The 114,415-nt window shown below is 72.0% G+C and carries 94 protein-coding genes and 1 pseudogene (2 of these 95 only partly in view); 47 read left to right on the forward strand and 48 right to left on the reverse strand.

Annotated features, from left to right (window positions below; all coding sequences use genetic code 11):
- On the forward strand, positions 1-177 hold the 3' end of the coding sequence (locus tag RBJ65_RS37795; RefSeq protein WP_306319310.1) for a YidH family protein. The gene continues 216 nt to the left of window position 1, outside the view; only the last 177 of its 393 coding nucleotides appear in the window; the start codon falls outside the window, past its left edge; it ends in the stop codon at positions 175-177.
- Positions 174-500, forward strand: coding sequence for a DUF202 domain-containing protein (locus tag RBJ65_RS37800; RefSeq protein ID WP_306319311.1), 327 nt, complete (start codon positions 174-176; stop codon positions 498-500). The genes RBJ65_RS37795 and RBJ65_RS37800 overlap by 4 nt, the downstream gene beginning before the upstream one ends.
- An 18-nt stretch (positions 501-518) precedes the next feature.
- Here RBJ65_RS37800 and RBJ65_RS37805 read toward each other — a convergent pair whose 3' ends face one another.
- Positions 519-1,454, reverse strand: coding sequence for an NADP-dependent oxidoreductase (locus RBJ65_RS37805; protein WP_306319312.1), 936 nt, complete (start codon positions 1,452-1,454; stop codon positions 519-521).
- A gap of 202 nt (positions 1,455-1,656) precedes the next feature.
- Here RBJ65_RS37805 and RBJ65_RS37810 point away from each other — a divergent pair, with 202 nt between their 5' ends.
- Positions 1,657-2,685 (forward strand): phosphotransferase family protein, encoded by a 1,029-nt coding sequence (locus RBJ65_RS37810; RefSeq protein WP_306319313.1) that lies wholly within the window; start codon positions 1,657-1,659, stop codon positions 2,683-2,685.
- 9 nt (positions 2,686-2,694) lie between these two features.
- Here the strand turns inward: RBJ65_RS37810 and RBJ65_RS37815 are convergent, their stop codons facing one another.
- Together RBJ65_RS37815 and RBJ65_RS37820 are read right to left on the reverse strand one after the other, a co-directional pair.
- A complete protein-coding gene (locus tag RBJ65_RS37815) occupies positions 2,695-3,288 on the reverse strand; it encodes a TetR/AcrR family transcriptional regulator (protein ID WP_306319314.1) in 594 nt (197 codons plus the stop codon).
- A gap of 27 nt (positions 3,289-3,315) precedes the next feature.
- On the reverse strand, positions 3,316-5,007 hold the full coding sequence (locus RBJ65_RS37820) for a class I adenylate-forming enzyme family protein (protein ID WP_306319315.1): 1,692 nt from the start codon (positions 5,005-5,007) through the stop codon (positions 3,316-3,318).
- 164 nt (positions 5,008-5,171) lie between these two features.
- Here RBJ65_RS37820 and RBJ65_RS37825 point away from each other — a divergent pair, with 164 nt between their 5' ends.
- From RBJ65_RS37825 to RBJ65_RS37835, 3 genes are all read left to right on the forward strand, one after another.
- Positions 5,172-6,422 (forward strand): DUF1343 domain-containing protein, encoded by a 1,251-nt coding sequence (locus RBJ65_RS37825; RefSeq protein ID WP_306319316.1) that lies wholly within the window; start codon positions 5,172-5,174, stop codon positions 6,420-6,422.
- 73 nt (positions 6,423-6,495) lie between these two features.
- A complete protein-coding gene (locus RBJ65_RS37830) occupies positions 6,496-7,848 on the forward strand; it encodes an MFS transporter (RefSeq protein ID WP_372341284.1) in 1,353 nt (450 codons plus the stop codon).
- Positions 7,849-7,976: 128 nt separating this feature from the next.
- Positions 7,977-9,272, forward strand: a complete 1,296-nt coding sequence (locus RBJ65_RS37835) for a serine-threonine protein kinase (protein WP_306319405.1) — start codon at positions 7,977-7,979, stop codon at positions 9,270-9,272.
- A gap of 43 nt (positions 9,273-9,315) precedes the next feature.
- On the opposite strand, the gene RBJ65_RS37840 is transcribed toward RBJ65_RS37835, so the two are convergent.
- A complete protein-coding gene (locus tag RBJ65_RS37840) occupies positions 9,316-12,165 on the reverse strand; it encodes a penicillin acylase family protein (protein WP_306319317.1) in 2,850 nt (949 codons plus the stop codon).
- Between the two features lie 247 nt (positions 12,166-12,412).
- Between RBJ65_RS37840 and RBJ65_RS37845 the strand changes: the two genes are divergently transcribed.
- Positions 12,413-13,015 carry a hypothetical protein gene (locus RBJ65_RS37845; RefSeq protein WP_306319318.1) on the forward strand — a complete coding sequence of 201 codons (603 nt, stop codon included), beginning with the start codon at positions 12,413-12,415 and terminating at the stop codon, positions 13,013-13,015.
- A gap of 67 nt (positions 13,016-13,082) precedes the next feature.
- Here RBJ65_RS37845 and RBJ65_RS37850 read toward each other — a convergent pair whose 3' ends face one another.
- The 3 genes from RBJ65_RS37850 to RBJ65_RS37860 all read right to left on the reverse strand — a co-directional run bounded on the left by RBJ65_RS37850 (position 13,083) and on the right by RBJ65_RS37860 (position 15,913).
- Positions 13,083-14,720 (reverse strand): immunity 49 family protein, encoded by a 1,638-nt coding sequence (locus RBJ65_RS37850; protein ID WP_306319319.1) that lies wholly within the window; start codon positions 14,718-14,720, stop codon positions 13,083-13,085.
- Between the two features lie 65 nt (positions 14,721-14,785).
- Positions 14,786-15,298: a hypothetical protein gene (locus tag RBJ65_RS37855; RefSeq protein ID WP_306319320.1), complete on the reverse strand. Its 513-nt coding sequence runs from the start codon at positions 15,296-15,298 to the stop codon at positions 14,786-14,788.
- Positions 15,299-15,400: 102 nt separating this feature from the next.
- Positions 15,401-15,913, reverse strand: a complete 513-nt coding sequence (locus RBJ65_RS37860; RefSeq protein ID WP_306319321.1) for a helix-turn-helix domain-containing protein — start codon at positions 15,911-15,913, stop codon at positions 15,401-15,403.
- A gap of 115 nt (positions 15,914-16,028) precedes the next feature.
- On the opposite strand from RBJ65_RS37860, the gene RBJ65_RS37865 reads away from it, so the two are divergent.
- Together RBJ65_RS37865 and RBJ65_RS37870 are read left to right on the forward strand one after the other, a co-directional pair.
- Positions 16,029-17,156, forward strand: a complete 1,128-nt coding sequence (locus tag RBJ65_RS37865; RefSeq protein WP_306319322.1) for an aryl-sulfate sulfotransferase — start codon at positions 16,029-16,031, stop codon at positions 17,154-17,156.
- Positions 17,141-18,484 carry a uracil-xanthine permease family protein gene (locus RBJ65_RS37870; protein WP_306319323.1) on the forward strand — a complete coding sequence of 448 codons (1,344 nt, stop codon included), beginning with the start codon at positions 17,141-17,143 and terminating at the stop codon, positions 18,482-18,484. Before RBJ65_RS37865 ends, RBJ65_RS37870 begins: the two co-directional genes overlap by 16 nt.
- Here the strand turns inward: RBJ65_RS37870 and soxR are convergent.
- The gene (gene soxR / locus RBJ65_RS37875) at positions 18,435-18,908 is read right to left on the reverse strand and encodes a redox-sensitive transcriptional activator SoxR (protein WP_306319324.1); all 474 of its coding nucleotides are present in this window, start codon (positions 18,906-18,908) and stop codon (positions 18,435-18,437) included. The two genes, RBJ65_RS37870 and soxR, sit on opposite strands and share 50 nt — an antisense overlap.
- A gap of 98 nt (positions 18,909-19,006) precedes the next feature.
- Here soxR and RBJ65_RS37880 point away from each other — a divergent pair, with 98 nt between their 5' ends.
- Positions 19,007-19,468 (forward strand): MaoC family dehydratase, encoded by a 462-nt coding sequence (locus RBJ65_RS37880; RefSeq protein ID WP_306319325.1) that lies wholly within the window; start codon positions 19,007-19,009, stop codon positions 19,466-19,468.
- 15 nt (positions 19,469-19,483) lie between these two features.
- On the opposite strand, the gene RBJ65_RS37885 is transcribed toward RBJ65_RS37880, so the two are convergent.
- The 3 genes from RBJ65_RS37885 to RBJ65_RS37895 all read right to left on the reverse strand — a co-directional run bounded on the left by RBJ65_RS37885 (position 19,484) and on the right by RBJ65_RS37895 (position 21,838).
- Entirely contained in the window at positions 19,484-20,140 is a 657-nt protein-coding gene (locus tag RBJ65_RS37885; RefSeq protein ID WP_372341285.1) for a TetR/AcrR family transcriptional regulator, read from the reverse strand.
- A 180-nt stretch (positions 20,141-20,320) separates the two neighbouring features.
- The gene (locus RBJ65_RS37890) at positions 20,321-20,614 is read right to left on the reverse strand and encodes a YiaA/YiaB family inner membrane protein (RefSeq protein ID WP_306319326.1); all 294 of its coding nucleotides are present in this window, start codon (positions 20,612-20,614) and stop codon (positions 20,321-20,323) included.
- A gap of 72 nt (positions 20,615-20,686) precedes the next feature.
- A complete protein-coding gene (locus tag RBJ65_RS37895) occupies positions 20,687-21,838 on the reverse strand; it encodes an acyl-CoA dehydrogenase family protein (RefSeq protein ID WP_306319327.1) in 1,152 nt (383 codons plus the stop codon).
- A gap of 80 nt (positions 21,839-21,918) precedes the next feature.
- Here RBJ65_RS37895 and RBJ65_RS37900 point away from each other — a divergent pair, with 80 nt between their 5' ends.
- The 3 genes from RBJ65_RS37900 (at position 21,919) to RBJ65_RS37910 (ending at position 24,474) form a co-directional block, all read left to right on the forward strand.
- Positions 21,919-22,569 (forward strand): TetR/AcrR family transcriptional regulator, encoded by a 651-nt coding sequence (locus RBJ65_RS37900; RefSeq protein WP_306319328.1) that lies wholly within the window; start codon positions 21,919-21,921, stop codon positions 22,567-22,569.
- An 83-nt stretch (positions 22,570-22,652) separates the two neighbouring features.
- A complete protein-coding gene (locus tag RBJ65_RS37905; protein WP_306319329.1) occupies positions 22,653-23,369 on the forward strand; it encodes a helix-turn-helix transcriptional regulator in 717 nt (238 codons plus the stop codon).
- Positions 23,370-23,487: 118 nt separating this feature from the next.
- A complete protein-coding gene (locus tag RBJ65_RS37910; protein ID WP_306319330.1) occupies positions 23,488-24,474 on the forward strand; it encodes an urea transporter in 987 nt (328 codons plus the stop codon).
- A gap of 270 nt (positions 24,475-24,744) precedes the next feature.
- On the opposite strand, the gene RBJ65_RS37915 is transcribed toward RBJ65_RS37910, so the two are convergent.
- From RBJ65_RS37915 to RBJ65_RS37955, 9 genes are all read right to left on the reverse strand, one after another.
- The gene (locus RBJ65_RS37915; RefSeq protein ID WP_306319331.1) at positions 24,745-25,227 is read right to left on the reverse strand and encodes a VOC family protein; all 483 of its coding nucleotides are present in this window, start codon (positions 25,225-25,227) and stop codon (positions 24,745-24,747) included.
- 106 nt (positions 25,228-25,333) lie between these two features.
- Positions 25,334-26,416 carry a Zn-dependent alcohol dehydrogenase gene (locus RBJ65_RS37920; protein ID WP_306319332.1) on the reverse strand — a complete coding sequence of 361 codons (1,083 nt, stop codon included), beginning with the start codon at positions 26,414-26,416 and terminating at the stop codon, positions 25,334-25,336.
- An 86-nt stretch (positions 26,417-26,502) separates the two neighbouring features.
- The gene (locus RBJ65_RS37925; protein ID WP_306319333.1) at positions 26,503-27,912 is read right to left on the reverse strand and encodes an aldehyde dehydrogenase family protein; all 1,410 of its coding nucleotides are present in this window, start codon (positions 27,910-27,912) and stop codon (positions 26,503-26,505) included.
- An 85-nt stretch (positions 27,913-27,997) separates the two neighbouring features.
- Positions 27,998-29,242 (reverse strand): MFS transporter, encoded by a 1,245-nt coding sequence (locus RBJ65_RS37930; protein WP_306319334.1) that lies wholly within the window; start codon positions 29,240-29,242, stop codon positions 27,998-28,000.
- 38 nt (positions 29,243-29,280) lie between these two features.
- Complete coding sequence (locus RBJ65_RS37935) at positions 29,281-30,675, reverse strand: CitMHS family transporter (protein ID WP_306319335.1); 1,395 nt, start codon at positions 30,673-30,675, stop codon at positions 29,281-29,283.
- 145 nt (positions 30,676-30,820) lie between these two features.
- Positions 30,821-36,004 carry a caspase family protein gene (locus RBJ65_RS37940; RefSeq protein ID WP_306319336.1) on the reverse strand — a complete coding sequence of 1,728 codons (5,184 nt, stop codon included), beginning with the start codon at positions 36,002-36,004 and terminating at the stop codon, positions 30,821-30,823.
- Positions 35,994-36,863, reverse strand: coding sequence for a hypothetical protein (locus RBJ65_RS37945; RefSeq protein ID WP_306319337.1), 870 nt, complete (start codon positions 36,861-36,863; stop codon positions 35,994-35,996). Before RBJ65_RS37945 ends, RBJ65_RS37940 begins: the two co-directional genes overlap by 11 nt.
- A 136-nt stretch (positions 36,864-36,999) precedes the next feature.
- Entirely contained in the window at positions 37,000-37,611 is a 612-nt protein-coding gene (locus tag RBJ65_RS37950) for a TetR/AcrR family transcriptional regulator (RefSeq protein ID WP_306319338.1), read from the reverse strand.
- Between the two features lie 32 nt (positions 37,612-37,643).
- Complete coding sequence (locus RBJ65_RS37955) at positions 37,644-38,138, reverse strand: hypothetical protein (protein WP_306319339.1); 495 nt, start codon at positions 38,136-38,138, stop codon at positions 37,644-37,646.
- A 148-nt stretch (positions 38,139-38,286) separates the two neighbouring features.
- Between RBJ65_RS37955 and hmgA the strand changes: the two genes are divergently transcribed.
- The 3 genes from hmgA (at position 38,287) to RBJ65_RS37970 (ending at position 41,946) form a co-directional block, all read left to right on the forward strand.
- Entirely contained in the window at positions 38,287-39,612 is a 1,326-nt protein-coding gene (gene hmgA, locus RBJ65_RS37960) for a homogentisate 1,2-dioxygenase (protein ID WP_306319340.1), read from the forward strand.
- A 63-nt stretch (positions 39,613-39,675) separates the two neighbouring features.
- Positions 39,676-40,425, forward strand: coding sequence for a GntR family transcriptional regulator (locus tag RBJ65_RS37965; RefSeq protein ID WP_306319341.1), 750 nt, complete (start codon positions 39,676-39,678; stop codon positions 40,423-40,425).
- 309 nt (positions 40,426-40,734) lie between these two features.
- Positions 40,735-41,946 carry a type ISP restriction/modification enzyme gene (locus RBJ65_RS37970; protein ID WP_306319342.1) on the forward strand — a complete coding sequence of 404 codons (1,212 nt, stop codon included), beginning with the start codon at positions 40,735-40,737 and terminating at the stop codon, positions 41,944-41,946.
- A gap of 87 nt (positions 41,947-42,033) precedes the next feature.
- Here RBJ65_RS37970 and RBJ65_RS37975 read toward each other — a convergent pair whose 3' ends face one another.
- Positions 42,034-42,744: a TetR/AcrR family transcriptional regulator gene (locus RBJ65_RS37975; protein ID WP_306319343.1), complete on the reverse strand. Its 711-nt coding sequence runs from the start codon at positions 42,742-42,744 to the stop codon at positions 42,034-42,036.
- 63 nt (positions 42,745-42,807) lie between these two features.
- Between RBJ65_RS37975 and RBJ65_RS37980 the strand changes: the two genes are divergently transcribed.
- Positions 42,808-43,788, forward strand: coding sequence for an ATP-binding cassette domain-containing protein (locus tag RBJ65_RS37980; RefSeq protein ID WP_306319344.1), 981 nt, complete (start codon positions 42,808-42,810; stop codon positions 43,786-43,788).
- 91 nt (positions 43,789-43,879) lie between these two features.
- Positions 43,880-44,665, forward strand: coding sequence for an ABC transporter permease (locus RBJ65_RS37985; protein ID WP_306319345.1), 786 nt, complete (start codon positions 43,880-43,882; stop codon positions 44,663-44,665).
- Between the two features lie 18 nt (positions 44,666-44,683).
- Here the strand turns inward: RBJ65_RS37985 and RBJ65_RS37990 are convergent, their stop codons facing one another.
- The 4 genes from RBJ65_RS37990 to sigK form a co-directional block, all read right to left on the reverse strand.
- Entirely contained in the window at positions 44,684-46,423 is a 1,740-nt protein-coding gene (locus RBJ65_RS37990; protein ID WP_306319346.1) for an amidohydrolase, read from the reverse strand.
- Between the two features lie 242 nt (positions 46,424-46,665).
- Complete coding sequence (locus tag RBJ65_RS37995) at positions 46,666-46,935, reverse strand: hypothetical protein (RefSeq protein ID WP_306319347.1); 270 nt, start codon at positions 46,933-46,935, stop codon at positions 46,666-46,668.
- Positions 46,936-47,061: 126 nt separating this feature from the next.
- Positions 47,062-47,844: an anti-sigma factor gene (locus RBJ65_RS38000; RefSeq protein WP_306319348.1), complete on the reverse strand. Its 783-nt coding sequence runs from the start codon at positions 47,842-47,844 to the stop codon at positions 47,062-47,064.
- On the reverse strand, positions 47,841-48,383 hold the full coding sequence (gene sigK, locus RBJ65_RS38005) for an ECF RNA polymerase sigma factor SigK (protein ID WP_306319349.1): 543 nt from the start codon (positions 48,381-48,383) through the stop codon (positions 47,841-47,843). The genes RBJ65_RS38000 and sigK overlap by 4 nt, the downstream gene beginning before the upstream one ends.
- Positions 48,384-48,629: 246 nt before the next feature.
- Here sigK and RBJ65_RS38010 point away from each other — a divergent pair, with 246 nt between their 5' ends.
- The 4 genes from RBJ65_RS38010 to RBJ65_RS38025 all read left to right on the forward strand — a co-directional run bounded on the left by RBJ65_RS38010 (position 48,630) and on the right by RBJ65_RS38025 (position 54,999).
- Positions 48,630-50,189, forward strand: a complete 1,560-nt coding sequence (locus tag RBJ65_RS38010; RefSeq protein WP_306319350.1) for a DUF4331 domain-containing protein — start codon at positions 48,630-48,632, stop codon at positions 50,187-50,189.
- A 107-nt stretch (positions 50,190-50,296) separates the two neighbouring features.
- The gene (locus RBJ65_RS38015) at positions 50,297-51,715 is read left to right on the forward strand and encodes a lipopolysaccharide assembly protein LapB (RefSeq protein ID WP_306319351.1); all 1,419 of its coding nucleotides are present in this window, start codon (positions 50,297-50,299) and stop codon (positions 51,713-51,715) included.
- Positions 51,712-53,277 (forward strand): nickel transporter, encoded by a 1,566-nt coding sequence (locus tag RBJ65_RS38020; RefSeq protein ID WP_306319352.1) that lies wholly within the window; start codon positions 51,712-51,714, stop codon positions 53,275-53,277. The genes RBJ65_RS38015 and RBJ65_RS38020 overlap by 4 nt, the downstream gene beginning before the upstream one ends.
- 60 nt (positions 53,278-53,337) lie before the next feature.
- Positions 53,338-54,999 carry a serine/threonine-protein kinase gene (locus RBJ65_RS38025; protein WP_306332199.1) on the forward strand — a complete coding sequence of 554 codons (1,662 nt, stop codon included), beginning with the start codon at positions 53,338-53,340 and terminating at the stop codon, positions 54,997-54,999.
- A 16-nt stretch (positions 55,000-55,015) separates the two neighbouring features.
- On the opposite strand, the gene RBJ65_RS38030 is transcribed toward RBJ65_RS38025, so the two are convergent.
- The gene (locus RBJ65_RS38030) at positions 55,016-55,825 is read right to left on the reverse strand and encodes an SGNH/GDSL hydrolase family protein (RefSeq protein ID WP_306319354.1); all 810 of its coding nucleotides are present in this window, start codon (positions 55,823-55,825) and stop codon (positions 55,016-55,018) included.
- A 257-nt stretch (positions 55,826-56,082) separates the two neighbouring features.
- Between RBJ65_RS38030 and RBJ65_RS38035 the strand changes: the two genes are divergently transcribed.
- From RBJ65_RS38035 to RBJ65_RS38055, 5 genes are all read left to right on the forward strand, one after another.
- Positions 56,083-56,490: a hypothetical protein gene (locus tag RBJ65_RS38035; RefSeq protein WP_306319355.1), complete on the forward strand. Its 408-nt coding sequence runs from the start codon at positions 56,083-56,085 to the stop codon at positions 56,488-56,490.
- Positions 56,491-56,883: 393 nt separating this feature from the next.
- Positions 56,884-57,714, forward strand: a complete 831-nt coding sequence (locus RBJ65_RS38040) for a glycosyltransferase family 2 protein (protein ID WP_306319356.1) — start codon at positions 56,884-56,886, stop codon at positions 57,712-57,714.
- Positions 57,715-57,782: 68 nt separating this feature from the next.
- Positions 57,783-58,841, forward strand: a complete 1,059-nt coding sequence (locus RBJ65_RS38045) for a glycosyltransferase family 2 protein (RefSeq protein WP_306319407.1) — start codon at positions 57,783-57,785, stop codon at positions 58,839-58,841.
- A gap of 44 nt (positions 58,842-58,885) precedes the next feature.
- Positions 58,886-59,662: a polysaccharide deacetylase family protein gene (locus tag RBJ65_RS38050; RefSeq protein WP_306319408.1), complete on the forward strand. Its 777-nt coding sequence runs from the start codon at positions 58,886-58,888 to the stop codon at positions 59,660-59,662.
- Positions 59,655-63,515: a lipopolysaccharide biosynthesis protein gene (locus RBJ65_RS38055; RefSeq protein ID WP_372341286.1), complete on the forward strand. Its 3,861-nt coding sequence runs from the start codon at positions 59,655-59,657 to the stop codon at positions 63,513-63,515. The genes RBJ65_RS38050 and RBJ65_RS38055 overlap by 8 nt, the downstream gene beginning before the upstream one ends.
- A 21-nt stretch (positions 63,516-63,536) precedes the next feature.
- On the opposite strand, the gene RBJ65_RS38060 is transcribed toward RBJ65_RS38055, so the two are convergent.
- A complete protein-coding gene (locus RBJ65_RS38060; protein ID WP_306319357.1) occupies positions 63,537-64,958 on the reverse strand; it encodes a xylan 1,4-beta-xylosidase in 1,422 nt (473 codons plus the stop codon).
- A 173-nt stretch (positions 64,959-65,131) separates the two neighbouring features.
- On the opposite strand from RBJ65_RS38060, the gene RBJ65_RS38065 reads away from it, so the two are divergent.
- Both RBJ65_RS38065 and RBJ65_RS38070 read left to right on the forward strand, forming a co-directional pair.
- Complete coding sequence (locus RBJ65_RS38065) at positions 65,132-66,226, forward strand: DUF5925 domain-containing protein (protein ID WP_306319358.1); 1,095 nt, start codon at positions 65,132-65,134, stop codon at positions 66,224-66,226.
- A gap of 278 nt (positions 66,227-66,504) precedes the next feature.
- Positions 66,505-66,684 (forward strand): annotated as a pseudogene (locus RBJ65_RS38070) (Uma2 family endonuclease); the annotation flags it as partial.
- A 42-nt stretch (positions 66,685-66,726) separates the two neighbouring features.
- Here RBJ65_RS38070 and RBJ65_RS38075 read toward each other — a convergent pair.
- Entirely contained in the window at positions 66,727-67,092 is a 366-nt protein-coding gene (locus tag RBJ65_RS38075; RefSeq protein WP_306319410.1) for a GntR family transcriptional regulator, read from the reverse strand.
- Positions 67,093-67,169: 77 nt separating this feature from the next.
- On the opposite strand from RBJ65_RS38075, the gene RBJ65_RS38080 reads away from it, so the two are divergent.
- A complete protein-coding gene (locus RBJ65_RS38080) occupies positions 67,170-68,111 on the forward strand; it encodes a GNAT family N-acetyltransferase (protein WP_306319359.1) in 942 nt (313 codons plus the stop codon).
- Positions 68,086-68,586, forward strand: coding sequence for a DUF402 domain-containing protein (locus tag RBJ65_RS38085; protein WP_306319360.1), 501 nt, complete (start codon positions 68,086-68,088; stop codon positions 68,584-68,586). The genes RBJ65_RS38080 and RBJ65_RS38085 overlap by 26 nt, the downstream gene beginning before the upstream one ends.
- On the opposite strand, the gene RBJ65_RS38090 is transcribed toward RBJ65_RS38085, so the two are convergent.
- Complete coding sequence (locus tag RBJ65_RS38090) at positions 68,579-69,181, reverse strand: bifunctional 2-polyprenyl-6-hydroxyphenol methylase/3-demethylubiquinol 3-O-methyltransferase UbiG (protein WP_306319361.1); 603 nt, start codon at positions 69,179-69,181, stop codon at positions 68,579-68,581. The two genes, RBJ65_RS38085 and RBJ65_RS38090, sit on opposite strands and share 8 nt — an antisense overlap.
- Before the next feature lie 108 nt (positions 69,182-69,289).
- Here RBJ65_RS38090 and RBJ65_RS38095 point away from each other — a divergent pair, with 108 nt between their 5' ends.
- Positions 69,290-69,427, forward strand: a complete 138-nt coding sequence (locus tag RBJ65_RS38095; protein WP_306319362.1) for a hypothetical protein — start codon at positions 69,290-69,292, stop codon at positions 69,425-69,427.
- Between the two features lie 45 nt (positions 69,428-69,472).
- Here the strand turns inward: RBJ65_RS38095 and RBJ65_RS38100 are convergent, their stop codons facing one another.
- Genes RBJ65_RS38100 through RBJ65_RS38115 form a run of 4 tightly spaced genes read right to left on the reverse strand, consistent with a single transcriptional unit; the run spans position 69,473 to position 72,996 of the window.
- Positions 69,473-69,976 carry a GNAT family N-acetyltransferase gene (locus RBJ65_RS38100; RefSeq protein WP_306319363.1) on the reverse strand — a complete coding sequence of 168 codons (504 nt, stop codon included), beginning with the start codon at positions 69,974-69,976 and terminating at the stop codon, positions 69,473-69,475.
- Positions 69,973-71,481, reverse strand: coding sequence for a tripartite tricarboxylate transporter permease (locus tag RBJ65_RS38105; protein ID WP_306319364.1), 1,509 nt, complete (start codon positions 71,479-71,481; stop codon positions 69,973-69,975). Before RBJ65_RS38105 ends, RBJ65_RS38100 begins: the two co-directional genes overlap by 4 nt.
- 4 nt (positions 71,482-71,485) lie before the next feature.
- Positions 71,486-72,016, reverse strand: coding sequence for a tripartite tricarboxylate transporter TctB family protein (locus RBJ65_RS38110; RefSeq protein WP_306319365.1), 531 nt, complete (start codon positions 72,014-72,016; stop codon positions 71,486-71,488).
- Positions 72,013-72,996, reverse strand: coding sequence for a tripartite tricarboxylate transporter substrate binding protein (locus RBJ65_RS38115; RefSeq protein ID WP_306319366.1), 984 nt, complete (start codon positions 72,994-72,996; stop codon positions 72,013-72,015). Before RBJ65_RS38115 ends, RBJ65_RS38110 begins: the two co-directional genes overlap by 4 nt.
- A gap of 165 nt (positions 72,997-73,161) precedes the next feature.
- On the opposite strand from RBJ65_RS38115, the gene RBJ65_RS38120 reads away from it, so the two are divergent.
- Entirely contained in the window at positions 73,162-73,851 is a 690-nt protein-coding gene (locus RBJ65_RS38120) for a response regulator (RefSeq protein WP_306319411.1), read from the forward strand.
- Between the two features lie 175 nt (positions 73,852-74,026).
- On the forward strand, positions 74,027-74,968 hold the full coding sequence (locus RBJ65_RS38125; RefSeq protein ID WP_306319367.1) for a lytic polysaccharide monooxygenase: 942 nt from the start codon (positions 74,027-74,029) through the stop codon (positions 74,966-74,968).
- 131 nt (positions 74,969-75,099) lie between these two features.
- Here the strand turns inward: RBJ65_RS38125 and RBJ65_RS38130 are convergent, their stop codons facing one another.
- Both RBJ65_RS38130 and RBJ65_RS38135 read right to left on the reverse strand, forming a co-directional pair.
- Positions 75,100-76,068, reverse strand: a complete 969-nt coding sequence (locus tag RBJ65_RS38130; RefSeq protein ID WP_306319368.1) for a hypothetical protein — start codon at positions 76,066-76,068, stop codon at positions 75,100-75,102.
- A complete protein-coding gene (locus RBJ65_RS38135) occupies positions 76,065-79,646 on the reverse strand; it encodes a DNA polymerase III subunit alpha (protein WP_306319369.1) in 3,582 nt (1,193 codons plus the stop codon). Before RBJ65_RS38135 ends, RBJ65_RS38130 begins: the two co-directional genes overlap by 4 nt.
- 205 nt (positions 79,647-79,851) lie before the next feature.
- On the opposite strand from RBJ65_RS38135, the gene RBJ65_RS38140 reads away from it, so the two are divergent.
- Positions 79,852-80,895 (forward strand): DUF3533 domain-containing protein, encoded by a 1,044-nt coding sequence (locus tag RBJ65_RS38140; RefSeq protein WP_306319370.1) that lies wholly within the window; start codon positions 79,852-79,854, stop codon positions 80,893-80,895.
- The gene (locus tag RBJ65_RS38145; RefSeq protein WP_306319371.1) at positions 80,892-81,545 is read left to right on the forward strand and encodes an acetate uptake transporter; all 654 of its coding nucleotides are present in this window, start codon (positions 80,892-80,894) and stop codon (positions 81,543-81,545) included. Before RBJ65_RS38140 ends, RBJ65_RS38145 begins: the two co-directional genes overlap by 4 nt.
- A gap of 39 nt (positions 81,546-81,584) precedes the next feature.
- On the opposite strand, the gene adhE is transcribed toward RBJ65_RS38145, so the two are convergent.
- The 5 genes from adhE to RBJ65_RS38170 form a co-directional block, all read right to left on the reverse strand.
- Positions 81,585-84,197, reverse strand: coding sequence for a bifunctional acetaldehyde-CoA/alcohol dehydrogenase (gene adhE / locus RBJ65_RS38150; RefSeq protein WP_306319372.1), 2,613 nt, complete (start codon positions 84,195-84,197; stop codon positions 81,585-81,587).
- A 271-nt stretch (positions 84,198-84,468) separates the two neighbouring features.
- Complete coding sequence (locus tag RBJ65_RS38155) at positions 84,469-85,551, reverse strand: S1 family peptidase (protein WP_306319373.1); 1,083 nt, start codon at positions 85,549-85,551, stop codon at positions 84,469-84,471.
- Positions 85,552-85,783: 232 nt separating this feature from the next.
- A complete protein-coding gene (locus tag RBJ65_RS38160) occupies positions 85,784-86,734 on the reverse strand; it encodes a slipin family protein (RefSeq protein WP_306319374.1) in 951 nt (316 codons plus the stop codon).
- Positions 86,735-86,923: 189 nt separating this feature from the next.
- Positions 86,924-87,826: a S1 family peptidase gene (locus RBJ65_RS38165; protein WP_306319375.1), complete on the reverse strand. Its 903-nt coding sequence runs from the start codon at positions 87,824-87,826 to the stop codon at positions 86,924-86,926.
- Positions 87,827-88,000: 174 nt separating this feature from the next.
- Positions 88,001-89,203: a DUF5685 family protein gene (locus RBJ65_RS38170; RefSeq protein WP_306319376.1), complete on the reverse strand. Its 1,203-nt coding sequence runs from the start codon at positions 89,201-89,203 to the stop codon at positions 88,001-88,003.
- Between the two features lie 329 nt (positions 89,204-89,532).
- Here RBJ65_RS38170 and RBJ65_RS38175 point away from each other — a divergent pair, with 329 nt between their 5' ends.
- Positions 89,533-89,985 (forward strand): cell division protein SepF, encoded by a 453-nt coding sequence (locus RBJ65_RS38175; RefSeq protein WP_306319377.1) that lies wholly within the window; start codon positions 89,533-89,535, stop codon positions 89,983-89,985.
- 31 nt (positions 89,986-90,016) lie between these two features.
- Here the strand turns inward: RBJ65_RS38175 and RBJ65_RS38180 are convergent, their stop codons facing one another.
- Positions 90,017-91,639, reverse strand: a complete 1,623-nt coding sequence (locus RBJ65_RS38180) for an MFS transporter (RefSeq protein ID WP_306319378.1) — start codon at positions 91,637-91,639, stop codon at positions 90,017-90,019.
- A 231-nt stretch (positions 91,640-91,870) separates the two neighbouring features.
- Between RBJ65_RS38180 and RBJ65_RS38185 the strand changes: the two genes are divergently transcribed.
- Both RBJ65_RS38185 and RBJ65_RS38190 read left to right on the forward strand, forming a co-directional pair.
- Positions 91,871-93,025, forward strand: coding sequence for a hypothetical protein (locus RBJ65_RS38185; RefSeq protein ID WP_372341287.1), 1,155 nt, complete (start codon positions 91,871-91,873; stop codon positions 93,023-93,025).
- Between the two features lie 222 nt (positions 93,026-93,247).
- Positions 93,248-94,237 (forward strand): phosphatase PAP2 family protein, encoded by a 990-nt coding sequence (locus RBJ65_RS38190; protein WP_306319380.1) that lies wholly within the window; start codon positions 93,248-93,250, stop codon positions 94,235-94,237.
- A gap of 115 nt (positions 94,238-94,352) precedes the next feature.
- On the opposite strand, the gene RBJ65_RS38195 is transcribed toward RBJ65_RS38190, so the two are convergent.
- Positions 94,353-94,568: an I78 family peptidase inhibitor gene (locus tag RBJ65_RS38195; protein WP_306319381.1), complete on the reverse strand. Its 216-nt coding sequence runs from the start codon at positions 94,566-94,568 to the stop codon at positions 94,353-94,355.
- A gap of 338 nt (positions 94,569-94,906) precedes the next feature.
- On the opposite strand from RBJ65_RS38195, the gene ctaD reads away from it, so the two are divergent.
- Positions 94,907-96,598, forward strand: coding sequence for a cytochrome c oxidase subunit I (gene ctaD, locus RBJ65_RS38200; protein ID WP_306319382.1), 1,692 nt, complete (start codon positions 94,907-94,909; stop codon positions 96,596-96,598).
- A gap of 17 nt (positions 96,599-96,615) precedes the next feature.
- On the opposite strand, the gene RBJ65_RS38205 is transcribed toward ctaD, so the two are convergent.
- From RBJ65_RS38205 to RBJ65_RS38220, 4 genes are all read right to left on the reverse strand, one after another.
- Positions 96,616-97,392, reverse strand: coding sequence for a hypothetical protein (locus RBJ65_RS38205; RefSeq protein WP_306319412.1), 777 nt, complete (start codon positions 97,390-97,392; stop codon positions 96,616-96,618).
- Between the two features lie 95 nt (positions 97,393-97,487).
- On the reverse strand, positions 97,488-98,735 hold the full coding sequence (locus RBJ65_RS38210) for a glycosyltransferase family 4 protein (RefSeq protein WP_306319383.1): 1,248 nt from the start codon (positions 98,733-98,735) through the stop codon (positions 97,488-97,490).
- 166 nt (positions 98,736-98,901) lie between these two features.
- Positions 98,902-100,191 carry an ABC transporter substrate-binding protein gene (locus tag RBJ65_RS38215; protein WP_306319384.1) on the reverse strand — a complete coding sequence of 430 codons (1,290 nt, stop codon included), beginning with the start codon at positions 100,189-100,191 and terminating at the stop codon, positions 98,902-98,904.
- Entirely contained in the window at positions 100,166-100,738 is a 573-nt protein-coding gene (locus tag RBJ65_RS38220; protein ID WP_306319385.1) for a hypothetical protein, read from the reverse strand. The genes RBJ65_RS38215 and RBJ65_RS38220 overlap by 26 nt, the downstream gene beginning before the upstream one ends.
- A gap of 150 nt (positions 100,739-100,888) precedes the next feature.
- Here RBJ65_RS38220 and RBJ65_RS38225 point away from each other — a divergent pair, with 150 nt between their 5' ends.
- From RBJ65_RS38225 to RBJ65_RS38235, 3 genes are read left to right on the forward strand one after another with little or no spacing between them, the layout of a single operon-like run.
- Complete coding sequence (locus tag RBJ65_RS38225; protein WP_306319386.1) at positions 100,889-101,362, forward strand: hypothetical protein; 474 nt, start codon at positions 100,889-100,891, stop codon at positions 101,360-101,362.
- A gap of 10 nt (positions 101,363-101,372) precedes the next feature.
- Positions 101,373-104,108, forward strand: coding sequence for an ATP-binding cassette domain-containing protein (locus RBJ65_RS38230; protein ID WP_306319387.1), 2,736 nt, complete (start codon positions 101,373-101,375; stop codon positions 104,106-104,108).
- The gene (locus RBJ65_RS38235; protein WP_306319388.1) at positions 104,105-104,827 is read left to right on the forward strand and encodes an ATP-binding cassette domain-containing protein; all 723 of its coding nucleotides are present in this window, start codon (positions 104,105-104,107) and stop codon (positions 104,825-104,827) included. The genes RBJ65_RS38230 and RBJ65_RS38235 overlap by 4 nt, the downstream gene beginning before the upstream one ends.
- Here the strand turns inward: RBJ65_RS38235 and RBJ65_RS38240 are convergent.
- Positions 104,805-105,377, reverse strand: coding sequence for a transglycosylase family protein (locus RBJ65_RS38240; protein WP_306319389.1), 573 nt, complete (start codon positions 105,375-105,377; stop codon positions 104,805-104,807). The genes RBJ65_RS38235 and RBJ65_RS38240 overlap by 23 nt on opposite strands.
- 109 nt (positions 105,378-105,486) lie before the next feature.
- Positions 105,487-106,161 carry a transglycosylase family protein gene (locus RBJ65_RS38245; protein ID WP_306319390.1) on the reverse strand — a complete coding sequence of 225 codons (675 nt, stop codon included), beginning with the start codon at positions 106,159-106,161 and terminating at the stop codon, positions 105,487-105,489.
- Positions 106,162-106,586: 425 nt separating this feature from the next.
- Here RBJ65_RS38245 and RBJ65_RS38250 point away from each other — a divergent pair, with 425 nt between their 5' ends.
- The 4 genes from RBJ65_RS38250 to RBJ65_RS38265 all read left to right on the forward strand — a co-directional run.
- Positions 106,587-107,390, forward strand: coding sequence for a hypothetical protein (locus tag RBJ65_RS38250; RefSeq protein ID WP_306319391.1), 804 nt, complete (start codon positions 106,587-106,589; stop codon positions 107,388-107,390).
- 208 nt (positions 107,391-107,598) lie between these two features.
- A complete protein-coding gene (locus RBJ65_RS38255; RefSeq protein ID WP_306319392.1) occupies positions 107,599-107,904 on the forward strand; it encodes a hypothetical protein in 306 nt (101 codons plus the stop codon).
- A gap of 126 nt (positions 107,905-108,030) precedes the next feature.
- Positions 108,031-111,750, forward strand: a complete 3,720-nt coding sequence (locus tag RBJ65_RS38260; RefSeq protein WP_306319393.1) for a WD40 repeat domain-containing serine/threonine protein kinase — start codon at positions 108,031-108,033, stop codon at positions 111,748-111,750.
- A gap of 20 nt (positions 111,751-111,770) precedes the next feature.
- Positions 111,771-114,415, forward strand: partial view of an AfsR/SARP family transcriptional regulator gene (locus tag RBJ65_RS38265; RefSeq protein WP_306332200.1) — the 5' portion only. The gene runs 37 nt beyond the window's last position; the window shows 2,645 of its 2,682 coding nt (coding positions 1-2,645); the start codon lies at positions 111,771-111,773; the stop codon falls past the right edge of the window.

Consider the following 114,415-nt stretch of genomic DNA (forward strand, 5'->3'; position numbering starts at 1 on the left):
CTCGCGGCGGGCGCGCTGTGCTCGCTGCGGGCCGTGGGGCACTGGGTGCGCAGTGAGCTGGCGATGCGGCGCGGCGAGGACCTGCCGGTGTCGAGGTTCCCGGCGGTGCTCGGTGTGGTGGTGGCGCTGGTGTCGGTGGCGATGGTGGTCATCGTGTTCGTGGGGTGGGAGGGGTGAGCGAGGCGGGGGCTGCCGTGCGCGACCCCGGCCTTCAGCCCGCGAGGACGCGGCTCGCGTGGCGGCGTACGACGCTGTCGGGCACGGTCGCGGCGGTGCTCGCGCTGAAGGCGACGCTGAGCAGCGATGCCGGTCCCGTCCGGTTCGTGGCGACGGCGCTGTGCCTGCTGCTGTGGCTGGGGTTCGTGGCGGTCGCGCACCAGCGGATCACCGGGCTCGCCCGGAACGAGGCCGCGCCGCCCATCATGACCCGGCGGCAGGCGGCGGCCGCGGCGCTGTGCACGGTGGCGATCACGCTGTGCGCGGCGGCGCTGCTCGTCTGACGTCCAGCTGCCGTACGGTCACTCGCCCCACGGGACCGTGACCACGATCTTCCCGCGCGTGTGCCCCGTCTCGATCAACTCGTGGGCGCGCGCCGCCTCCTCCAGCGGGAGCACCTGGTCCACGTGGACCGTCACCACGTCGGCCTCCGCGAGCTCCGAGAGGCGGGCGAGGTCGGCGGCGTCGGGGCGCACCCAGCAGTACCGGCCGCCGAGCCCGATCACGTCGCCGTCGGCGATGGAGGCGAGCCGGCCGCCGGGGGCGAGCAGCTCGGCCGAGACCCGCAGCGTGTCGCCGCCCACCGTGTCGAACGCCGCGTCGACGCCCTCGGGGGCCAGCGCCCTGACCCGTTCGGCGAGCCCCTCCCCGTAGGCGACGGGCTCCCCGCCCAGTTCCCGTACGAAGTCGTGGTTGCGCTCGCTCGCGGTGCCGATGACGCGGGCGCCGAAGTGCCGGGCGAGCTGCACGGCGATCGAGCCGACGCCGCCCGCGGCCGCGTGCACCAGGACGACGTCCCCCTCCACCACCGCCAGGCCCCGGGTCAGTACCTGGTACGCGGTGAGCCCGGCCAGCGGGAGGCCCGCGGCCTCCTCGAACGTGAGGTTGCGGGGCCTGCGGGCGAGGGTGCGCACGGGCGCGGCCACGTACTCGGCGAAGGTGCCGCGGGACAGGAAGTCCTCCCGTACGTAGCCGACGACCTCGTCGCCCGGGGCGAACTCGGTGACGGCGACGCCGGGTTGCACGACCACTCCGGACACGTCCCAGCCGGGGACGACGGGGAACACGGGGTCGAGCAGGGCGTCCAGGTGGCCGGCCCTGCAGTGCCGGTCCACGGGGTTCACGGCGGCGGCCCTGACCTTCACCAGGACCGAGTCGGGCCCCACCTTGGGGTCGCGGACCTCGCCGTACTCGAGGACTTCGGGGCCGCCGTACGAGCGGTAGCTGATCGCCTTCATGGCCGGAGGCTCCCACGCGCGGGGAGCGGGGGCATGCGGGGCGGGTCCGGGTGGGTGGGGCGCCGCGCGGAGGCGCCGTGGGGGCCGTGGGAGGGCCGTAAGAACGATCACGTTTCCGGGAGGGCCTGGACGTCATACCGACCGGTCGGCATGATGGCTGCCACTACTGCCCGGACACCGCCCGAATCCTCGGAGGACCGCCATGAGTCATCCCCCTGGCCTCGACCTCGACCAGCTGCGCGCGCACCTCGACCGGGAGCGGCCCGGACTGGTCGCGGGGCCGCTGTCCGGGCGGCTCATCGAGGGCGGGCGCTCCAACCTGACGTACCAGGTGAGCGACGGCGCCACGAAGTGGGTGGTGCGCAGGCCGCCGCTGGGGCACGTGCTGGCGACCGCGCACGACATGAAGCGGGAGCACCGGGTGATCGCGGGGCTGCACCCGACGAACGTGCCGGTGCCGGAGCCGGTGCTGCTGTGCGAGGACGAGGACGTGATCGGGGCGCCGTTCTACGTCATGGAGTTCGTCGAGGGCACTCCGTACCGCACCTCCGACGAGCTCGCCCCGCTGGGCGCCGAGCGGACCCGGGCCGCCGTGCTCGGGCTCGTGGACACGCTGGTCGACCTGCACGCCGTCGACCCGGCCGCGGTCGGGCTCGGCGACTTCGGCCGGCCCGAGGGCTTCCTCGACCGGCAACTGCGGCGCTGGGGCAAGCAGTTGGAGGGCTCCCGCAACCGCGACCTCGCCGGCATCGACGAGCTTCGGGAGGCACTCGGCCGCGAGCTCCCGACGTCCCCCGCGCCGACGATCGTGCACGGCGACTACCGGCTCGACAACGTGCTCGTGCGCCAGGATCCCGACGGCGTCGACCGGATCAAGGCGATCCTCGACTGGGAGATGTCCACGCTCGGCGACCCGCTCACCGACGTCGGCCTGCTCGCGATGTACAGCGCCGACCTCGACATGCCCGAATCCCCCATCTCCACGACGTCCTCGGCCCCCGGCCACCCCTCCCCCGCCGAACTGATCGAACGGTACGCCGAGCGCTCGGGCCGCGACGTCTCGTCGATCTCCTGGTACACGGCCTTCGCCTGGTTCAAGCTGGCCGTCATCCTGGAGGGCATCCACTACCGCTACACCCTCGGCCAGACGGTCGGCGCGGGCTTCGACCGCATCGGCGAACTGGTCCCGGTCTTCATCGACCACGGCCTGCGAACGCTGGGCAACGGCTGACCCGCACCATCACGGCCGAAGCGCGCGCAGCAACAAGTCGGCCAATTGGTCGGCGAGTTGCTGCGGCGTCAACGCCCCGTCCGGCCGGTACCACGTGGACAGATGGTGGATCGACCCGAAGTGGTAGTCGACCACCAGGTCCGCCGCCGGCTCGGACGAGAAGACGCCCGCCTTCTGCCCCTCCTCGATCAGCGCCCGGAACCGCTCGTGGTACCGCCTCCGCTCCGCCCGTACCTGCTTGTTCTTCTCCGGGCTGAGGTGGTGCATGGACCGGAAGAAGATCGAGGCGTCGTCGAGGTTGTCGACCGTCGTCACGACGACGTCAGCGGCGGCGTCCCGCAGCCGCTTCTCGACCGGCTCGTCCCGGTCCGCGAACGCGTCGAGCCGCTCCTGCTGGAGGCGCAGCACGCGCGCGTACACCTCGTGCAGCAGATCGTCCTTCGAGCCGAAGTAGTGGTAGAGGGCGCCCTTCGTGACGCCCGCCGCCTCCACGATCTCCTGCACCGACGTGCGGTCGTAGCCCTGGGCGGCGAACAGCCTGGTGGCGGCCGCGAGGAGTCGTTGCGGGACGGGCGTGCCGTCGCCGTCGGTCGTCCTGGGCACTGCCGCCACCTGCCTTTCCGTAGTTCTTCAGCCCTGCTGGCCTGACGGGGAACGCAGTTCCCGCCGGAGGATCTTCCCACTCGCCGTCTTCGGCAGCTCGCCGAGGACCTCCACCTCACGGGGGTATTTGTACGCGGCGAGCCGTTCCTTGCAGTACGCGGACAGCTCGTCGGGGCTCGCCGCCCCGCCGGGACGCAGGCTGACGTACGCCTTCACGCTCTCGCCCCGGTACGCGTCGGGGATGCCGACGACCGCGGCCTCGCGCACGGCGGGGTGGCCGTAGAGGACGTCCTCGACCTCGCGCGGCCACACCTTGAAGCCGGACGCGTTGATCATGTCCTTCTTGCGGTCGACGACGTACAGCCAGCCGTTCTCGTCCATGAATCCGATGTCGCCGGTGCGCAACTCCCCGTCGGGGAAGCCCTCTTCGGTGGCCTCCGGCCGGCGCCAGTACCCGGGCACGACCTGCGGCCCGCGCACCGCGATCTCGCCGTGCTCGCCGAACGGGACGTCCGCCCCGAGGTCGTCGACGATGCGCACCACCGAGTCCGGCCCCGGCACGCCGACCGCGAGCGTCCCCGACGCCGGGTCGACCGGCGCCTCGACGCCCGGCGGCACGGACGCGCAGGGCGCCGTGCACTCGGTGAGGCCGTACCCGTTGTGGATGTACGGGCCGAAGTCCGCGCGGAACTTCTCCACCAGCGCGGGCGGCACCGGCGCCCCTCCGGAGGAGATGGTGGAGAACGACGCGAAGTGCTCCCGCGTCGCCTGCGGCTGCGCGCCGAGCGCCATGAACGCGGTCGAGGGGCCGACCGTGTACGCGGGCCGGTGCTCGGCGAACGCGTCGAGGACGACGCCCGGTTCGAAGCGGTAGGCGAGCGCGAGGGTGCCCGCGTTGGCGAAGGACGCGACGAGCTCGCAGACCATGCCGGTGATGTGGAACAGCGGCGCGAGCGCGAAGTAGACGGCGCCCTCGGGGAGTCCGAGGCCGGTGCGCTGGCGCTCGGCGTTGAAGGTGATGTTGCGGTGCAGATTGGTGGCGCCCTTCGGGGTGCCGCTGGTACCCGACGTATAGCTGATCAACGCGATGTCGTCGCCGGTGAGTTCGCGACCGTCGGGCGCCTTGTGTCCCGCGTGCGCGACCGCCACGAGGTCGTCGGCGTCGGACGCCGCCGGTGCGACCCGCTCGAAGTTCAGCACCCGCTCGTCGTTCCGCGTCTGGAGGTCCAGTTCGCAGCCGGTCAGCGCGATGCGCACCGGGGAGTCCGCCGCCGTCTCGCGCAGATACGACTCCCAGGCCCGGTCCGAGCAGACGAGCGCGGTCACCTCGGCGTCGTGCAGGACGTGCCGCACCTCCCCCGCCTTGTACATCGGGTTCACGGGCACCACGATCGCGCCCGCCTTGAACGCGCCGAGCAGCGCGAGCACGAAGTGCGGCGAGTTCTGCAGCATGATCGCGACGCGCTCGCCGCGCTCCAGGCCGCGGGCGGCGAGGTGACCGGCCACGGAGTCGGAGAGCGCGTCCACGTCGGCGTAGGTGAGGCGGCCGTCGAAGTAGGCGAGGGCGGTGCGGTCCGGGGCGCGGCGGACGGCGTCGGCGAAGGCGTGCACGACGCTCGCGGCCGGGGCGACCGGGGCCTTCTGCGCGTCGTTGAGCACGCCGAGCCAGGGCCTGGCCGCGTAGATCGAACCGGACTGTCCCTGCGAAACGTGCACCATCGGTCTCCTTCGAAAGCTCCCCGAAAGCTCCGGCCTGCCGGGCAGACTAACCAGTCGGTATGTCGGCGCGGAAGGGCTTCACCGGTGCCGGTTCGTTCCGCGGGGCGGATTGCACGACTAACGTGCGTGGCCATGCCGGTCCGGACGAGCACGGAGGTTCACGCATGAACATGTCGAGACGAGGGCTGCTCGCGGCGAGTGCGGGCGTCGCGGGTGGCCTCAGCGCAGGCGGCGGCTCGGCGAGCGCCGCGACCGCGGTCGGCGGCCCCCGGCTGCGTACCGGCTTCGAGCGCCTGGTGGACAGCGGGTACGCGGTCCTCGCGGGCCAGAAGGTCGGCATGGTCACCAATCCGACCGGGGTCACCCGCGACGTACAGCACATCGTCGACGTGATGCACGCCGACGAGCGGGTCGACCTGAAGGCGGTGTTCGGGCCCGAGCACGGCTTCCGGGGCACGGCGCAGGCGGGCGGTTCGGAAGGGAAGACGGAGGACCCGGCGACCGAACTTCCCGTGTACGACACGTACTTGAAGAGTGGCCGGGCGCTCGCCGACATCTTCACGGAGTCCGGCGTCGACACGGTCGTCTTCGACATCCAGGACGTGGGCGCCCGCTTCTACACGTACATCTGGACGCTGTACGACTGCATGGAGGCGGCGGCGCTCGCCGGGAAGCGGTTCGTGGTGCTGGACCGGCCGAACCCGGCGACCGGGCGGAACGCCTACGGGCCCGTCCTGCACAAGGAGTTCGCGACGTTCGTCGGCCGCCGCGAGATCTCCCAGGCGCACGGCATGACCGTCACCGAGCTGGCCCGCCTCTTCAACGGCGAGTACCTGGAAACGCCCGTCGACCTTGAGACGGTGCTGATGAGCGGGTGGAAGCGGCGCGACTTCTACGACGCGTCGGGGCTGCCGTGGGTGCCGCCGAGCCCGAACATGCCGACGCCCGACACGGCGCTCGCCTACTCCGGCACCTGCCTCTTCGAGGGCACGAACCTCTCCGAGGGGCGCGGCACGACCCGCCCCTTCGAACTCATCGGCGCCGAGGGCATCGACCGGAAGTGGGCGGCGGCCGCCAATGAACTCGGCCTGCCCGGCGTGCACTTCAGGGAGGCGTACTTCGCTCCGACGTTCTCCAAGTTCCAGGGCAAGACGATCGGCGGCGTACAGGTGCACGTCGACGACCGCGAGGACTTCGACCCGGTGCGCACCGGCATCGGCCTCCTCGTGACCGCCAAGTCGGCCTGGAACGGCTTCGCGTGGCGCTCGGACAACTGGATCGACAAGCTCACCGGGTCCACGAAGGTCCGCACGATGATCGACGCGGGCGCGTCGACGGCCGAGGTGGTGGCCGACTGGCAGGGCGAGCTGGCCGCGTTCCGGGACGTACGGCGCGAGTACCTCATGTACAAGTAAGCCTCGTCTCGGAATCCGGGACGGGTATTCCAAGATATTGACTGGACCGTACACGGACAACGACAGTCGGCTCGTGCTCAAAGACGACTCAACCAGGGAAGACGGCGCCCCGGCCGACGCGCCGCAGGCCCCCGAACCGGACGCACCGGACGCTCCGGAAAGCCAGGAGAGCCTGCGCCGCGTGGCCGTGGCCAGCTTCATCGGCACGGCCATCGAGTTCTACGACTTCTACGTCTACGGAACGGCCGCCGCGCTCGTCCTGAACGCCGCGTTCTTCCCGAACCTCACCCCGATCAACGCCACGCTCGCCTCGTTCTCGACGTACGCCGTCGCGTTCGCGGCCCGCCCGATCGGCTCGCTGATCTTCGGTCACTTCGGCGACCGGATCGGCCGCAAGTCGGTGCTCGTGGCCTCGCTGCTCCTGATGGGGCTTTCGACGGCGTTCGTCGGACTGCTGCCCGGCTACAGCACCCTCGGCCTGTGGGCGCCGGTCCTGCTGGTGCTGCTCCGGTTCCTCCAGGGCGTTGGGCTCGGCGGCGAGTGGGGCGGGGCGGCGCTCCTCGCGGTGGAGCACGCGCCGAAGGGCAAGCGCGGCCTCTTCGCGGCCTTCCCCCAACTCGGCCCGTCCGTGGGCTTCTTCGCCGCCACCGGGATCTTCTGGCTGCTGTCCGAGTCGCTTTCGGACGACGCGTTCAAGTCGTGGGGCTGGCGCATCCCGTTCCTGCTGTCGTTCCTGTTGGTGGCGGTCGGCCTGTTCGTCCGCCTGAAGATCAGCGAGACTCCGGTCTTCGCCAAGGTGATGGAGCGGCAGGAGGCCAGCAGGGCACCGGCGTTGGAGGTGTTCAAGCGGCACCCGAAGGAGATCCTGCTCGGCGCCGGCGGCATGATCATCGCGTACGGGCTCTTCTACACGGCCACCACGTACTGCCTCGCCTACGGCACGTCGACGCTCGGCGTGCCGCGCTCCACGATGCTCGCGGTGTCGCTGGTGGCGTGCCTGTTCCTCGCGGCCGGCACCTGGCTCGCGGCGACGCGCTCCGACGCGGGCGGGCGGCGCAAGATGGTCCTCGCGGGCTCCGGGCTCGCGATCGTGTGGGGCCTGGCCCTGTTCCCGCTGATGGACACCGAGAAGCCGGTACTCATCGCGCTCGCGCTCGGCGGCGCCCTGTTCTGCATGGGCGTGGTGTACGGGCCGATGGGCGCGTATCTGCCGGAGCTGTTCGGGGCGAAGGTGCGCTACTCCGGCGCCTCCTTCGCGTACAACCTGGGCGGCGTCCTCGGCGGCGCGGTCTCCCCGCTGATCGCGACGCGGCTGCAGAGCGCGCTCGGCTCGTCGTCGGTGGGCTGGTACGTGAGCGCGATGGCGGTCGTGTCGCTGCTGTGCGTGCTGGCCCTCCCGGAGACGCGGGAGCGCCAACTCGGCTGACCCGTACGCCACTTGACCACTCCGTCATTTGGGTCATTTGACGGCCGGACATCTGGCCAACCCCCTGGTACGGCGGGACGATGCGCGGCACGCGTTGCCCGCACGACGCCTACCACGGGGGTTTCGCCATGTCCGCGTCCCAAGCAAAAGCACCTGAAGTCCATGTACGTCCCTACTGGGAGCTGACGTTCGACGCCGACGGCGATCCGAACGTCCGGCAGCTCGCCAAGGTCCTGCGCGAAGCGCCCCGGGTGCACGACCTGGTGGTCTTCGCGCACGGCTGGAATAACGACCACTCGATCGCGACGCGCCTGTACGACCGCTTCTTCGCCCCCTTCCCCGCGCTCGCGGCGGACGCCACCGTCGGCTACGTAGGGGTGTTCTGGCCGTCGATGCGGTTCACGGACGAGCCGATCCCGGACTTCGACCCGGCCGCCGCACGGGCCGCCGCCGCCAAGGCGCCGCGGACCACCCTCGACAAGGGCACCCGGCACGCGCTCGCCGAGGTCTTCCCGCGCGGCGCGCCCGTCGTCGACCTGATCGCGCGGCGCCTGGAGGAGCAGCCGGACGCGGCGTCCGCCTTCGACGAATTCGGCGGTCTGGTACGGCAGTTGGTCGGCGTGAGCCCTTCGGCGGCCACCGCCGACCTCACGGAGGACGGCGGGCAGCACAGCACCCCCGCGATGCTCCACGAGGACACCCGGAGCGTGTGCCTGGAGTTCGCCTCGGCCCTGGAGACGGCGGCGGGCCCCGGCGCCGCGGCCTCCCTCAGGCTGCCCGGCGGCCTGGAGAAGGCGTGGCGGGGCGCGCACGAACTGCTGCGCCAGGCCACGTACTTCGCGATGAAGCGGCGGGCCGGAAAGGTCGGCCAGACGGGGCTCGGCCCCGCGCTCGGCCGGATCGCCGAGGAGGCGCCCGGGGTGCGGGTGCACCTGGTGGGGCACAGCTTCGGCGCGCGCCTCGTCTCCTTCGCGCTGGCCGGGCTGCCGAAGGCGGCGCGCAACGTGAAGTCCGTGACGCTCCTTCAGGGGGCCTTCTCGCACTACGCGTTCGCGCCGAGGGGCGCGCTGAACGGGCGGCAGGCGCGGGTCGACGGGCCGATGGTGGCGTGCTTCTCGCGGTACGACACGGCGCTGAGCGTGATGTATCCGCTGGCCTCCCGGCTCGCGGGCGACGACCGGGAGCTGCGCGACCTCGGCGAGCGGTGGGGCGCGCTCGGGCACGACGGCTTCAAGGAGGTGGCGGGCGCGGTGCGCTTCACGCTGGCGGACGTGCTGCGGGCCGGGGTGCCGGGCGCGGGCTGTGTGAGCGTGGACGCGGCGCAGGTGGTGCGCGACGGGCCGCCGCCTTCGGGGGCCCACAGCGACATCTGCCACGAGGAACTGGCGCGGGTGGTGCTCGGGGCGGGGCGGATCACCGGCTGACCGGCCGACCGGAGGAGCCGGTGATCCGCCCCGCGCCCGGGGGTCAGCGGTGCGCCGGGAACTCCACGACCTGCTGGTACGTGGGCCGGTTCTGCCACTGGACGGAGCGGTGCGTGATGCCGCCGACGGCGCGGTGCGCGATGCTGTCGGCGCACCACTGGTCGCCCGCCTTGCAGGCGTCGTCACCGGGGTACACCTCGGTGGCGGGCTCGGCGGCGGCCTCGGCGAGCGTGGCGAGGAGCGCGTCGCGGCAGGGCGACAGGTCGCCGGAGCCGCAGTACGTGTCGCCCAGCTTGCCCTTGACCGGCTCGCCGAGCACCGACCGCAGGTCCTTGTCGACGTAGCCCCACCAGCCGTACTGGAAGGCCGATCCGGCGTGCGAGCCGGTGGGCCCGTGTCCGGCGGACGGCGCCTCATCGACGGTCAGTTGGGCGGTGAGCGACTTGTAGAGGTCGTCGCCGAGGCCCGGCTTGAACTCGGCCTCGACCAGGCGCGGCCACCACGCGTCCATGAGGCGTACGGCGTCGGGGTGCGCGTACGTCTTGGAGCCGGCGGACGTCTGGTTGCGCTGCGCGCCGTCCTTCTCCCAGGCCTCCAACTGCTCGACGGCCTTGGCCAGTTCCGGGGAGCCGCCGAGCGGCTTGCTGCGGATGACCTTGAGGAGTTCCGGGAGGACCTGCTCACCGCGCAGGTCGGTGACGGCGGCCTCCTCCATGGCGCGGGTGAGCGCGGCCCGGGTGACGCCGCCGCGCTCGGTCAGCTTCTTCACCCGGTCGTTGAGCAGGTCGGCGCGGTGCACGGCGCCCATGCTGAAGTTGGGCGAGGAGAAGCCCTTGGCCTGCTTGTTGTTCCAGGAGACGTAGTAGTCCTGGTCGACCGAGTTCGGGTGCTGGGACGGCGGCGTCTCGGCGGACGTGTTGTCGGCCGGGTCGAAGTCCTTCCACTCATAGTCCTGTTCGCCGCGCACCGGCAGCGACATGTCGACGTCCTTGGCACGCACCGGGTTCGTACCGCTGTTGTAGTACGCGATGTCGCGCGAGTCGGCGTAGAACCAGTTGAACGCGTAGTTGATGTGCTGCGCCGCCTTCTGGAACGACGCGGCGTCCTTGACGTACGACGGGTCGTTGAGCATCTGGAAGCCGAGGATCGAGTCGGCTTCGTGGCGGTAGGTGGAGCGAAGTGCCGTGTAGGCGACGGGTTTTCCGTCGACGGTGGCGCGGTGCGAGACGATCCCGTACTTCGTACGGAAGACCTGCATGCGGTAGGAGCCGGCGGCCGTGGAGTCGGCGATCGTCGGCTTCCAGGCGTTCTTCTTCTCCATCTTCTCCATGGGCGTGCAGGTGCCCCGGTACATGTACGAGGCCGACTGCCGGGTGGGCGTGGAACCGTCGGGCTCGCACAGCGGCACGGCGTACGTGTCGGTGATGTCCTGCGTCGCGGAGGTCGCGGACCACGCGTAGTCCTGGCCGCGCCCGAGCTGTACGTACATGCCGACGCCCGCGAAGGAGACGCCGCGCGCGCTGATGCCGGGGCCCTGGAGCTCCTGCATCATCAGCAGCTGGGGCGCGAAGTAGCCGGTCTGCGGGCCGAACACGGCGACCGGGTTGCCGGAGGCGGTGTGCTTGCCGGAGACGAGGAGGGCGTTGGACATGCCCTTCTTGGAGGCGGAGCGGCTGAACAGGTCGGAGGGCAGGACACCGTCGTCGTTCATGCCCTGGAGCGGCTTGAGCTTCTCGGGCGCCTTGACGGGATCCTTCTTGGCCTCCTTGGCCGCCGCCCCGGACTGCTCGGCGGCCGAGCCCTCCCGGTCGTAGACGAGTGGCTCCTTCTCCACCGAGTCCTTGTCGGGAAGCGCCTGCCCGCGCGCGTGCTCCGGCTTCTCGCCGTACGGGAAGCGGGTGCCGTCGTGGATCGTGGTGACGGTCTCCGGGTCGTCACGGCCTCGGAAGGACTCCCAGACCTCGGTGCCCTTCTCCACGCCGTACTTCTGCTGCGCCTTGAGCAGCGAGAGCGCGGCGTCGACCTCTCCGCCGCCGCCGTTGCCGAAGAGCCCGCCGACCACGGAGGCGAGCGCGATCATGTCGGTGACCTTGAACGGCTGGATCTCGCCCACGTTCGTGATCGCGTCGACCTTGCCCGTGAGCACGTACTCACCGGGGAAGTAGCGGCCCTTCTTGGACTTCTCGCGGTAGGCGTTGAGGCCGTCGATATAGGCCTGCGCGTCGTCCATGGCCTGCTTGCCGCGGGCGCCGCCGGTCCGCTTGATGTAATCGACCTGTTGTTCCAGATCCTTTTCGGTGTACGGGGCCTGCGGCCAGAACTCCTGCTCGAGTCCCTGGTTCGCGAGGGCGCCGCCCGCGAACGAGGTCAATTCCCCGCGGCCTATGTGACGGAACAGGTCGATCAGCCAAAGGCGGTCCTGACCTGCGGCGAAGCCGGCCCCGAATTCTGTTCCGTAGCGCGAGGAACCTTTGATGTGGGGTACGCCGTTCTTCTTGTCACGGGTGATTGTCACGTCGTCGCGAGGCCGCGTGACGGACTCGACCGACCCGTCCTTGACGCCGAAGGAGGAATCGTTGAAGAAGTCGGTGAGTGTGTCGTCGGTGAGAGACGGATACCCGGACGACAGCGCGTCATAGGGACCGAGTTGATCGTCGGCGTGCGGAGGCTGGGTGCCCAGCAATTTGTTGCCGAGGATCTGGGCGAGTGTGGCGCTGCCGTTCGCGCCGGGCGGGAGGATGTCCGCACACTGCCCCTGGCAGTAGTCGGCGGCTCTCTCCTGAGGGGGTTCGGCAGCGGAGGCGGTCGGGGCGGGAGAGAGCAGTCCGGCGGTGAGTACAAGTGCCGCGAGGGCCGTAACTCTCTTTACAAGTCTTCCCGTAAGGCTTCCCATGGCGCCGGAGGTTACCGACGGTTAGCCAAAGACAGAAGATGAACATGCGTCACGTTTTCGGAATCAGCACAGGGACCACTCAGGTACTCCCAAGCCTCAGAAGGTGACCGTGATGGACTCCATCGGAAATCGGATGGAGTCCAGTGGCCTTCGAGGGGATCCGAATCGCGTGTCGATACGTCTACTCGGCGACGTCGTTCTCAGAGCCACGGCGACGCCGACGTACGTGTGACGGAGGTGCAGGGCGATGGCCGGATTCCGAAGTCTGGCGAGACAGGTGCGCGATCCGCTGAGCGATCTGGCACTGCGGCGCTACTCACTGCGCAAGTGCCTGGAGAGATTTGCCCCTTATGGGCACCGAGCGACCTGGGACCACCTCTGCTCCCGGGCGGGGTTCGACCCCGAGGACCGCTCCCCCGACCCGGCCCGCCTGGTCGCGGCCCTTGAGGAGCTGGAGGAGGCGCGGGCCGTCTGGCTCGCGTACGAAGTCGCCTTCGCGGAGCGCAGGCGCAAGGAGAAGCACGACGGGTTGCGCAGTCCGGGCAGCGTGGACGACTGGCACCGGCTGACCTGGGGCGGCTTCGGAGTCGCCTGGTGCGACGACCCCTCGGTGCACCCCACGGAGCCGCTGGCCGAAGTGCTGCGCAGGCTCATCACGGCACTTGAGCGCGATCCCGGCGCGTGCTGCCCGGTGTGCGCGGGCACCCGGCTGGTGTGGCAGCACGATCTGGCGCACGAACCCTCATCGGGCCCCGTGTGCACCCGCTGCGGCATCGTGGTGCCGCGGCCCGTTCTCACCCCTACGGCACTGGCGGAGGCCAGGCTGGCGCGGCTGCTCGTCACCGCGTAGACCGACGGGGGTGCGGCCCCGGGCTCGGCGCACCCCCGGAACCCATGTGATCAACGGGCCACGGGTGTCAACGGACCTCCAGGCGCTGCCGGTTGAGCAGATACTTCGGCAGGTACGGCAGATCGGTGCGGACCGGGAAGTCCATGTCGTACGCGAGGCAGGCGAGCGCGAGCGGGCCGAGCGCCACGCGGGCGCGCGGCGCGTCCGACTCGCCCCAGTAACCGGCGTGCTGCACAAGGGATTCCGCGAGCGCCTCGCCGAACGCCTCGTGGTCGTGCGTGAGCAGCCGGTGGAACAGGGCGACCGGCTGGTAGTCGACGAGGTTGAGGAAGTCCTTCGGCGCGAGCGTCGCGACGTCGGGGTGCGAGGCCTTGATGGTGGTGACGAGCCGGTCCACGACGTCGTCGACGGGGCTGCGCAGCCAGTGGCTCCGCAGCACGTCGATCCAGTGCGGCACATAGTCGTCCACGGGCGCGCCACCGCGCAGCGCGTCGGGCGGCACCTGGCACAGGCGGGTGCTGAGCTCGCGGTCGCGGGTGACGAGGCTGAGGTAGAAGGCGTCGAGCCAGGCGCGGGCGGCGTCGGCCCCGGCGTCCAACTCCTGCTCGGGGAGCGGGGGTTCACCGTCCTTGCCGTGCGCGAAGAGGGCCGCGCCGAGCCGCTGCGCCGCGAGCCAGGCGTCCCAGGTCTCCGCGCGGGCGGCCTCGGGGTCGGCCTCCGCCCGCGCCAGGGCGTCGGCCAGCGCGCCGGTGAAGGAGCCGTCCGGCGCGGCGGCGGGGGCGCCAGGGGCGAGGCGGCCCGCGGCGTCCAGGGCGCGCAGGGCCCGCAGCACGTCGACGAGTTCGCCGGGCGGACGCTGTTCGATGGTGCGGGTCTCGTCGTCGATGGCGGTGAGCGAGGTGAGGCGTCCCTCGTGCCACCAGTAGACGCGCGGCGAGAGCGCTCCTGACCCTTCGGCGTGGGCGCGGACCGCGTACGTGGCAAGGTCGTTGACGGCGTCGGCCGCGCTGCCGTCGACGATCGGGTGGAAGGCGAGCAGGTGCCGGGTGGGCACGGCGACGAGGGCGCCCGCGTCCGGCATCCGGCGCCCGGTGACCTCCGCGACGACCTCCGGCAGCACGACCGCCTTGCTCGCCACGAAGTGCGAGTCGCCGTACGCGGAGTACAGCACCGGGTGCCCGTCGAGCCGGACCTCCTCGTGCCGCATCGGCTCCCGGATCAGGGCGCGCCCGGCCGCTTCCCACAGCGCGTCGGCGCCGGCCCGCGCCACGTCCTCGTCGGTCAACAGGCGTACGGAGTCGGGGCCGTCGAGGGCGAGGGCGAGGCGCAGGCCTTCGGCGACCTCGCGGGGGTAGCGGGCCCCGTCGACGGCGTCGGCGCCGGTGTCCGTGGGCACGAGGCGCAGGCACGTCCGCGCGAGCAACTCCTCGGCGTCCTCGCCGCCTCGCGAGGCGTCGGCGAGCGCCGCGAAGTGCGCGTCGACGAGCTCGGACCAGTCGGCGTCGGGCGCCGCGCCGCACCGCCGCGCCAGGTTCGCCAGCGGGAAGACGTGACCGGCGCGCTTGACCGCGTCGCCGTCGAGGACGAAGCCGGACTCCGCCCCGTATCGCGCGCGCACGTGCTCGGCCACGAGCGCCCGCAGCCGCTCGGCCTGCGGCGTCGCGAGCATGGGCAGTTGGGGGTCCGGAGCCTCGTTCTCAGTCACGGTGGCGACTCTACGAGGCGAGTGCCTCTCGCGACGCCCGAGCCGGAAAACGACGCCCGACGGCGTCAGGGCCTGATCACATCCGTATGGATCGCCAGCTTGAACTCGGCCAGCGTGATCGGCACTTTGACCGGGGTGTCGCCCGAGCGTGCCGAGACCTTCAAGCCGACCGGCGTGCCGGGGTGCACGAACATCTGCCAAGTGTACGAGCGGAACTGCCCGCCACCCGTGGGCGAGATGTCGGTGGTGGCGGTCGAGTCGTAGCCGCCGGCGAGCCCCAGCGGGTCGCGCACGAAGCGGGCCCGGTACTCGGTGGGCCGGGTGTCGGCGGCCCAGAAGACCAGCGCGGACAGCGTGGCCCAGCCGTCGTGGCTCGGCCAGATGAGCCCGGAGCGGGCGTCCGGGTACGTCGACGAGCCGCCGCCGCCCGCCGGGTCGTGCATGGTCCACGGGTCGTACGACTCCTCGCCCGCCTCGTACGGGAAGCGCACGAGGTGGTAGCCGTCGTTGTCGTAGACCACGCTCTGCGGGCCCGTGCGGGCCGACTCGTACTTCAGTGAACTGACCGCGACCGCCATGCCGTTCGGCCTCCCCCGTGTCGACTGTGGGACGCATGGTGGCGCCAAGTCCCGTCGCGGACAAGGGGGTTCACGCGCCCCGGTCGCAGTCGCAGGCGCGGGCTACGGCGCGGCGATGCCCACGAGCAGCACCCGTGTCCCGGGCTCCAACGGGCGCCAGCGGTGCGGGCGTTCGGCGGCGCAGTAGAGCGTGTCGCCGCGTTCGAGCACGTAGTGCGTGTCGTCGACCTCGGCCTCGATCGAGCCGTCGGCGACGTACAGCACCTCGTCCCCGGCGTGCCGGAAGACGCGCTCCCAGTCGTGGTCGCCGGTGAACTCCAGGGCGTGCAGCCGCTGTTCGCCCCGGACGAGCGGGCGCGCGCCGTCGGTGGTGGCGGGCTGCGAGGCGGCGCGCACCACGTCGACCGGGCGGGGCGGTTCGGCGGCGGCGAGGAGTTCCACGGCGGTGGTGTCGAGGGCGTCGGCGATGCGTTGCAGCGAGCCCATGCTGGGGCGCGAGCGCCCGTTCTCGACCTGGCTGAGGAACGGGACGGAGACGGCGGCGCGGCGGGCCACCTCGGCGAGCGTCAGATCGAGGGCGCGGCGCCTGCGCCGGATGCCGGGTCCCACGTTCATGAACTTGTAACGCCCTTTCGCTCCGACCCCTGTTCCCCAGCACCCTACCGCCGTGCTTAACTACTTAACCAGTGCTTAAAAAAGTTAAGCAACGTCAGTACCGTGAGGGGACCCCATGGCTCGTGTCGACCAGAACCAGCGCCGCCGCCGCGGCACCGGACTCATCGCCCTCGACGAGGACACCGCGTACCCCGGCTACACGCTCTTCGCCCCGCTGACCGGCACCGGCGAGGTGTACCTGATCGACCTGCACGGCGAGGTCGTCCACCAGTGGAACCTCCCGCACCGCCCCGGCCGGCACGCCCGCATCCTCGCCAACGGGAACCTCGCCTACAGCGGCGTACTGCCCGACGAGCCCGCGCTCTTCCCCATGTGGCACAAGTACCGGGGCGGCCTCATGCAGGAGATCACCCCGGACGGCACGGTCGTGCGCGAGCACCGCGACCCGCTCCAGCACCACGACGCGCACCACTACGGAGACGGCCGCATCCTCTACACGGCCCTTGAGCCGCTGACCGGGGACGCGGCGGCGGCCGTGCGCGGCGGCGTACCGGGGTCGGAGGCGAGTGGCTCCGGTGGCGACACGATCTGGGCGGACACGATCGTCGAGGTGGACGCCGAGGGGAACAGGACCTGGGAGTGGAAGGTCTCCGAGCGCCTCGACCGCGCCGGCTTCCCGCTGCACCCGGACTACGCGCGCGAGCACTACCCGCTGATCAACAGCGTCCTCCCGCTCGCCGACGGCAACATCCTCGCGAGCTTCCGCTCCGTGTCGGCCGTCGTCGTCATCGAGCGCGCGACGGGCGACATCATCTGGCGCTCCGAGCCCGGCGTCGTATCCCAGCAGCACTGCCCGACCGAGCTGGAGAACGGCAACTTCCTCGTCTTCGACAACGGCGTCTTCCGGCCGCACTGGGACGTGCCGTTCAGCCGCGTCATCGAGATCGAGCGCTCCAGCGGCAAGATCGCGTGGGAGTACCACGACCCGGCGCGCGAGTCCTTCTTCGCCCCGTTCATGGGCAGCGCCCAGCGCCTCCCGAACGGCAACACCCTGGTCACCGACTCCCCGGCGGGCCGCCTGTTCGAGGTGACCGAGGACGGCTACCTCTGCTGGGAGTACATCGTCCCGTTCTTCGGCGGCTACGCGGAGGAAGAGGTCCGCAAGCTGTTCCCCTCGGAGCCCAACGCGGTGTTCCGCTCCTACCGTTACAGCGCGGCCGAGCTGCCGTGGCTGAACCGGTGACCGCCACCGCCGCACCACCCGTGCCACCGGTCGACGAGCGGCTGCCCCTGAAGCGCCTCGTCCCCCTCGCCTGCCAGCACCTGCTGGCGGGCGTGGCCGCGCCCGTCTCGTCCGTCATCCTCATCGCGACGACGCTGAAGCTGTCGACGACGCAGACGGCCTCCCTGCTCAGCGCCACCCTGGTGCTGTGCGGGGTGGGGGCGCTGCTCCAGTCGCTCGGCGTCGCGGCGCTGCGCGTCGGCGCCCGGCTGCCGTTCCTGATGCTGCCGGGCGGCGCCGCGGTCGCGATCTTCCTCCAGATCGCCCAGGAGTACGGCCCGGCGACCGCCTCCGGCTCGGTGTTGGTCGCGGCGGCCTTCCTCCTCTGCGTACTCCCCTTCTACGGCCGCCTGGTCCGCCTGTTCCCGCCCCTCGTCATGGGGACGACGGTCGTCCTCATCGGCATCAACATGATCAAGGTGACCGCGCCGATGGTCGCCTCCGACCCGGCCCTCGGCTTCGCGACGCTCGCCGTGATCGCGGTCTTCTTCCTCGTTCTACGAGGGGTGTGGCGGCAGATGGCGGTGCTGCTCGGCCTGGTCGGCGGCACGCTCATCGCCGTCCTGCTGGGCACGGACCTGGAGGTGGCGCACGGCGGCACGTTCGCGCTGCCGGACCCCTTCCCGTACGGCGCCCCGCACTTCGATCTGCTCGCCGCGATCCCGCTCCTCGTCTTCGCGCTCGCCTCGCTCGCCGAGGCCACCGGGCAGACCGTCCTCAACAGCGAGGCCGTGGGCCGGGCCCCCGACCCGGGCCGCGACGTGCCGCGCATCGCCCGCGCCGACGCGCTCGTCTCGCTCGTGTCGGGCCTCTTCGGTACGTCGCTGATGGTGACCAGCGCCGAGAACATCGGCATCGTCCAACTCACGCGCGTACGCAGCCGGTTCGTGACGGCGGCCGCCGGTGTACTCCTGATCGTGTGCGGCCTGATCACGCCGCTGACCCGCGTCCTCGCGGCGATCCCGGAACCGGTGGTGGGCGCGGCCGGCCTGGTCATCTACGCGGTGATCGCGGTCATGGGCTTCGGCATGCTGTCCCGTACGGACCTCTCGCACGGCACGGACAGCGTCGTCATCGCGCTCGCGCTCGTCATCGGCATGCTGCCGATCGTGCAGCCGGAGATGTACGCCGAGCTGCCCACGTGGGCCCGCACGCTGTTCGGCAGCGGGGTCGCGGCCGGGGCGATCGCGGCGGTGGTGCTCAGCGCGGTCTTCCGGGCGCTCGGCCCCAGGCTCACGCCTACGCCGCAGGACCCTCCCGGCGCTCCCCCATCAGACGGGAGCCCGTGAGGCGCTCGCCGAAGACGTCGTCCGGATTGGACAGCACACACGTCTCCAGCGACAGGCACCCGCACCCGATGCAGTCGGTCAGATGATCCCGCAACCGTCCCAACTGCTTGATCCGCTCGTCCAGTTCGGACCGCCAGACCTCCGAGAGGCGCGCCCAGTCGTCCCGGTTCGGGGTGCGCTCCTCGGGGAGTTCGGCGAGGGCGTCGCGGATCGTGGCGAGCGGGATGCCGACGCGCTGCGCGGCCCGGATGAACGCGACGCGGCGCAGCGTGTCACGGGAGTAGCGGCGCTGGTTGCCTGCGGTGCGGCGGCTGCCGATCAGGCCCTTGGCCTCGTAGAAGTGCAGCGCGGAGACGGCAGCGCCACTGCGCGCCGACACCTGTCCGACGGTGAGCTCGTGGATCTTCTCCGGAATCTGTGGCACCCGGCCGAGCCTAGTCGGCGGCACCCGTGCGTTGTTAGCATGCCGAACGAGAGGTCTGAGCAAGCGCTTAGACAAGCCACTTGGGAGGTCACGGGAACATGGCTGAGCCGCGCGTTTTCAAGGACGTCGACGATCTGAAGGGCGCCGTGGGCGAGCAGCTCGGGTACAGCGACTGGGTCGAGATCGAGCAGAGCCGCATCGACCGGTTCGCCGAGGCCACGGGCGACCACCAGTGGATCCACGTGGACCCGGAGCGCGCGAAGGAGGGCCCCTTCAAGACGACCATCGCGCACGGCTACCTGACGCTCTCCCTCCTCCCCCTCTTCGGCCCGCAGCTGATGGCGGTCGAGGGCATGAAGATGGGCGTCAACTACGGCACGAACAAGGTCCGCTTCCCCGCCCCGGTCCCGGTCGGCTCCCGCCTGCGCGCCACGGGCAAGGTCACGAACGTCGAGGACGTCCCCGGCGGCGTCCAGGTCTCCGTCGCCTTCACCGTGGAGCGCGAGGGCGGCGACAAGCCGGTGTGCGTGGCGGAGTCGGTGTCCCGTTACTACCTCTGAGCCCTGGGCCCCGCCCTACGCGGCCGGGGCCGCCCCCACCATCCTGAGGACGAGGTCGGCGTAGAGCGCGCCGACCTCGTCGGGGGTGCGCTTGCCCTCCGCGTTGAACCAGCGGGCGACGTCGATGCAGAGGGAAAGGACGGCGACGGTCGTGCCCGGGACGTCGGGGACGTCGAACTCGCCGGACTTCACGCCGTCGTTGATGATCTGCCGGACCGCGGCGTCGCTCTCGCGGCGCAGCGCGACGATCGCGGGGCGGTTCTCCTCGCCGAGCGAGTCCAGCTCGTACTGGACGACGCGGGCCGTCATGTGGTGTCCCGCGTGCCAGCGGACGAAGGAGCGGACGGCCTCCGCGAGGCGCTCGGCGGCCGTGCCCTCGCTCGCGACCGCGCGGCGCAGGATCGCGAGCGCCTTGTCGTGGCCGATCCGGCTGATCTTGAGGAGCAGCTCTTCCTTGGTCTTGTAGTGGATGTAGAGCGCGGCCGGGCTCATGCCGGCGCGGCTCGCGATGTCGCGGGTCGTGGTCGCGTGGTAGCCGCGCTCGGCGAACGCCTCCACCGCGGCGACCAGCAGCCGCCGGGCGGCGTCCGGCGTGACGTCGGCCCACGGCATCTCGTCCGTGACCTCGTCGTCCTCGACGACCTCACCGTCGACGCGCTCGTCCTGCGTCATCGCTGCACTCACATCCTCCCGTGGGGCTGGTGGCACACCATACCCTCCGGGGTGAGCGGGCGCTTAGGTGGCGGGCGTTGGAAGGGTGCGGTGGGGCGGGGGCAAAAGATTGTCCTCAATCGCCGGACGGGCTTGGTTTGCCGGGCACGGGCTTGGTTTGCCGGGCACGGGCTTGATTGCCTATGCCACCGGTTTGAAGGGGTCGTGGTCGGCGAGGATTTTTTCCAGGCGGGCCTGGTCGACGCGACTGACGATCTGGCCGGCCTCCTGGCGGTCGCGGATGACCTTGGCGAGGGTGAAGGCGGAGGTCGTGAGGTAGAGGACCGAGATGCCGAGGAAGGCGCGGATCCAGCCGCTCGCGTCGAGGCTGTAGATGCCGATGCCGACAGCGAGGAGCGCGATCGCGAACGAGGCGACCGCCTGGCCGTAGAAGGCCACCGTGTTCTGCTGCTTGACCGGAGTGTCACTGCTCATGCCGCACAGCATCGGGCGGACGGGGCCGTAGCCCTATCCGCCCGCGTACTCATCATCTACGTGTGTGCGTACTCAGAACGCCGAGACCCCCGTCAGCGCGCGGCCGATGATCAGCTTCTGGATCTGGCTCGTGCCCTCGTAGAGGGTCATGACGCGGGCGTCGCGGAGCAGCTTGCCGACCGGGTACTCGTCGATGTAGCCGTAGCCGCCGAAGACCTGGAGGGCGTTGTTCGCCGCGCGGACCGCCGCCTCGGACGCGAACAGCTTCGCCTTGGACGCCGCCGTCGCGAAGTCCTCGCCGCGTTCGACGAGGTCGGCGACGCGCCAGGTGAGGAGGCGGGCCGCGTCCACGTCGACGGAGATGTCGGAGATCAGCTCCTGGACCAGCTGGTACGAGGCGATGGGCTTGCCGAACTGCTCGCGCTCGCCCGCGTATCCGACGGCCGCGTCGAGCGCGGCCTGGGCTATGCCCACGCAGCCGGCGGCCACCGACATCCGGCCCTTGGCGAGCGCGGACATGGCGATCGAGAAGCCCTTGCCCTCGGGGCCCATCATCGCGGAGGCGGGGACCCGGACGTCCTCAAGGACCAGCTCGGCGGTGGCCTGGCCGCGCAGGCCGAGCTTGCCGTGGATGGTGTTGCGGGTCAGGCCCGGGGTGTCGGTGGGGACCAGGAAGGCGGAGATGCCCTTGTGGCCGGGGGTGTCGTTGGTGCGGGCGAAGAGGAGGACGACGTCGGCCCAGGTGCCGTTGGTGATGAAGATCTTCGTGCCGTTGAGTACGTAGTCGTCCCCGTCGCGGACGGCGCGGGTGCGGAGGTCGGCCGGGTTCGAGCCGTGGCCGGGCTCGGTGAGGCCGAAGCAGCCGAGCGCGTCGCCCGCCGTCAGGCTCGGGAGCCAGTGCCGCTTCTGCTCCTCGCTCGCCCACTGCTGGATCGGCTTGGTGACCAGGCCGAGGGAGACCGAGACGATGCCGCGGACCGAGGAGTCGCCGCGGCCCAGTTCCTCGGTGACGAGGGCGTACGAGAGGTGGTCGCCGCCGGAGCCGCCGTACTCCTCGTCGATGGTCAGGCCCAGGAAGCCGATCTCGCCGAGCTTCTTGACGATGCCCCGGTCGACCTCCTCGGCCCGGTCCCACGCCACCACGTTCGGCGAGATCTCGCGGTCCACGAAGTCCTTGGCGAGCTGTCGCACCGCCGCCTGCTCCTCGCTCAGCTCCAGGTTCATGGCCACTCCCGCGTGAATCGACTCGTGCAAGCATTAATTAGCACTGCTAGTTTTAGGTTCGCAGCCCTACTATGTGCCGCATGGCCCGACCGCGCAAGCCCCTCCTGAGCAGAGATCGAATCGTCGACGCCGCCCGCGCCCTCGTCGACACCGAGGGCCTCGCGGCCGTCTCGACGCGGCGGCTCGCCGCCGAGCTCGGGGTGAGCGGGCCCTCGCTCTACAACCACTTCCGTACGAAGGACCAGATCCTGGAAGCGGTCGCCGACTCGGTGAGCGCGCAGGTCGACCTGTCGATGTTCGACGGGAACCACGAACACGACTGGCGCACCGCGCTGCACGACTGGGCCGTCTCCTACCGGGCGGCGCTGCGCGCGCACCCGAACATCGTCCCCGTGCTCGCCCAGGGCCCCGGGCACCGGCCGGCCGGTCTGCGGCTCGCCGACGCGGTGTTCGGCGCGATGGTCGACGCCGGGTGGCCGCCGCCGCAGGCCACGTCCATCGGCGCGCTCATGCGGTACTTCGTGACCGGGTCGGCGCTCGGCTCGTTCGCGGGCGGCTTCCCTGACGACGAGGCGGCGTACGACCCCGCCGACTATCCGCACCTCGGGCAGGCGCACCTGCTCGCCGAGCGGCAGGACGAGGTCGACGACCGGGCCTTCGAGACCGGGCTCACGGCGCTGCTCGACGGGCTCGCCGTGCAGTACGAGCAAGTGGCGGCGGGGGCGCGCTGATGGCGGCAGGGGTCCGCTGACAGCGGCTGCGGCGCGCTGACGTTTCGGTGCGGGCCGAAGGGTGGCCGGGCCATCCTTGTCCCATGGCCGCTTCCAAGGAACCCGGGGCTCCGCGCCTCGCCGCGCTCGCCTCACTGATCGCCGACGAGACGCGGGCCGCCTGCCTGCTCGCGCTGCTCGACGGGCGGGCCTGGACGGCGGGCGAGCTGGCGCGGCACGCGGGGGTGGCGGCGTCGACCGCGAGCGAGCACCTCGGCAAGCTCGTCGCGGGCGGGCTGCTCGCCGAGGAGCGGCAGGGGCGGCACCGGTATCTGCGGCTCGCCGACGCGCGAGTGGCGCAGCTCCTGGAGGGGCTCGCCGGGTACGCCGTGCCGGACGGCGGTGAGCGGCCTCCTACGCTGCGGGCCGCGTCGGCGCGGACGGCGATGGCGCGCGGGCGGACCTGTTACGACCATCTCGCGGGGCGGCTCGGGATCGCGGTCACCGAGGCGATGGTGGAGCGCGGACTACTGCTGCCCGATGTCGACTCGTCGACCTTCGCGCTGACCGACGCCGGGCACGGCTGGTTCCGCGGGCTCGGCGTGGCGCTGGAGCCGGGGGCGCGGCGGCCCCTGGTGCGCGGCTGCCTCGACTGGACGGAGCGCCGGCTCCACCTGGCCGGGCGGGCGGGCGCCGCACTGTGCGCGCACGCCTTTGCGGCGGGGTGGGTCGAGCGGATCGGGTCCGAGCGGGCGGTGCGGGTGACCGGGGTCGGGGAGCGGGCGCTGCGGGCGGAGTTGGGGGTGGGCGGGGTCGGCTGAGGTCCGCCGAGGGTGCGGGGTGTGGCGTGATCCCGCCCCCGGCCAGGGCCTTCCCAGGAAGTAGCTGTAACGTACATTCGCCGGACCGGGAAACATCCTCGTAACACGGGAGCGGCGCATGGCGCAGACGGCGGATGCCGCGATTCACCAGGAAATCGGGCACAGTTGGGCAGCCGATTGCAGACAGTTCGTGCTACGCGTGCTGCGCGGGATCGGCCAGGTGACGTTTCTGCCGCGCGCGGTCACGGGGCTGCTGTTCGCCGCCGCGCTGTTCTCCGCCGGGTGGGAGTACGGGCTGTACGGGGTCGGGGGCGCGGCCGTCGGGACGGTGGTCGCGGCGTTGCTCGGGGTGGACAAGGAGCGGTTGACGCTGGGCATGGAGGGGTTCAACTCCTGCCTGGTGGGCGTCAGTTGTGCCGTGTTCCTGAATCCCGACCGGCTGTCCTCGGTGCTTGTCGCGCTGCTCGGGTGTGCCGCGGCGACCGTGGCGACCGCCGCGGCGGGGCGGGCGCTCGGGGCGTGGGGGTTGCCGGCGCTGACCTTGCCGTTCTGTCTTGTGGCGAGTGTGGTGACGATGGCGGCGCCAGGGTTCGCGCGGGTGTGGACCGGTGGGGGTGGCATCGCGGCGTTTCCGCGAGCGGTGGCCGGGGCGAGGACGGGGCTGGGGGTGGACGATGCCGTGCGGGGGTTCCTTGCCGGGTTCGGCCAGATCTTTTTGATGCCGCAGTGGTACGCGGGGGCGTTGGTGCTGGCCGGGTTGGTGGTCGCCGGGCCGCGGGTCGCGGGGGTGGCGTGTCTTGGGAACGTGGCCGGGATGGTGACCGCGTGGGCGCTCGGTGAGCCTGCCGCGCAGCTTGCCGATGGCACGTCCGCGTACAACGCGGTGCTTGTTTCGCTCGCGCTGTGCGGGGTGTTTTTGAAGGCGACGCCGCGGACGGTGGGGTACGCCGTCGCGGGGGCGGTGGCCGCGACCGTGTGCGCGCCGGCGTTCGGGGCGCTTGCGGCGCCGGTGGGCGGGCACATGTTCACGTGGCCGTTCGCGTTGACCACGCTGGTGTTCCTCGTCGCGGCGAGGTCGTTCCCTCGGTTGACCTCGCCGACCTGAGCGTATGTGTTTCAGCGGATCGTGGTTACGCCCCCCGGGGCTCTGCCCCGGACCCCGCTGCTCAATCGCCGCAGGGGCTTGAAATACCTGGCCGCACCGCCCGAGCGCCGCAGGGGCTTGAAATACCTGGCCGCACCGCCCGAGCGCCGCAGGGGCTTGAAGTGCGGATAAATCAAGCCCCTCCGGCGATTGAGGAGCGGGGTCCGGGGCGGAGCCCCGGGGCGTTGGCTACGCGGCCCCGACGAAGTGGTCACGGCCCCCGCGGAGCGGTTACGCCGATTCGAGGGTGGCGACGTCGAGTTTGGACATCTTCATCATCGCGGCGAGGACCCGGTCGGCGCGGGCCGTGTCGGGGTCGGCGAGGAGTTCGACGAGGCGGCGCGGCACGACCTGCCAGGACAGGCCGTACTTGTCCTTGCACCAGCCGCACGGCCCCGCCTCCCCGCCGTCCGCCGTGAGGCGCTCCCACAGGCGGTCGACCTCGGCCTGGTCGGCGCAGTCGACGGAGAGGGAGACGGCCTCGTTGAACTTGAACTCGGAGCCGCCGTTGAGCGCCTGGTACTCGTTGCCCGCGAGGCGGAACTCCATGGTGAGGACGGAGCCGGGGACGCCGGGGCCCTCCTTGCCCCAGCGCTGGACCGCGAGGACCTCGGAGTCGGAGCCGGGGAAGAGCGACATGTAGAAGTCGACCGCTTCCTCCGCCTTGCCGTCGAACCACAGGCAGGGGCGGATCTTCTGGGTGGTGGCGGGCATGGGGTGCCTCCTGGGTTCCCGTGTGGTGTGGTGCCCGGTCTGTTCTGTTTCAGGGTTCTCCACTTACAGACCGGGAGCCAGCCGGGAACTCATCGGCAAGACGGCGCTAGAACACCACCAGCGCGCGGCCGCCCTTGCCCGCCACCATGTTGTCGAACGCCGCCGGGATGCCGTCGAGCGCGATCCGCTCCGTCACCAGCGTGCTGAGGTCGAGGCGGCCCGCGCGGATGTGCTCGGCGAGGACGGGGAGGTCCTCGGCGGGGTTGGCGTTGCCGTAGACGCAGCCGGAGAGCGTGCGGCCCCAGTGGAAGATCTCCAGGGCGTTGAAGGTGACCTGCTGGTCCTTGCCTCCGATGCCGACGACCGTCGTACGGCCGCCGCGCCGCGTGGCCTCCCAGGCCGTACGGATCGTCACCGCGCGGCCGACGCACTCCACCGCCACGTCGACACCCTGTTTGCCGGTCAGACCGCGGATCTCGCGGGCCGTGTTCTCCGACGCGATCACGTAGTCCGTGGCGCCTGCCGCGCGCGCCAACTCCTCCTTCTCCGGCGAGACGTCCACCGCGATGATCTTCGCGGCGCCCGCGATGCGCGCCGCCTGGAGGGTGGCCAGGCCGACGCCGCCGACGCCGAAGACGGCGACCGTCTCCCCTTCCCGTACGCGCGCCGAGTGGTGCACCGCGCCGTACCCGGTGAGCACCGCGCAGCCCAGCAGCGCCGCGTCGGTGAGCGGGACGCCCGCCGGGGCCGGCAGGACGCAGTTCGCGGCGACCACCGTCTCCTCGGCGAACGCGGCGACGTTCAGGCCGGGGTGCAGGTCGGTGCCGTCGGATGCGCGCTTGGCGTGGATGTTGGCCGCGCCCGCCAGGGCGTTGGCGCACAGCCAGACCTCGCCCAGCTCGCAGGCCGGGCAACTGCCGCAGGACGGCGCCCAGTTCAGGACGACCGTGTCGCCCGCCGCGACGTGCGTGACGCCCTCGCCGACGGAGACCACGGTGCCCGCGCCCTCGTGCCCGAGGACGGCCGGGACCGGGACCCGCATCGTGCCGTTGGTCAGGGACAGGTCGGAGTGGCAGACCCCGGCGGCGGCAAGCTTGATACGGACCTGGCCCGGCCCCGGCTCGGGCAGGTCGATGTCGGTGATCTCCAGCGGGGAACCGACGGCGGTACAGACTGCGGCGCGGACCATAGAGGGCTCAACTTCCTTAGAACTGGAGGCTTAGAACTGGAGGCTTAGTACTGGAGGCTCAGAACTGGAGGCTCAGAACTGGAGGCTCAGAACTGGAGGGACTTGGTCTGGAGGTATTCCGACAGGCCGTGCGCGCCGAGTTCCCGCCCGACGCCCGACTGCTTGTAGCCGCCGAACGGGGCGAGCGGGTTGAAGCGGCCGCCGTTGATGTCGACCTGGCCGGTGTCCATGCGGCGGGCGAAGGCGGCGGCCTCGGCCTCGTCACCGGCCCAGACCGCGCCGGCGAGCCCGTACACGGTGTCGTTGGCGATGCGCAGGGCGTCGTCCACGTCCTCGTAGCGCAGGAGGGAGAGGACGGGGCCGAAGATCTCCTCCTGGGCGATGGTCATGTCGGGCGTGACGTCGGCGAAGACGGTGGGCGGGACGAAGTACCCCTTCTCGTGCGGGGTTTCGGTGCCGCCGGCCACCAGGCGGGCGCCCTCCTCTACACCCTTTTCGATGTAGCCGCGGACGCGCGCCTGCTGCTTGGCGTTGACGAGGGGGCCGATGCGGTCGCCGTACTTGGCTGCCGCCGCCGTCGCAAGCTCCACGGCCTCGTCGTACTGGGAGGTGTGGACCAGCATGCGGGTCCAGGCGCTGCACGTCTGGCCGGAGTTGCCCATGACGTTGGCGACGCCGACGTTGACCGCCTTCCCCAGATCCGCGCTCGGCAGGATGACGTTGGCCGACTTGCCGCCCAGCTCCAGGGCGACGCGCTTGACCGCCGCGCCCGCCGTGGCGCCGATGCGGCGGCCGACCGCCGTGGATCCGGTGAAGGAGACGAGGTCGACGTCCGCGTGCTCGGCGAGCGCCTGCCCGGCGACCGGGCCGAGGCCGGTGACGAGGTTGAACACGCCCGCCGGTATACCCGCTTCGTCCACGGCCTCCGCGAACAGCTGGGCCGTGAGCGGAGTGTCCTCGGCGGGCTTGAGGACGACGGTGCAGCCCGCGGCGAGGGCCGGGGCGACCTTGGCGACGATCTGGTGCAGCGGGTAGTTCCACGGCGTGATCGCGCCGACGACACCGACCGGCTCCGCGTAGACCGTGGAGTTGCCGACCTTCTCCTCGAAGGGGTGGGTGGCGGCGAGTTCGGCGTACGTACCGGCGACCGCGATCGGCAGGCCCGCGTGCACCGCCTGGGAGAACTGCGCCGGGGCGCCGAGTTCGGCGGTGACCGTCTCGGCGATCTCGTCCTTGCGGGCCGCGAGCACGTCACGCAACGCCGCGATGCGCTTGGCGCGTTCGGCGGGCGGGGTCGCGGCCCAGGCGGGGAACGCGGCGCGGGCGGCGCGCACCGCCGCGTCCACGTCCTCGGCGGTTCCTGCCGGTACGTGGCCGATGACCCGCTCGTCCTTCGGATCGACGACGGCGATGGTGTCGCCGCCACCGGCCGCGCGCCAGGCGCCGTCGATGTACATCCCGTCGTGGGCCTCGTACACCCCGTCGTGGGCCTTCATGGCACTCCCTCAGCCGCAGTATGTCCTGGCGCCCCAAACTAGCGCCGCTAGTTTCAGGGGTCCAGAGGCTGCCCGGAGTGCCTGGTCAGTGCCGTTGGCGAGGTTTGTCGCGTTGCCGGGCGCGAGGCACCCGTGCTCGCTCCCCTCCCGCGCCCTGCTTCGCGCCGCCCCTGACCCCGAGCCCCGCCGCCACGAACAGCAGCCCGCCCAGCATCACGAACGGCGCCGCCGTCCCGGCGACTCCCGCGACGAGCCCCGCCGACGCCGGGGCCGCGACCTGCCCGAGCCGGTTCCCGGTCAGCCGGAGCGCGAGCGCGGTGGAGCGGGCCTCGTCCGGCGCGGCCTGCACGACCGTGGTCATGGACAGCGGCTGGCCCACCCCCAGGCAGAACCCGAGGACGACGAGCATCGCACCGAGCGCCCACACCGGCACCGGCAGCGCGATGCCCGCGCACAGCAGCGCCGCCAGCAGACACGTCGTCGCGATCAGGGCGGTCCTGCCGAGCCAGTTGATGAGCGGCGTCATGACCAGGCGGCAGGCGACCGTGGCGCCCGCGCGCAGGCTGAGCAGCACGCCGACCACGGAGGGCGCGATGCCCCGGTGCTCGCCGACGACCGGCAGATACGCGGTGAGGATGTCGGTGGCCGACAGGACGGCGAGGCTGATGAAGATGCCGCCGGGCACGCCACGCGTGCGCAGGATGCGGTGCACGGGCACCCGCGAGGCGTCCTTCGTCCGCGAACCCGCCTCCGTACGACGGGACTCGATGCGCCACAGCGACGTCACGGCCAGCGCGCAGACGCCCGCCGAGACGAGCAGCGCGAGCGCGCTGGTGCCCGCCATGTCGCCGTGGCCGTCGATGAGGGCGCCGGTGGCGATGGGCCCGACGAGCTGGCCGAGCGAGGCGCCGATGGTGAAGTGGCCGAAGTTGCGGTCCTGTTCGTCGGGCGCGGACTGCCGGGCCACGATCGACTGGGCGCCGATGACGAAGCACAGATGCCCGAGCCCCATCACGCCGCTCCAAGCGGCCATCGCCACAAGGGAGTTCGCGAGCCCGCTGAGCGCACACCCACCGGCGATGAGCACGACGCCCACCGGGAGCAGCGGCGCGCACCTCCCGTGGTCGGTGCGCCGCCCGAGCGGTACGGCGGCGAACAGCGGGAGCAGCGCGTAGACCCCCGCGATGACGCCGACGGCACGCTCGTCGGCGCCGAGCGCGAGGGCCCGGTAGGAGACCGCGGGCCGCGCCATCGACACCGCCCCCTGCGCGAAGCTGAAGGCGATGACGAGGCGGAGCAGCCAGGCACGAGTCATCGGGTCACGACTCATGAGGTCACAGGATTCATCGGGTCACACGATTCATTGGGTCACACGATTCCGAACAGCAGACCGGCGCCGAGGACGACCAGCGCGGTCAACGCCGCCCATTTCACAGTGAACTTGGTGTGGTCGCCGAACTCGACCTTAGCCATGCCCACCAGCACGTACACCGCCGGGACCAGCGGGCTCGACATGTGCAGCGGCTGACCGGCGAGCGAGGCGCGGGCGATCTCCAGGGTCGAGACGCCGTGCGCGTTCCCGGCCTCGGCGAGCACCGGCAGGATGCCGAAGTAGAAGCCGTCGTTGGACATGAAGTACGTGAACGGGATGGACAGCACGCCCGTGACGAGCGCCATGTGCGGGCCCATCCAGTCGGGGATCCCGCCGACGACCCACTTCGCCATGTGGTCGACCATGCCGGTGCCTTGGAGCACACCGGTGAAGACGGCGGCGGCGAACACCATTCCGGCGACATTGAGCACGTTCTCGGCGTGCGCGCCGATCCGGGCCTTCTGGTCGCCCATGTGCGGGAAGTTGACCGAGAGGGCGAGCGCGGCGCCGAGCATGAACAGCACCGGGATCGGCAGCAGTTCCATGATCATGGCGGCGAGGAGCGCGACCGTGAGCAGCGCGTTGAACCAGTAGAGCTTGGGGCGCAGGGTGGCCCGGTTCGGGTCGAGCCCGGAGAAGGTCTCGCCCTCCTCGTTCTCGTACGAGGGGGTGGCCGCGGACCCGCCGGTGGCACCCTTGCCACCGCCGACCCCGACGAGGACCTTCTCCTCGGCCTCGACGGTCTCGGTCACCGCGGCGTCCTCGTCGAGGGAGAGGTAGCCGAGCCGCTTGCGCTCGCGGCGCCCGAGGACGTACGAGAGGGCGAACACGAAGAGGAGACCGACGGCGAGCGCCGGGATCATCGGTACGAAGATGTCGCTGGCGTCGACCTTGAGCGCGGTCGCGGCGCGGGCGGTGGGGCCGCCCCAAGGCAGCGTGTTCATCACGCCGTTGGCGGTGGCGGCGACGCCGGTCATCACGATGAGGCTCATCTTCAGGCGCTTGTACAGCGGGTACATCGCCGAGACGGTGATCATGAAGGTGGTGGAGCCGTCGCCGTCGAGCGAGACGATCGCGGCGAGCACGGCGGTGCCGACGACGATCCGCACCGGGTCCGCCTTCGCGAACTTCAGGATGCCGCGCACGATCGGGTCGAAGAGGCCGACGTCGATCATCACGCCGAAGTAGACGATCGCGAACATCAGCATGGCCGCGGTCGGCGCGAGGTCGGCGACGCCGTCGAGGACGTAGTCGCCGAGGTTGGCGCCCTTGCCCACCAGGACGCAGAACAGCGCCGGTATGAGCACGAGCGCCGCGATCGGCGACACCTTCTTCATCATGATCAGCACCAGGAAGGTGGCGATCATGCCGAATCCGAGGATGGTCAGCATGGAGGGGTTCCCTAACGTCTGCGTTCGCCTTCGAACAGTTGCCGTGGGGGTGGCAGCCAGCGAGACGTTAGGTGGGCCGATCAAGCGTTAACAAGATGTTGACGCGTGAGCAATAAGCGCAAAACTCCAGGTCACAGGCCAGGTATTAGAGCCGGTCGAAGAGGAGGAGGCCGCCCCGGGTGCCGACGGCGAGTTCACCGCGGGGGCCGGAGGCGAGGGCGGTGCAGGGGGCCGGGAGCGCGATCCGGTGGCGCTCCTCGACGTCGGCGAGGCCGATGAGCGACACCGTGTCACCGGCGGCCAGGGCGCCGAGGCCGGTGCCGGGCAGCGGCGTGGCGTGCGTCGGGCGCCGCAGCGGGGGCTCGTGGGTCTCGACCGGCCGCAGGATGACGGTCTTGCGGCCGGTGCCCCGCGGCCGGTCCGGGTACAGCCAGCGGCGCAGCTCCGCGGTGTCGTAGCGCAGCAGGCCGCTCTTCGGGTCGACCACGAGGAAGTGGCCCGTCCCGGGGACCGGGAACACGTCCAGTACTTCGCGGCGCATGGGCAGATGCCATCGGGCGGGGTGGTCCCGGAGCCGATACCCGGCACCGGAGCGCTCGAACTCCCAGACCGCGCCGTCCGCCCGGTCCCCCTCGCGCCGCGCGAGCCACCCCTCGTGGTCGGCCAGGGTTTCGTAATCCGGGGTGCCGAGCGTCGCGTCGATCCGCCCGTCCGGCGTCACGTCCCAGCGTTCGACGAGGCCCCACCGGCTGCGCGCGAAAAGCCCGGCCCCCGTCAACAGGCCCGGGTCCCAAGCGAGTTCACGCACCCCGCTCTCGCACAGCGGGCGCAGTCGGCCGGTTGGCGTGCCGTCGTCGGCGTCCCGCATCACGACCGTGCCGTCGGGGCCGCCCACCGCGACCGCCCCGCCCGGCAGCACGGCGAGCGCGGACACCGGGCGCGGCGCGTCCAGCGCCTCTTCCGGCGCCGCGCCTTCGGCGCCGTCGAGCCGCCACACCCGGCCCTCCGTGTCCGCGCCCAAGGGCCCGGTCGCGTCCGCGGCGGCAGCGGTGATCACGCGCGGCATGCGGCGCCGGACGCCGTCCGCCGTGACGACGTCGCCGCCCCGGCCCGCGCTCACCGGCCCGCCGTCCGCTACGGCGAGCGCCTCCACCGCCAAGCCGTGCGCGGCACGCCGCTCCCACAGCGGGCGCAGTTCGGGCAGCGCCCACTCCTGTACGCCGCCCGACTCGTCGCCGACCGCGAGCCGGCCGGAGCCGTCGCAGGCCAGGGCGGTCACTTCGGTGCCGGTCGCCGCGCTCGCCCCGGCCGCGTGGCCCGCCGCGACGTCCCAGCACAGCAGGCGTCCGGTGTCGGTCCCGGCCACGACGACGGCGCGACCACGGGCCCGCCCCGCACCCAGCGCGGTCACCCGCTCCGGGTACGGGACGGTGAACTGCCGCTCCCGGTACCGGAGTCCGTGGCGCAGCTCCAGGACGCGCACGTCGCCGCCGTGCTCGCCGGTGGCCACGTAGTCGTCCCCCACGGCCGCGCACGCGATGAGCGGCACCTCCCAGGGCGGCCGGTCGGGGGCCGGGTGGTGCCACAGTTCGCGCGGCGTCACCGGGTCCCAGCAGCGGATGTCGTGGTCCTCGCCGACGCTGACCAGGGCGCGGGCGCCGTCGGGGCCGTGGACCTCGCCGACCGCGAGGACGGGGCCCTCGTGTGCGTTGACGCTCACCACGTCCGCCGCGTACGGGGTCGGCCACAGGCGCAGTACGCCGTCCGTGCCGCCGACGCAGACCGTGCCGCCGTCCAGGGCGCACAGCGCGCTCGCCTCGTGCCGCTCCCGCTGACCGCCGACCTGGTCGCCGGTCACGAGGTCGTACAGCTGGAGGCCGTGGGTGTCGCCCTGCACCGAGACACAGCGCGTGCTGCCGAGCGTGAACGTGGCGAGCCGGGTGGTATCGCCGGTGTCGATGCGCTGCGGCAGGCCGAGCGGGCGTCCGCTGTCGGCGTCCAGGCGGTGCAGTTGGCCGCCGGTGGTGGCGACGGCGACGATCCACTGCCGCTCCGTGCGGCTCACGGCGAGGTCGGCGACGCGGCCGACACCCGTGAGCAGGGTGCGTACGGGTTCGCCCGTGCGCAGGGAGGCCAGGCGGACGCTGCCGTCCTCGGCCGCCGCGACGACGAGCGGGCCCTGCGCGTGCCCGGGGATCGCGGCGAGCGCGGTGACCGCGGTGGTGTGTCCGGTGGTGACGCGGACCGTGGCGTCGGCGCCCACGACCCGGGCGACGGTGCCGTCCTCGTAGCCGATGAGGGCCTCGCCGCGGAGTCCTGCGGGGGCGAGGCAGGCGGTGACGCGGGCGTCGTCGAGGGACAGTCGGTGGATGCCGAAGGCTCCGACGAAGGTGCTCGGGTGGCGGTCCTGTTGGTTCATGAAGCGCAAGGCGGTCTCGTGGCCGAGACGGCGCACCTGGGATCGGGTCAGCCTGCCGCGGTCGTCGGTCTCCCGCTCGTGCAACTCGTAGACCAGGACGGTTCCTTGAGGGAAGTGCAGGTAGGCGTGGGCGGGCACCAACGACCCCTCGGCCGCCTCGATGCCACCCGTCACCTGCACGGCTCGCGCCTGCCGCAGCGGCCTGAGCCCGGCCTCCGGGTCGAAGTCCGGCTGCGCCGCGAGCTCCCACGTCCAGCGGTGGATCCCTCGCATGTGCAGCAGGCGCACGTGCCTGACCTCCGGGTCGAGGCCGCCCTCCCAGTTCTGCTCGTGCGCCAAAGCGGCGACCGAAAGGGGAAGTTGACCGGGCGACACCAGCGTACGTCCCTGCACGCCGTCCGGAACGCCGCCCAGATCCCGCCACTCACCCGACTCCAGATCCATCCACGCCCGCGTCTCCGCACCGGCGCGCAGCTCGAAGTACATGGCGCCGCGCCCGCCCGCCACCAGTATCACCACCCCCACCTCCGGCCGCCCCGCCATCCCCTCGTACCACCACGGCCCCTCCTGCGGGTTCCACGCCGCCCACCGCGCCCGCCACGGCAGCGGCTGCGGCTGCGCGCCCGCGTCGCAGGAGCGGGCGAGGGTGTCCGCCTTGCGGCAGACCGCGGCGAGCCGAAGCCGGGCGCGGAGTTCGGGGTCGGTGGCGCCGGTGCCGTCGACGTCCCGCAGTTCGGTCTCCATGTCGCGGACGGCCTGTGCGGCTCGGCGGCCCTGCGTCGTACGGGCCCGTGGCAGCGCCGCGAGGAGCGGTCCCGGGGCCGAGCCGAGGACGAATCCGGCGTCGTCGAGGAGCGGGTCGAGTACGCCGCCCTCGGCCGCGTGCAGCGCCAAGTAGCGCCGTACGTAAGCGTGTTGTACGTCGCTCAGGACCTCGCTCACCGTGCGTTGCACGGCCCGTTCGTCCCGGCCTTCCCGCAGGTGCTCGATGAGGGCGCGGTGGTACACGCGGTACACGGAGCCGCCGTCCTCGACGGCCTCCACGAAGTACGAGCCGGCTTCCGCGCGCAGCCACACCACGTCCTCGGTGGTGTACTCGGTGCCGGCGAGCGCGGAGGCGAGGCGGGGCCAGATGCCTGCCCAGGGAAGTCCGGCGCCCTGCGCGAAGGCGAGCGGGAGCAGCAGGTCGCGGGCCTTGTCGGCGAGCGGCCCGAGGCGGCCCGCGAGGTCGCGTTCCATGGCCGGGCCGGGGAAGCGCGGCAGCGCGGCGCGCCACTCGGCGTCGTACGGGTCGGGGATGCCGGGCCCGCGGGCGATGGTGCGGGAGGTGATCAGGGCGACGAGGAACGACAGGCCCGCGCTCTCGGCGACGGCGTCCGCGATGGCGTCGACGCGTTGCGGGTCGGCGCCCTTCAGGACCGAGTCGCGGTCGCCCAGCAGGGTGCGGATGTAGGCGCGCACGGCGGCCGGGTCGGCGTACCGGTCGTCGTCGAGGTCGACGAAGCGCGCCGCGTCGGGGAATCTGCGGGCGATGTGCGGGCGCCCGCCGACGAGGAGGCGCAGCGGGAGGCGGCGGGCCGGGTCGACGAGCGGGGCGAGGAGTTCGTCGACGATCTCATCGGGGTCGAGGGCCTCGTCGAGGGAGTCGACGAGGACCACCAGGGAGTCGGTGCGGGTCTGGAGGTGCGCGGCGAGCTCGCCGAGGGATCCGGCCGCGCCACCGGCGCCCGCGGAGATGGCGTCGAGGATCTGCCGCCGCGTCTTGTGGCTCGCGTCGACCGCCACGGTGACGGCCCCCACCTCGGGCAGGGCCTCGGGCAGTCCTTCCGTGGGCACCGAGTCGCGCCGCGCGGGGTCGGAGAGGACGGCGACGAGGCCCAGGAGCGCGGACTTGCCCGAGCCTGGCAGCCCGGTCACCACGCACAGCCGCTCCTCGGCCCGGCCGGGGCCGAGCCAGGAGGTGAGGTCGCCGAGAGCGGTGTGCCGGCCCGTGAAGTTCCAGACGTCTTCGGTGGCGACGTCGGTGCCGCGGGCGCGGGGCGCGAAGAAGGTGCGCAACTCCTGTTCCCTGGCCCGCTTCTCACGGGCCCTCAGGTCGCTCCTCCGCTGGATGTCGTCGATCCGGCTGTCGGCGGCGCCCGGTACGTGGCGGGGGTTCGGCAGGAAGTCCGGGATCCTTCCCGACCCCTGGAGCAGGCCCCACGTGACGCGCTGCGAGGGCGCGGCTCCGGGGTCCCGGTCGATGGCGTCCATGACGTCGCCGATGGCGATGTGCGCGGGGGCGTTCCCGGCCGTGGCGAGGTCGTGCACCGCCCGGACGAAGGCCTTGGACAGGTCGCCCGCCTGCGCCTGCTCCGTGTGCCGGGCCGACGCGACGAGGACGAGGCCGGTGCTGCCGTGCCCGGTGCCGGCCACGCGTCCTCGGCGCACGTCGAGGGCGCCGCGGGCGGCGGCGTCGGTGCCGGTCTCCGCGTAGCAGGTGTCGAGGACGACGAGGACCCGTTCGATGGCGGTGCCCTCCCAGAGGTGGGCCACGAGGCGGTCGGCGGGCAGCGCGGTGCCCAGCAGGTCGGCGTCGTCGCTGTCGGCGAGCAGCAGGTAGTGCTCGCCGCTGTACTCGGGGACCACGCCGTGGCAGGCGAGGTAGAGGACGACGTAGTCGTCGGGTCCGCGGTCCGGGTGCATGGCGAACGCCCGGATGCCGCTTTCGAGTTCCTGCCTGGTCGGGTTGGCGGGCAGTTCGGCGCCGCGCTCGAAGCCGAGCTCGTCGAGGAAGAGCTTCTCCATCCGCCGGACGTCGTCGGCGAGTTCGGGGCGGGCGTCCTCGGGGTGGGCGTACACGTCGGTGACCGCCGCCGCCAGCAGGAAGCGCCGCGGCTCCGTGGGGTCGGCGGGCCGCTCAGCCGTCACGCCACCCCTCCCGCACCGCCTCGCCCGCCTCCGCCGTGCACAGGTAGCGCGCCACGTCGTGCGCCTTCGCGCCGTTGTCGACGAGGTGGCCGCGCACCCGGTCGCCGAACAGCGGGCGCAGGTCCTTGGCCAGCGCCACGACGTCCCCGACGTCGGCGATGTTGGTCCACCGCTCCAGACCGCCCGGCCAGTCCCCCGGCTTGCCGCCCTCGCCGACCCGCAGCCGCTCGAAGACGAGGTTACGGATCCCGAGCGGCGAGCCGAGCGTCAGCAGGGAGCGGACCGGCCACTCGGGGTGCGCGCACAGCGCCTCGTACGCGACGACGCTGCCCAGGGAGTGGGCGACGACCATGCGGGCGTCGTCGGTGACGGCGGCCTCGACGCGGCGCCGCACCTTGGCGTGCACGTCCGGGTCGGTGAGGTAGGCGCGGACCTGCTGGAGGTCGAGGACGAGCGCGCGCATCGCGAGTCCGGCGAAGAACCGGGAGCGGCTGAGCGCGTTCAGGGCGCGCTGGACGGTGCGGGGTGTGCGGGCGAGGGTGCGGGCGTCGGGCGACACGACGGCGGGGTCGGTGCGGGCGGCCTCCGCCCACCACTCCAGGAGCAGTTCGGTCTCCAGTCCTTCGGCGACGTCGGCGGCGGTGCGGGGCGGGTCCTGGATGCCGAGGGGGCGGCCGGGCGGGCGGAACAGGTCGCCGTAGAAGACGCAGGTGAGATCGGTGGCGGGGAGCGGGTCGGCGGGGGACGGATCGGCGGCGCGGGTGAGTCCGTCGACGAGCGCGGGATGCCATGCGGCGTGCAACTGCCGCTCACCGGAGTGCTGTTGACCGATCCCGTGAATGCACACCACGCGTGTCATGCGCCCCCCGTACCCGCAGGTTCATGCCCGTCCATGCCCGTTCCCGAGTGAGATCACCATAACAACGGGCCAGGCCATGGGCGCCGTTCGGCCGACGATCGGTCAGTCGAGTACATCGGTCAGTCGAGCACGTCGGTCAATCGAGTACGTCGGCCAGGTAGGCGCGCAGCAGCTTGCGCACCTCGGCGATGATCGCCGCGTCGCCGCGCACCGGGTCGATGCGGAACGCGAGCCGTACGAGCGCGTCGGCGGACTCGACGGCGACCAGGAACGTGCGGCGCAGCGTCGCGTCCGGGGTGCGGTCGAGGTGCGGGGCGAGCAGCTCCGTGAGGGTGTCGGCGACACGGTGGTTGGGCTCGGCCTCCGGGGCGCCGACGGGGAGTTGGGTGCCGAAGTCGACGAGGGAGAAGCCGGGCGCCGTGCGCTTCATGGCCAGGTATTCGTCGAGGATCGCATCCATCGCGGCCCGCCAGTCACCGGCGGGCACGTCCTTGAGGTGGACGGTGACCCGCCGCACGTACCGCTCCAGGTTCCGCTGCGCCAGCGCGTCGACGAGGGCCCGCTTGTTGCCGAAGAAGCGGTAGACCGAGCCGATGGGCACCTCGGCGCGCTGGGCGACGGCGCGGGTGCTCAGCTCGTCGTAGCCCGTCTCGTCGAGGAGGTCGGCGCAGGCGTCGAGGATCCGGGTCAGACGCTCGGCGCTGCGCCGCTGAACGGGGGTGCGGCGCAGGGACGTTGGATGGGCCATGCCCGTCAGCCTAGGGCAGCCCTCGGGTTCGCCTATGGGGACGCGGTCAGGTCCGCCGTGGCCTCCACAGGGTCTTCAGCGACCGCCCACACTGTGTGGTCGTCGGCGTAGAGGCGGGCGGTGAGGTGGTGGGTGCCGCGGCTGAGGCGGCTGCCGGGGATGCGGTGGTCGACGGCGCGCAGACGGGCGATGCGGCGGCCGTCGAGGTAGAGCAGGGCGTAGCCGCGGCCGTGCACGGCGCGGGCCGGGGTGCCTTCGGGGCTGAGGCGGAAGCGGCGCACCCAGATCCGGACGTCCCAGCCGCCCGCCGGGCCCGTCACGGGCTTCACGATCAGGCCGACCTCGGGCGCGCCCTTCTCGGGGATCCGGCGGTAGTGGTGGCCCTCGGAGTCGGTGCGGTCGAGGACCTCGCCGACGTGCCGCGGCCCGCCGTCGCCGTCGCCGCCCCCGCAGCCGGCGCCACCCGCGAGGAGCGCGCACGTCAGCAGTGCGGCGGCGAGCGCGCGGAGCCTCGGGATCCTGGGCATGTCACGGACGGTAGAGGACGGTTCACGTCGGCGGATCCCCCGCGGGGAGGAAGGTCGCGGGTCCTGGTGGTCTTGCGCGGACCACCCCCGAATCCTACGGTGATACATAGGAATCATTGACGAGGGAGCGATGATGAGCGGGGCCACGATGAGCGGGGACGCACGCAAGACGGCACAGAATCTCGACTATCTGTCGGGGTTCGGGAACGAGCACGGTTCCGAAGCCGTGCCGGGGGCCCTGCCCGAGGGGCGCAATTCGCCGCAGCGCGCACCGCTCGGCCTCTACGCGGAGCAGCTCAGCGGCGCCGCGTTCACCGAACCCCGGGCGCACAACCGCCGTTCGTGGCTGTACCGGATCCGCCCGTCGGCGGCGCACCCGGAGTTCACGCGTGTCGACAACGGTTCGGTGCGCTCGGCCCCGTTCACCGAGACCGTCCCCGACCCCAACCGGCGCCGCTGGAACCCGCTGCCCGAGCCCGCGCCGGGCACGGACTGGCTGGCGGGCCTGTGGACGCTCGGCGGGAACGGCGACGCGACGCAGCGCAGCGGCATGGCCGTGCACCTCTACCACGCCAACTCCCCCATGACGGACCGGGTGTTCAGCGACGCGGACGGCGAGCTGCTGATCGTGCCCGAGCGGGGCGGGCTGCTGCTGCGCACCGAGTTCGGGCTGCTCGCGGTCGAGCCGAACGAGGTCGCGCTGATCCCGCGCGGGGTCCGCTTCCGCGTGGAATTGCTCGACGACTCCGCGCGCGGGTACGTGTGCGAGAACTACGGCGCCCCGTTCCGCCTCCCCGACCTGGGCCCGATCGGCGCCAACGGCCTCGCGAACGCGAGGGACTTCAGGGCCCCGGTCGCCGCGTACGAGGATGCCCCCGATGACGCCGCCCGGCCGGTCGAGGTGGTCAACAAGTTCTGCGGCAACCTCTGGTCGGCCGTCTACGACCACTCCCCGCTCGACGTCGTCGCCTGGCACGGCAATCACGTCCCGTACGTGTACGACCTGCGCCGCTTCAACGTCATCGGCACCATCTCGTACGACCACCCGGACCCGTCCATCTTCACGGTGCTGACGTCTCCGTCCGACACCCCGGGGCTCGCGGGCGTCGACTTCGTCGTGTTCGCGCCGCGCTGGCTGGTGGGCGAGGACACGTTCCGGCCGCCGTACTTCCACCGGAACGTGATGAGCGAGTACATGGGGCTCATCGAGGGGGCGTACGACGCGAAGGCCGAGGGCTTCGTCCCCGGCGGCGGCTCGCTGCACAACATGATGTCGGCGCACGGCCCGGACCGGGACACGTTCGACAAGGCGAGCGCGGCGGAGCTGAAGCCGCAGAAGGTGGACGACGGTCTGGCGTTCATGTTCGAGACGCGCTGGCCCGTCACGCTCGCCCCGCACGCGGCGACGGCCGGGCATCTGCAGCGCGGCTACGACGACGTGTGGCGCGGCCTGGAACGCCACTTCCGCGGATAGGGCCGTGGCGTCCTGGCCTCCGCCGCATTGCACCACTCCCCCCACGACCGGTACGGATAACCCGTGACGTCATTCGCCCCGGACTCGATCGTCCTGAACCGCAAATTGCCGCTCTGGTATCAGGTGTCGCAGTCCCTGCGCGCCTCGATACTCGGGAGAGCGCCGCAGGACCCGCTGCGCCTGCCCACCGAGGAACAGCTCGCGGGCCATTACGGGGTCTCGGTCCTCACCATGCGTCAGGCTCTGAAGGAACTGGAGGACGAGGGGCTCATCACGCGGCACCGGCGGCGGGGCACGTTCATCGAGCCGGATGCCCAGCAGGGCGCGCCGGTCCGCCTGTTGGGGTCGGTCGACGCGATCGTCGCGCAGCAGTCCGGCATGACGACGCGGCTCCTCAACCACGGCACGGTGCCGGTGCCGGTGGCCTTCGCCGAGCACTTCCCGGGGGCGGCGACGGTCCCCTCGTACCACCGGCTGCGCGCCGACGAGAAGACCGGCGAACCCACGAACCACGCCCGCAACTACCTCCGGCCGGATCTGGGGGCGCGGGTGGACCTCGCGGACCTGGAGCGGTGGCCGATGACGAAGGTGCTGCGGGATGTGGTCGGGGTCCGCATCAGCCGCATCACGGACTCCGTCCAGGCGCGGTTGGCCGACCCGGAGACCTCCCGCCTCCTCGAAGTCCCCCTCCTCAGCCCGATCCTCCACTACACGGGCATCACGTACGACGAGGAAGGCCGAGTCCTCGACGTAGCCGTCATCCACTACCGCGGCGACCGCTTCTCCTTCACGGTCACCCTGGACGCGGATTGACCCTCCCCCCCGGCACCGTGGTTACGCTCCCGGGGCTCCGCCCCGGACCCCGCTGCTCAATCGCCGCAGGGGCTTGAAATACCGACCCCACCCCAGCCCCGCCGGCGTTTGAGGCGCGGGGGCCGACAGGCCCCATCCAGCCCCGCCGGCGTTTGAGGCGCGGGGGCCGGGGCAGAGCCCCGGGGCCGTAACGCACGGGGACCGGCGGCCCCATCCAGCCCCGCCGGCGTTTGAGGCTCGGGGGCCGGGGCAGGGCCCCGGGGCTGTAACCGACTGGGGCCGAGGACATGAGGGGAGGCGCGGCATACGATGCCGGGCGTGACCAACGACCAGCTCAGCGAAGCGCCGCGCCTCGCAGACCTCATGCCGTGGTCCGCGCCCCCGCTCCGCACAGGCCGCACCTGGCCCATCGCCCCGGACGCCCCATCCCTGAAGGCCCGCTGGGACGCGTTCGTACGCGCGGACCAGGCCGACCGCGCCACCCTCCTCGAACCCACCCGCACCCGCACCCTCCACACCCCCACCGCCCAACTCCCCGGCCAACGCACCGGCACCGAACCTCTCGCCCACGCCTCCGGCCCCTGCCCGGCCCCCGTCCCCCTCCTGCACGGCCCGTTCGACGAGCAGTGGCTCATCCCGGACCAGCGCCTCCTGGACGCGGCACGCCCCGAGTTGTGGCGGGTGGCGGACGAGCGCCAACTCTTCCTCGTGGAACAGGGGTACGTGCCCGACGCCGGCGGCCCCGCCCTCCTCGCCTCCGCCGCCCTCCCCGAGGGCCGCTCCCCCGCGGGCCGCCCCGGCCGCATCCGCCCGCTGTACCGCCGCCCCGGCGGCGCGGAGCCGAACGTGGCGCCGGGCCTGCTCACCCACCTCTCCGGCAGCTACGACCAAGAGGTCACGGCCGCCGACCTGTTCGCGTGGATTCTGGCGGTCGGCGCCCGCGCCGGTTCCCCCGACGTCCGCGTTCCGCTGCCGGACGACGCCGACGTGTGGGCCCACGGCGTGGAACTCGGCCGCCGCGTCCTGCGGTTGGAGCGCCGCGACGGCGAACGCCCCAAGCTCCCCGGTGGCCGCCGCCCCTACGTACGCGCCCCGCTCCCGGCCCGCCCCACGGAGATCACCTACGACCGCGACGAGGAGGCCCTCCTCATCGGCGACGGACGCGTGTCCCCGGTCCCGGCGGCGGCCTGGGACTTCCGCGTCAGCGGAGTCGGCGTCCTGGAACAGTGGTTCGCGCGCCGCACCACGCCCGCCGAACCCGGCACCCTCGCGGCCATCCGCCCGAAGGCGTGGCCTCAGCCGTGGACGTCACAGCTGCTCGAACTGGTCACGGTCCTCACACTGCTCGCGGAACTCCGGCCCCGACAAGACGAGTTGCGCGCGTCCGCCCTCGCCGACCCGCTCACCACGAAGACCCTGGAGCAGGCCCACATCCTGCCCGTCCCGGACACGGCCTACCGCCCGGCCTCCGTCCTGGACCACCAAGAGGAGGGACCCGGCGGCCAGTTCGCGATCCTGTGACGCGACCACCAGCGCCACCATGACACCCCATCCCGGAAAAGTGTCGCAGTTGTACGTATAACTGCGACACTTTTCCGGGATGGGGTGTCACTGCGCCGCGAACCCCTCCAGCGTCCGCCGCACCGCCCGCTCAAACACCGCCTCCGGGTCGACCGGGCCCGCTTCCTCCGCGAACGCCGCCGCGAGCCGCGCGTACCGGCCCGAGGCCAGCTCCTTGCCCAAGTGCGCGGCCCGCACCGCCCGTTCCCGCTCCGCGGTCCACGGCAGCGACCGGGTCCGCTCGGCCGTGGCGATCTCGTTGGCGACGTACGTCGTGACCACACTCGTCACCGCCGCGACCAGCTCCATCTTCGTGCCGTACGGCAGGTCGAGCGGATCGAGGCAGGCCAGGCAGTACTCCAGGTACGCCAGCGCGTTCGGGCTGAAGCCGTAGACCGGTGACATCAGGCCCGGCAGCCAAGGGTGCCGGTGCATCACAGCCCGCCCCTGCCGGGCGAGGCCGAGCAGATCCGCCCGCCAGTCCCCGCTCGGCTCGGGGAACTCGTACTCGGCGCTGACGGCGTCGACCATCAGCTCGTACAGGTCCTCCTTGCGCGGCACGTAGTTGTACAGCGACATCGTGCCCATGCCCAGCTCACCGGCGATCTTCCGCATGGACACCGCGTCGATGCCCTCGGCGTCGGCGACGCGCACCGCCGTCGCCGCGATGTCGGCCCTGCTGTGCGCGGGCCTCGGCCCCCGCCCGGCGCGCTCGGGGCGCGCCCAGATCACTTCGGGTTCGGCCGCTCGGCCCGCCATTGATCATCACCTCGCGCACCATCCTAGTTACGTACGCCGTACGTAGTGGGTTACGGTGGGGCCATGACTTCTACGTACGCTGTACTTAGTGAGGGTCTGGAGAAGCGCTTCGGCAGTGGCCCGAAGGCCGTGCACGCCGTACGCGGTCTGGATCTCGCCGTCCGCGAGGGCACGGTCTGCGGCCTGCTCGGGCCGAACGGGGCCGGCAAGACGACCGCCGTCCGGCTGCTCACGACCCTGCTCCGCCCCGACGCCGGCACCGCCCGCGTCGCCGGGCACGACATCACCGCCGACCCGCAGGCCGTGCGCCGCCGCATCGGCGTCACCGGCCAGTACGCCTCGGTCGACGGCGACCTCACGGGCCGCGAGAACCTGCGGCTCTTCGCCCGCCTGCTGCGCGCGCCCCGCGCCCGTGCCCGCGCCGACGAGCTGGTCGAACGCTTCGAGCTGACCGACGCCGCCGACCGCCCGGCCCGCACCTACTCCGGCGGCATGCGGCGCCGCCTCGACCTGGCCGCGAGCCTCATCACGCCGCCCGCCGTGCTCTTCCTCGACGAGCCGACGACGGGGCTCGACCCGCACAGCCGCAATGGCATCTGGGAGGCCGTGCGCGAGCTGTCCCGCCAGGGCACGACCGTCGTCCTCACCACGCAGTACCTGGAGGAGGCCGACCAGCTCGCCGACGACATCGTCCTCGTCGACGGGGGCCGCGCCGCCCACACCGGCACGCCCGCCGAGCTGAAGGCGCAGATCGGCCACTACGCGGAGGTCGTCGTCGCGGAGGAGGCGGGCGAGCAGGCGCTGCACGCCGCCGCCGTCGTCCTCGACCAACTCACGGGCTCCAGGCCACAGTTGGATGCGGACCGCCGCACCGTCGGCGCCGTCGTCCTCGACCCGGCCGTCACTCTGCCCCGGGTCGTCCGCGAACTCGACGCGTCCGGCGTCCCGTTGCTCGACGCGACCCTGCGCCCGCCCACCCTCGACGAGGTGTTCCTGCGCCTCACCGTCACCGCCCCCACCGACTCCGAGGAGATCGCCGCGTGAGCGCCGCCCTCCGCCACGACGCGCCCGCCGCTCCCGGCCGCCGCCACCCCCGCACGCACCCGATCACCACCGAGACCCCGGAGGCCGCCGCATGAGCACCGCCATCCTCTACGACGGCACGGCCATGCTCGGCCGCCACCTCCAGCGCGTCCGGCACGCCCCGGCGATCCTGGTCATGACGCAGACGATGCCGATCGTCTTCCTGTTGTTCTTCGGCTACGTCTTCGGCTCCGCGCTCGCCATGCCGGGCAGCGACTACCGGGCGTTCCTGGTGCCGGGCATGCTGGTCGCGACCGCCGCGGGCGGCATCATGACCGGGATGTTCGGCGCCGCCCAGGACTCGCACCGGGGCGTGATGGACCGGTTCCGGACCATGCCGATGAGCCGGGTCGCGGTGCCGCTCGGGCAGGCCGCCGCCGATCTGCTGACGACGGCGGTCGGGCTCGTCCCGCTGATCCTCGTGGGGCTCGCGATGGGCTGGCGGATCGAGGGTGGACTGCCGGGCGCGCTCGGCGCGTTCGGGCTGCTGCTGCTCTTCCGGTTCGCGACGACCTGGGTCGGCATCCTGTTCGGGCTCGCCTCGCAGAGCGAGGAGGCGGCGGGCCAGCTGGGCAGCGCCACGTTCATGCTGCCGCTGCTGTCGAACGCGTACATCCCCACCGACGGGATGCCCGGCTGGGTGCGCACGCTCGCCGAGTGGAACCCGATCAGCGCCGTCGCCACCGCCGTGCGCGACCTGTTCGGCAACGCGCCGGTGCCGCACGACGCGGCGTGGCCGGTGACGCACCCCGTGGCGGGCTCGCTCGCGTGGTGCGCGGTGCTGCTCGCGGTGTGCGTGCCGCTCGCCGTCCGCCGCTACGCGCGCGGCGGACGGTGAACACACCCCACGTAGCGGCTACTTCTGCGGTTCCAGCTCAGGGCCGAGCGAGGAGAACTTCTCCTGGGACACGACCCGCTTCGGCGGCCACGTGATGTTGCTCGGCGGCCACTTCTGCCCGGTCTTCTTCAGGAACCACTCCGGCGGCTCGTACATGGGCGGCTCATAGCCGTCCGGGATCGCCGTCTTCCACTCGACGTCCTTCGTACGGTCCTTGAACTCGTCCTTGATCGCCTTGAGCCGCTCCGGCTGGGTGATCAGGTCGACCGCCGTGGCCGCGAGGTACTTCGCGGCGGCGAGCACCGCGGCCTGTCCTGGCGCGGCGGCGGCGCAGGCGGCGGTGGACCAGGTGTGGAACTTGCCGCCGATGGGGGCGAGCGCGGCGCCCATCGACACGGTCGGCACGTTCCAGCTGATGTCGGCGACATCGGTGGAGCCGCCGCCGAGGAACACCGGGTCGGGCGGCTTGAGTTCACCGATCTTGTCGTGCATGCCGGCCTCGGGAAGCCCGAGCGACTTCTGCAGCTCCTTCGCCAGCGCCTGGGCCTCGTCCGTGAACTTCGGCGGCCCGATCTGCCGCATGTTGTCGTGCAGCAGCTCCGCGAAGGAGCGGGACGGCAACTGGTTCCAGCAGGCCGACGTGATCCGGTGGCGCACCTTCGTCTGCGATGCCTGCGCCGCCGCCTCCGAGATCGCGATCACCTTGTCGAGCAGCACCTGGACGCGCTCGGTGCTGCCTTCGCGCACGTAGTAACTGATCTCCGCGATCTCGGGTGTCACGTTCGGAATGTCGCCGCCGTTGTTGATCACCCAGTGCAGCCGGGCGGACGGCGCCATGTTCTCCTCGCGCAGGAACTCCGACATCGTCGCCATCATCACGGCGGCGTCCAGCGCCGACTTGTTGCCGAGCGGAGTGCCGCCGTGTCCGGCCACGCCGAGGAACGTGAAGGTCACGGCGGTCATGGCGTTCGTGGTGCCCCAGCCAGTGGCGTTGGCGGTGGAGGGGTGCCAGTCGAGGAAGGCGTCCAGACCCTCGTACACGCCCTTGCTGACCGCGTACGTCTTGCCGATCAGGGTCTCCTCGGCGGTGGAGCCGAAGAACTTCACGGTGACGGGCAGCTTGTGCTGCTTCGCGGCCTGGGCGACGGCGGCGGCAGCGGCCGCCGCGGCGGTGCCGAGGGCGCTGTGCCCACAGCCGTGGCCCGGTCCGTAGCTCGGGGTGAAGGGGTCGTGGATGTACTCGCGCGGGTCGTGGTGGCCGACGCCCTTGCTCTGGGAGAGGCCGGGCAGCGCGTCGTACTCGCCACTGAAGCCGAGGGTCGGGCCGCCGCTGCCGTACGAGTAGGTGGCGGTGAACGCGGTGGGGAAGCCGGCGGTGCCGAACTTCACGTCGAATCCGGCCCGTTCGAGGAATCCGGCCTCGGCGAGCGAGGAGTTCCACTCGCGCAGCGACAGCTCGGCGTGTTCCCAGATCTCCTCGTTCAGGCCGGTGATACGGGAGCTGTTGGCGCCGATCCAGTCGAGGGCGGCGGACTTGGCGGGGCTGTCCTTGGCGAGGCCCTCAGGGGGTTCGTACGCGGCGCCGATCGCTTCGGGGGCGTCCGCGGCGGCGGCCATCGCCGGGTCGGCCTGCGCGGTCATCGCGGCGGTGGTCACTCCGGCGGCGCCGAGCATCTGCACGATGCGGCGTCTGCTGATCCGCGGTCCTGACGTGTTCTGCGGCGTCTCGTGCTCGTGGTGGTCGTGCAGGTCACACACGCGTACCTCCGGGGGGTGAGGCGGGTGTAGCTGTACCGGGCAACGACGATCACGCGCCACACTGAACCCTGGAGGTTGCCTCGTCAACCACGCACGACAAAGGCCCGCATCGCCCTCCTTGCCGGAGCGTCCGCCACTTGCCGTGGGGATGACGGTCGCTGATGTGCACAGCGGAACGCCGGACGGCGTGGAGGGGCGATGCGGGCCCTGTCTCTTGCTGGGGCGGCCTGGTGGCCTTGTCGCTAGTGGCCGCCGAAGAGCGAGCGACGAAGCCGCCGCAGAGGCGCGAAGAGCGAGACCCTCCGCACTCGTGCGCGACTGCCGCTGCGCTCGTGCGCCGTGTCCCGCGTGGTCAGCTCGCGCATCAGCGACGTCGCCTCGACCGTCTCGCGCTGCGGGACGGCAGGGCCGCCGAGCACCGAGAGATGGCGGTCGAGACGCGAACTGGTCGCACTGTTCCCGCAGGTGATCGCAGGCACACGTGGCCTGCTGCGCACTGTTATCTGTTCCATGTCACTCCCCACCCGTACGAGGGCACCCGGCCCGGGCAGGTTAACCCTATCGCCCCCGCCCGACACTCGTGTATCCCGGTAGCAGTATTCACCTCCCCCGTAAGGAGGTTGACGACACGAAGCCGCTCACTCTCCGAATCCGACGGATTCCAGGGCGAGTTGGACAAGTGGGGTGCTTGTCGGCCGCTTCGAGCCGCCCTTCGGCTCGGTCGTGACAGCGAGTGAGGAGGCGTCAGGAGTCAAGCCGGTGGCCACCACGGGCGTGTCGGAGCCGCCGTCGGGCACCAGGCCGAGGGAGCGCGGCGGCGCGGCGGGCTCCATGAGCCACAACTGGTGCACCCGTCCCGCGGGCGGCGCTTCGAGACCTGTGACAGTGATCACCGCGCTGCCGCGCTCCGCCGACGCGACCACGTTGAGCCCGTCCGCGCGCACGCCCTGCGCGTCCGGCGCCGCGAGCACCCGCGTCACCTCCCGCGCGGCGGCCCGCTGCTCGTCGAGCCGGTCAGAGGCGCGGTCCAGCTGTACGGCGAAGAGCGCGGCCACGGTGAGCGCGGCGGCCCCGGTGGCCGCGCCGAGCGGAATCAGCAGTCCACGCGCGCGTGGCGCGGCGCGCGGCCGGTCCGCCGCGTCGGCCGCCTCCCTCGCGGGGACCTGCTCGGTGACGCGTACGGCGGCCAGCACCCGCTCGCGCAGTTCGGCGGGCGGTGCGACGGCGGCCGAGCAGGCGAGCCGCACGGAGCTCTCCGTCAGCGCGCGCACCTCGTCGGCGCAGGTCTCGCAGCGCTTCAAGTGCCGCTCGAAGCGGGCGCGTTCGCGGTCGTCGAGGGCATCGAGGGCGTAGGGCGCCACGAGGGAGTGCCGGTTGTCTCCCAGCGGCAGGCGGTCGGTGAACGGGATCCGGCGCTTCATGCGGCGTCCCCCAGGCAGGCGCGCAGCCGGGTCAGCCCGTCGCGCATCCGCGTCTTGACCGTGCCTAGCGGCACGGAGAGGTGCTGCGCGACCTCCCGGTAGGTGTAGCCCTCGTAGTAGGCGAGGGTGACGGAGCGGCGCTGGAGTTCGGTGAGGCCTTCGAGGCAGCGGCGCACCCACTCGCGGTCCAGGTTCGTCTCGACCTGCTCGGCGACCTCGTCGAAGGCGGTGCGGTGCCAGCGGCTCGCGGCCCGCTCCTCGCGCTCCCGGGCGGCGCGGGCCTGCCGCACCCGGTCGACCGCTCTGCGGTGGGCGTGGGTGAGCACCCAGGCCATGGCGGTGCCGCGGCGCGGGTCGAAGCGGGCGGCGTCCCGCCACAGTTCGAGGAACACCTCCTGGGTGACCTCCTCGGACTGGGCGGGGTCGCGCAGGACCCGGAGCACGAGCCCGTACACCGAGCCCGACACCGTCTCGTACAGCTCCTCGTACGCCCGCACGTCGCCCTGCCCGACCAGCGGCAGCAACTTGTCCACCCGCATCGGCTGTTCCCCTCCCGTCGGCGGCGCGGCCCGCTGCCGCGCCGCCCCCACTACGTCGTTCGCGGCCGGACCCGGTCCGGATCGGGGGCGGCGCGAACTTTCGCCGAGAAGTACGGGCGAGCGGGGGCGCGGCACCCAACCGATCGGCACCCGATCGGCGGGAGACCAATCCGCCGGGACCGGCGCGCCGAATGGCTTGGCGTCAACCGCACTTCGTGCACGGACCGCGTGAGGACGGACGGACCCATGACCTCTCTGCCAGCGAAGCCCCGGCGGGCTTCGGCAACGATGGCGCTCCTGGTGTGCGGCGCCCTGGCCGCCGGCGGCCTCGCGGCCGCGGGCGCGCCGGGGTTCGGCCCGCAACGGGCGGACGCCTCAAGCCACCGCGAGGCCCCGCTGATCTCGGGGCAGCCCCAGTACGACAACACGGACGTGTACGCGTTCGTGAGCCCCGACAAGCCGGACACCACGACCCTCGTGGCGAACTGGATCCCCTTCGAGGAGCCGGCGGGCGGGCCGAACTTCTACCCGTTCCCGGAGGACGCCCAGTACGACATCCACGTCGACAGCGACGGCGACGCGCAGGGCGATCTGCTCTACCGGTGGACGTTCAACACCCAGACGAAGAACGGCAACACGTTCCTCTACAACACCGGCCCGGTGAAGAGCCTCGACGATCCGAACCTGAACGTCACGCAGACCTACGACATCGATCTGCTGCGCCTCAAGGACCAGAAGATCGTCTCCAAGTCGAAGATCGCCGACGACCAGCCGGTCGCGCCGTCGAACGTCGGCAAGGCGTCGATGCCCGACTACCGGAAGCTGCGCGACCAGGCGGTGAAGAAGATCGGCGGCGGCGTCACCTCGTACGTGGGCCAGGCCGACGACCCGTTCTTCCTCGACCTGCGCGTCTTCGACCTGCTGTACGGCGGGAACCTCTCCGAGGTAGGCCGGGACACCCTCAAGGGCTACAACGTGAACACGGTCGCCCTCCAGATCCCCACCGCGTTCCTCACGGAGTCGAAGGACCAGCCGACGATCGGCGTGTGGTCGACGACCCAGCGCAAGGACGCGCAGGGCGACTGGAAGCAGGTCTCGCGGCTCGGCAGCCCGCTGGTCAACGAGGTCGTGAACCCGCAGAAGGTGAAGGACAGGTTCAACGCGTCGGCGCCGTGGAACGACAGCCAGTTCCTGCCGTTCGTGACGGAGCCCGAGCTGCCCAAGCTGATCGAGTCGATCTACAAGATCAAGGCCCCGAAGACCCCGCGCAACGACCTGGTGGACGTCTTCCTGAAGGGTGTGAAGGGGCTCAACCAGCCGCCGGGCGTGCGCCCTTCGGAGATGCTGCGCCTCAACACGTCGATCCCGCCGACGGATTCCCCGAAGCGGCTCGGTGTCCTTGAGGGCGACAAGGCGGGCTTCCCGAACGGCCGTCGGCTCTCCGACGACATCGTGGACGCCGAGCTCCAGGTCGTCGAGGGCGAACTCCTCGGCAAGAAGAACGACCTGGGCGACGCCGTCGACGCCAACGACAAGAAGTTCGAGTCCTCGTTCCCGTACGTGGCGCTGCCCACGTCAGGGTCGCGCGGGCCGCTCGCCAAGAGCAAGTCGCAGAGCGACACCGAGGTCCGCGACCAGCTCACCGGCAACGCGGTGTCCTCCAACTCGGGCGGCGACGACAACACGCTCCTGACGGCCTCCCTCGCGGCGGCCGGCGCCGGATTCCTGCTGATCGGCACCGGGTTCGTGTGGTGGCGCGGCCGGAGCAGGCGGCGCGCGAACTTCGGACCGCCGTTCTCCGGCTGAGCCCGGCCCGGCACCTGTCACACCCCACCGACCGGCGCGGCCCGCGTGCCCGACCCTCTCCACCGCGGGCCGCGCCGACCACTCGTCCACACCTCCCAGGAGCGCGCATGCAGGTCTTGTCCGGCAAGAAGACCCAGGGCAAGAAGACCGCGGGCAAGAGGATCGAGCGCAAGCGGATCGGGGCGGCGGCATTCGGGGCGGCGGCGTTCGGGCGGCTGCTCGCGCTCGGCGCCGCGCTCGCCCTCGCCGTCACCGCGGGCAACCTGATCGCCGAGGACGACTCCCCGCCGAAGCCCGCGACCACGGGAACCGTCCCGAACCCGGCCCCGGCCCGGCTCGCCTCCGGCGACCTCGACCGCGGCGTCAAGGAACTGCAACGCCACCTGGAGGCCCGGCCCAAGGACTACGCGTCCTGGGCGTCCCTCGGCACGGCCTACGTCGAACAGGCCCGGGTGAACGCCGACCCGTCCCGCTACCCCCAGGCCGAACGCGCCCTGACCCGCTCCCTCGAACTCCGCCCCGCCAACGACCCCGCCCTCGCCGGCCGGGCCGCCCTCGCCTCGGCCCGCCACGACTTCCACGGCGCGCTCCGCCTCACCCGCGAGGCCCTCGCCGTGAACCCCTACAGCGAGGCCGCGCTCGCCCTCCGCGTCGACGCCCTCGTCGAACTCGGCCACTACAAAAGCGCGTTGAAGGCCGCCGAGACCGCGGACTCCCGCCGCCCCGGCATCCCGGCCTTCACGCGTTTCTCTTACGTTCATGAGCTGCGCGGCGACGCCACGACCGCCCGCAAGGTCCTCACCCGCGCCCTCACCAGCGCCACCGCCCCCGGCGACGTCTCGTACGTGGCCACCGCCCTCGGCCAACTCGCCTGGCGCCAGGGCGCGTACAAGACCTCCCTGCGCCACTACGCGACGGCCCTGCGCGCCGACCCGAACGCCGTCGCCGCCCTTGAAGGCCGCGGCAGGGCGCGGGCCGCGAGCGGCGACACGGCGGGCGCGATCCGCGACCTGAAGACGGTCGTCGAGCGCGCCCCGCTGCCGACGGCCCTGGTCGAACTCGGCGAGCTGTACGAGGCACGGGGCGACACCAGGGCGGCGAAGCGCCAGTACGCCCTCGTCGGCACCTGGCTGCGGCTCACGCGCGCGGGCGGCGTCGACGTCGACCTCGACACGGCGCTCGCGTCGGCCGAGCACGGCGACCGCGCGGCGGGCCTGAAGGCGGCGCGCGCCGAGTGGCGGCGCCGGCACACCGTGCACACGGCCGACGCGCTCGCCTGGGCGCTGCACGCCAACGGCCGCGACAAGGAGGCGCTGCCGTACGCGCGCCGGGCCACGGCGACCGGCTTCGGCGAGGCCTCGTTCCTCTACCACCGGGGCGTGCTCGAACTCTCCGTCGGCGACCGCTCCGAGGGCCGCGCGCTGCTGCGCGAGGCGCTGGACCGCAACCCCGGCTTCTCGCCGCTGGGCGCGAAGGCGGCGCGGGCGGCGCTGGCGAAGCCGACCGGCGAGGGGGCCTCCCGATGAACCGCCGGAAGACGAACCGCTGGAAGACGAACCGCTGGAAGACGAACCGCTGGAAGCGGTACGCGGCGGTGCCCGCGGTACTGGGCGCCGCAACGGCGGGCCTCCTGCTGACCTCGTCCCCACCGGCCGCCGCGCACCCCCTCGGCAACTTCACCGTCAACCACTACGACGGGTTGCTCCTGCGCCCCGGCGCCCTGCGCGTCGACCACGTGGAGGACCTCGCGGAGATCCCGACGCAGCAGGTGCGGCCCGAACTCGACGAGCGGGGGCGGGCGCGGTGGGCGCGGGAGCGGTGCGCCGGCGCCGCGCGGCAGGCCCGGGTCACGGTCGACGGGCACCGCACGGAGCTCAAGTCGGGCGCTGCCGATGCTGTGCTGCGCCCCGGCCAGGCCGGCCTGAAGACGCTCCGCGTGGAGTGCGCGTTCACCGCGCCGCTGCCACGCGGCGAGAGGGCGCGCGTCGAACTGCGTACCGGCGTCGCCAAGGGGCCCGGCTGGCGCGAGATCACGGCGCGCGGCGACCGCCGGACCCTGACCGACTCGAACGTGCCCACCACGTCGACCTCCGCCCGCCTGACCCGCTACCCGAAGGACCTGCTGTCCTCGCCCCCCGAGCGGGCCGCCGCCACGGTCACGGCCGTGCCGGGCGGCCCCGCGGCCCCGGTCGAGAGCGGGAGCTCGGCCGGGGCCGCCCCTGGGCGCCCGAACGGCTCCGAGATCCTGCCGCGCGGCGCCGACCGCTGGACCGAGGCGCTGGGCGGCCTCGTATCGCGGCACGAACTCACCCCGGGATTCGCCGCGTTGGCGCTCGGCTTCGCCCTCGTCCTCGGCGCGCTGCACGCGCTCGCGCCCGGCCACGGGAAGACCCTGATGGCGGCGGCCGCCGCGGCCCGCAGCCGGGCCCGCCTCCGTGACGTACTGCCGCTCGCGGCATCCGTGACGGTCACCCACACCCTCGGCGTGATCGCCCTGGGCATCCTCGTCACGGCGGGCTCCGCGGCCACGCCCTCCGTGATCGCCTGGCTGGGCCTGGCGAGCGGCGTGCTGGTGACGGCGGCGGGGGTGGGCCTGCTGCGCAGGGCATGGCGGTACCGGAAGGCGACACAAGCCCATGCACACGGACACGACCACGGGCACGGGCACCCACACCCGCACGGCCACACCCACCCGCACGGCCACCCGCACACCCACCCCGCGCCCCAACCCACCCTCCGCGGCACCCTGTTCCTCGGTTTCGCCGGGGGCCTCGTGCCCAGCCCGTCCGCCGTCGTCGTGCTCGTCGGCGCCGCCGCGCTCGGCAAGGCGTGGTTCGGGCTGCTGCTCGTGTTCGGTTACGGGGCCGGGCTCGCGCTCACCCTCACCGCGGTCGGCTTCACGGTGGTGCGGATCGGCGGCCGGATCGCGCGGGCGCTCGCGGAGCTGCCGCGCCCCGGACGCGGCGGCCCGCTCGGCGCGCTCGTACGCCGTGGTCTGAGCCGCGCGGTGCCGTTCGGTTCGGCCTTCGTCGTGGTGGTGCTCGGCTGCGGATTGCTGTTCAGGGGGGCGGCAACCGCACTCGGCTGAGCTACTTTTGTTCGTACTTGTCTCGCAGCCACGACATTGGGGGCACCCGTGGTGGAGCGTGTGGTCGCCGGACGGTACCGGCTGCTCGACCCGCTCGGTGAGGGCGGCATGGGCACCGTGTGGCGGGCCCGCGACGAGGTGCTGGGCCGCGAGGTCGCCGTGAAGGAGGTACGCGCGCCCGCGGGGCTCCCGGAGGCAGAGGTGCAGCGGATGTACGCGCGCCTGGAGCGGGAGGCGTGGGCCTCGGCGCGGGTCACGCACCGCAACGTCGTGACGGTGTACGACGTCGCCACCGACGAGCAACGGCCTTGGGTCGTCATGGAGTTGGTGCGTGGCGTCTCGCTCGCCGAGCAGCTGGACGCGGAGGGCCCGATGCCCCCGCAGCGCGCCGCGCACATCGGCGCCGAGGTGCTCGCCGCGCTGCGCGCCGCCCACGAAGCGGGCGTGCTGCACCGCGACGTGAAGCCCGGCAACGTACTCCTGTCGAACGACGGCAGGGTGGTGCTCACCGACTTCGGCATCGCCATGGTCGAGGGGACGTCGGCGCTCACCATGACGGGCGAGGTGATCGGCTCGCCCGAATTCCTCGCCCCCGAGCGGGCGTTGGGGCGCACGCCGGGCCCGGAGTCGGACCTGTGGTCGCTGGGTGTGCTGCTGTACGCGTCCGTGGAGGGGCACTCGCCGTTCCGGCAGGACACCCCGTTGAGCACGCTGCGGGCCATCGTGGACGAGGAGTTGCCGCCGCCGCGTTCCGCCGGTCCGCTGGCGCCGATCATCGAGGGGCTGCTGCGCAAGGATCCGGCCGAGCGGACCCCGGTCGCCGACGCCGAGCGGGACCTGCGCATCGTCGGCTCGGGCGGCACCCTGCGCGCGGACCCGGTGCAGGCGTCGCCGCTGGCCTCGGCGCCGACGGTCACCTCACAGCAGTCCGCAGCGGCCACGCCACCCCCGAGCCCTGTCCCGATGGGCATGCCCTCGACCGCTACCACCACCCCGGTCACCGCCGAACCCGGCCCCCACTATCCGCGCCGCGCCTCCGCCGCCGTGATCGCGGGCATCGTCGCCCTCCTCCTCGCCATCGGCGGACTCACGTACGCCCTCCTCAACCGCGACGACAACAACCCGAACGGGACGTCGAACAACGGCGGGGGCACGTCCGGCGGCGGGAGCGGCGGAAACTCCACGGGTGGCGGGAACGGCGGCAGCGGCGGGAACGACAACGGGGGCGGCGGATCCACCGGCGGGAACGACGGGGGCAGCGGCGGCTCCGGCGGCTCCACGACCACCAGCGGCAACGGAGGGGACAACGGTGGCGGCGGCCACACCACCACTCCGGCCCAGTCCGTGCGCGTCAACGTGCGTGCGGTGCGCGGCAGTTACTCGGGCCCGTGCCCGCCACCCGCCGCGGCGGCCCCGGCCTTCGCCGCGACGATCACAGTGGGGCGCGTGCCCGCCTCCGTGCGGTACCGGTGGGTGGTGAAGAACGGCGAGGCATCGGACCCGGGCTGGAAGACGCTGATCGTCCCCAAGGGCGCGGCGAACAAGGCGCGCACGGTCACGACCACGCAGACGCACTACAAGGAGGGTGAGACGCTGCGCGACCAGATCGGCGTCGAGGTGCGCTCCCCGGTGGCGGCGACGTCCAACTACGTCTCGTACGCGGTCACGTGCGAGGTGGTGACCCCGACGAGCGGAGCCACCACCGGTTCACCCACGTACTGACGCGGCCATGCGGTGATCAGGCCGCGGACGCGAACACGGGCAGATAGCCGCTCGACTGGCCGGTGGCCGTCGGGTGGTAACTCTCGCCGATGTTCGCCCAGTTGACGCTGTGCAGCCACGAGGAGCCGGAGCAGATCTCGTGCCCGGTGAACGTGGTCGTCACGTCCCCGAAGCTGAGGCCGCGGGCGGTGGCGTTCTGCTTGATGGTGGAGTTGAGCAGGTCGGCGGCGCTGTTGATGGCGGAGCGTTCGTTCTCGGAGAGGCCGGCGACGCAGGTGCCGCTGAGCTTGTAGAAGCGCGGGTAGCCGAGCACGACGACGTGGGCGCTTGGAGCCTTGGTGGTGATCGCCGAGTAGACGTCGTTGAGCTTGCTGGGCAGGGTCGAAGTGACGTACGTGCGCGCCTGGTTGACGCGGTTCACGCAGGTGGACTCGGAGTACAGGACGCAGGTCGTCATGACGTCGGCGAAGCCCGCGTCGTTGCCGCCGATGGAGATCGAGACGAGCCCGGTGCCGCTGCCGAGCGGGCCGAGCTGGTTGGCGATGACATCACCCGTACGAGCGCCCGAGCACGCGGTGAAATTAAAGCTTGAGGGTGAGTGGGCCGCCGCCCACAAGGCCGGGTACGCCTTGGTGGAGCGCTTGCAGGAGCCGCTGTCGCCGTCGTAGCTGCCGGCGCCGACCCCGGAGGAGTAGGAGTCGCCGAGGGCCACATAGCCCGTGGCAGCGGCGCTGTCGGAGCCGTGCGCGGCCGTGGCCCCGGTGAGGGCCGCCGCCGTGGCGAGCAGGAAAGAGGAGACGTATGCCGCAATCCGGAAAGATCTCATGGAACCTCCCTTAGCAGGATCGACAGGATCTCTGTCGCCCGCGTGTATTGCAGGTTCATGTCACGGTTACCGAGGTTGACTTACCCTCGGTACCGGCACGCTACGCCCGTAGAAGGACGCGGACGTGACCATCAACTGGACTGTTCTTCAACGGAGTTGTACCGCTGAACCGCCTTGACGCCACCCCGGGGACTGCGCCACATTGAAGCCCGGCATCCGGCGCTTCGGGGGGCAAGTCGCCCATGCGGACCATAGGCGTGACCACAGGCATCAAGCGGTCGTCATCGGACGGCCCCTATCTGCTCGCGGGGGCGTGCGCCGTGCTGGGGGGCGCGGGCCTCGTCCTCGCGCTCTCGCACGCCGACTCCCCGCTGCGCGGTCCGCTCGCGCTCTTCTTCCTGCTGGCCGCTCCCGGCGCCGCGTTCGCGGCCGCCCTGCGCGGCCTCGACCCCTGGGCGCGGGTGCTCACATCGGCCGCCGGCGCCATCGCGGTCGTGATGCTGGTCTCCCAGGGCATGCTCGCGGTGCACCGCTGGTCGGTGGACGGCGGAGTGCTCGCCGTGGGAATTCTCAGCGGTTCCGCTTTTCTTCTGCAATGGGCCGTCCGGCGACTGCGCGGGGGCGTGGCGCGGGACATCATGAAACGGATGGGAAAAATCCACTGAGGGGGACGCAAGTTAACGGAACGGCCAAAACAATAAAAACGTGAGGGCTCGTTCCAGGTCTTGCCATACAGTCACAATCATCAATACCGTCGTACATCCACCCGCATCGGGCCCGCAGTACATGCGATCAAGGGGAGGGACCGAGGTCGCGAAGGCCCGGGGCGGGGCGCGGCAGGGGGGTGCCGCGCTCGGCGAGTCGCTCGCTTCGGCGTCCTGGGTCGCCGGGTCGCGTGCCGCGCGGCCGGTCCAACCAACCGGTGTGTATTGCCAGCTCACCCGGCCTGCACGGAGAGCTCGTCCGGCATGCCGTCAGTGAGAACCCCCCTTTCGAACCGGACACGAAGCCGGACCGCCCGGGGGCGGGCGGTCCACCGGACGAGAGGGACCAGACTCATGAGCAGTTCCGTTGTGCCTCCGGTGATTCCCGAAGGCACGCCTCCGGAAGGCCGAATTCCCGCCCAGTACCGGGCCATCTCCACGCACCTGGCCATCGCGCCGCGGGTGAGCGTGGTCATTCCGGCCATGAACGAGGCGGAGAATCTTCCGTACGTCTTCAAGACCCTTCCCGACTGGATCCACGAGGTCGTTCTGGTGGACGGGAATTCAACCGACGGCACCGTGGAAGTCGCCCGGGAATTGTGGCCGGAAGTCGTGGTCGTGCCGCAGCACGGAAAGGGCAAGGGCGACGCCCTCATCACCGGATTCAACGCCTGCACGGGCGACATCATCGTCATGATCGACGCGGACGGCTCAGCCGACGGCCAGGAGATCGTCTCCTACGTCTCCGCGCTCGTCTCCGGCGCCGACTTCGCCAAGGGCTCACGGTTCGCCAACGGCGGCGGCACCGACGACATGACCCCCATCCGCAAGCTCGGCAACTGGGCGCTCTGCTCGACCGTCAACGCCAAGTTCGGGGCCCGCTACACCGACCTGTGCTACGGGTACAACGCCTTCTGGCGGCACTGCCTCGACGAGATCGAGCTCGACTGCACCGGGTTCGAGGTGGAGACCCTGATGAACATCCGGGTCGTCAAGGCGGGCCTGAAGGTGCAGGAGATACCCAGCCACGAGTACTTACGCATCCACGGCGCCAGCAACCTCCGGGCCGTCCGGGACGGCATCCGGGTGCTCAAGGTCATCCTGCGAGAGCGGTCCAACCGCCGTGATCTGCGACGACGCGCGGCCACGGTCAAGGTCAACCCGGCCCGGAGGGAAGCATCTTGACGCGACGACCGACACATCAAGCCCCTCCGGCACATCAAGCTCCGCCGGCACATCAAGCCCCTCCGGCGATTGAGGAGCGGGGTCCGGGGCAGAGCCCCGCGACGTTCACGGTCGTCATCTGCGTCTACACCGAAGACCGCTGGCACGACATCCTCGCCGCCGTCGACTCCATCCGCCAACAGTCATACGCCGCACTGGAAACCCTCCTCGTCGTCGACCACAACCCCGCACTACTGGCGCGCCTCACCGCCGAGTTCGAGGGCGCGGCGGACGTGCGAACACTGCCGAACGCCGGCCCCCGCGGCCTCTCCGCCGGGCGGAACACCGGGATCGCCGTCGCGCGCGGCGACATCGTCGCGTTCCTCGACGACGACGCCGTCGCCGAGCGGGACTGGCTGCGCTGGTTCGCCGCGGGCTACGCGGACCCGCGCGTCCTCGCGGTCGGCGGGCGCACCGAACCCATCTGGGCGTCCGGGCGCCGACCCGCCTGGTTCCCTGAGGAGTTCGACTGGGTGGTGGGCTGCACGTACAGGGGGCTGCCGCGCGGCAAGGTCCAGGTGCGCAATGTGCTCGGCGGCAACGCCTCGTTCCGCCGCTCCGCGTTCGACATCGCGGGCGGCTTCGCGACCGGCATCGGCCGGGACGGCGACAAGCGCCCACTGGGCTGCGAGGAGACGGAGCTGTGCATCCGGATCACGCGCGCGAGACCGGACGCGGTGCTCCTGATCGACGACCGGGCCGTCATCCACCACCGGGTGCCGGCGGGGCGCGAGCGGTTCGGCTACTTCCGTACGCGGACGTACGCGGAGGGCCTGTCGAAGGCGCTCGTCGCGCGAAGTGTCGGCTCCGACAAGGGGCTTGAGTCCGAGCGGGCGTACTCGACGCGGGTGCTGCCCGCCGGAGTGGCGCGCGGCGCCCGGGACTTCGCGCTCGGCCGGTCCGGTGGCGCGGGCCGCGCAGGGGCCATCGTCGCCGGGGTTCTGACGGCGGCCGGGGGGTACGCGCTGGGCTGCCTGCGGGCGCGCGGCGGCGGCGCGGCCTTCACCGTGGCGGAGATCGGGGCGCCCACGGAGGAACCCGCCGACGCGACCACTGAGGAAGCCGGGAGAACGGAGGCGGCCGCGTGAGCACACACCAGGCGGCGCCCGACGCCGGGTCGGTGCCGATCCTCATGTACCACGCCGTCAGCGCGGACCCGAACCCCGCGACGTACCAACTCTCGGTCTCCCCCGGCCAGTTCGCCCAGCAGATGGAGCTGCTCGCCGAGCGCGGATGCACGCCGCTGACCACCGCCGAACTCGCCGCCATCTGGCGCGACGGCGGCCGGACGCTGCCGGACCGGCCCGTCCTGATCACCTTCGACGACGGCTACGAGGGCGTGCACACACACGCCCTGCCCACCCTCGCCAAGCACGGCTTCACGGCCTCCCTGTTCGTCTCGACGGGCTGGCTGCGCGGCGCGTACGACACCGGGGGCGCGCTCGACGCGATGCTCGGCTGGGACCAGGTGCGGGCGCTCGCCGCGCACGGCGTGGAGATCGGCGGGCACAGCCACACCCACCCGCAGCTCGACCAACTCGACGACGCGGACCTGGAGTTCGAGCTGTTGCGCTGCCGGGAGCTCGTCGCCGCCGAACTGGGCACGGCGCCGGTCTCCTTCGCGTACCCGTACGGGCACTCCGACCGGCGGGTGCGGCGGGCGGTGCGGGCGGCCGGGTTCGCCCAGTCGCTCGCCGTCGGCAACGCGCTCGCCCGCCGCCGCCAAGGGCCGTACGCCCTGCGCCGCGTCACCGTCCGCCGCTCGACAGGACCCACCGAGTTCGAGCGGCTCGTCGACGGCCGTGCGATCGGCCGCACCTTCGCCAGGGACCGTGCCCTCACCAAGGGGTACGCCGTGGTCCGCAGAGCCCGACAGGCCCGCCGGAAGGCAGCGCGTACCCGTGTCTGACACGAAGACCACCCCCGCCGACGCCGACCCGACCGGCACCGCCGGAGCCGCGGCGCCGGCACCGGCCGGGCGCCGGCTCAGGCTGCCCGGCATAGGGCGCGGGAAGAAGGGCAACAAGGACGGCATGGGTGGGTCGGGGGGCGGGAGCCAGCTGTTCCGCAACGCCTATGCGCTGATGCTGAACACCGGCATCTCCGGCGTGCTCGGCGTCGGCTTCTGGCTGGCCGCCGCGCACTACTACACGGCGGACGCGGTCGGGCAGGGCTCGGCGGCGATCGCGGCGATGAAGTTCCTCGCGGGCCTCACCGCCGTGACGCTGACCGGAGCGCTCGCCCGCTTCATCCCGATCGCCGGGCGCGCCACCGGACGGCTCATCTTCCGTACGTACGCGGGCAGTTCGGCGGCCGTCGCGTTCGCCGCGCTGATCTTCCTGCTCACGCTCGACACGTGGGGACCCTCGTACCGGTTCCTGCACGGCACGCTCCACGGGCTCGGCTTCGTCGTCGCCGTCATCGCCTGGTCGCTGCTCACACTCCAGGACGGGGTGCTCACCGGGCTGCGCAGCGCGCTGTGGGTACCAGTAGGCAACACAGTGTTCTCGCTGGTCAAGCTGGGTCTTCTGGTCGCGTTCGCGGGTGCGCTCGCGACGACCGGGGTGTTCGTGTCGTGGGTCGTGGCGATCGCGTTCTCCGTGCTGCCGCTCGGCCTGCTCGTGTTCCGTCGGCTCGTGCCCCGGCACATCGAGGCCACGGACGAGAGGACGAAACCGCCCTCGCTGCGCGAGATGGGCCGCTTCCTCGCCGGGGACTACACGGGCTCGCTGTTCTCGCTCGCCGTCGTCTACCTGGTGCCCGTGCTCATCGCCTCGCAGGTCAGCTCGGCGGACAACGCGTACTTCTACATCGCGACCACCATCGGCGGCACCGTCAATCTCCTCGCCATCAACATGGGCGCCTCGCTGACCGTCGAGGGCTCGCACGACCCGGCGACGCTCGCCGCGAACACCCGCGCCGCGCTGCGCCGCATGGCCCGCATCATGCTGCCGATCTGCGGCCTGCTGTTCATCCTGGCCCCCTACGTACTGCACGTGTTCGGGCAGGACTACTCCGACGCGGCGACGCCGCTGCTGCGCTGGTTCGCGGTCGGGGCGGCGCTGCGGGTCGTCATGGAGACGTACTTCGCGGTGCTGCGCGCGCAGAGCCGCACCTCCGGACTCGCCTGGCTGCAGGGCCTGTTGTGCGTGCTCGTGCTCGGCCTGACGCTGCTGCTCCTGCCCCGCATGGGCCTCACAGGCGCGGGCGTCGCGGAGATCTCCTCGCTCACCGTGATCGTGGCGATCGCCGCGCCGAAGCTGTGGCGCGTCGTCCGCACCGCGCCCGCCGAGCCGGCCCCCGAGGACGCGCCGCCCGACGGCGACCTCGCCGACCTCGGCACCCCGAAGGCGCGCACGGCCGGCGACGAGCGCCCCAAGTGGGCGCTGCGCGACGCGATGGACTCGGACACGCTGCAACTCGCGGTGCAGCTGAACCTGGACCACCAGGAACGCCGCCCGGACGTGCGACCGGGCCCCGTGACACCGCCGCGGGGAACGCACCTGCCGACGTGGGCGACGAAGCCTCCGGCGACGGCGCCGACATCGCCACCCGTGCCCCCGCCCCCGCCCCCGTCCCCGTCGCCATCCCCATCCGCTGCCGCCACCGACCCGCACCTGGAATCGGTGGACCTGACCTTCGAACCAGCCCCAGCCCCAGAACCCGAACCTGACCCCCAACCCGCCCCCGCATTCCCCACCCCACCATCGGAGCCACCCCACCCGGCGGCCCACCCGGCGGCCCGCCTCACACCCACCGCCCTCGTCCTCGCCCTGCTGCTCGTGGCGGCGCTCGGGCTCTACTGGGGCCCGGTCCTCGGGATGGGCGAGACGGACCTGAACCGGATGGGCGGGCTCGGCCTGATCTCCGTCCTGTCCCCCGTGACGCTGCTCGGCGCGGCCCTGCTCATCGGCGTATTCGCCTCGCTGCTCTGGCTCGAACGCCCGCACAAGCGACTCCTCATGCTCACCCTGCTCGCCACGGTCGTCTCGCTGCACGCGCTGCCCGCCGTGATCGAGGCGGAGCCGCGGTTCGCGACGGCCTGGCAGCACCTGGGCTTCATGGACTACATCGACCGCACCGGCTCCGCCGTCCCCGACCTAGACGCCCGCTGGAGCTGGCCCGGCTTCTTCGCCGCGGCGGCCTTCCTCGCGAAGGCCTGCGGCGTCGACGACCTCACCGAACTCATCCGCTGGTGGCCCACCGCCATCCAACTCCTCTACCTGGCACCGATGTTCCTGCTGCTGCGCTCCGTACGGGCGAGCTGGCGGGCCAAGTGGACCGGCCTGTGGCTGTTCGTGCTCAGCGGCTGGGTGGGCCAGGACTACTTCTCGCCGCAAGGGTTCACGTACCTCCTCTATCTGGTCTTCGTGGCGATCCTGCTGGTCTACTTCCGCGCGCCGCGCACCCTGTGGGCGAAGTGGCGCCCCGGCGAGACGGAGGTCGCGCCGACCGACAGACGGCAGCGCGCGGTGCTGCTCGTCGTCCTGGTCGCGGTGTTCGCGGCGACGGTCCCCGCACACCAGCTGACGCCCTTCGTGATGCTGGGCGTCCTCACGGTCCTCGTCCTGGTCGGCAGGTCCGAACTCCGCGGCCTGCCACTCCTGTTCGGCGTCATCGTCGTCGTCTGGCTCGGCTTCCTCGCGGAGCCGTACTGGTCGGGGCACTTCAACGACCTGTTCGGCGGGATCGGCGGCGTCGGCGGCAATGTGACGTCCTCGGTCTCCGGCCGTATCCAGGACGGCAGTTCGACCCACAAGCTCGTCCTCTACACGCGCGTGGCCCTGGCCGGCGCGGTGCTCGCGTTCGCCTGCTACGGCTGGTGGCGCCGCCGCGAATGGAAATACCGCGAACGCTCACTCCTCGTCCTCGCCTTCGTGCCGTTCCTGGGCTTCGGCATGCAGTCCTACGGCGGTGAGATGGCGCTGCGCGTCTTCATGTTCGCCCTCCCGGGCGCGGCCCTGCTCGCCGGTCTCGCGCTCTTCCCGCGCACCGGCGTCACCGCGAAGGAGCGCGACAAGGACCGCATCAGCCTCGCCCCGATCGCGGCGCTCATGGCGGGCCTGCTGCTCATGGGCGGCTTCCTGGTGGCCCGTTGGGGCAACGAGCCGTTCGAGCGGATCCGCCCCGGCGAGGTCGCGGCGATGGACTACGTCTACGCCCACGACGAGCCGACGGTCCGCCTCCTGTGGCTGAGCAACGACACGGTCAACAACGTGACGCCCGCGCTGCCGTGGGGCGCCCGCGACATGGAGAAGGTCAACTACGTGCCGACGCTCGCGCCCGTCGACCCGGTCCTGGTCGGCGGCCTCGTCAAGGCGCTCAAGGACGCGGGCCCCCACTCGTACCTCATGCTCAACAAGAGCCAGGTCGTCTACCTCCAGATGGACGTCGGCTACTCCAAGGCGTGGCCCACGCGCCTCGTCGAGAACCTGGACCGCCGCGAGGAACTGAAGAAGGTGTACGTCAACGCGGACGTCACCATGTACCAACTCCGCAAGGAACCCACAGGCAAGGTCGCGAAGGCCGACCCGGGCCCGATCGGCCCACAGATCACCTGGACCCCCTGGTCCCTGGTGGGCGCGCTCGCGGCGATCGCGCTGATCGCGCTCCTGACGGCCCGCGAGGTCGTCCGCGTCGCCCTCCGCCCCACCGTCCGCCAACTCCGCTGGCTGCAAAGCACGTTCTGGTTCTCCCTACCGCTCCTGGCGGTGGTCCTGGCATCCCTGATCCAACGCTTCATCACGATGGGCCTCACGTAGTTCACGCGGACGGCTGCGGTACTACCGCCGCAGCCACTTCACCTCGTAGCCCCGCATCGGGAACCGCTGCCCGTCGATCTTCGCGCTGATCGGCCGCTTCAGGGTGTTCACGACGAGTACGGCCTTGTCGTCGGCGAGGACGCGTACGTTCGGCACGTCGTCCGCCGCCACCGACACCTTCTCGTACTTGGTGCCGGGGCCGAACTCTTCGTTGAACCGGGACACCAAGTCGTACATGGGGAGTGCGCTTCCGCCGGTGGAGCGGTCCGTGGGCCGCCACAGACAACCGGCGCACCCCGCCCCCTTCTCGTCCTCCGGGTTCCAGTAGAACCCGGACGTCGCCCCACCCCTGGCCATCGCGATCATCCCGGCCGCCTGCACGGCGACCCGGTGCGGCTCGCTCCAGCCCTGCCGCTCGTCCCTGCTGTCGGCGGGCTCCACGTAGTACTCCGCCCACCACAGCGGCAGGTTCCCGGTCTGCCGCTCGATCCACCTGCCGACGGCGGTGAACTTGTCGGTGGCGCCGAACTCGTCCGGCAGCATCTCGTCGTCATTCGTATAACTCGACCCGTCGACGACGACGAAGTCGGCGCCCACCTTGTTCCGGTTCCAGTAGTCGAAGGCGTCGACGATCCGCTGGTCCATCCGCCCCCAGGGCCCCTTGACGGCATCGGACCCGCCATCGCTCTGCTTCGGATGCAGGCTGTCCATGACGAGGTACGGTCCGCCGACCATGATGTCCTTGCGTACGTCCTTCAACGCGCGGTACACGAGGTTGTAGAGCTTCGTGTACCCCTCGTAGTCCCAGCGGCCCTCGTCATCGCTCCAGAACCCCTTGAACTCGTTCCAGACGATGAAGTGCCGGACGTACGGATACCGCTTGGCGACGGTCGCCGCGAGCTTCGCGAAGTCCTTGTAGTGCTCGGGCGACGGCGCGGTCTCCAGGGCCGCCTTGCTCCAGTTCGTATTGCCGACGCCTGCCTTCCCGCCCTTCATCCAGTCGGGCGCGCAGCACAGCGTGACCACGGGCGTGCCACCGGACTTGCGGACGAAGTCGATGCGCCGGTCCATCTCCTCGAACTGGTAACGCCCCTTGACCGGCTCCGGGTTGCTCGCCCCCCAGCCCATGATGTGCTGGTTCTGCGGCATCGGGCGCTCGCCGAGCAGCTTCTCCGCGCGCTCGGTCGCGGCGGACGAGCCCTCGTCGGCGGAGAACTGGGTGTGCGTGAACCCCCAACCCACTTGCGGCCCAAGCTCTTTGGGGGGTTCACCGGGCGTGCCGTGCACCTTGTCGCCGTCGGCCGTGGTGCCCGCGGTGTCGTGGTTGCCGTCAGGAAGCGTGCTGATGACCGTCAGCACCAGGGCCAGTACGGCCATCCCTACGCCGATCAGGGCGACGAGCCGCCAGCGGCGCGCCCCCGATTCCCACCCATGACGTCCCATCAAGGACAAGAGTAACGAGGGTAGTTGGCGGAAGGGCCGGCTCCGTTGCCACGGACTCGTAACGAGGTTCGACACCCGGGGTACGCGTGTCGGCCGGTACGAGGGGCCCCCGGCCAGGCGGCTCGCTGCGGAAATTGCGTGCGGGGCGACCGTTCGTGCCGGATCATGGCGGCATGTCTGCGAACCCATTCGACGTGCTGCCGGTCCGGCTGGGCGTCGACGACAGCGACTCGCCGTCCGACGTCGTCGACGCGCTGTTCCTCGGCCGCTTCGCCACGGGCGAGCAACCCTTCTCGCACTCCGCCAACATCGACCGGGTCCGCTCCGCGGCGACCCTCCTGCCGCCCGGCTCGCGCGTCCTGCGCTGCGCGCGCGACGACGACCGCAGCGCGACGCTCGCCGAGGGCGACGGGTGGACGCTGCTGATCTCCCGGTGGAACAGGGGCGCCGACGTCACGGTGACGGCGACGACGGCGGAGCTGGCGGAGAAGGTCCTCGGGCAGGCCACGGACGGCGCGGCCGACGAGCCCGAACCCCAGCCGGAGAACGTCACGATGGGCTTCTGGTACGTGTCGCCGCGGCGCGGCCCGCACCGTACGACGCGGCAGATCGCGGCCGGTACGTGGGACGAGGTGCGGCCCAACTACACGGCGCCGGTCGCCGAGGCGATGGACGGCCTGATGAAGACCCGCCCCGAGGACATCGCGGGCCGCCTGCTGCTCCTGCACGGCCCGCCCGGCACGGGCAAGACCTCGGCTCTTCGTACGCTGGCCCGCTCCTGGCGGGACTGGTGCCAGGTCGACTGCGTCCTCGACCCCGAGCGGCTCTTCTCCGACGTCGGCTACCTCATGGACATCGCGATCGGCGAGGACGACGGCTCGGCGAACGGCCGCTGGCGGCTGCTCCTCCTGGAGGACTGCGACGAACTGATCCGCGGCGAGGCCAAGCACACGGCGGGCCAGGCGCTGTCACGGCTGCTGAACCTCACGGACGGCCTGCTCGGCCAGGGCCGCAACGTCCTCGTCGGCGTCACGACCAACGAAGACCTGGAACGCCTCCACCCGGCCGTCGTCCGCCCCGGCCGGTGCCTCGCCCGCATCGAGGTCTCCCCGCTGACCCGCCGCGAGGCGACGGACTGGCTCGGCACGGAGGAGGGAGTGGGGCGCGAGGGCGCGACACTGGCGGAGCTGTACGCCTTGCGCCGCGGGGTGTCTCCGACGGCTGTGCCGGACCAGCGGGGCGGGGCGGAGGCGGGGTTGTACCTGTGACGTCGCGGCTCCGACGGTGAGCCCGGCGGCATCGGGCATCGGGCATCGGGCATCGGGCATCGGGCATCGGGTCAACGTCACCGCTGGTTCACACGTTCGCAGGACCCCGATTCCGTACCCGCTCGATACGCTGGAGGCGTCCGCCGGACTCCGTCGCATGGGAGCAGTGATGAGCGTGGAACACGAGGTCGGCGGGGCACCCGAGCGGCCGTCGTACCGCTGGCCCGTGCCGCCGACGGGCGGCTGGACCGGCGACGACCTGGATCGGCTTCCTGACCTACTGGCGTGTCGAGAACGACCGGGGCCGCGCGGTCGTCTACGCCTTCGAACTCGAACCCGCGACCCGCGTCTACACCCCGACCGGCATCTTCCACGACCGCGTCAAGGTGTCCGTGCCGTTCCCGGTGGACCTGGACCTGAGCGAGATCGCACCGCGCCGGAGCCGGGGCGAGGCGTAGGGACTCGGCGGGGGCCAAGAAGGGGCCAAGAGCAGGCGCGGGTCAGGCATACGCGGCCCGCAGCGCGTCCCGTACCGCCGCGAGTGCCGCGTCCTCGGACAGGCCGATGCGGTGGACGCGCACCGCGTAGGCCTGCGCGGCGTTCGCCGCCTCCTGCGCACCGGCCTCGACGGCGGCGGCGACGAACGTCCCGTTCCGCCCCCGCGTCTCGATCACCCCATCCGCCTCCAGGGCCTTGTACGCCTTGGCCACGGTGTTCGCGGCGAGCCCGAGGTCCTCGGCGAGGCCGCGCACCGTGGGCAGCTTGTAGCCGACGGGGAGCGCGCCGGAGCGGGCCATCGCGGCGATCTGGGCCCGCACCTGCTCATACGGCGCGGCGCTGTCGTCAATGTGGATATCGATCTTCACGGTCACGCCCCCGATTCTCCCGCAGCGCCGGAAAATGAGAGGCACCCGGTAGCGCGCGCCGCGTAGCGTGCGCCCCCATGACCGTGATCGTGCGCGAGTTGCGCCTCGACAACCCGGCGGACACCGAGGCCTTCGCCCGCATCCGCCGCACCTGCCTCCCCGCCATGCTCGCGACCCCGGCCTCCGTCGCGTACGCCGCCGCGCACGCCCACCCCGACGCCCACTACCGGCAGCTGATCGCGCAGACCGGCGACGGCGAGCCGATCGGCACGGCGCAGGTCGGCCTCGCGTACGACAGCCCGACCTCCGGCCAGGGCTACGCGAACATCTACGTCCACCCCGACGCGGAGAACAGGGGCGCCGGCACCCTCCTCCTGCGTACGGCGGAGGCCCACCTCGCCCAGCACGGTGCGACCGAGGTGCACTGCTGGGCCCTCGCCACCCCGGAACGCAACCTGTCCTGGGTGGCGGCGCACGGCTACCGCCCCGGCCGCAGCGCCCACTTCCTCCGCCTCGACCTCACGCCCGACGCCCTCCCACCCCTCCAACCCACGCCACCGGGCGTGGAGTTGCTCCCCGCCACCGCCTACGCGGCCGACCCCCGCCCCCTCTTCACCCTGGACGCGGCGGCCACCCGTGACGAACCGGGCGACATCCAGTCCCAACTCGTCGACTACGAACAGTGGTTGCACGACACCTGGCACCAGCCGCTGCTGAACCACGCCCTGTCGACGGTGGCCGTGGTCGACGGCACCCCGGCAGCCTTCACGGCGGCCCTCACCGACGGCGAAGGACGCTACGTCTCGGGCATGACCGGCACCGCCCGCGCCCACCGAGGCCGCGGCCTCGCCAAGCTCGCCAAGACCGACTCCCTGCACCGGGCGCGCGCCGCCGGCGTCACGGTGGCGTACACGGGAAACGACACCGGCAACGCCCCGATGCTCGCCATCAACAAATGGTTCGGCTACACCCTCGACGCCACGGAGATCCGCCATGTCCGCACCCTCGACAACGCCTGAGTCGCTGAACGTACGACTCGTCAAGGCGGGCCGCACAAAGATCAGTTACCCGGCGACGCTCCTCCACGACGACGGCACCCGCGTCACCGTCCGCGCCGCCTGGGCCGGCGGCGACGTCCGCGACTTCGGCTTCGTCCAATTCGCCCCCGGCGACATCTTCACGGAGCACTACTGGCGCGACCGCTGGTACGCGATCAAGGAGGTCCGCACCTCCGAAGGCGCCCTGAAGGGCTGGTACTGCGACATCACCCGCCCCGCGATCCGCACCCCCGACGGCGACATCCTCTCCGAGGACCTCGACCTCGACCTGTGGGTCTCGGCGGACGGCAGCCAGGTGATCCGCCTCGACGAGGACGAGTTCGCCGCCAGCGGCCTCGCCACCCGGGACCCGGAGGCGGCGCACGCGGCGACCCGAGCCCTGGACGACCTCGAACTCCTGGCGAAACAAGGCGAGTTCACGAACCTCCTCACGTAAAGGCCACCACCGCGTACCGCTCGTCCCTCACCTCCCGCCCCCACAGCCGGGCATCCCCCGACAGCGGCTCGTGCCGCACCTCCGCGACGAGCGGCGCGAGCGCCTCCGTCAGCCACGCCCCCGCTATCCCGGCCGGACTCACCTCCCCCCACACCCCCTCCACCAGCACCAGCCGCCCACCAGGCCGCACCAACGACACCCACCGCCGCAACACGGCTTCGGTGTCCGGCAGCGCCCACAGCACGTGCCGCGCCAGCACCACGTCGTACGCCCCGGCCTCCACCGGCGGCTGCGCCGCGTCACCCAGCAGAAACTCCGCGTCACGCCACCCCGCGAGCTTGCGCCGGGCCAGCTCCAGCATGCGCGGCGCACTGTCCACCCCAGTCACCCGGTGTCCCCGCTGAGCCACGAGGAGTGCCAGACTCCCGGTCCCGCACCCGAGATCCACCACGTCCCCGGCCTCCTCCGGCAGCCATTCCGCAAGCCGCGCGGCCCACGCGTCCCGCACCCGCGGATCCCGCAGCCCGTGATCCGGCTCGTCGTCGAAACTGCCCGCGTACGCGTTCCAATCGACCGATTCCCCAGATGTCGTCATCCCCCCATCGTGACAACCGCCACTGACAATTGCGCTTCGAAGGGGGACCCTCCGGGAACAGGTCTACAACGGCACCACGTTGGGACCCGTGTAGGTACAGGAGGCACCATGCGCCGAGTGACCATGCACAAGCCGACCGGAGCGAGCAGCATCAAGCGCCGACTCCAGGACGACGCGGCGGAGCGCAAGCGCGAGCGCCCCGAAGTGCGCAAGGACGTCCGTAAGACCTGGTGGCCGGACGAGTGAGCGGGGCCGGTCCGATGACGCTCAGACCCTGACCTCGCTGACCTGTTACGCGGGTCCCAGCCGCTTGCGGTAGTGGATGCGGTCGTAGGGGCCGTCGGTGCGGCGCTCCACGACCTCGTATCCGTAGCGCGGGTACAGCTCTTGGTTCTCCCACATGAGGTGGTTCGTGTAGAGCCTCACCTCGGGCAGTCCGAGCGCACGCGCGTGCTCGTCGACGAAGGCGAGCAGGCGGCGGCCCACCCCCTGGCCGTGAGCGTCGGGGTGGACCGCGATGCTGTCGAGGAAGAGGCGGTCGGGGCGGGCCTCGACCACCACTAGGCCGAGCACCTCCGGGTCCCCGGTGACGTACACCAGGCCCGCCGCCACATTGGCCGCGTGGTCGGCCTCCATGGGGGCGGGTACGACGCCGATGCGTTCGATGTAGTGGTGGTATGCCGCGTCCGTGATCGCCTTGACGGCGGGCACGTCGGCGGCGGTGGCCGGCCGGATCTCCGCGTGGCCTACGTGATCTACGTGATCTACGTGGCCTTCAGGACGCTCATTGCTCATGCCGTCCTGTCTACGTCACCGCCCCTCCCCCGCACCACCAGCTTCTTCACCAGCGGCCACGCCACGATGAGCAGCACCACCGCGTAGACCGTCACGGAGAACGGGGTGTTGACCAGGCCGCTGACGCTGCCGTCGCTGATCTGGAGGGCGCGGCGCAGCTGTTGCTCGGCGTTCGGGCCGAGGATGACGCCGATGACGGCGGGCAGGACGGGGAGTCCGTAGCGGCGCATGCCGAAGCCGATGAGGCCGATGATCAGGAGGATGACGAGGTCGATGGCCTCGCCGCCGACCGCGTACGCGCCGACCGCGGCGAAGAAGAGGATGCCGGCGTAGAGGTACGGGCGGGGGATGCGCAGCAGTTTTGCCCATACGGGGGCCAACGGCAGATTCAGGGCCAGGAGCAGCACCATGCCGACGAAGAGCGACGCGATGAGGCCCCACACCAACTCCGGCTCCCTCTCGAAGAGAAGAGGCCCCGGCTGGATGCCGTACTGCTGGAAGGCGGCGAGCATGACCGCCGCGACGGCCGTCGTCGGGAGGCCGAGGGTGAGCATGGAGACGAGGGTGCCGGCGGCTGAGGCCGAGGACGCCGATTCGGGTCCGGCCACGCCTTCGATGGCGCCCTTGCCCCACTCGTCCTTGTGCTTGGAGAGGCGCTTCTCGGTCACGTAGGAGAGGAACGTGGGGATCTCGGCGCCGCCCGCCGGGATCGCGCCGAACGGGAAGCCGATGAGGGGGCCGCGCAGCCAGGACTTCCAGGTGCGTCGGACGTCGGAGCGGCCCAGCCACGGGCGGCCGACGGGGATGGCCTCGCCGCTGGTGCGGCGCAGGTGGGCGGCGACCCACAGGGCCTCGCCGATGGCGAAGAGGCCGACCGCGACGATGACGACGTCGATGCCGTCGGCGAGCTGCAACGAGCCGAAGGTGAGGCGTTGTTGGCCGGTCATCTGGTCGAGGCCGACGAGCCCGATGGTGAGGCCGATGAGGAGGGACGCGAGTCCCCTGACCCGCGACGAGCCGAGTACCGAGGTCACGGCGATGAACGCCAGCACCATGATGGCGAAGTAGTCGGGTGCGCCGATGTCGACGGCGAGCGAGGCGACCTTGGGGGCGAGGGCGACCAGCAGGATGGTGCCGATCATGCCGCCGGCGAAGTGTCCGATGGCGGCGGCCGCGAGGGCCTGCGCGCCGCGTCCGGACTTCGCCATGGGGTTGCCTTCCATGGCGGCGACGACGGCGGCGCTCTCGCCGGGTGTGTTGAGGAGGATCGAGGTCGTCGAGCCGCCGAACATGGCGCCGTAGTAGATGCCCGCGAACATGATGAACGCGCCGGTGGGTTCGAGTCCGTACGTCACCGGGAGGAGCAGGGCGACGGCCATGGCGGGGCCGATGCCGGGGAGCACGCCGATGGCGGTGCCGAGGAGGACGCCGATCGCGGCCCAGAGGAGGTTGATGGGGGTGAGGGCCGTACTGAAGCCGTCGAGGAGGGAGTTGAGGGCGTTCATGGGGTCACAGCACCTCCATCAGGGGGCCGCCCGGCAGCGGGACGCCGAGCAGGTTGTTGAAGACGACGAAGGTGAGGAGGGAGAGCCCGGCGGCGATCAGCGGGTCGCGGGTGAGGTGGCGGCTGCCGAGCGCGTACGCGGCGCCCCAGAAGAGGAGCGCGCCCGCGAGCGGGAAGCCGAGGGGTTCGATGAGGACGGCGGTGGCGAGGAAGACGCCCGCGAGGAGCAGCACGGTGCGCCAGTCGGCGGGTTCGGCCAGGTCGACGTCCTCGCCGGCCTCGGCCTCTCCCCTGCCGCCGCGCAGTACGTCGACGGCGAGGAGCACGGCGACGACGAGGAGCCCGATGCCGACGACGATCGGTACGGTCTTCGGTCCCACGGGTCCGCGCTGGGAGATGTCGACGTCCATGGTGAGCGCGTCGGTGAGGACGAGCACGCCGAGCGCCAACAGCAGGACGCAGACGCCGAGTTCGGAGTGTTCGCGCAGCCAGGACCGGCGGGTGTCGTCGGTCGGCCGGGTGTCGGTGGCGGTCACAGCCCCAGCTCCTTCAGTACGGACACGACTCTCTTGTCCTGCGCGTCCATGAACGTCCCGAAGTCGTCGCCGACGAGGAACGCGTCGTCCCAGCCGTTCGACTTCAGCGACTTCTTCCACTCCTCGGACGCGTGCAACTTCTTTACGAGGTTGGTGAGTTTGTCGCGTTGCGTGCCGGAGAGGCCGGGCGGGGCGACGATGCCGCGCCAGTTGGTGAAGTCGACGTCGTAGCCGGACTCCTTGAGGGTGGGCCCGTCGAGGCCGGGGACGCGTTCGGGGCCGGTGACGGCGAGCAGGCGCAGCTCACCGCTCTTGATCTGGTCGAGGTACTCGCCCACGCCCGAGACGCCGAAGGCGACCTTGTCGCCGAGGATGGAGGCGAGGAGTTCGCCGCCGCCGTCGAACGGGACGTAGTTGACCTTCTTCGGCTCGATTCCGGCTGCGCGCGCCATCAGCATGGGCGCGAGGTGGTCGGGCCCGCCGGGCGAGGAGCCGCCGCCGACGGGCAGCTTGCCGGGCCGCTTCTTCCAGGCGTCGACGAGCTGCTCGATGTTCTTGTACGGGGAGTCCTTGGCGACCACGACGACGTCGGCCTCTTCGGTGAGGCGGGCGATGGGCGTCGTGTCGGCGAGGGTGGTCGGGGAGTGGTTGGAGCGGGCGGCGCCCACCACGCCGAGGCCCATGGACATGGCCAGTTTGCCGTTGCCGTGCTCGCCGACGAGGCGGGTCAGGCCGACGGTGCCGCCGGCGCCCGGCAGGTTGAACACCTCGATGTTGTGGGTGAGTTCGGCGTCCTCGGCGTTCTTGGCGGCGGTGCGGGCCGTGATGTCGTAGCCGCCGCCCGGGGTGTTGGGGACCATGAGGCGCAGGCCGGGGATCTGGGTGCCGGTGTCGGCGCCGCTGCCCGTGGTGAGCAGCGGCGGCCCCACCAGGACGAGCAGCGCGGCCCCGAGCAGGGCGAGGGGTGTGCGCAGGCGCACGTGTGCCACCACCTGTCGAGTCGTGGGGAGCAGGGAGGTTGTGGGGACGGGGAGTTCGAGTGGCCCACATGTTGCCTAGGCGTTAACAAGCTGTCGCCCTTCCGCAAGCAACGGACGTTGTGGTCCTTGTGGTCGCACACCTACTCTGCGCCAGTGACAAAGGTCTTGATCAAGGTCTTGATCGTGGACGACGACTTCATGGTGGCGAAGCTGCACAGCCGCTTCGTGTCCGCGATGGACGGTTTCGTGGTGGCCGGGGTCGCGCACAGCGGTACGGAGGCGCTGCGCGCGGCGGAGGCGGTGCGGCCCGATCTGGTGCTTTTGGACGTGTACTTGCCGGACATGGACGGCATCGAGGTGCTGCGGTCGCTGCGCGCGGCGGAGGAGCGGGACCCTTCGCGTACGCCGGTGGACGCGCTGTTCATCACGGCGGCGCGGGACGCGGAGATGGTGCGTGCGGCGCTGCGGGCGGGAGCGCTCCACTACCTCATCAAGCCGTTCAACCAGGCAGCTCTGCAGGAGCAGTTGAGGCATGTGGCGACGTTGCGGGCCCGCCTCGACGGCCTGGACGAGGCCCGCCAGGAGGACGTCGACCAGATCTTCGGCGCCCGACCGCCGGGTTCCCGCGAACTCCCGAAGGGCCTCGCCGCGCACACCGCGGACCTGGTGGAACAGACGCTCCGCGCCCACCCGGGCGGCCTGTCGGCGACGGAGTGCGCGGAGCAGGCGGGCTCGCTCTCGCGGGTGAGCGCGCGCCGGTACCTGGAGTTCTTCGCGGGCACGGGCCGGGCGCGGGTGACGCTCCGCTATGGCGGGACGGGGCGGCCGGAGCGGCGGTACCGGTGGGTGGCGTAGAGGCGGGTCCGGGGGCTCGCTCCGGCTCATTCTGAGCGCAGGCTGAGTGGCACCTTAAGGGCGCCATAAAGATCCACTCGGAGCGCTCCCACGGGCCGAACGGCGCGATTTTCCGGGCTAACTTCCTTGCCGCACCCCCCAATGCAATCGATGCAATCGATCAAGGAGTACCCCCATGCCCGCAAGCCGCCGCAAGATCGCCGCGTTCACCACGGTCGGCGCGATCCCCCTCGCCCTGACCGCTCTCTCGGCGTCGCCCGCGGCAGCGCACGGCACGCTCGGCGACCCGGCGAGCCGCGTCGCCGCCTGTTACGCGGAGGGCGCCGAGAGCCCGACCTCGGCGGCATGCAAGGCGGCGGTCGCCGAGGGCGGGCCGCAGGCCCTGTACGACTGGAACGGCATCCGTGACGGCGAGGCCGGCGGCAAGCACCAGGAGCGCATCCCGGACGGCAAGCTGTGCTCGGCGAACTCCGACGAGTTCAAGGGCATGGACCTGGCGCGCGACGACTGGCCCGCGACGAAGGTCTCGGCGGGCTCGTACACGTTCAAGTACAAGGTGACCGCCCAGCACAAGGGCACCTTCAAGCTCTACATGACGAAGCAGGGCTACGACCCGTCGAAGCCGCTGAAGTGGTCCGATCTGGACCTGTCGAACCCGGTCGCGACGAAGACCGACCCGACGGCCTCGAACGGCTACTACACCTTCTCCGGCAAGCTCCCCGACCGTACGGGCCGCCAGCTGATCTACGGCATCTGGCAGCGTTCGGACAGCCCGGAGGCGTTCTACTCCTGCTCGGACGTGACGTACGGCGGCGCGTCGTCGGCCGCAGCGGCCGCGGCGGAGCCCTCGGACGAGCAGATCGCGGCGGACGCGGACAAGTCGACGGTCGACCACAGCGGGATGGACATGGGCGACTCGTCACACGAGTCGCACGAGTCTCACAACTCCCCTTCCACAAAGGGTGGTTCCGGATCCCAGCCCCTCGCCGAGACCGGCGGCGACTCCACCACCCCGTACATCGCCATGGGCGGCGCGGCCGCCCTCGCGATCGGCGCGGCCGGCCTGTTCGCCTCAATGCGCCGCCGCGCAACGACGCCCGGCCGCCACGGCCGCTAGTCACTCTCCAAGCGCCGGCCTGCCAATCCAGCGCCGGTCGGCCAATCCAGCGCCGGTCGGCCAATCCAGCCCCTCCGGCGCTTGAGGAGCGGGGTCCGGGGCAGAGCCCCGAGGCCGCAACCACGGGAGGGTCAGGCCGCCGCAGGGCGCACCGCGTCCGGACCGTACTTGGTCCGGGCGCGGTCGACGACCTCCTCGATGCGACGCGCCCGCTCATCCGCCGGATCGAACAACAACTGCCGCGGCGCCCGCTCACCCGCAACCAACCTCTCGGCCCGCACCGCGAGAGCCCGCACCCGCGCCCGCTGCAACCCCAACCGCTCATGCAGCTCGTACACGACCCCGGTCAACGTAGGCGTATGGTCCGACGCCTCGCGGAGCGTACGCGTACGCACAGTCGTCGTACGGTCCGCATACCGCACGGTCAGCGTGAGCGCACCCGCCGCCTGCCCCTCCCCCCGCAACCGCAACCCCACCCGGTCGGCCAGCGCCAGCAACGCCGCCCGCTGCCGCTCCCGGTCCAACTCATCGCCCGGAAACTCGTGTTCGACGCGGATCGAGCGGGCCGGCGCCTCCGGCACCACCGGCGTCGGATCGACCCCAAGGGCCGCGTCCCGCAACCGCCGCCCGGCCGCGGCGCCGAGAATCCGTTGCAGCGTGCCGAGCGGCGCGGCGGCGATCCTGCCGACGCTGTCCAGGCCGTACGAGGAGAGGGTGCGCGCGGTCGCGGGCCCGACGCCGTGCAGCGCGGCGGCGGGCTTGTGCGCGAGGAAGGCGGTGACGGCGTCCAGGTCGTCGGGCAGTTCCCGCACCGCGGACGGCGGCCCGTCGGCGGCGACCATCCTGGCCAGCATCGGATTCGCGGCGACCCCGACGGTCGACCGGAGCCCGTACAGGCCCCCGGTCCTGGCCCGGATCCGCTCGGCGAGCCCCACCGCGTCCGTACCGAAGTACCGCAGGCCGCCGGTGACATCGGCGAACGCGGCGTCCGGCGGCAGCGCCTGCACGAGGGGCGTGAACTCGGCGAGCAGCCCGAGCAGCCGCAAGTAGAGCTGCTCGTCCACGAGTTCATGAAAGTGCACGTACAAAACCTGCGTCATCCCGCACTCCCCGGACTCTGATGCCACAACTTGCGGCCCCGGCCCTGCTTGACGGATTCGCCGGCCGGCCGCAGATCCGCCCAGGGATGCAGGTCGTAACCGGTCTCCAGACGGATGCTGCGCTCACCCACCGCGCCACCGCCCGCCACGCCACCGCCCGCCACGCCGCCGCCCACCGCGCCACCGCCCGCCACGCCGCCACCCGCCACGTCTCCGCCCACCGCGCCGCCGCCCGCCGCGGGCCGCTCCTCGGTGAGCCGCTCCGTCACCGCCGACAGCCCTCCCGTGCGCCGCAGTTCGGCGAGTTCGGCCAGGTCCCACGCGGCGGCCCCGGTGACGGAGAGCGCCTTGCCGCTGCCGCCGCCGCGCCGCTGCACCACTCCTCGTACGAGGAGCAGCCAGGCGTGGAAGACGGTGTGCGCGGCCGCGTCGTGGCTGTCCTCGAAGAACGCGCAGTCGACAAGCCCGGACGTGTCGTCGAGGGTCGTGAAGATGACGCGCTTGCCGGAGCGGACCGGCGGCGTCTGCACGGCGCCCTTCGCCCCGGCGACGAGGACGACCTGTCCGTGCGGCAGGTCGCGCAGCCGCCGCGCGTCGACGACGCCCAGTTCGTCGAGCAACTCCCGGTGTTCGCCGAGGAGATGGCGCGAGGTGTCCATGCCGAGCACGCCGAGCTCGGCGCCGAGCCGTTCGACGTCGTCGAGATCGGGCAACTGGGCCGGGGCGACCTCGGCGGGCCCGCCACCCGTTTCACCGAGCGCCAACTGCCCCTGCGCACCACCCCGTTGCCCCTTGCTCAGCTCAGCGATGTGCAGCATCAGATCCCGCCGGTTGCGCCCGAACGCGTCCAACGCGCCCACCTGCGCGAGCCGTTCGGCCACCGGTCGCGACGGCCGGGCCCGGGAGACGAAGTCCTGGAGCGAGACGTAGGGGCGCCCCGCGACGATCCGCTCCGCCTCGGCCTCGCTCATGCCGCGTACGTCGGCGAGCGCGAGCCGGAGGCCGTGCACGGAGCGGCCACCACCGTCCGGATCAGACACCAGTTCGATTCGATAGGCCGCGTCCGACGCGTTCACATCCAGCGCAAGCACCGGCACCCCCCACCGCCGCGCGTCCGCGAGCAGCAGCCGCTTCGGGTACATGCCGGGATCGTGCGTGAGCAGCCCCGCGTAGAACGCGGCCGGATGGTGCGCCTTCAGCCACGCCGACTGGTAGGAGGGCACGGCGAACGCCACGGCGTGCGCCTTGCAGAACCCGTACGCGCCGAACGCCTCGACGATCTCCCAGGTCCGCGCCACGACCTCCTCCGCGTATCCGCGCTCGCGCGCCCGCCGCGCGAACCAGGCCCGCACCCGCCCGACCTGGTCCGCCTTCGACAGGGCCCGCCGCGTGTAGTCGCCGAAGGCGAGGCTGCACCCGGTCATGACGTGCAGGATCCGGATGATCTGCTCGTGGAAGACGACCACGCCGCACGTCTCCTCCAGCGCCCCCTTCAGGTCCTCGTGCGGGTACGCGGGCGCCTGCTTGCCGTGCCGCGCCTTGATGAACGGGTCGACCATGTTGGCCGCGACGGGGCCCGGCCGGAACAGCGAGATGTCCACGACCAGGTCGTGGAAGGTCTCGGGCTGCAGCCGCGCCAACAGGTCGCGCTGGCCAGGCGACTCGGTCTGGAAGACGCCCAACGTCTGTGAGGACTTGATGAGTTGATACGTCTTCGGGTCGCCGGGCGGCACCTGCGCCGGGTCGTCCAGGTCCACCCGCGCACCCGACACCCGCTCGACCTCGGCGACCGAGTGCGCCATCGCGGACTGCATCCGCACCCCGAGGACGTCGAGCTTGAGCAGGCCGAGGTCCTCCACGTCCTCCTTGTCGAACTGGGACATGGGAAAGCCCTCCGTGCTGGTCGGCACGACCGGCGTGCGCCCCAGCAGGGTGGTGTCGGAGAGCAGCACCCCGCACGGGTGCATGGCGATCCCCCGCGGCAGCGCGTCGAGCGCCTCGACCAGGTCCCACATCCTGCTCCCGCCGTACGCCTCCGGGTCGATGCCGCGCAGCTCCGGCAGCTCCTGGAGCGCGGAGCGGGCGTCGCGGGCGCGGATGTGCGGGAAGGACTTCGCGAGCCGGTCCACCTCGTCCGGCTCCATGCCGAGGGCGAGGCCCACGTCCCGTACGGCATGGCGGACCCGGTAGGTCTCCGGCATGGACACGGTCGCCACCCGCTCGGGCCCGAAGCGGTCCAGGATCGCCCGGTAGACCTCCAGGCGGCGGGCGGACTCCACGTCGATGTCGATGTCGGGCAGCTCCATGCGCTGCTCGGACAGGAAGCGCTCCATGAGCAGCCCGTGTTCGACCGGGTCGGCGGTCGCGATGCCGAGCAGGTGGTTGACGAGCGAGCCCGCGCCCGAGCCGCGCGCGGCGACCCGGATACCCAACTCCCGGGTGTCCTGCACCACTTGAGCGACCGTCAGGAAGTACGAGGCGTAGCCCTGACGCTCGATGAGGCGCAGCTCGTCCTCCAGTCGGTCCCAGTAGCGGCGCTTGTAGTCGTAGCGGCGCGCCAGCATCGCGGCGGCGCAGCGCGAGCGCAGGACCCGGTCGGGGGTGCGGCGGGCGGCGCCGACGAGGTCCGGTTCGGGGAAGTGGACGCGGCCGAGCCCCAGGTCGTCCTCGGGGTCGACCCGGCAGGCGGCGGCGGTGTCCTCGGTGACGACGAGGAGGCGGCGCGCGGTGTTGCCGCGGTATCCGGCGGCCTCGGAGACCTGGAGGGCGATGTCGGCCATGTCCTTCGCGGGCTTGAGCCACCGTTCGCCGCTGTCGAGCGCGGCGCGCTGGTCGATCGGCACGAGTCGGCGGGCGGAGTCGAGGACGTCGGCGACCGGGCCCTGTCCGGGGTCTGCGTAGCGGACGGCGTTGCTGAGTACGGGGAGGATCCCCTGGTCGGCGGCGAATCCGAGGGAGCGGGCGGCGTGCCGCAGCGAGCCGAAGCCGGTGCCGCTCAGGCCGTGGCAGACGACCTCGACGCGCAGCGCCGCGCTCCCGTACCGCTCCCGCCAGGGCGCGAGCAGCCGGGCGGCGCGGTCCGGGCGTCCGGCGGCGAGCGCGCGGCCGACGTCCGAGTCGGGTCCGAGGAGTACGAAGGCGGGGCCGCGGTCGTGGCCCTCCCCCAGCGAGTCCCAGGGCAGCAGCGGCCGGCGGTCGGTCCCCGCGTCCCGGTGCGCGGCGGTGACGAGGCGGCACAGTTCGGCCCAGCCGGCCGCGCCGTCCCGTGCGAGGAAGGTCACGCGCTGCGCCGACTCGTCGACGAACGCGCCGCCGCGCGCAGGGGTGCGCCGCCGCTCGGTGCGCTCGGCCGCCTCCACGGGGGCCGCGACCGCCAGATCGACCCCGAACAGCGGCCGGATCCCGGCCCGGCCCGCGGCCTTCGCGAAGCGGACGGCGCCGCCGAGGGTGTCGCGGTCGGTCAGGGCGAGCGCGTCGAGCCCGCGCGCGGCGGCCTGTTCGGCGAGCGCGTCCGGGTGCGAGGCCCCGTAGCGCAGGGAGAAGCCTGAGGCGGTGTGCAGATGCGTAAAGCCCCGCATCCGAACCACCTCGCCACTACTCCCCCCTCTGTCCGACCTGTCAGGCCTGTACGACCTGCCACACCAGCCCCATCAGGGCCGATGCCCTCACCGTAAACCATGTTCGAATATCTGTGCGAGTCGAAACGGTCACCCGAAACCGGCCACCCACTCGTTCGGCCCACCCCGACTGCATGAGCCGGGGCCTCGCCCGAGCGTTGAGGACATGAAGTTCGCCGAAGAGTTCAGAAACGCCGTCACCCCCAGAGCCGCGCTCCTCGTCATCGGCGTCCTGGCTCTCCAGCTCCTCTTCATCACCTCGTACGTGGGGGCGCTGCACAGTCCGAAGCCGAAGGACGTCGCGTTCGGCGTCGTCGCGCCGCAGCCCGCGGCGGCGAAGCAGCTCGCCGCGCAGCTGGACCAGCTGCCGGGCTCCCCGCTCGACGCGCGGGTGGTCAAGGACGCGAAGACGGCCCGCGAGCAGGTCCTGAACCGGGAGATCGACGGCGCCCTCGTGTTCAACGCGAAGACGCCCCGGGACACCCTCTACGTCGCGTCCGGCGGCGGCACCGTCCTGGCCTCCTCGCTCCAGGGCCTGGCCACCACGATCGACGCGCAGCAGCAGCGCACGGTGAAGACCGTCGACGTGGCGCCCGCCTCGGAGCAGGACTTCGACGGGCTCTCGGCGTTCTATCTCGTCGTCGGGTGGTGTGTCGGCGGCTATCTGTGCGCCTCGATCATGTCGATCAGCGCCGGGTCCAAGCCCGCGAGCCCGCAGCGCGCGGCGATCCGGCTCGGCTCGCTCGCGGTCTTCTCGATCGTGGGCGGCATCGGCGGCTCCCTGATCATCGGCGACTCGATCCTGGGCGCGCTGCCGGGCTCCTTCTGGGGCCTGGCGGGGCTCGGCGCCCTGGTCACCTTCGCGGTCGGCGCGATCACCCTCGCCCTGGAGGAACTCACCGGCGTCGTCGGCATCGGCCTGGCCGTCCTGCTGATCGTCGTCGCGGGCAACCCGAGCGCGGGCGGCGCCTTCCCGCTGCCGATGCTGCCGCCGTTCTGGCAGGCGATCGGCCCCTGGCTGCCACCGGGCGCGGGCACCTGGGCGGCCCGCTCCATCGCCTACTTCAAGGGCAATGACCTCACCCAGTCGATGCTCGTCCTGGCTGCGTGGGCCGTGGTCGGCGTGCTCGGGACGCTGCTCGTGGCGGGGCTGCGCGAGAAGAAGCGGGGTGCCGCAGCGAAGGCCCCGGAGACGGAGCCCGCCGTATGAACTTCCCGCACCGCTCGGGCCCTGCCGCCCAGGCCAGCTCCGTCAAGCGCATGGAGCCGACCGCGCAGGCCCAGCTCGGCCCGCTCGGCCTGACCGGCTTCATCGTCGTCACGATGATCGCCACCGGTATCGACGCCGGTGTCTTCCCGGAGAAGCTGGCGGCGGGCGACGTCCCCACGGTCGGCTTCTTCATCGGCGGCCTCGCCCAGCTCCTCGCGGGCCTCTTCCAGGCGCAGCGCGGCGACACCTGGCACGCCACGGTGTTCGGCGGCTTCGGCCTGTTCTGGATGGCGAAGGCGCTGATGCTCCAGTGGGTGCTGCCGTCCCTCGATCCCTCGCTGCGCGGCGACACGATGGGCCTGTTCACGCTGCCCTGGGTGTTCGTGGTCTTCGTGCTGTGGCTGGCGAGCTGGCGCATCCACCTGGTGCTGCTGCTCACGTTCAGCTGTGTGCTCGTCGTCTTCGTCGCGATGACCTGCAACGGCTTCACGGGCCTCGTCGGCTGGAACCGCGTCGCGGGCTGGTTCGGGCTCGCCGCGACGGCCGGGGCGCTGTATCTGCTGGCCGGGCAGGTGATGGCGTCGACGTGGGGCCGCCCGGTCCTTCCGATGGGCCGCTTCCTGGCACCGCAGGAGCCCGCCGAGTCGTGACCTGACACGACCCGACGGGCTCGGCGGGGGCGGGGAGCGTTACGCGATGGTGTTCCCGTAGTACGCCTGCCGCATCAGCCGCCGCATGTCGTCGATCATCGGCATCCGCGGGTTGGCGGGCGCGCACTGGTCGGCGTAGGCGTTCATGGCCTGCTGCGGCAGCGCCGCCATGAACTCCCGCTCATCGACGCCCTCTTCCTTGAACGAGGCCGGGATCCCGCACCGCTCACGCAGTTCCTCGACGGCCTTCGCGTACGACTCCACGCCCTCCTCGGGAGTGGCCGCCGGCAGGCCGAGCGTCCTGGCGATGTCCTGGAGCCGCTCGGGCGCCTTGTACGTCTCGGCCTTCGGCCACGGCGTCGCCTTGTACGAGACGGTGCCGTTGTGCCGGATGACGTGCGGAAGCAGCAGCGCGTTGGTGCGGCCGTGCGCGACGTGGAAGGTGTTGCCGAGGGTGTGCGCCATCGCGTGGACCAGGCCCAGGAAGGCGTTGGCGAAGGCCATGCCCGCGATGGTCGAGGCGTTGTGCATCTTCTCGCGCGCCTCGGGGGCCCTGGCGCCGTCCTTCACACACGCTTCCAGGTTCTCGAAGATGAGCTTGATGGCCTGGAGGCACTGGCCGTCGGTGAAGTCGTTCGCGTACACGGAGACGTACGCCTCGGTGGCGTGGGTCAGCGCGTCGAAGCCGGAGTCGGCGGTCACGGTCGGCGGCAGGTTCATCGGCAGCATCGGGTCGATGATCGCCACGTTCGGGGTGAGCGCGTAGTCGGCGAGCGGGTACTTCTGGGCGGCGGCCGGGTCGGAGATGACGGCGAAGGGCGTGACCTCGGAGCCCGTCCCCGACGTGGTCGGTATCGCGACCAGCTTCGCCTTCTCCCCCAACTGCGGGAACTTATAAGCCCTCTTGCGGATGTCGAAGAACTTCTCCTTCGTGTCCGCGAACTCGATCTCCGGGTGCTCGTACATCAGCCACATGATCTTCGCGGCGTCCATCGGCGAACCACCGCCCAGCGCGACGATCGTGTCCGGCCCGAAGTCCCGCATCGCGGCGGCGCCCGCCTGCACGGTGGCCAGCTCAGGGTTCGGCTCGACGTTGTCGATGACCTGCAACGTCACCGCGGTGGGCCGGGAGTTGAGGATGTCGCTGATCTTCTGTACGAAGCCGATGGCGCCCATCGTCTTGTCGGTGACGACGGTGACGCGGTGCACGTCGTCCATCTCGGCGAGGTACTTGACGGCGCCCCGCTCGAAGTAGATCTTCGGCGGGATCTTGTACCACTGCATGTTGGTGTTGCGCCGCCCGATCCGCTTGATGTTGACGAGGTTGACCGCGGAGACGTTGTTGGAGACCGAGTTGTGGCCGTAACTGCCGCAGCCCAGGGTCAGCGACGGGAGGAACGCGTTGTAGACGTCGCCGATGCCGCCGAAGGTGGACGGCGAGTTGACGATGACGCGGATCGCCTTGACGCGGCGCCCGAACTCCTCGGCCAGCTCCTCGTCCTCGGTGTGGATGGCGGCGGAGTGCCCGAGCCCGTTGAACTCGACCATTTCGGCCGCCAGTTGGAGCCCGTGCTCGGTGTCGCGCGCCTTCAGCGCGGCGAGCACCGGGGAGAGCTTCTCGCGGGTGAGCGGCTCGTTCGGGCCGACCTCCGCGCACTCGGCGACGAGGATCGAGGTGTCGTCGGGGACCTCGAAACCGGCCTGTTCGGCGATCCAGCTCGCGGACTTGCCGACGACGGAGGCGTTGAGCCTGGCACCCGCGCAGTCACTGCCGTGCGCCGTCGCCCCGAAGACGAACTCCTCCAGCTCGGCCTTCTCGGCGGCCGTCACCACGTACGCCTTCAGCCGCCGCAACTCGGCGACCCCGTCCTCGTAGACCTCCTGGTCGAGGATGACGGCCTGCTCGGAGGCGCAGATCATGCCGTTGTCGAAGGCCTTGGAGAGCACGATGTCGTGGATGGCGCGGCCCAGCTTGGCGTCCTTCGCGACGTACGCGGGTACGTTGCCGGCGCCGACGCCGAGGGCGGGCTTTCCGCACGAGTAGGCGGACTTGACCATGGCGTTTCCGCCGGTGGCGAGGATCGTGGAGACGCCCTCGTGGTTCATGAGCAGCCCCGTCGCCTCCATCGACGGCTCCTCGATCCACTGCACGCAGTGCTCCGGGGCACCGGCCTCGATCGCCGCGTCGCGCACGATGCGGGCGGCCTCGGCGGAGCACTTCTGGGCGCTGGGGTGGAAGGCGAAGACGATCGGGTTACGGGTCTTCAGGGCGATCAGCGCCTTGAAGATGGTGGTGGAGGTGGGGTTGGTGACCGGGGTCATCGCGCAGATGACGCCGACCGGTTCGGCGATCTCGGTGATGCCGTTGATCTCGTCGCGGGAGATGACACCGGCCGTCTTCAGGCCGCGCATCGAGTTCACGACGTGCTCGCAGGCGAAGAGGTTCTTGACCGCCTTGTCCTCGAACAGGCCGCGACCCGTCTCCTCGACGGCGGCCCGCGCCAGGTCGCCGTGGTGGCTGAGCGCCGCGAGCGACGCCTTTTTGACGATGTGGTCGACCAGCTCCTGGTCGTACGTCTCGAACGTCGCGAGCGCCTCCCGCGCTCCAGCGACCAGTTCGTCGACCGTCCCCTCGACACTCTCGACACCCACGGCAGGCTCCCCTTTTCACACCTTTTCGCTGATGCCTCAATTCCACACCTTTACGCTCCGCTGAGGGGCCGGAGAATGTCCTCGCCGCACGGGACCAAGGTCCCGGCCCACCTCACCCGGGACGACCGATTCCCTCTCTGACCTGCATGGACATCTAGGGACCTTCGACCCTTGCCCACTTGTGAAAGTTTTCACAAGAATTCGCGAAAAGCCCCGCCCCCGGTTTCCGGGGGCGGGGCACAAGGGGCGGAGGCCGCCCGAAGCGTTCCGGTCAGCCGATTTCCGTGCCCGTGGCGGAGAGCGCCTCCGTCACCGGCTGGAAGAACGTCTCGCCGCCCGCGGAGCAGTCGCCGCTGCCGCCGGAGGTGAGGCCGATCGCCGAGTCGCCGGAGAAGAGGGAGCCGCCGCTGTCACCGGGCTCGGCGCAGACGTCGGTCTGGATGAGGCCGTTGACGACGTCGCCGTTGCCGTAGTTCACGGTGGCGTCCAGGCCCTTCACCGTGCCGTCGTGCACCTGCGTGGTGGAGCCGGAGCGGGTCACCTGCATGCCGACGGTGGCCTCCGCGGCCTTGGTGATCTGCTGCGCGGAGCCGTTGTAGAGGTTGACCTCGCTGGGGTGCTCGACGTCGGCCGAGTACTTCACCAGGCCGTAGTCGTTGTCCGGGAAGCTGGAGTCGGCGTTCGAGCCGATCTCCTGCCCGTTGGAGTCCGACCACGTGGTGATGGCTTCGGTGCAGTGGCCCGCCGTGAGGAAGAACGGCTCGCCGCCCTTGGTCACGTTGAAGCCGAGGGAGCAGCGGCTGCCGCCGCCGGTGATGGCGTCGCCGCCCGCGATGAAGGGCTTGAACTCGCCCTGGCTGCGCTTGAGTTCGGCCTTGCCGCCGAGCTTCTCGACGACTCCGCTGAGCTGGCTCCAGTCGGCGCCCTTGACCGTGCGGTCGGCGGTGACGACGACCTTGTTGGTGGCGGGGTCGACGGCCCAGGAGGTGCCCGGGATGGTCGCGTCCTGCTTCAGGGCGGTGCGCGCGCTCTTCAGCTCGGCCAGCGAGTTCTGGACGACTCTGGCCTTCGCGCCGGCGGCCTCGGCCGCCTCGGCGGCGTCGCCGTTGAGGACGTTGACCACGAGCTGCTTGGTCTTGGCGTCGTAGTAGCTGCCCGCCGAGTTCGCGCCCAGGTCCTTCGTCAGGGACGAGGCGAGCGTTCCGGCCTTGGCGACCGAGAGGGTCCGAGGGGCCAGGTCCGGGGTGTCGGTGCTGGCGTTCGCGGTCTGGAAGGTGATGCCCGCGGCGGCAAGGGCGAAGATTCCCGCTCCGGCCACGGCGGCACGCCGCTTGGGTATGCGTCGGTGCTTCAACTCACGTCCTCCTGTGGGGGGTTGGGATTCCGGTTCGGGTGGGGCCGAGACCGGATCCGTGAGGCTGACTGGGCCACTATCCCGACCGTCACAGGGAGCACACAAGGTCGACTTCTGGACGCGCGTTCGCCAACCCCCGCGCCCCCTTCACGACTTGGGCGCACGCCCAGGACCACACGTCGATCGCTGCCGCAAACACTGCGCGCGCCCGGCGATGGGCGGAGGGTGAGGTCTACTCCTGTCCGGAATTCGCCGTTGGCCGCCCGCCGGTTACCCCGGGTTCGGTGGCTTCTGCCGCCTTCCGCTCCTCGAAAGCGGGTGCGGGCGCGGGTGCGGACGTTGACGTCTTCGCCTCGGTGAGCCCCGGCAGCGCGCTCTCGGTGAGCTGGGAGACGGCCGCCTCCGCCGCGTGCGCCGCGTCCCCTGGCGTGGCCCGCTCAAGGAAGCGCAGCAGCTCGACCGGGAACGGCAGCACCAGCGTCGAGTTCTTCTCGGCCGCGACCGCCACCACGGTCTGCAGCAGCCGCAGTTGGAGAGCCGCGGGCTGATCGGACATCACCCCGGCCGCCTCGGCGAGCTTCTTCGACGCCTGCAACTCGGCGTCGGCGTTGATGACCCGGGCCCGCCGCTCACGGTCGGCCTCGGCCTGCCGGGCCATCGAGCGCTTCATGGTCTCCGGCAGCGATACGTCCTTGATCTCGACGCGGTCGATCTGCACACCCCAGCCGACGGCCGGGCTGTCGATCATCAACTCCAGCCCCTGGTTGAGCTTTTCGCGGTTGGAGAGCAGGTCGTCGAGGTCGCTCTTGCCGATGATGGAGCGCAGCGAGGTCTGCGCCATCTGCGAGACGGCGAACCGGTAGTCCTCGACCTGCACCACGGCCTCGGCGGCGTCGACCACCTTGAAGTAGATGACGGCGTCCACCCGCACCGTCACGTTGTCCCGCGTGATGCCGTCCTGCGCGGGCACCGGCATCGTCACGATCTGCATGTTGACCTTACGGATCCGGTCCACGATCGGCACGATCATCGTGAACCCGGGACCGCGCACGGACCGGGTGAGCCGGCCGAGCCGGAACACCACCCCGCGTTCGTACTGCTTGACGACCCGCGCCGCCGACATCACGTAGACCGCTCCGGCGCATGCGACGGTCACTCCCGCCGCCACCAGTTCCTCGACCATCTCACGGCCCCCCAGGGTCCGAAGTGGGCGCAAAAGGCGTGTACTTCGAAGGTAAACCCGTAAGGGACACATAGGGAGAGTCCCCGCCGGGCCGAGTTGGTCCGACGGGGACTCCCACTGCTGGCTGCGCCCGCGGAACGTACCCGCGGGGTGGTGCTGCTCGATCAGTGACGGATCATCCGGGACGGATCAGTAGACGCTCACGCCGTACGCGCTGAGCGCCTCGGTCACCGGCTGGAAGAACGTCGTACCGCCGGAGGAGCAGTTGCCGCTGCCGCCCGACGTGAGGCCGTACGCGGTGGAACCGCCGTACAGCGGGCCGCCGGAGTCGCCGGGCTCGGCGCAGACCGTGGTCTGGATGAGGCCGGAGACGATGTCGCCGCCGCCGTAGTTCACGGTGGCGTTGAGCGCGGTGACCCGGCCGCTGTGGATGCCGGTGGTGGAGCCGCGCCGGGTGACGGTGGTGCCCACGGACGGCGTGGCGGCGCGCGTGATGTCCACGCTGCCGACGGTGCCGGGGTGGGTGACCCCGCTCGCGTACTTGACGATGCCGTAGTCGTTGCCGGGGAAGCTGGATCCGGAGGTGGAACCGATGGTGGTGGAGTGCGAGGAGTTGGACCACCAGGTTCCCGCGCCGTCGGTGCAGTGCCCGGCGGTGAGGAAGTAGTAGGTCCCGGCGCTGTTGCGGACGTTGAACCCCAGTGAGCAGCGCCAACTGCTCGCGTAGATGGCGTCGCCGCCGGATATCAGCTTCTTGAAGGTGCCTGCCGTGCGCTCGATCTTGAGGGCGCCGGCGGTGTCGCCGGCCTCCTTCTTGATCTTGTTGATCTCGGCCTGCGAGACCGTGCTGTCGACGGTGACGACGACCTGCTTGGTCTTGGCGTCGACGGCCCAGGCGGTGCCGGCGACGTCGGCGGAGCGCACCGCGTCACGGGTCTGCGTGAGTTCTGAGGCGCTGAACGTGTGCGACGCGTCGGACGCACTGGCGGAGGGAATCGCGAATGCTGCCACGGCGAGCAGACCGGAGCCGACGGCGATCAGCCGGGTCGATCTGGCTCTGCCACTGCGGGGGGTGCTGCGCTTGATCCTCACTTGCTCGTTCCTCCCGTAGGGAAGTCGGGGGCCCTCGTGGGGATGGGGCCCGTGAGGCGCAGTCAGGGTCCGCGCGACGGTCCGGATTCCGAACACGCCGTGCTCCTGACAATCGCTGACGGAAGATTCGCCGGTGGAGGCGCCGTGCACAAGAGCGGCTTTCGGACGACCGGTTCAGGCGCCGCAGTCGCAGCACGAGCAGCAATCACAGCAGTCGCAGCCATCGCAGTCGCAGCAGCAATCGCAACCGTCGCAGCCGTCCCGGCAGGCGCCCTCGCGCTTCTTGCCGGACCACGGCCCGTTGAACTCCTCGGCGCAGCACACCTGGCAGGTGCAGAAGAGCCCCGCCGCGACGGCGCAGCCGGCGAACAGCCCCCGCTTCTTGCCCTGCTTCGGGGACTTCGGCGGCTTCGGCGGCGCCCCGCCCGGGTCGTCACTCGGCGCGCCGGGGTCCGCGCCCGGCTCCGTGGTGGTGGCCTGCGTAGTGGTGGCCTCCGTAGTGGTGGCCTCCGTAGTGGTCGCGAACGCCCGGTCCACCGAGCGCCGCAGCTCGTGCGCGAGCAGCAGGTGCGCCAGCTTGTCGTCCACGAAGTCGACGTCGCGCAGCGCGAGCCGGATGCCGTGCAGGGCGTCGTCGGCGAGGCGGCGTGCCTCGTCGAGCGGGGTGCCGGTCGCGGTCAGCGGGTTCCAGGCACCGGATTCGGCGTCGGCCTCCCGGTCCTCGACGGCGTCGAGGAGGTGCGCGAGCCGCCCGAACAACCGGCCCACCTCGGCGAGCGGCTCCGCGTTGTCCGGCCGCCCGGCGAGCGTCGCGGTGTGCGCGAAGGCGGCGGCGGTCGCGGTCTCGGTCGGCTCGGTCACGGCGAGCACCGGGGTGCCGGGCCCGGCCAGCGCCTCGACCCCGGCCTGCCGTTCGACGGCGTCGACGAGGACCGCCGTGTCGAACCCGACGTCAGTTGCGGTGCGGGCCCCGGCCCTTGTCCAGCTCGCGGCGACCTTCCGGGCGGCCGCGGCGACGGGCCTGCGCGCGAACAGTCCGTCCCGGTCGTCGACGTGGTCGCGCACCTTCGCCGACGCGAGCACCAGGGAGACGGCGGCGGCGAGCCGCGCCCCCTCGCCCTGCGCGACGGAGGCGGTGCGCATTCCCCGCAGCGGGCACGGCCCGGCCTGCCGCCGCCAGGCACCGGCATCCCCGGAGACCTCGCTCTGAGCCTCCGTCAGAACCGAGATGAGCAGGCCGTCGTAGTTGGTGACGACGCGGGCGAACTGCCCGTGGTCGCCGCGCAGCGCCAGACAGAGCCCGCAGAGGTGGGCCATCCACTGGGTCTTGAGGCTCTCGCCGAGCCGATGCGAGCAGGGCCGGACCATGCCGAACAAGATGACTCCCCCGTACGTCGAGTGACACGCCGTCAACTCGGCGGCGCCACCCCGGCATCGTATCGAGCCCTTGCGCGGCGATCTCGTTCACCCGTACGCACCCGAGGTCACCCATACGCCGTGAAGAATCATATTTCACTCACCATCAGCAGCCGTATCCCGTACAACCCTTGGAAACTCCGGGACAACGCGGGCCAGACTGTGCACCAGTACCGTCACGAAACCCCCGCGCAGCGGCTATCCCCTTGGCGCCGCGTCTGCATCATGGACGAACATTGGGGATGCACGACATGCGGAGCGCGGTGGAACCGCTGTGAGAGGAGGCGTCCATGGGATCGGTGCGCAAGGCGAGTGCCTGGCTTGGCCTCGTCGACGACAACGATGAAGAGCGTTACTACGACGACGACTACGACGAGGGGCCCGAGCCCGCCGCCGCCGGCAACGACGCGGCCTGGGTCACGGACCCGCGCGTGAAGGTCGCCGCCGAGGAGGCCCAGGAGAAGGGCCGCCGGATCGGCACGGTGACCCCCGACAGCTTCCGGGACGCGCGGCGCATCGGCGAGATGTTCCGGGACGGCGTCCCGGTCATCATGAACCTCACGGCGATGGAGCCGGCCGACGCCAAGCGCGTGGTGGACTTCGCCGCCGGGCTCATCTTCGGCCTGCGCGGTTCGATCGACCGGGTCGCGACCCGGGTGTTCCTGCTGAGCCCCGCCGACACCGAGATCGTCTCGGGCCGTGACGCGAAGGAACCGACGGACGGTTTCTTCAATCAGAGCTGAGCGGTTCGGGGCCCCGCACCCCCGAACCGCGTCACGCGGCGGACGACTCCGCCGGTGACGAAGCCCGCCGCGGCGCCGCGAGGTCCGCGTCGTCCGTCGCGGGCGCCTCGCACTCCATCCGCTTCGGCAGCCGCAGCGCGGCCAGCGCGCCAAGGAACAACAGGACGGCGCTGACGACGAGCGTGACGTGCAGTCCGTGCACGAACGCCGCCCGCGCCGCCTCCCGCAGTGCGTCCCCCGCCGCGCCCCCGAGCCGCGCGGCGATCTGGTAGGCCTCTCCCAGCGAGTGCCCCGCGGCGGTCGACGTGCCGTCGGAGACGCCCGGTACGTTGCCGAGGCCGGGCGCGTACGCCGCGTTCATGACCGAGCCGAGCAGCGCGATGCCCATGCCGGCGCCCAGTTGGTACGAGGTCTCGCCGATGGCGGCCGCGCCCCCGGCGTCGTCGGCGGGCGCCTCCGTGAGCATCGACTCGTAGGCCCCGAACAGGGTGGTCTGGAAGCCGAAGCCGAGCAGTATGAAGCCGAAGCCGAGCAGCCACGGCTTGTCCTGCTCGCCCATCGCGCAGAGCATCAGCACCGCGCAGGCGGTCAGCGCGAAGCCGGACGACACCATGGCGCGCGGGCCGAAGCGGCGCAGGTTCGCGGAGCCGATGATGCCCGCGGTCATCGCGGCGAAGGTCAGCGGCAGCATCCGCAGGCCGGTCTCAAGGGGGCTGAGGCCGAGCACCAGTTGCAGATACTGCACGGCGATCAGCTCCAGGCCGACCAGCGCGAGCATCGCGATGACGATGCAGCCGACGGACGTGGAGAACGCGGCCCGCGAGAACAGCCGCATGTCGATGAGCGGGTGCTCGCGGCGGCGCTGGCGGCGCACGAAGAGGACGAGCAGCAGGACTCCGGCGAGGAACGGCAGGACCGCCTCGGCGTCGAGCAGGTCGCGCTTGGTGCCGAGTTCCTTGATGCCGTAGACGACGCCGAGCACGCCGAGCGCGGCGAGCAGCGCGCCGAACAGGTCCCACGGACCGTCGCTGCGCCCCTTCGACTCGGGCACCAGGACCCGGCAGAGCGGCAGCATGATCAGCATCAGCGGGATGTTGATGAGGAAGACCGAACCCCACCAGAAGTGCTCGACGAGGAAGCCGCCGAGTACGGGTCCGGTGGCGGCGCCGACCGCGGCGACCGCGGTCCACACGCCGATCGCGACGGCCCGCTCGTGCCGGTCGGGGAAGACGTCGCGCAGGATCGACAGCGTCGCGGGCATGATCATGGCGCCGCCGATGCCGAGGATCGCGCGGGCCACGATGAGCACCTGCGCGGTGTCCGAGAACACGGCGAGCGCGGAGGCCGCGCCGAACAGGGCGTAGCCGAGCAGCAGGATCTTCCTGCGGCCGACCCGGTCGCCGAGCGTGCCGAACAGGATCAGCAGCGAGGCGCACACCAGCGGATACGCGTCACCGATCCACAGGAGCTCGACGGAGGTCGGCTTGAGGTCCTCGGTGACCGCGGGCAGCGCCACGTAGAGGATGGTCGAGTCGAGGGCGACCAGGAGGAGGCTCGTGCACAGGACGACGAGGACGACCCAACGATTGGTGCGGGTGCCCATGGCGGCCAGGCGACCGAGCGTGCGCCCGGAGGCCGTGTTCGTCCCGGACATGTACGTACCTCCCAGTGGTCCTCGCGTTCGGCGGATCCTCGGGTTGGGGATGTCCCTCGGTCTCCGGCTCGGGAAGAGCGGTCTCCCGGCCCCGCGGCGAAAGGCGAGTGAGCCGTCAGCGTACGCGAGTTCTCGCCAGTCTCACGTGGCGGACCTCTCAAGCCATCCATGAGGGGGTGTGGCGTGCACCACTTGAGGGACGAAGCCCTGCTGACGGGGCGCACGGGACGGATGTCGATAATCGGGTCCGTGACGGACGAGGACCACCATCCCTATCTACCCGCGCTGCGCCGAGCGGCACCCGCCCTGCTCGGATACGCGGCGGTGCGGGCGCTCGGCCTGCTCGTGCTCGCGGTGTGGAGCGCGGCGAACGGCAAGAGCGCGCACACCCTGCTCACGGCGCGCTGGGACTCGCTCTGGTACACGCGGATCGCCGAGCACGGCTACGGCTGGTCGGTGACGCTGCCCGACGGCACGGTCCACTCGAACCTCGCGTTCTTTCCGCTCCTTCCATGGCTCGAACGTTTCGGCGCGGCGGTGAGCCCGCTGTCGTACGCGGACGCGGGTCTGGCCGTGAGCCTGCTCGCCTCGCTGGCGGCGGCGTGGGGGATCTTCGCCGTGGGCGACCACCTGTACGGGAGGCGGGCGGGGGTCTGTCTCGCCGTGCTGTGGGGCGCGCTGCCCATCGGGATCGTGGCGTCGATGGCGTACAGCGAGGCGCTGTTCACGGCGCTCGCGGCGTGGGGCCTGTACGCGGTGCTGCGCCGGCACTGGGTGAGCGCGGGGCTGCTGGCCGCGCTCGCGGGGCTTACCCGGCCGATCGGGGCGGCCGTGGTGGCGGCGGTGTGGGTGGCTGCGGCGCTGTGGGTGGTGCGGGAGCGGCGGGCTTCATGGCGGCTCGTGCTCGGCGTGCTGCTGGCTCCGGCGGGCGCGGCGGCGTACGTGCTGTGGGTCGGGCGGCGGTCAGGGGGCGGGCTCTTCGGCTATCTCGACGTGCAGGCGCAGTGGGGCAACGGCTTCGACGGGGGCGCCGCCTTCGCGCGGTTCGTCGCCGACAAGTTCACGTCGCCGCTGGGCGCGCTGGCCGGGGTCGGCCTGATCGTCGGGGTCGCGCTGGTGATTTGGCTGTATGTGGCCGGGGTGCGGCAGCGGCAGCCGGTGCCGGTGCTCGTCTACACGGGCGTCATCGTCGTGCTCGCGCTGTGCGCCTCGGGGTACTTCGGCTCGAAGCCGCGGCTGCTGCTGCCCGCGTTTCCGCTGCTCCTTCCGCTCGCGGTGGCGCTCGCCCGGTGGCGTACGAGCGGTGCGGCGTGGGTACTTGGCGGTCTCGCAGCGTTGTCGGCGGTGTACGGAGCGTTCTGGCTGAACGGCTCGGGGCCGCCATGAGCGGTGTGTGACCGGCCAATTCCACAGGGGTATCAGGTGAACGCATTTATAAGAGCCGTATAACGAGCACCACAAACGATCTCTGAATTCGGGAATCTTTCCTTCCGGTCGGCCGAAATCAAGGGAATAACCGGCCACCTGAGATCAATCCCACATCACATCGTCATCACAAAGCCCCTGATTCGCGTCGGTCCACCTCTCGGTCGCTGTAGCGTCGATTGGGTGCGTACCGAACGAAACCTGACCCGTCGCCTTGAACGGGTCTTCGCCAGGCTCGACCGCGAGCCCGAACGACCGACCCATGTGGACATCCCCCACATGAGCCGGCACCGGGTCGTGCTCTTCGGCCTGACCCTGTCCTTCTACCTCACGATCGTGGTGGCGGTGGTCACCACGTCGTGGCTGGTCGCGGTCGACTGGCAGGTCATGTTCTTCCGGCCGTACCAGCAGTGGCCCGACATCCACGCCTTCCTCGACTACTGGGTGGTACTCGGCCAGCGCGGTCCGACGGCCGTGATGGTGACGGCGTGGCTGGGCTGGCGCTCCTGGCGGCAGCACACGCTGCGCCCGCTGCTGATGTTCGGCACGGCGCTGCTGCTGCTGAACGTGACGGTGGGCGCCGCCAAGTACGGCATGGGCCGCGCGGGCCCGCACTACGCGACGACCATCGGGTCGAGCGAGATGTGGCAGGGCGGCGACATATTCCCTTCGGGCCACACCGCGAACGCGGTGGTGACCTGGGGCATCCTCGCCTACCTGGCCTCCACCCCGAGGGCTCGGCGCTGGCTGTCCGCGGTCTCCGCGGTGATCTCCCTGAGCGTCGGCCTGACCACGGTCTACCTCGGTACGCACTGGCTGAGCGACGTGCTGCTCGGCTGGGCCGCGGGCCTGCTGATCCTGCTCGCGCTGCCGTGGTTCGAGCCGCTGGTGGCGCGCGCCGAGGCGTGGATCTTCGCCTGGCGGGACCGCTGGCGCGAGCGCCGCTCCGGCGCCCGGGTGCCACGGCCGGAGGCCGATCCCGTGCCGGTCCCCGCGATGGCACCGGCCCACGCGCGCGAGTCCGTGGGCGCCACCAGATCGAGCCGCCAGCTGCTCCCCCAGGGCCCGCACACCCCGCGCGGGGAGCGCACCCCGGTCACTCCGGCGGGCAGCCGCCGCCCGCCCACGGAGAGACTCACGCGCGGGACCCCGTCGACCAGGACGGCGTCCTAGCGCGGCCACCGACGGCGGGGCACGGTACGCACAACCAGCCCCGCACCGCGAAGGCCCCCGAACCCACCTGCGGGTTCGGGGGCCTTCGCACGTCCCGGGCGCATCCGGGAGGGGCTCAGCCCTTCCAGCAGCGCGTCACTCTGCCCTCGGTGACCTCGAAGTTCAGCCGGCCGCCCAGGTACTCCATGGTGATGATCGCGCCCGGCGGCAGCTGCCTGACGGTGGACCAGCCGCGGCCGCGGGCCTGCGACTCGGCGGCCTCGGCCTCCAGACCGAGGTATGCGTCCGTATTGTCCTGTGGTTCTGTCGGCGGGTCGGGAAAGGGTGCCATGCCGCCCACCGTAGGCCGCGCGTCACACTTTTGTCACAAGATCACGACAGTTGACTATTCGGAGTTCCTCACACGTTCGAGGGTTTTTCGCCTCTTACTCGCTTCTTACTTTCGCCGCTGTCCGGCGCCGCGTTGAATTCCGGGAGCCCGCCCGCAATTCCCCCGGAATTACGAATCCGGCGGCGTCGCGCGCGAGTTGAGGCCGCCCGGAAATTGCCTGTCCATGCCAGAAAGCGGGGCACGCCCTCTGTCGCCACGGGGGTGGACGCGAGCATCATGGCGTGAGTCCGCAGCAGGCCCGAGGCGCGCGCGAGCGAGCAGCAGCGAGGGGGCAAGCGATGGGTACGACCGGGGTACAGGCCGGGCCTGCGTCGGTGGGGCGGCCGCGCGAGCGACGTCCGGGCCGGATCGTCGTGGACTGGCTGACCACGACCGACCACAAGAAGATCGGCCACCTCTACCTGATCACGTCGTTCGGCTTCTTCCTCGTCGGCGGGGTGATGGCGCTGCTGATGCGGGCCGAACTCGCCCGCCCCGGACTGCAGGTGCTCTCCAACGAGGAGTACAACCAGCTGTTCACGATGCACGGCACGATCATGCTGCTGCTGTTCGCGACGCCGACCTTCGCGGGCTTCGCCAACGAGATCATGCCGCTGCAGATCGGCTCGCCCGACGTCGCGTTCCCGCGCCTGAACATGTTCTCGTACTGGCTGTTCCTCTTCGGCGGGCTCATCGTGCTCGGCTCGCTCGTGGTGCCGGGCGGGGCCGCCGACTTCGGCTGGTTCGCGTACGCGCCGCTGAACAGCCTGACGCGCTCCCCCGGCATCGGCGCCGACCTGTGGATCATGGGGCTCGCGCTCGCCGGGTTCGGCACGATCCTCGGCTCGGTGAACTTCCTGACCACGATCATCGGGATGCGGGCGCCCGGCATGACGATGTTCCGGATGCCGATCTTCACGTGGAACACGCTGTTCACGTCGATCCTCGTGCTGCTCGCCTTCCCCGTCCTCGCGGCCGCGCTGCTGTGCCTGGAGGCGGACCGGCGGTTCGGATCCGTCGTCTTCGAGGCCCAGTTCGGGGGTGCGCTGCTGTGGCAGCACCTCTTCTGGTTCTTCGGGCATCCGGAGGTCTACATCATCGCGCTGCCCTTCTTCGGGATCGTCAGCGAGATCCTGCCGGTCTTCAGCCGCAAGCCGATCTGGGGCTACACGATGCTGGTGGGCGCGACGATGGCGATCACGGGCCTGTCGGTGGTCGTGTGGGCGCACCACATGTTCACCACGGGCGGGGTGCTGCTGCCGTTCTTCTCGTTCATGACGTTCCTGATCGCGGTGCCGACCGGGGTGAAGTTCTTCAACTGGGTCGGCACGATGCTGAAGGGCTCGCTGTCGTTCGAGACGCCGATGCTGTGGTCGATCGGCTTCCTGGTGACCTTCCTGTTCGGCGGCCTGACCGGGGTGATCCTCGCCGCGCCGCCGATGGACTTCCACGTCTCGGACTCGTACTTCGTCGTGGCGCACTTCCACTACGTGGTGTTCGGCACGGTCGCCTTCGCCACCTTCGCCGGCTTCTACTTCTGGTGGCCGAAGCTGACGGGCAAGATGCTCGACGAGCGGCTCGGGAAGATCCACTTCTGGACGCTGTTCGTCGGCTTCCACACGACGTTCCTGGTCCAGCACTGGCTGGGCGCGGAGGGCATGCCGCGCCGGTACGCGGACTATCTCGCGGCGGACGGCTTCACGGCGCTCAACACGATCTCGTCGATGGGCGCGTTCCTGCTGGGCCTGTCCACGCTGCCGTTCCTCTACAACGTCTGGAAGACGGCGAAGTACGGGGTGAAGGTCGAGGTCGACGACCCGTGGGGGTACGGGCGTTCGCTTGAGTGGGCGACGGCCTGCCCGCCGCCCCGCCACAACTTCGTCACGCTGCCGCGGATCCGCTCCGAGTCCCCGGCGTTCGACCTGCACCACCCGGAGTTCGCGGCGTTCGAGGACCGGCCGCTGGAGTCCGGCAAACAGCAGCAGAGCTAGCGGGCCGGAGAACGGCCCTAGCCCGAAGTCACCTGGATCGAGAGGTCGTTGGAGCCCGTGTAGTACGGCCCCGCCACCAGCTCCCCGCGGCCCTCGACGGTCAGTCGCGCCACCGGGTACGTGAAGATGGGCTTCTTGTCGGCGACGTCGTCGAGCAGCCGGGCGAGCCGCACCCGCGGCCCGTCGTCCCCCGCCGGCCACAGCCACAGGTCCCAACGCCCCTCGCGCAGCTCGTCGTAGCCGATGCGGAGCGTGAACCGGGGTCCGTCCCAGTTCAGTTCGGCACGCAGAGCCGGGCCGTGCGGTGCGCGGGAACGTATCTCCGCGTAGGCCTTCGCCGTGCGCTCGGCGCCGTAGATCCGCCCGTGCACGGTCAACTCGCCGTCGGACACCAGCAGTTCACCGGCCTCCGCGTGCGGCGCCCGCAGCCAGCTGCGCACGGAGAGGTTGCCGTGCTTGGTGGCGTACGGGATGCGTACGGCGACGTAGCCGCGCGAGCCGCTGGGCGCCCGGTCCACCAGCGAGCGCAGGTCGTTGACGCCCGGCGCGAGGCGCACCGGTTCGTCGCCCGCGACCTGCGCGTACGCGTCCCAGCGGCCCTCGGTCAGGGAGACGCTTATCGGCAGCGAGGCCCGCAGCCGCCCGTCGCCCGTCGGCGTGAGCGGCAGCCGCACCGTCTGTCCCGAGGTCCGGTCGACGAGCACCAGGTGGGCGGGGTCCGGCGAGCCGTGGTCGGTGACGTCGAAGGTCAGCCCGCCGGCGGAATCGGCGATGCAGTCGGCTCGGGGCGGCATGCGGACGCTCCTGTGGCTGTCGTCGGGGGCGTGCCTGTGGTTGGTGTCGGGGGCGGGGCGGTTGTGCCGCGGCGGGGGCGGGGCCGTGGGGGCGGTCATGCGGGGCGTCCCTTCTGCTGCGGCCGGAAGGCGTCGCGCACCGCGAAGGCGCCGCCGAGCAGCGAGCCGCGGGCCCGGTGCAGCAGCCCCACGGAGCCGCCGCGCGCGGTGAGCGAGCCGAACATCGACTCGTAGCGCTCGGCGATCCGCGCCGGGTCGAAGCGCTCGGAGCGGCTGAGGGCGTGGGCGCTCATCTCCTGGCGCAGGCCGTCGTCGTTGATGAGTTCGAGCAGGCCACCGGAGATGGCGTCGACGCTGCCGACCTCGACGAGGCGGCCGTCGACCCCATTGGCGATGATCTCGCCGGGGCCGTGCGGGCAGTCGGTGGAGACCACGGGCAGACCACAGCGCATCGCCTCGACGATCGTCATCCCGAAGGACTCGTACGTCGAGGTCACCGCGGCGAGGGAACCTTTCGCCCACTCCGGTTCTATGGGGTGGGCGGGCCCCATCAGATACACGTGGTTGTAGAGGCCGAGCTCGTCGATGAGGGTGCGCAGCTTGTCCTTCTGCTTGCCGCCGCCGTAGATGCGAAGGCGCCAGTCGGGCCGCTCGGCGCGCACCTTGTCGAAGGCGCGGACCAGCAGGTCGTAGCGCTTCACGGGGGCGAGCCTGCCGGCCGCGACGACCCATTTGCCGCTGCCGTCGGCGGGCGCGACACCGGGCCGGGGCACCGGGTTGGGCATCGCCTCGATGCGCACGCCGGGCAGCCGGAGCTGCTCCCGGTAGGCGTACGCGTCGGCCTCCGTGGTCGTGGTCAGCGCGTCGAGGCGGGGGTAGACGGCGCGAAGTTCGCGGCGGAGCGCGGTGGAGTGCGTGTCGAGCGTGAGGTGTTCCTGGCCGACGCGCCGCACCCCGCGCCTGGTGTCCCGGGCGAGGTGCACATTGAGCCCGGGGCGGGTGCCGACGACGACGTCGGCGTCCAGCGAGCCGAGGTGTTCGGCGATCCGCCGGTCGGTGAGCGCGCTGTACTGCTCGTAGCGCCCCTCGCTGCGCGGGAAGACCGTGGCGGGCGCCTTGAACTCGGGGTCGTCGCCCTCGTACCCGGCGGTGCCCTTGCGCAGGTCGACCAGGTGGCGCACGCGTACGCGCGGGTCCGGGGCGAACACCGGCTCGTCGCGGTGCCGGAAGACGGACACGACCTCGACATCGTGCTGATCGGCAAGCGCGCTGGCGAGGTTGTACGTCGTGCGGATCGTCCCTCCGATCCCATATGCATTGTGAATCAGGAAAGAAATCTGCATGCGTCCTCGTATCCGTCTGAACAGTCCGTCTTCTCCGCCTACCGGATGGTTAGACGGAGATGACCGCACGAGGGTTGTTCCTCATCATCATCTTGTTCCTGAACAGTTGCCCGATTGATAGGGGAATTCAGGAACCGGTGGGCCGTTTTCCTCGTCGGGGCCGACATCACGGCTGGTAGGGCAGCTGCGGAACGTCGAAGCAGGTGTCCTTCATGCCACCGTTCTGGGTGACCCAGCCTTTCGCGTCGGTCCATCTCGCGACCGAAAGACACGTTTTCCGTGTTCTCGGGGGCTCGGCGCGCCTCTCGTAGGTCACGGGCAGCAGCAAGCCATCGGCCGAGTACCGTACGCCACGCTCCATGAAACGGTCGACGCACGCGCGCGTGACCGCCCGGCAGGAGCGGGCGGCGTCGGTGAACCACTTCGCGGCGGCCCAGCCCTCCAATTGCCACTGCGAGTGCGTCTTCAGTTCCTTGGTCGCCGCGCGGAAGGCGCGTACGGCGGGGTGCCCGGTGTCCTCGTAGTTGCGGCTGGCGCCGGTGGCCCACAGGGAGGCGCGGCAGTGCGGGGCATCCTTGTAGGCGGAGCGGACGGACGAGGTCCAGTTCTGTACGTTCGTGACCTTCGCGGTGACGCGGACGCCGGCCTCGTCCATGGCCCGGCACAGCCGCGCGTTGCCGTGCTCGTCGATGGCGTCGAAGACGAGATCGGCCCGCTGGTCCTTCAGGTCGGCGGCCGCGGCCTTGAAGTTGGGCAGCGCGAAGTCGAGCTGCTCGGTGATCACCCGGTAGCCCTCGGCCTTCAGTCCGCGCGTCACCAGGCGGGCGTACGCGGCCGACGCCGCCTGGTTGTAGGAGACGACGGCGGCGGTGCGGGCGCCGTGCTCGCGCTTGAAGTAGCGGTACACCTCGGTGCCGCCGTACAGCTTCCCGTCCCAGCCCGGCTTCCCCTCGCGGGGCGCGAGGCTGCCGTAGATCCCGTACAGGTGCGGGTACGTGTCGTACGCGGCGCCGATCGGCTGGCCGCCGATGTCGGGCACGCGCGCGCGGGAGACGCGCGGCGCGCCCGCGTAGTCGAGCGAGGTGGTGGCGACGAGGGCGACGACCTTCTGCTCGTCGACGAGCTTGTGGACGCACGTGTTGTTGCCGACGCCACTGCCCCCGTCGTCGCACACATGCACCTCCACTCTCCGCCCCTGGATGCCGCCTTTGGCGTTCAGGTTCCGGAAGTACGCCTGTGCGCCGTCTCGGGTGTCGGTGAAGGTGGCGCCGCCGACGGGGCTGGTGGCGCTGGTGATGATGCCGACGTGGAGGGGGGCGGTGGAGCGCGGCGAGGGGGTGGCACGGTCCTCGAAGTCGCTCTCCGGCAGCCGCGAGCCGCAGGCCGCGACGGCCACCAGGGCGAGCCCCGCGACCAGCCCCGCCAGCGCGTCAGCAGCCCGCCGCGGGTGACGCATTGCCGCTCAGCTGCACCAGCGCACACAGCGTCTTGACGGACACCTTCCAGGTGCCGCCCTGCTCGACCGAGGTCCCCTTGGCGTCGGGCAGCACCGTCGCGCCCTTGAGGGCGAGGCCGTACGTCACGGCGGCCTCGGTCTCCGAGGTGAACGCGACCCTGGTGACGGTGGCCTCCACCTGCCCGCCGCGCTTGTCGCCGCTGAAGCTCTTCAGGACGGGCCGCATCTTCGCCCCGTCCTCCAGGACGGCCTCCTTGTCCTTCATCGACACCTTCGGGTCGAAGAACTTCTTCCAGTTGGCCTTGATCTCCTTCTCGGCGGCCTTCCGGTCGGCGGGCGCGCCGCCGCTCGGCCGCGCCGACGAGGGCTCGTCGCTCGACGGCTCCTTGCTGGTGGGGGGCCGCGAGGTCGGCGTCGGCGGGGCGCTGTCGTCGCCGCCGCTGTCGTCGCCGCAGGCCGCCAGGGCGGGGCCGAGGACCAGGGCCGTAGTGAGGGCGAGCGCCGCGCCGCGCCCGCGGGCCGCGCGCATCGTGCTCCCGAGAACCATCAGGCTCACCGCCGGGTGTCGTCGCCCCGGGACGAGGTCGGCCGCATTGGTCAACTCCCCCCGGAGCTTTCCGAGTTGCTCTCCAGAAGGCATAGTGCAAGCGATCGGCGGACAAGACCAGACACGCGCGCACACCAGTGGGGGCCGACGATGCCGACTGCCCGACTACGCACGGCGCACCCCGCTCTGTGGGCGGGGCTCGGCGCGCTCGCGGCGGGCGCGGCGCTCTGCGTGGTCGGCTGGTACGGGATGTCGGGCGAACGCTTCGCCGAGCGCCAACTCCCCTATCTGGCCTCTTGTACGGTGCCGGGGGCGGCCCTGATCATCGCGGGCACGGTCCTCCTCACGTACGGCAGGAACACGCTCGCCGCGTCGCGCGTGGAACGCCTCTACGAACTCCTGGTGACACTCGACGACCCCGCGGAGAACCGGCCCACGACCACCCCCGCACCCCCACTCGCCACCAGCGGCCAGCTCCTCACGATCCCCGGCGGCACCCTGTGGCACCGCGCCGACTGCCCACTCGTCGAGGGCAAACCGCAGGCGGTACCCGCACCCCCGGACACCCTCACGGACCCCGACCTCGCCCCCTGCCCCATCTGCGCGCCGACAAGCGGCAGTTGAGACCGGCACCGTGCCCTCATTGACGTACGACCTCACGCTCGCCGGACTCTCCGTGGGGGCGGCGGCGGCGCTCACCGGGATCGGTCTGATCGTCACCTACCGGGCGACCGGTGTACTCAACTTCGCGCACGGCGCGGTCGCGATGCTCTGCGCGTACCTGCTGCGACACCTGGTGGTGGAGTGGGACGTCCCCCTGTGGGCGGCAGCGGCACTGGTCCTGCTCGTCTTCGCCCCCACTCTCGGACTCGCCCTGGAACACGGGGTGTTCAGACCGCTGGCAGCGGCGGGCGCCGACCCGGCACGCACACTGGTGGCGTCCATCGGCGTCTTCGTCCTCCTCGTCGGGGCGGCGGCGCTGCTGTGGGGCACGGGCGCGCTGGAGGACGCGCCGACGCTGATCGCCGGGGAGCCGTGGGGGCAGCTCGCGGCGGCCTGCTCGATCGGGGTGGCGGTGTGGGCGGTGACGCGCTGGACACGGTTCGGCGGGGAGCTGCGGGCGGTCGTCGACAACCGCCCGCTTGCGGTGCTCGGCGGCATCGACGCGGACCGGGTCGCGGCGGCGGGCTGGGCCTTCGGCACGTTCACGGCGGGCCTCACGGGCGTCCTCCTCGCCCCCTACGTACGCCTCGACCCCTACGGTCTGCCGCTCCTGGTGATGGAGGTCGTGGCGGTGGCCGTCGTGGCGGGCATGCGGCGGCTCGGGGTGGCGGTGGCGGCCGCGCTCGCGATCGGGGTGGCGCAGAGCCAGTTGACGCGGCTGCATCCGCACGGCTGGGCGGAGCCGCTGGTGCAGGCGGTGGGGGCGAACCTGTTCGTGGTGGCACTCCTCTTCGCGGCGCTCGCGCTGCCGGCGGTCGGCGGGGAGGGGGCGCTGCCGCGGGCGGTGACACGGGGCCGGAAGGCGGCCCCACGAGGAGCGTGGCTGGTGGCGGGCGTCCTGTTCCTCCTCCCCCTCGGCTTCGCGGGCTCGGACCTCCAGACGTCGGTACAGGTCCCGGCGCTGGCGCTGATCCTGCTGTCGCTGGTGGTGGTGACGGGCAGGGCCGGTCAACTCGCATTGGGCCAGGGCGCGTTCGCGGGCCTGGGCGCACTCTTCACGGCCCTGCTCGCGACCGGCGACTTCCCAGCCCTCCCCCAACTCCCCGCCCTCACCGCCCTCTTCACGTCCGTCCTCCTGGTGGCACCCCTGGGCCTGCTGACCGCCGCGCCCGCCATCCGCCGCCACGGCCTCGCGCTGGCGCTGGCCACGTTCGCGGTAGGGGTCGGCGTGAGCCGATTCGTCTTCGCCCAGCCCTACGCGGCATCCGGCCCGACCCCGCCACGCCCCACCGGCTTCACGGACGACCGCGCCTTCTACGTCCTCGAACTCACGCTCCTGGCGGTGGCGTTGGCGGCCGTTGCCGCATTACGCCGGGGCCGGATCGGCCGGGCACTCGCGGCGGTACGGGACCACGAGGCGGGCGCGTCGGCGGCGGGCATCGGGGTCCCCGGCCTGAAGGTCGCCGCGTTCGTCACGGGCGCGGGCCTCGCGGCCCTGGGCGGCGGCCTCCTGACCTTCGGCGTGCACTCCTTCGACCCCGCCTCGTACGACCCGGTGCGAGGCCTGCTGTGGTTCGCCACGATCGTCGTCCTCGGCGCCGACACCCCCTTCGCAGCCCTGCTCGGCGCGGGCCTCCTGGTGGGCCTCGACGCGGGCACCCGGGGCGGAGTGGCGGCGGCGGTGATCGGGGTGCTGGCGGTACTGGTGGGCCGGAACCTGGGCACGGGCACCCGGTGGCGCCCCCGAGACCACCTCACACCCCGGGGCTCAAGGGCACGCAAACGCCTCAACCAAGGACCACCAAATCAACCCCCCGCGACACTTGAACAGCAAGCCCAGGCACACCCAAATCAACCCCCCGCGACACCTGAGCAGCAAGCCCAGGCACACCCAAATCAACCCCCCGCGATACTTGAGCAGCGAGCCCAGGCACACCCAAATCAAGCCCCTGCGGCGATTGAGCAGCGGGGTCCGGGCCAGAGCCCCGCGACGCCAACACCGGTTAACCGTCCCCCAAGAACCACCCCACCCACACTCTCCGCCACCCACCTCACCGTCACCTACAACTCCCACCCCGCCCTCGACAACGTAGGCCTCCCGCTCCCACCCGGCAGGGTCACCGCCATCGTGGGCCCGAACGGCGCCGGCAAGAGCACCCTCTTCCACTGCCTCGCCGGAACCCTCCGCCCGGACACCGGCCACATCCGGTTCGGGCCCCACGACATCACCCGCCACCCGGCCCACGCCCGGACCCGCCAAGGAATCGCCCGCACCTTCCAACAGCTCGTCGTCTTCCCGTCGTTGACCGTGGCCGAGAACATTCGGGTCGGCGCCGAACAGGGCCGCGTACGGGACCCGCAAGCCACCGACCGCATGCTGCGCCTGTTCGGCCTGCGCGGCGACCAGGCGACATCGGGGCTGCCCACGGGAACGCTGCGCCGCGTCGAACTGGCCCGTGCCCTCGCGGGCGAACCGCACGTACTGCTGCTCGACGAGCCGACCGCAGGACTCGACACCACCGAAGTCGCCGCCCTCGCCCGCCTGTTGAGGGCGCTCGCGGCCGACGGCGTCGCCGTCCTCGTCGTCGAGCACGACATGGACCTCGTGGCGGAACTCGCGGACACCGTGCACGTGATGGCGGCGGGCCGCATCGTCGCCTCGGGCCCCCCGGCCACCGTCCTGGACCGCACCCCGGAACCGCCATGACCCCCGCCCCCGCCAACAACACCCCCAACGCCACCAACGCCACCAACGCCACCGGCATCCAACTCCGCGCCGCCCACGCCCACTACGGCCCCCTCGAAGCACTCCACGGCATCACCCTCACCGCCCCCGCCGCCGCGCTCACCGTCCTGCTCGGCCCGAACGGCTCCGGCCGCACCACCGCCCTGCGCGCCCTCGCCGGCACCGTACGGCTCACCGCCGGATCCGTGCTGTGGGACGGGGCCGACGTCACCCGGCACTCCGCCCACGCCCGCGCCGCGGCCGGCCTGCGCCTCGTACCCGACCGGCAGGCCGTCTTCGCCGGCCTCACCGTCGCCGAGAACCTCCGCCTCGCGGCCGGAGACGTGGCCCCCGCCCTCGACGCCTACCCCGAACTCCGCCCCCTCCTCCCCCGCCGCGCCGGCACCCTCTCCGGCGGCGAACAGCGGATGCTCGCCGTCTCCCGCGCCCTGCACGCCCCCGCCCGCGTCGTCCTCCTCGACGAGCCCACCCAGGGCATGGCCCCACCGGTCGCGGCCCGCACCTACGCCCTCCTGCGCGCGCTCGACGCCTGCGTGGTCCTCGCCGAACAACGCCTGCCGCCCGACCTCCGCCGAGCGGCGACGAAGGGGGCGGCGGTGTTCGTGTACGAACTCGGGCGCGGCGCGGTCGTGTTCCGGGGCGAGGCCACCGAAATCCCTAACGGGACCCCTTCGGAATGAGCAGCATCGTGCCCTCGTTGAGCCGGTCGGGGTGCGCCCCGACCATGTCGCGGTTGGCCTTGTAGAGCGCCTGCCAGCCGCCCTTCACCTTGAAGTGCCGCGCGATGGACTCCAGCGTCTCGCCGCGCTTCACGACGTGCACCCGGCCGTCGAGCTTGTACCGCTTCGAGCAGTCGGGCCACGCGTCCCACCCCTGGGTGCCGAGGACCCGCTCCGCGACCTTGATCTGTTCGTCGCGGGTGGCGAGGTCGGCGCGCGGCGCGTACGCGAGGCCGCCGTGCTCCTCCCAGGTGGGCTGGTGGAACTGGAGCCCGCCGTAGTACGAGTTGCCGGTGTTCTCGTCCCAGTCGCCGCTGCTCTCGCACTGCGCGAGGCAGGACCACGGCCACTGGGCCTTGGCGCAGCCGTACGGTTCGGCGGCGTGCGCCCTTGCGGCGAAGGCCGGCAGGACTGCCAGCGCGAGGAGCACGCCCAGCAGGGCCGCCGCCCACCGCCGCGCGCCGAGCGCCTTCGGAAACGTAGAGAACGAGAACGCTGAGGTCAGGTGCATGGTTCGGACGCTAGGCAGCCGGTCGGCGGCCGCTCGCCGTGCCGCGCCGCACCCACCGTGGCCCCACCCGGTCGGCGGACCGGGTGGGGCCACGTGGCACACGTGCGGCTCAGTGCAGCCGCAGCCGCTGGCCCGGCAGGATCAGGTCGGGGTCGCCGCCGATCACCGCCCTGTTCGTTGCGTACAGGTGCTGCCAGCTGGTGCCGTGGGCCGCGGCGATGCCGCCCAGGGTGTCACCGCCGCGCACGACATAGCCGCCGCGGCGGACCGCGCCGCGATCGGTGTGGCCTGAACCGCGCTGTTTCTGGACCGACCTGGGAGCCGCTTCGGGAGCCGCCTTCGGCGCGGACTTCGGTGCCGCCTTGGGTGCGGACCCGGGTGCGGCCTCGGGTGCCGACTGGACGCCCGGCGCGCTGCCGTACGCCCCCGCCCGCGCCGCGCAGGTGGGCCACGCGCCCCACCCCTGCGCCCGCTGCACCTTGCCGGCGATGGCGATCTGCTGGGCCCTGGAGGCCCGGTCGGCCGTCGCGGCGTAGGCCCCTCCGCCGTACGCGCGCCAGGTGCCGGCCGAGAACTGGAGGCCGCCGTAGTAGCCGTTCCCGGTGTTCGTGTGCCAGTTGCCGCCGCTCTCGCAGCGTGCGATGCGGTCCCAGACGCCGCCGTCGGCCGCCTGCGCGGGGCCGGTGAGGGCGAGGAGACCGAACGGGACGGCGAGCGCCACCCCGGTGAAGACCGCTGTCGTGCGAGCCACTGTCGTGCGTGCCGTACGGATCGGCGCGGACATGAGAATCCCTCTCGTGGACTGCTCGTTCGGACTGCTCGTTGCGGACGGCGAGGGAATCTAGGCAGCCCACGGCGGCCGCGGCAACCAACGCGCCGTCCCGCCAGGCCAGTTCACCGTTACCCGGGGTATCGACGATTTTCGGCCAGCCGATAGATACGCGGATTTCAGGATTTGTCGACCTGTCGCCCCGACGATCTGTGACCCACTTCACCGGTCCAACTTCCTTGGAAAACCAACAAGTTGGCGGGGAGTGACGGATTCCGGGCGTTCGTTCACGGTCTGCGCCGGATGGGGCGATTCCGTTCGGATCCGGGCGTGACCGAGGACACAGATCGCCCGTTGTCCCTTCATAAGCACTCGCGTGACCGCGACCGATCGCCCCGATCGGTCCGACAGATCCCTACACAGATCCCTGAGGAGCCCCCGTGCCGCGCTTGCTCGACGTCAGCACCGACGTACGCGCCGAGATCGGCGACGAAGAAGCCGACCGGCTGCTGGCCGGCGACAACGCCCCGGGCAGCTACGACTGCACCTCCTGCCGCACGCCGGGCGACTCGCAGCAGGAGCGGACCAGCACCGTCCTCTTCGTCGGCGACGAGACCGCCGTACTCGCCTTCGCCCACGCCAACTGCCTGCCCTCGCAGGTCGTGCAGGTCGCCGAGGACCAGCTGCAGGGCGCCGTGCAGTCCATCACCGGCGGCGGCCAGGACGCCACGGTGCCCGCGCAGTCGGGCGGCGTCCCGGACGCCGCCCCCTCGCAGGCCGTGCTCGGCGTGACCAGCGGCCTCGTACTGATCGGCGACACGACGCACCCCGCCCTCGTCGTCGAGCCGACGGGCCCCATCGCCCGCCCCGGCACGACCACGGGCGGGGACGACTTCCTGCCGCTCCTGATCGAGCAGGGCTTCCTGTCGGTCCCCGACCTGTCCGCGCCGCCCGCCGCGCTGAACGGCTGGTCGGTGCTGCTCGCGATGGGCCAGCTGCACGCCATCCTGCAGCCCGGCACCGGCGGCGCCGCCCAGGTCGCCTGGTGGCAGGCGCACCAGCCGCTCCTGGTGACCGAGGGCTGGCGGGCCGCTGCGAACAAGACGCAGACCGTGCTCGTCTTCGCCGCCTCCGCCGGTTCGATCGGCCGTCAGCCGCGCGAGGACCTGATGCGCCAGGCCCTCGACAAGGCCGCCGCGAACGGCCGCCTGGTGGCCGCCGCGATGCCGCTCGCCGGCACCTGACCGACCCCGCCCGCGGGCCAAGGGCCCCCACGAATGCGCCGGTCAAACCGCTGACAGCCTGCAGAAGCGGAGGCCAAGGGCGCATCCGTCGGGGGCCCTGTTCGTTGGCACATACGTGCACCCATACGACCCCACCTCATCCTCCGCGTCCGCCTCCGCCTCCTCGTCCCGACGGCACCAGCCGTACCAGCAGAGCCCCATCCCCTCGATGCGTCCCGCGGAGGGCCACCAGCCGGGCAGTCACGCCGGGGGCCACCCAGGAGGCGGTCAGTCCGCCACCCCGATCTTCGACGCCCTGTACGCGGAGTACCGCCGCTCCTTCCGGGCGCTGCCCGGCGACCGCAGCGGCGAGGAGGACCTGACGTACCGGGGTTTCCCCCCGACCTCGCACGGCGCACACCACCACCCCGCCCCGCACCCGCCGCGCTGGCAGCCGTACCCCGGACAGCACGGCACGGGACCGGGGCGCCACTTCCCCGCGGCCCTGCCACCGGCGCCGCGCCGCGAGCACTGACGCCGGGCCACCGGCCTACCCTCACCGTGGCGGAGGCCGAGGCTCCGCCTTACCGTACGAACAAGGTGCCCCCACGCCTGTACCCGGTTCGCCGTCCGAACGGGGAGACAACAGGGGGAGATGGTCATGGGGCAGGTGCTCCCGCAACCCACAGGAGAGCAGCCCGCAGGAGAGCAGCCGACAGGAAATCAGCCGACAGGAGCGCGCCCTCGCGGAGAACCGGAGCGGCTCGGCCACTGGTGGCTGGCCCGGCGGCTCGGCAGCGGCGGGCAAGGAGTCGTCTACGAGGGGTACGACACGGCGGGCCGACGCGCCGCCGTCAAGGTGCTGCGCGCCTCCTTCGGTACGGACCGCGAGCAGCGGGCCCGGTTCGCGAAGGAGGCGGGGGCCGCACGCCGGGTCGCCCGGTTCTGCACGGCCGAGGTGCTCGACGCGGACATCGACGGCGAACGCCCGTACATAGCCAGCGAGTACATCGAGGGCCCCACCCTCACCAGCCACATCCGGGCCAACGGCCCCCTGCACGGCACCCGGCTCTACCGGCTCGCGCTCGGCGTGGCCACGGCGCTCGCCGCGATCCACGAGGCGGGCGTCGTGCACCGCGATCTGAAGCCGGACAACATCCTGCTCGGCCGGGACGGCGGCCCCTACGTCGTCGACTTCGGCGTCGCCCGGCTCGTCGGCCAGACCACCGGCTCCGCCCGCCAGGCCGTCGGCACCCCCCTCTACATGGCGCCCGAGCAACTGTCCGCCCGCGGCGGCGAGCCGCTGCCGGGCGCCGCCGTCGACGTCTTCGCCTGGGGTTCGGTGGTGCTGTTCGCGGCGACGGGACAGCACACGTTCGCGGCGCCCGGGGTGGGCGAAGTGCTGCGCCGCATCCGCTCGTTCGAACCGGACACGAGCGTCCTCGAACAGCCGCTGCGCCGGCTGGTCGACGCCGCGCTCGCCAAGCGGCCCGCCCTGCGCCCCAGCGCGCGCGATCTGCTCCTCGCACTGATCCGCGGCGACGGCACGGTGTCCCTCGTGCCGGAGTTCGAGGGCGACCGGGACGCCCAGCGGCACGGCGCCAGCGCGGCGGTGCCGGTGGTGTCGCCGCGGGCCGCCGACCCACCGCTCGGTGATCTGGCGGAACAGGTGTACGCCCGGCTGCCGCGGGCCGGCGCCGGGTTCGCGGTGCGGGGCGTGCTGCTTCAGCTCGTCGTGGCGGGCGAGGCGCCGGACGGCAGCGAGGACGCGATCCGCTCCGCCACCTGGCCGCAGCTGTTCGCCGCCGCCGCGACCGACGACCAACGGCTCGCCGTGGAAGAGGTGGTGGCCGCTTTCGCGCGGGCGGGCCTGCTGCACTCGCACGGCGGCTACGTCCGGCTCCCCTCCGGCGCGCTGCCGCACGCCTGGCCACGGCTGCGCGACTGGATCACGGTGGACCGGGCGGCGCTGCGCGGGCGGCAGGAGCTGCGGGACAGTGCCCGGCGCTGGGAGGCGGGCGGGCGGCGCCGTGAACTACTGCCGGGCGAGGGGCAGTTCACCCAGTTGCGGGCCCTCGCCGCGGCGCTGCCCCGGCAGTTGCGGCCGAGCGCCATGGAGGACGCGTTTCTGTACGCGGCCGGGCGGGCCCGTCGGCGCTCCCGCGTCCTGCGCCGCGCCCTGCTCGCCGCGGGCGCCGCGCTGCTCGCCCTGGCGCTCGTCGCGGGCACCTTGCTGCTGGAGGAGCGGTCGGAGAACAGGACGAAGAATCAGGAGCTCGCCGCCCGGCGGGCCGCGACCGTCACGGCGACGCTGCGCCTCACCGACCCGGCCGCCGCCATGCAGTTCGCCGTCGCGGCCCACCGCACCGCACCGGCCGCGGTCGAGACGCGGGCGGCGCTGCTCGGCGCGCTGACCCAGCCGGAGCGCGCCGCCACCCCGCTCGGCTCCGAGGCCGTGGACGAGCGGCTGCTGAGCGCCGACGGCCGCACCGCGGTGACGGTGCGGAGCGCGCGGGCCACGCGCTGGGAGGTGCGGACCGGCGAGCGGGACAAGGCGTTCGGCGTTCCCGCCGGTGCCACGGCGACGGCCCTCAGCCCGGACGGCAGGCACCTGGCCGTCGCCGTCGACGCACGGACCACGCTGGTGGACACCCGTACCGGCAAGAAGTCCCGGGGCCCGTCGGCCGGCGGGCGGATCACGGCGCTGCGCTTCTCGGCGAACAGCCGGCTGCTGGCCGCGACGGGCGAGGCGGCGCCCGCGCTGTGGGACGTGTCCGACGCCCGGCCGCGGCCCACGCCGTCGGAGGCCGCCGGTCTGCGCCGCGGCGGCGCGGAGCTGAGCCCGGACGGGCGGCTGCTCGCCGTCTGCCAGGCGGGCGAGGACGTGGTGTTCGCCCTGTACGACACCGCGAGCGGCCGGCGGGTGTTCGGCAACGCCCCGGGCGGCCCGCTCACGGCCCACGACGACTGCGCGGTCGGCTTCGCCGCCGACGGCGGGACGGTGGCCGCGGTCCTCGACGACGAAGTCTGCTCCTGGACCGTCGCCGGCCACCGCCAGAAGGACATCCTCGACCCCGTCCCGGTCTCGGGCCCGGCCCGCTTCGCGTTCAGCCCGGACAGCACGGTCCTCGCGGTCTCGGACGAGAACGCCCTGTCCGTGTACCGACCGGCCGACCTCGGCCCCGGCGACGCGCCCCCCGCGGTTCCCGTACGCCACCCGACGGCGTCCCAAGTGGTGACCGCACTGGCCGCCGACGACACCGGGCACCAGATCCGGTACCTGGACGACGGCGCCTCCCCCACCGCGTACACCCTCGACCTGTGGACCGTCCGGCAGCCGCCCCTCCCGGCCGCCCGCGCCCCGGCGACCGCGCTCGCGCCCGGCGGCGGGGCCCTCGCCGTGCAGCGGCCCGACGGCAAGGTGACCGCCGTCGCGCCGGCCGCCGAGCGCGCCACGGAAACGTACGGGGCCGGCACATATCCGGTGGGCACCGCTCCGCCCGCCGAGGTCCGGCACCCGTACCGGCGGCTGGTGTTCGGCCCCGACGGGCGAGGGTTCCTGGTGCAGCGGACGGACGCGCCGGAGGTGGAGCTGTGGCGGATCGAGGACGGCCGGGCCCGGCGGGCCGACCGGTTCTCCTTCGGCTCGCGCATCACGTCGCTCGCACTCTTCGCCGACGGCCGGACGATCGCGGTTGGGCGCGCTTCGGGTGTCGACCTGTACGCCACCGACACGCACAAGCGCCAAGGCCGCCTGCCGGCCCCCGCGGGCTCCACCCTCGCCGTCGACCCGGAGGGCACCCGACTGGCCACCTCCACCGGCTACTTGATACTCCTCGACGACCCCCACCACCCCTTCCTGCTGCGCGCCACCCGCGCCACCGCGCTCGCCTTCAACGACGACGGCACCCTGCTGGCCTCCGGCGACGGCACCGGCCGGGTCTCCCTGTGGCGCACCGGGCCGCGGCAGCCGCTCGGCTCGCTCGCCGGGACCGACACCGGCGACGGAGTGGGCGGCCCGGAGGCGGTGGCGTCCCTGGCGTTCGCCCCCGGCGGCCTCGCGAAGGACGCACTCGCCTCGAAGACCCTCGCGGTCGGCGGCGCCCACGGCACCCTCCATCTCTTCGACGTCAACTGGCAGCGCCGCCTGGGCCATGGGCTGTTCCCGCGGGGAACGGGCCCGGTCTCGGTGGCGTACACCCGCGACGGCGCCCGCCTCCTCGCCGGCACCCCGGACGCCCCGCTGCGCGGCTATCCGCTGCGCAACAAGGTGGCGCGTTCCACGGCCTGCACCCGGGTCGCCGAGTCCGGTCGGGGGCCGGTCACCGAAGAGGAGTGGGCGGCGCGGATGGCGCCGGTGCCGTACGAGAAGCCGTGCTGAGCCGGGGGGTGGGGCGAGGGGTGCTGGAGTTCCGGATCCTCGGGCCGATGGAGGTCGCGGACGGCGAACGGGCGGTGCCGCTCGGGCCGCCCAGACAACGGGCCCTGCTCGGCGCCCTGTTGCTGGCGGGCGGCGCCACCGTGCCGGTTCGCGCGCTGACCCGCTGTCTGTGGCCCGACGACCCCGACGGCGACCACGCGCAGGTGCTGCGCGTGCATCTGTCGGCGCTGCGCCAGCGGCTCGGCAGGGAGGCCCTCGCGCACGACACGGGCGGCTACCGCGTCGTCACCGAGCCCGGGCGCATCGACCTGTTCCGCTTCCGCGCCCTGGCCGAGGACGCGGCGCGGGTGCGCGCGGACGACGATCTGGAGCGGGCCGAGGAACTGCTCGGGAGGGCGCTCGGCCTGTGGCGCGGGGAGCCGTTCGAGGACACCGGGGACAGCGCGCTACGGGAGAGCGCGGCGGAGCGGCTCGTCGAGGAGCGGCGGCAGGCCCTCGAAGACCACGCCGAGGCGCTGGTCGTGCTGGGCCTGCACACCCGGGCGATCGGCCCGCTGACCGCTCTGACCACCGAGGTTCCGCACCGGGAGCGGCCCCGGTACCTGTTGATGTGGGCGCTGCACCTGGCGGGCCGCCGCACGGAGGCGCTCGCCGTCTACCCCGGCTACCGGCGCCGCCTCATCCGCGAGTTCGCCGCCGACCCGGGCCGCGATCTGCAGGAGCTGCACCGGCGGATCCTGTGCGACGACCCGACGCTCTCGCCGCGCCGCAGGAGGCGCATTCCGCGCGAACTCCCGCCGGACATCACGCACTTCACCGGACGCACCGCGGAACTGTCCGGCCTGGAACGGTGGTTGCCCGCACCCGGGGACCCTGCCGCGCACATCGTGGTGCACGGCGCGGCGGGTACGGGAAAGTCCTCGCTCGTCACGCACTTCGCGCACCTGCGTCAACAGGACTTCCCCGACGGCCAGTTGTACGCGGATCTGCACGGCACCAGGGAACGGCCCGCCGGCCCGGCGGCCGTCGCCGAGGACTTCCTGCGCTCGCTCGGCACTCCCCCGCGCTCCGTGCCGTCGGGCCTCGACGACCGCATCGGTGAACTGCGCACCCGTTCGGCGCGCCGCCGACTCCTCGTACTCCTCGACGACGCGCACGACGAGGCCCAGGTCGGCCCGCTGCTCGCGGCGTCGGCGGGCTCCGTCTCGCTGGTCACCAGCCGCTCCCCGCTCGGCGGCCTCGACACGCGGGCCCGGCTCCCCCTCGACGTGCTGTCCCGGGAGGACGCGCTCGCGTTCCTCGCGCGGGCCACGGCCGGTGCGAGCACCCGCGTGCCCGACGCCGAGGCGCTCGTCGACCGGTGCGGGCGGCTGCCGCTCGCCCTCGCCGTCCTCGCGAGCCGCATCGGGCAGGGCCGCCCCTCGCGCGTCAGCGCCCTCGCCGCGCGGCTCGCCGACGCCCGCGGCCGGATCGACGAGGTCCGGCACGGCGACCGCGCCCTGCGCCCGGTCCTCGCGCTCGCCTGCGCGGGCCTGCCGGAGGACGCGCGGGCGCTGCTGCGGGTCGCGGGCGCCCTGACGGAGCCCGAGTTCGCGCCGTGGTGTGCCGGTGGGCTCGTGCCGCGGCCCCGCGAGGCGGCCACGAACCTGGTCGACGCGGGGCTGCTGCAGCCGCGCGGGCTCGACCGGGCGGCCCAGGAACGCTTCGGGATCCACGCCCTCACCAGGCTCTACGCCCGCGAGCTGATCGGCGACTGCGGGGCCCGCGAGCTGCTGCGGTCCGTCGCCGAACAGGCCCTGATCGAGGTGGCCTTCGCCCGCTCGCTGATCGGCCCCGCCGACACCGTGACCCCGCTCGGCCTGCCGCTCGCGCTGCGGCCCGTCGGCTCCACCACCGGCATCGGCTGCACGCTGCGCTGGCTCGACGCCGAGCGGGTCTTCCTGACCGGCCTCGTCCAGGACGCGTACGACTACGGCTGGTACGGGGCGTGTTGGCAGCTGGCCCATCTGCTCACCCCACACCTGGCGGAGCGCCGCCGACTGTGCGACTGGGCGCGGGTCCAGCAGTTCGCCCTGCTCTCCCTGCCGCTGCTCGCCGATCCGCACGCGGCGGCTCTGGTCCGGCGCGACTTCGGGGATCTGCTCGCCGCGCGGGGGCAGCACGCCGACGCGGCCCGCGAACTCGGCGCCGCGCAGGCCGGGTTCGAGGCCTGCGGGGCGCCCGCCGAGGCCGCCCGCGCGCAGCGCCGCCGCGCGGAGGCGCTCAGCCACTTGGGCCGCCCCGCCGACGCGGAGGCGTGCCTGCGGTCCTGCCTCGACACGTTCCGGTCCCTGAACGACCGGCGCGGTCACGCGGAGACCGAGCTGGCGCTCGCCCTGGTGCTGCGCCGGGCCCGCCGCGGCAGGGAGGCGACGGCCCTCCTGCACTCGGCCCTCGCGGTCCACCGCGACCTGGGCGACCGCCCTGGCGAGGCGGCGGTGCTGCACGCGATGATCCACGTATGCCCGCCGACGGCCGCCGCGACGGCGGACCGCCAACTCGCCCTGGCCCGGCGCCTGGACGACCCGTGGCTCGAGGCACGCGCCCTGCGCGACCGGGCGGCCGTGCACCGGGCCCACGACCGGACCGCCGCCGCGGCGGAACTGGAGCAGCTGGCGCGGGACAT

The organism is Streptomyces sp. KL109B (assembly GCF_030766935.1).
Classification (GTDB): Bacteria; Actinomycetota; Actinomycetes; order Streptomycetales; family Streptomycetaceae; genus Streptomyces.

Bases quoted from the DNA above. Each gene is read 5' to 3' on its own strand.
- RBJ65_RS37805 (WP_306319312.1), bottom strand. From the start codon at position 1,454: ATGAAGGCGATCAGCTACCGCTCGTACGGCGGCCCCGAAGTCCTCGAG.
- RBJ65_RS37810 (WP_306319313.1), top strand. From the start codon at position 1,657: ATGAGTCATCCCCCTGGCCTCGACCTCGACCAGCTGCGCGCGCACCTC.
- RBJ65_RS37820 (WP_306319315.1), bottom strand. From the start codon at position 5,007: ATGGTGCACGTTTCGCAGGGACAGTCCGGTTCGATCTACGCGGCCAGG.
- RBJ65_RS37825 (WP_306319316.1), top strand. From the start codon at position 5,172: ATGAACATGTCGAGACGAGGGCTGCTCGCGGCGAGTGCGGGCGTCGCG.
- RBJ65_RS37835 (WP_306319405.1), top strand. From the start codon at position 7,977: ATGTCCGCGTCCCAAGCAAAAGCACCTGAAGTCCATGTACGTCCCTAC.
- RBJ65_RS37840 (WP_306319317.1), bottom strand. From the start codon at position 12,165: ATGGGAAGCCTTACGGGAAGACTTGTAAAGAGAGTTACGGCCCTCGCG.
- RBJ65_RS37845 (WP_306319318.1), top strand. From the start codon at position 12,413: ATGGCCGGATTCCGAAGTCTGGCGAGACAGGTGCGCGATCCGCTGAGC.
- RBJ65_RS37855 (WP_306319320.1), bottom strand. From the start codon at position 15,298: ATGGCGGTCGCGGTCAGTTCACTGAAGTACGAGTCGGCCCGCACGGGC.
- RBJ65_RS37860 (WP_306319321.1), bottom strand. From the start codon at position 15,913: ATGAACGTGGGACCCGGCATCCGGCGCAGGCGCCGCGCCCTCGATCTG.
- RBJ65_RS37865 (WP_306319322.1), top strand. From the start codon at position 16,029: ATGGCTCGTGTCGACCAGAACCAGCGCCGCCGCCGCGGCACCGGACTC.
- RBJ65_RS37880 (WP_306319325.1), top strand. From the start codon at position 19,007: ATGGCTGAGCCGCGCGTTTTCAAGGACGTCGACGATCTGAAGGGCGCC.
- RBJ65_RS37885 (WP_372341285.1), bottom strand. From the start codon at position 20,140: ATGACGCAGGACGAGCGCGTCGACGGTGAGGTCGTCGAGGACGACGAG.
- RBJ65_RS37890 (WP_306319326.1), bottom strand. From the start codon at position 20,614: ATGAGCAGTGACACTCCGGTCAAGCAGCAGAACACGGTGGCCTTCTAC.
- RBJ65_RS37895 (WP_306319327.1), bottom strand. From the start codon at position 21,838: ATGAACCTGGAGCTGAGCGAGGAGCAGGCGGCGGTGCGACAGCTCGCC.
- RBJ65_RS37900 (WP_306319328.1), top strand. From the start codon at position 21,919: ATGGCCCGACCGCGCAAGCCCCTCCTGAGCAGAGATCGAATCGTCGAC.
- RBJ65_RS37905 (WP_306319329.1), top strand. From the start codon at position 22,653: ATGGCCGCTTCCAAGGAACCCGGGGCTCCGCGCCTCGCCGCGCTCGCC.
- RBJ65_RS37910 (WP_306319330.1), top strand. From the start codon at position 23,488: ATGGCGCAGACGGCGGATGCCGCGATTCACCAGGAAATCGGGCACAGT.
- RBJ65_RS37915 (WP_306319331.1), bottom strand. From the start codon at position 25,227: ATGCCCGCCACCACCCAGAAGATCCGCCCCTGCCTGTGGTTCGACGGC.
- RBJ65_RS37920 (WP_306319332.1), bottom strand. From the start codon at position 26,416: ATGGTCCGCGCCGCAGTCTGTACCGCCGTCGGTTCCCCGCTGGAGATC.
- RBJ65_RS37925 (WP_306319333.1), bottom strand. From the start codon at position 27,912: ATGAAGGCCCACGACGGGGTGTACGAGGCCCACGACGGGATGTACATC.
- RBJ65_RS37930 (WP_306319334.1), bottom strand. From the start codon at position 29,242: ATGAGTCGTGACCCGATGACTCGTGCCTGGCTGCTCCGCCTCGTCATC.
- RBJ65_RS37935 (WP_306319335.1), bottom strand. From the start codon at position 30,675: ATGCTGACCATCCTCGGATTCGGCATGATCGCCACCTTCCTGGTGCTG.
- RBJ65_RS37945 (WP_306319337.1), bottom strand. From the start codon at position 36,863: ATGACACGCGTGGTGTGCATTCACGGGATCGGTCAACAGCACTCCGGT.
- RBJ65_RS37950 (WP_306319338.1), bottom strand. From the start codon at position 37,611: ATGGCCCATCCAACGTCCCTGCGCCGCACCCCCGTTCAGCGGCGCAGC.
- RBJ65_RS37955 (WP_306319339.1), bottom strand. From the start codon at position 38,138: ATGCCCAGGATCCCGAGGCTCCGCGCGCTCGCCGCCGCACTGCTGACG.
- hmgA (WP_306319340.1), top strand. From the start codon at position 38,287: ATGAGCGGGGACGCACGCAAGACGGCACAGAATCTCGACTATCTGTCG.
- RBJ65_RS37970 (WP_306319342.1), top strand. From the start codon at position 40,735: ATGCCGGGCGTGACCAACGACCAGCTCAGCGAAGCGCCGCGCCTCGCA.
- RBJ65_RS37975 (WP_306319343.1), bottom strand. From the start codon at position 42,744: ATGGCGGGCCGAGCGGCCGAACCCGAAGTGATCTGGGCGCGCCCCGAG.
- RBJ65_RS37980 (WP_306319344.1), top strand. From the start codon at position 42,808: ATGACTTCTACGTACGCTGTACTTAGTGAGGGTCTGGAGAAGCGCTTC.
- RBJ65_RS37985 (WP_306319345.1), top strand. From the start codon at position 43,880: ATGAGCACCGCCATCCTCTACGACGGCACGGCCATGCTCGGCCGCCAC.
- RBJ65_RS37995 (WP_306319347.1), bottom strand. From the start codon at position 46,935: ATGGAACAGATAACAGTGCGCAGCAGGCCACGTGTGCCTGCGATCACC.
- RBJ65_RS38000 (WP_306319348.1), bottom strand. From the start codon at position 47,844: ATGAAGCGCCGGATCCCGTTCACCGACCGCCTGCCGCTGGGAGACAAC.
- sigK (WP_306319349.1), bottom strand. From the start codon at position 48,383: ATGCGGGTGGACAAGTTGCTGCCGCTGGTCGGGCAGGGCGACGTGCGG.
- RBJ65_RS38010 (WP_306319350.1), top strand. From the start codon at position 48,630: ATGACCTCTCTGCCAGCGAAGCCCCGGCGGGCTTCGGCAACGATGGCG.
- RBJ65_RS38015 (WP_306319351.1), top strand. From the start codon at position 50,297: ATGCAGGTCTTGTCCGGCAAGAAGACCCAGGGCAAGAAGACCGCGGGC.
- RBJ65_RS38020 (WP_306319352.1), top strand. From the start codon at position 51,712: ATGAACCGCCGGAAGACGAACCGCTGGAAGACGAACCGCTGGAAGACG.
- RBJ65_RS38030 (WP_306319354.1), bottom strand. From the start codon at position 55,825: ATGAGATCTTTCCGGATTGCGGCATACGTCTCCTCTTTCCTGCTCGCC.
- RBJ65_RS38040 (WP_306319356.1), top strand. From the start codon at position 56,884: ATGAGCAGTTCCGTTGTGCCTCCGGTGATTCCCGAAGGCACGCCTCCG.
- RBJ65_RS38050 (WP_306319408.1), top strand. From the start codon at position 58,886: ATGTACCACGCCGTCAGCGCGGACCCGAACCCCGCGACGTACCAACTC.
- RBJ65_RS38060 (WP_306319357.1), bottom strand. From the start codon at position 64,958: ATGGGACGTCATGGGTGGGAATCGGGGGCGCGCCGCTGGCGGCTCGTC.
- RBJ65_RS38065 (WP_306319358.1), top strand. From the start codon at position 65,132: ATGTCTGCGAACCCATTCGACGTGCTGCCGGTCCGGCTGGGCGTCGAC.
- RBJ65_RS38080 (WP_306319359.1), top strand. From the start codon at position 67,170: ATGACCGTGATCGTGCGCGAGTTGCGCCTCGACAACCCGGCGGACACC.
- RBJ65_RS38085 (WP_306319360.1), top strand. From the start codon at position 68,086: ATGTCCGCACCCTCGACAACGCCTGAGTCGCTGAACGTACGACTCGTC.
- RBJ65_RS38090 (WP_306319361.1), bottom strand. From the start codon at position 69,181: ATGACGACATCTGGGGAATCGGTCGATTGGAACGCGTACGCGGGCAGT.
- RBJ65_RS38095 (WP_306319362.1), top strand. From the start codon at position 69,290: ATGCGCCGAGTGACCATGCACAAGCCGACCGGAGCGAGCAGCATCAAG.
- RBJ65_RS38100 (WP_306319363.1), bottom strand. From the start codon at position 69,976: ATGAGCAATGAGCGTCCTGAAGGCCACGTAGATCACGTAGATCACGTA.
- RBJ65_RS38105 (WP_306319364.1), bottom strand. From the start codon at position 71,481: ATGAACGCCCTCAACTCCCTCCTCGACGGCTTCAGTACGGCCCTCACC.
- RBJ65_RS38125 (WP_306319367.1), top strand. From the start codon at position 74,027: ATGCCCGCAAGCCGCCGCAAGATCGCCGCGTTCACCACGGTCGGCGCG.
- RBJ65_RS38130 (WP_306319368.1), bottom strand. From the start codon at position 76,068: ATGACGCAGGTTTTGTACGTGCACTTTCATGAACTCGTGGACGAGCAG.
- RBJ65_RS38135 (WP_306319369.1), bottom strand. From the start codon at position 79,646: ATGCGGGGCTTTACGCATCTGCACACCGCCTCAGGCTTCTCCCTGCGC.
- RBJ65_RS38140 (WP_306319370.1), top strand. From the start codon at position 79,852: ATGAAGTTCGCCGAAGAGTTCAGAAACGCCGTCACCCCCAGAGCCGCG.
- RBJ65_RS38145 (WP_306319371.1), top strand. From the start codon at position 80,892: ATGAACTTCCCGCACCGCTCGGGCCCTGCCGCCCAGGCCAGCTCCGTC.
- RBJ65_RS38160 (WP_306319374.1), bottom strand. From the start codon at position 86,734: ATGGTCGAGGAACTGGTGGCGGCGGGAGTGACCGTCGCATGCGCCGGA.
- RBJ65_RS38175 (WP_306319377.1), top strand. From the start codon at position 89,533: ATGGGATCGGTGCGCAAGGCGAGTGCCTGGCTTGGCCTCGTCGACGAC.
- RBJ65_RS38180 (WP_306319378.1), bottom strand. From the start codon at position 91,639: ATGTCCGGGACGAACACGGCCTCCGGGCGCACGCTCGGTCGCCTGGCC.
- RBJ65_RS38185 (WP_372341287.1), top strand. From the start codon at position 91,871: ATGTCGATAATCGGGTCCGTGACGGACGAGGACCACCATCCCTATCTA.
- RBJ65_RS38195 (WP_306319381.1), bottom strand. From the start codon at position 94,568: ATGGCACCCTTTCCCGACCCGCCGACAGAACCACAGGACAATACGGAC.
- ctaD (WP_306319382.1), top strand. From the start codon at position 94,907: ATGGGTACGACCGGGGTACAGGCCGGGCCTGCGTCGGTGGGGCGGCCG.
- RBJ65_RS38205 (WP_306319412.1), bottom strand. From the start codon at position 97,392: ATGCCGCCCCGAGCCGACTGCATCGCCGATTCCGCCGGCGGGCTGACC.
- RBJ65_RS38210 (WP_306319383.1), bottom strand. From the start codon at position 98,735: ATGCAGATTTCTTTCCTGATTCACAATGCATATGGGATCGGAGGGACG.
- RBJ65_RS38215 (WP_306319384.1), bottom strand. From the start codon at position 100,191: ATGCGTCACCCGCGGCGGGCTGCTGACGCGCTGGCGGGGCTGGTCGCG.
- RBJ65_RS38220 (WP_306319385.1), bottom strand. From the start codon at position 100,738: ATGGTTCTCGGGAGCACGATGCGCGCGGCCCGCGGGCGCGGCGCGGCG.
- RBJ65_RS38225 (WP_306319386.1), top strand. From the start codon at position 100,889: ATGCCGACTGCCCGACTACGCACGGCGCACCCCGCTCTGTGGGCGGGG.
- RBJ65_RS38235 (WP_306319388.1), top strand. From the start codon at position 104,105: ATGACCCCCGCCCCCGCCAACAACACCCCCAACGCCACCAACGCCACC.
- RBJ65_RS38240 (WP_306319389.1), bottom strand. From the start codon at position 105,377: ATGCACCTGACCTCAGCGTTCTCGTTCTCTACGTTTCCGAAGGCGCTC.
- RBJ65_RS38245 (WP_306319390.1), bottom strand. From the start codon at position 106,161: ATGTCCGCGCCGATCCGTACGGCACGCACGACAGTGGCTCGCACGACA.
- RBJ65_RS38255 (WP_306319392.1), top strand. From the start codon at position 107,599: ATGCGTCCCGCGGAGGGCCACCAGCCGGGCAGTCACGCCGGGGGCCAC.
- RBJ65_RS38260 (WP_306319393.1), top strand. From the start codon at position 108,031: ATGGGGCAGGTGCTCCCGCAACCCACAGGAGAGCAGCCCGCAGGAGAG.